The organism is Solimonas sp. SE-A11 (genome assembly GCF_030345715.1).
In the GTDB taxonomy this organism is placed as follows: domain Bacteria; phylum Pseudomonadota; class Gammaproteobacteria; order Nevskiales; family Nevskiaceae; genus Solimonas_A.
In genome coordinates this window covers 56709-168229 of the sequence record NZ_JAUASX010000008.1, presented here as the reverse complement: position 1 = coordinate 168229, position 111521 = coordinate 56709, and the positions used below count along the sequence as shown (strand labels likewise).

The 111521-nt window shown below is 67.8% G+C and carries 106 protein-coding genes and 3 pseudogenes (2 of these 109 cut by a window edge); 27 read left to right on the top strand and 82 right to left on the bottom strand.

What is annotated here, in order from left to right:
- From QT386_RS11315 to QT386_RS11190, 26 genes are all read right to left on the bottom strand, one after another.
- Positions 1-207, bottom strand: the 5' portion of a protein-coding gene (locus QT386_RS11315; protein ID WP_289273874.1) for a methyl-accepting chemotaxis protein. 2403 nt of this gene lie to the left of the window's left edge; the window shows 207 of its 2610 coding nt (coding positions 1-207); its start codon is at positions 205-207; its stop codon lies off the left edge, out of view.
- Positions 208-230: 23 nt separating this feature from the next.
- Positions 231-746, bottom strand: a complete 516-nt coding sequence (locus QT386_RS11310) for a chemotaxis protein CheW (RefSeq protein WP_289273873.1) — start codon at positions 744-746, stop codon at positions 231-233.
- 14 nt (positions 747-760) lie between these two features.
- Positions 761-2749: a chemotaxis protein CheA gene (locus tag QT386_RS11305; protein WP_289273872.1), complete on the bottom strand. Its 1989-nt coding sequence runs from the start codon at positions 2747-2749 to the stop codon at positions 761-763.
- Entirely contained in the window at positions 2749-3111 is a 363-nt protein-coding gene (locus QT386_RS11300) for a response regulator (protein ID WP_289273871.1), read from the bottom strand. The genes QT386_RS11305 and QT386_RS11300 overlap by 1 nt, the downstream gene beginning before the upstream one ends.
- A gap of 2 nt (positions 3112-3113) precedes the next feature.
- Positions 3114-3431 carry a lipid asymmetry maintenance protein MlaB gene (locus QT386_RS11295; RefSeq protein WP_289273870.1) on the bottom strand — a complete coding sequence of 106 codons (318 nt, stop codon included), beginning with the start codon at positions 3429-3431 and terminating at the stop codon, positions 3114-3116.
- A 165-nt stretch (positions 3432-3596) separates the two neighbouring features.
- Positions 3597-4055, bottom strand: coding sequence for a chemotaxis protein CheW (locus QT386_RS11290; RefSeq protein ID WP_289273869.1), 459 nt, complete (start codon positions 4053-4055; stop codon positions 3597-3599).
- Positions 4052-4972 (bottom strand): flagellar motor protein MotD, encoded by a 921-nt coding sequence (motD, locus tag QT386_RS11285; RefSeq protein ID WP_289273868.1) that lies wholly within the window; start codon positions 4970-4972, stop codon positions 4052-4054. Before motD ends, QT386_RS11290 begins: the two co-directional genes overlap by 4 nt.
- 104 nt (positions 4973-5076) lie before the next feature.
- Complete coding sequence (locus QT386_RS11280) at positions 5077-5817, bottom strand: flagellar motor protein (protein WP_289273867.1); 741 nt, start codon at positions 5815-5817, stop codon at positions 5077-5079.
- Positions 5810-7702: a chemotaxis protein CheA gene (locus QT386_RS11275; protein ID WP_289273866.1), complete on the bottom strand. Its 1893-nt coding sequence runs from the start codon at positions 7700-7702 to the stop codon at positions 5810-5812. The genes QT386_RS11280 and QT386_RS11275 overlap by 8 nt, the downstream gene beginning before the upstream one ends.
- Positions 7703-7704: 2 nt before the next feature.
- The gene (locus QT386_RS11270) at positions 7705-8367 is read right to left on the bottom strand and encodes a protein phosphatase CheZ (RefSeq protein ID WP_289273865.1); all 663 of its coding nucleotides are present in this window, start codon (positions 8365-8367) and stop codon (positions 7705-7707) included.
- Positions 8367-8759: a chemotaxis response regulator CheY gene (locus tag QT386_RS11265; RefSeq protein ID WP_289273864.1), complete on the bottom strand. Its 393-nt coding sequence runs from the start codon at positions 8757-8759 to the stop codon at positions 8367-8369. Before QT386_RS11265 ends, QT386_RS11270 begins: the two co-directional genes overlap by 1 nt.
- 34 nt (positions 8760-8793) lie before the next feature.
- Positions 8794-9519, bottom strand: coding sequence for an RNA polymerase sigma factor FliA (locus QT386_RS11260; RefSeq protein WP_289273863.1), 726 nt, complete (start codon positions 9517-9519; stop codon positions 8794-8796).
- Positions 9516-10391 carry a MinD/ParA family protein gene (locus QT386_RS11255; RefSeq protein ID WP_289273862.1) on the bottom strand — a complete coding sequence of 292 codons (876 nt, stop codon included), beginning with the start codon at positions 10389-10391 and terminating at the stop codon, positions 9516-9518. Before QT386_RS11255 ends, QT386_RS11260 begins: the two co-directional genes overlap by 4 nt.
- Positions 10378-11622 (bottom strand): flagellar biosynthesis protein FlhF, encoded by a 1245-nt coding sequence (flhF, locus tag QT386_RS11250; RefSeq protein ID WP_289273861.1) that lies wholly within the window; start codon positions 11620-11622, stop codon positions 10378-10380. Before flhF ends, QT386_RS11255 begins: the two co-directional genes overlap by 14 nt.
- A 12-nt stretch (positions 11623-11634) precedes the next feature.
- On the bottom strand, positions 11635-13704 hold the full coding sequence (flhA, locus tag QT386_RS11245) for a flagellar biosynthesis protein FlhA (protein ID WP_289273860.1): 2070 nt from the start codon (positions 13702-13704) through the stop codon (positions 11635-11637).
- 143 nt (positions 13705-13847) lie between these two features.
- Positions 13848-15008, bottom strand: a complete 1161-nt coding sequence (locus QT386_RS11240; protein WP_289273859.1) for a DUF1501 domain-containing protein — start codon at positions 15006-15008, stop codon at positions 13848-13850.
- An 11-nt stretch (positions 15009-15019) separates the two neighbouring features.
- Complete coding sequence (locus tag QT386_RS11235) at positions 15020-16390, bottom strand: DUF1800 family protein (protein ID WP_289273858.1); 1371 nt, start codon at positions 16388-16390, stop codon at positions 15020-15022.
- A gap of 63 nt (positions 16391-16453) precedes the next feature.
- Entirely contained in the window at positions 16454-17602 is a 1149-nt protein-coding gene (gene flhB, locus QT386_RS11230) for a flagellar biosynthesis protein FlhB (protein ID WP_289273857.1), read from the bottom strand.
- Positions 17595-18377: a flagellar biosynthetic protein FliR gene (gene fliR, locus QT386_RS11225; protein ID WP_289273856.1), complete on the bottom strand. Its 783-nt coding sequence runs from the start codon at positions 18375-18377 to the stop codon at positions 17595-17597. The genes flhB and fliR overlap by 8 nt, the downstream gene beginning before the upstream one ends.
- Before the next feature lie 9 nt (positions 18378-18386).
- On the bottom strand, positions 18387-18656 hold the full coding sequence (gene fliQ / locus QT386_RS11220) for a flagellar biosynthesis protein FliQ (RefSeq protein ID WP_289273855.1): 270 nt from the start codon (positions 18654-18656) through the stop codon (positions 18387-18389).
- 10 nt (positions 18657-18666) lie between these two features.
- Positions 18667-19419 (bottom strand): flagellar type III secretion system pore protein FliP, encoded by a 753-nt coding sequence (fliP, locus tag QT386_RS11215; RefSeq protein WP_289273854.1) that lies wholly within the window; start codon positions 19417-19419, stop codon positions 18667-18669.
- Positions 19419-19877 carry a flagellar biosynthetic protein FliO gene (gene fliO / locus QT386_RS11210; RefSeq protein WP_289273853.1) on the bottom strand — a complete coding sequence of 153 codons (459 nt, stop codon included), beginning with the start codon at positions 19875-19877 and terminating at the stop codon, positions 19419-19421. The genes fliP and fliO overlap by 1 nt, the downstream gene beginning before the upstream one ends.
- A 6-nt stretch (positions 19878-19883) precedes the next feature.
- Positions 19884-20219, bottom strand: coding sequence for a flagellar motor switch protein FliN (fliN, locus tag QT386_RS11205; RefSeq protein WP_289273852.1), 336 nt, complete (start codon positions 20217-20219; stop codon positions 19884-19886).
- A 7-nt stretch (positions 20220-20226) separates the two neighbouring features.
- On the bottom strand, positions 20227-21207 hold the full coding sequence (gene fliM, locus QT386_RS11200; RefSeq protein WP_289273851.1) for a flagellar motor switch protein FliM: 981 nt from the start codon (positions 21205-21207) through the stop codon (positions 20227-20229).
- Positions 21208-21213: 6 nt separating this feature from the next.
- Entirely contained in the window at positions 21214-21729 is a 516-nt protein-coding gene (gene fliL / locus QT386_RS11195) for a flagellar basal body-associated protein FliL (protein ID WP_289273850.1), read from the bottom strand.
- Positions 21730-22229: 500 nt separating this feature from the next.
- Complete coding sequence (locus QT386_RS11190; protein ID WP_289273849.1) at positions 22230-25562, bottom strand: DUF2126 domain-containing protein; 3333 nt, start codon at positions 25560-25562, stop codon at positions 22230-22232.
- A 63-nt stretch (positions 25563-25625) separates the two neighbouring features.
- On the opposite strand from QT386_RS11190, the gene QT386_RS11185 reads away from it, so the two are divergent.
- From QT386_RS11185 to QT386_RS11160, 6 genes are all read left to right on the top strand, one after another.
- Complete coding sequence (locus QT386_RS11185; RefSeq protein ID WP_289273848.1) at positions 25626-26495, top strand: alpha/beta fold hydrolase; 870 nt, start codon at positions 25626-25628, stop codon at positions 26493-26495.
- Between the two features lie 152 nt (positions 26496-26647).
- Positions 26648-27241, top strand: coding sequence for a ubiquinol-cytochrome c reductase iron-sulfur subunit (petA, locus tag QT386_RS11180; RefSeq protein ID WP_289273847.1), 594 nt, complete (start codon positions 26648-26650; stop codon positions 27239-27241).
- Positions 27241-28491, top strand: a complete 1251-nt coding sequence (locus QT386_RS11175; RefSeq protein ID WP_289273846.1) for a cytochrome bc complex cytochrome b subunit — start codon at positions 27241-27243, stop codon at positions 28489-28491. Before petA ends, QT386_RS11175 begins: the two co-directional genes overlap by 1 nt.
- Entirely contained in the window at positions 28478-29233 is a 756-nt protein-coding gene (locus tag QT386_RS11170) for a cytochrome c1 (RefSeq protein ID WP_289273845.1), read from the top strand. Before QT386_RS11175 ends, QT386_RS11170 begins: the two co-directional genes overlap by 14 nt.
- Before the next feature lie 90 nt (positions 29234-29323).
- The gene (locus QT386_RS11165; protein WP_289273844.1) at positions 29324-29959 is read left to right on the top strand and encodes a glutathione S-transferase N-terminal domain-containing protein; all 636 of its coding nucleotides are present in this window, start codon (positions 29324-29326) and stop codon (positions 29957-29959) included.
- A gap of 98 nt (positions 29960-30057) precedes the next feature.
- Positions 30058-30471, top strand: coding sequence for a ClpXP protease specificity-enhancing factor (locus QT386_RS11160; protein ID WP_289273843.1), 414 nt, complete (start codon positions 30058-30060; stop codon positions 30469-30471).
- 109 nt (positions 30472-30580) lie between these two features.
- On the opposite strand, the gene QT386_RS11155 is transcribed toward QT386_RS11160, so the two are convergent.
- From QT386_RS11155 to QT386_RS11145, 3 genes are all read right to left on the bottom strand, one after another.
- Positions 30581-31969, bottom strand: coding sequence for an FAD-binding oxidoreductase (locus tag QT386_RS11155; RefSeq protein WP_289273842.1), 1389 nt, complete (start codon positions 31967-31969; stop codon positions 30581-30583).
- Between the two features lie 80 nt (positions 31970-32049).
- On the bottom strand, positions 32050-32391 hold the full coding sequence (locus QT386_RS11150; RefSeq protein WP_289273841.1) for a YraN family protein: 342 nt from the start codon (positions 32389-32391) through the stop codon (positions 32050-32052).
- Positions 32388-33989 carry a penicillin-binding protein activator gene (locus QT386_RS11145; protein WP_289273840.1) on the bottom strand — a complete coding sequence of 534 codons (1602 nt, stop codon included), beginning with the start codon at positions 33987-33989 and terminating at the stop codon, positions 32388-32390. The genes QT386_RS11150 and QT386_RS11145 overlap by 4 nt, the downstream gene beginning before the upstream one ends.
- A 37-nt stretch (positions 33990-34026) precedes the next feature.
- Here QT386_RS11145 and rsmI point away from each other — a divergent pair, with 37 nt between their 5' ends.
- Positions 34027-34923 carry a 16S rRNA (cytidine(1402)-2'-O)-methyltransferase gene (gene rsmI / locus QT386_RS11140; RefSeq protein ID WP_289273839.1) on the top strand — a complete coding sequence of 299 codons (897 nt, stop codon included), beginning with the start codon at positions 34027-34029 and terminating at the stop codon, positions 34921-34923.
- A 164-nt stretch (positions 34924-35087) separates the two neighbouring features.
- On the opposite strand, the gene QT386_RS11135 is transcribed toward rsmI, so the two are convergent.
- Together QT386_RS11135 and QT386_RS11130 are read right to left on the bottom strand one after the other, a co-directional pair.
- Positions 35088-35825 carry a DUF4197 domain-containing protein gene (locus QT386_RS11135; RefSeq protein WP_289273838.1) on the bottom strand — a complete coding sequence of 246 codons (738 nt, stop codon included), beginning with the start codon at positions 35823-35825 and terminating at the stop codon, positions 35088-35090.
- Between the two features lie 375 nt (positions 35826-36200).
- Entirely contained in the window at positions 36201-36932 is a 732-nt protein-coding gene (locus QT386_RS11130; RefSeq protein WP_289273837.1) for a DUF2461 domain-containing protein, read from the bottom strand.
- A gap of 89 nt (positions 36933-37021) precedes the next feature.
- On the opposite strand from QT386_RS11130, the gene QT386_RS11125 reads away from it, so the two are divergent.
- Positions 37022-37777: a class II aldolase/adducin family protein gene (locus QT386_RS11125; protein WP_289273836.1), complete on the top strand. Its 756-nt coding sequence runs from the start codon at positions 37022-37024 to the stop codon at positions 37775-37777.
- 137 nt (positions 37778-37914) lie between these two features.
- On the opposite strand, the gene QT386_RS11120 is transcribed toward QT386_RS11125, so the two are convergent.
- From QT386_RS11120 to QT386_RS11085, 8 genes are all read right to left on the bottom strand, one after another.
- Positions 37915-39957, bottom strand: a complete 2043-nt coding sequence (locus QT386_RS11120; protein WP_289273835.1) for an AsmA family protein — start codon at positions 39955-39957, stop codon at positions 37915-37917.
- A 73-nt stretch (positions 39958-40030) separates the two neighbouring features.
- Positions 40031-41254: a DUF4105 domain-containing protein gene (locus tag QT386_RS11115; RefSeq protein WP_289273834.1), complete on the bottom strand. Its 1224-nt coding sequence runs from the start codon at positions 41252-41254 to the stop codon at positions 40031-40033.
- Positions 41251-42117, bottom strand: coding sequence for an HlyC/CorC family transporter (locus QT386_RS11110; RefSeq protein ID WP_289273833.1), 867 nt, complete (start codon positions 42115-42117; stop codon positions 41251-41253). The genes QT386_RS11115 and QT386_RS11110 overlap by 4 nt, the downstream gene beginning before the upstream one ends.
- Positions 42107-42523 carry an rRNA maturation RNase YbeY gene (gene ybeY / locus QT386_RS11105; RefSeq protein WP_301334274.1) on the bottom strand — a complete coding sequence of 139 codons (417 nt, stop codon included), beginning with the start codon at positions 42521-42523 and terminating at the stop codon, positions 42107-42109. Before ybeY ends, QT386_RS11110 begins: the two co-directional genes overlap by 11 nt.
- A gap of 23 nt (positions 42524-42546) precedes the next feature.
- A complete protein-coding gene (locus QT386_RS11100) occupies positions 42547-43548 on the bottom strand; it encodes a PhoH family protein (protein ID WP_289273831.1) in 1002 nt (333 codons plus the stop codon).
- Positions 43545-44888, bottom strand: a complete 1344-nt coding sequence (gene miaB / locus QT386_RS11095) for a tRNA (N6-isopentenyl adenosine(37)-C2)-methylthiotransferase MiaB (RefSeq protein WP_289273830.1) — start codon at positions 44886-44888, stop codon at positions 43545-43547. The genes QT386_RS11100 and miaB overlap by 4 nt, the downstream gene beginning before the upstream one ends.
- A 70-nt stretch (positions 44889-44958) precedes the next feature.
- Positions 44959-45441 carry a nuclear transport factor 2 family protein gene (locus QT386_RS11090; RefSeq protein ID WP_289273829.1) on the bottom strand — a complete coding sequence of 161 codons (483 nt, stop codon included), beginning with the start codon at positions 45439-45441 and terminating at the stop codon, positions 44959-44961.
- Positions 45442-45573: 132 nt separating this feature from the next.
- The gene (locus QT386_RS11085; protein WP_289273828.1) at positions 45574-47664 is read right to left on the bottom strand and encodes a 3-hydroxyacyl-CoA dehydrogenase NAD-binding domain-containing protein; all 2091 of its coding nucleotides are present in this window, start codon (positions 47662-47664) and stop codon (positions 45574-45576) included.
- A 243-nt stretch (positions 47665-47907) separates the two neighbouring features.
- On the opposite strand from QT386_RS11085, the gene QT386_RS11080 reads away from it, so the two are divergent.
- A complete protein-coding gene (locus QT386_RS11080) occupies positions 47908-49107 on the top strand; it encodes an acyl-CoA dehydrogenase family protein (RefSeq protein WP_289273827.1) in 1200 nt (399 codons plus the stop codon).
- Positions 49108-49120: 13 nt separating this feature from the next.
- On the top strand, positions 49121-50248 hold the full coding sequence (locus QT386_RS11075) for an acyl-CoA dehydrogenase family protein (protein WP_289273826.1): 1128 nt from the start codon (positions 49121-49123) through the stop codon (positions 50246-50248).
- Positions 50249-50545: 297 nt separating this feature from the next.
- Here the strand turns inward: QT386_RS11075 and QT386_RS11070 are convergent, their stop codons facing one another.
- From QT386_RS11070 to QT386_RS11015, 12 genes are all read right to left on the bottom strand, one after another.
- The gene (locus QT386_RS11070) at positions 50546-51070 is read right to left on the bottom strand and encodes a cytochrome c5 family protein (protein WP_289273825.1); all 525 of its coding nucleotides are present in this window, start codon (positions 51068-51070) and stop codon (positions 50546-50548) included.
- Positions 51054-51536 (bottom strand): hypothetical protein, encoded by a 483-nt coding sequence (locus QT386_RS11065; RefSeq protein ID WP_289273824.1) that lies wholly within the window; start codon positions 51534-51536, stop codon positions 51054-51056. The genes QT386_RS11070 and QT386_RS11065 overlap by 17 nt, the downstream gene beginning before the upstream one ends.
- Entirely contained in the window at positions 51533-51754 is a 222-nt protein-coding gene (locus tag QT386_RS11060; protein WP_289273823.1) for a DUF6496 domain-containing protein, read from the bottom strand. Before QT386_RS11060 ends, QT386_RS11065 begins: the two co-directional genes overlap by 4 nt.
- A gap of 25 nt (positions 51755-51779) precedes the next feature.
- Complete coding sequence (egtD, locus tag QT386_RS11055; protein ID WP_289273822.1) at positions 51780-52775, bottom strand: L-histidine N(alpha)-methyltransferase; 996 nt, start codon at positions 52773-52775, stop codon at positions 51780-51782.
- On the bottom strand, positions 52772-53965 hold the full coding sequence (gene egtB, locus QT386_RS11050) for an ergothioneine biosynthesis protein EgtB (protein ID WP_289273821.1): 1194 nt from the start codon (positions 53963-53965) through the stop codon (positions 52772-52774). Before egtB ends, egtD begins: the two co-directional genes overlap by 4 nt.
- Positions 53966-54149: 184 nt before the next feature.
- Complete coding sequence (locus tag QT386_RS11045) at positions 54150-54404, bottom strand: hypothetical protein (protein WP_289273820.1); 255 nt, start codon at positions 54402-54404, stop codon at positions 54150-54152.
- Between the two features lie 139 nt (positions 54405-54543).
- Complete coding sequence (locus QT386_RS11040; RefSeq protein WP_289273819.1) at positions 54544-55932, bottom strand: wax ester/triacylglycerol synthase family O-acyltransferase; 1389 nt, start codon at positions 55930-55932, stop codon at positions 54544-54546.
- 166 nt (positions 55933-56098) lie between these two features.
- Positions 56099-56953 (bottom strand): NAD(P)-dependent oxidoreductase, encoded by an 855-nt coding sequence (locus QT386_RS11035; protein WP_289273818.1) that lies wholly within the window; start codon positions 56951-56953, stop codon positions 56099-56101.
- The gene (locus QT386_RS11030) at positions 56950-57735 is read right to left on the bottom strand and encodes an SDR family oxidoreductase (protein WP_289273817.1); all 786 of its coding nucleotides are present in this window, start codon (positions 57733-57735) and stop codon (positions 56950-56952) included. Before QT386_RS11030 ends, QT386_RS11035 begins: the two co-directional genes overlap by 4 nt.
- A 130-nt stretch (positions 57736-57865) precedes the next feature.
- Positions 57866-58612, bottom strand: coding sequence for an SDR family oxidoreductase (locus tag QT386_RS11025; RefSeq protein WP_289273816.1), 747 nt, complete (start codon positions 58610-58612; stop codon positions 57866-57868).
- Positions 58613-58814: 202 nt separating this feature from the next.
- Entirely contained in the window at positions 58815-59141 is a 327-nt protein-coding gene (locus QT386_RS11020) for a 2Fe-2S iron-sulfur cluster-binding protein (RefSeq protein WP_289273815.1), read from the bottom strand.
- A gap of 18 nt (positions 59142-59159) precedes the next feature.
- On the bottom strand, positions 59160-61148 hold the full coding sequence (locus QT386_RS11015) for an aldehyde dehydrogenase family protein (protein WP_289273814.1): 1989 nt from the start codon (positions 61146-61148) through the stop codon (positions 59160-59162).
- A 179-nt stretch (positions 61149-61327) separates the two neighbouring features.
- On the opposite strand from QT386_RS11015, the gene rd reads away from it, so the two are divergent.
- From rd to QT386_RS10990, 5 genes are all read left to right on the top strand, one after another.
- A complete protein-coding gene (gene rd / locus QT386_RS11010; protein ID WP_289273813.1) occupies positions 61328-61489 on the top strand; it encodes a rubredoxin in 162 nt (53 codons plus the stop codon).
- Between the two features lie 79 nt (positions 61490-61568).
- Positions 61569-63107 carry an FAD-dependent oxidoreductase gene (locus tag QT386_RS11005; RefSeq protein WP_289273812.1) on the top strand — a complete coding sequence of 513 codons (1539 nt, stop codon included), beginning with the start codon at positions 61569-61571 and terminating at the stop codon, positions 63105-63107.
- Entirely contained in the window at positions 63104-63481 is a 378-nt protein-coding gene (locus QT386_RS11000; protein WP_289273811.1) for a cytochrome c family protein, read from the top strand. Before QT386_RS11005 ends, QT386_RS11000 begins: the two co-directional genes overlap by 4 nt.
- Before the next feature lie 76 nt (positions 63482-63557).
- Positions 63558-64121, top strand: coding sequence for an NADPH-dependent FMN reductase (locus QT386_RS10995; RefSeq protein ID WP_367401426.1), 564 nt, complete (start codon positions 63558-63560; stop codon positions 64119-64121).
- Between the two features lie 172 nt (positions 64122-64293).
- Positions 64294-64887, top strand: a complete 594-nt coding sequence (locus QT386_RS10990; protein ID WP_289273809.1) for a TIGR00645 family protein — start codon at positions 64294-64296, stop codon at positions 64885-64887.
- A gap of 65 nt (positions 64888-64952) precedes the next feature.
- Here the strand turns inward: QT386_RS10990 and QT386_RS10985 are convergent, their stop codons facing one another.
- From QT386_RS10985 to QT386_RS10875, 24 genes and pseudogenes are all read right to left on the bottom strand, one after another.
- Entirely contained in the window at positions 64953-65798 is an 846-nt protein-coding gene (locus tag QT386_RS10985; RefSeq protein ID WP_289273808.1) for an SDR family oxidoreductase, read from the bottom strand.
- A gap of 157 nt (positions 65799-65955) precedes the next feature.
- Positions 65956-68520 carry a CaiB/BaiF CoA-transferase family protein gene (locus QT386_RS10980; RefSeq protein ID WP_289273807.1) on the bottom strand — a complete coding sequence of 855 codons (2565 nt, stop codon included), beginning with the start codon at positions 68518-68520 and terminating at the stop codon, positions 65956-65958.
- A gap of 85 nt (positions 68521-68605) precedes the next feature.
- A complete protein-coding gene (locus QT386_RS10975) occupies positions 68606-69706 on the bottom strand; it encodes an amidohydrolase family protein (protein WP_289273806.1) in 1101 nt (366 codons plus the stop codon).
- Between the two features lie 232 nt (positions 69707-69938).
- Positions 69939-70946: an AraC family transcriptional regulator ligand-binding domain-containing protein gene (locus tag QT386_RS10970; RefSeq protein WP_289273805.1), complete on the bottom strand. Its 1008-nt coding sequence runs from the start codon at positions 70944-70946 to the stop codon at positions 69939-69941.
- A 276-nt stretch (positions 70947-71222) separates the two neighbouring features.
- The gene (locus QT386_RS10965) at positions 71223-73592 is read right to left on the bottom strand and encodes an RND family transporter (RefSeq protein WP_301334272.1); all 2370 of its coding nucleotides are present in this window, start codon (positions 73590-73592) and stop codon (positions 71223-71225) included.
- A 14-nt stretch (positions 73593-73606) separates the two neighbouring features.
- Positions 73607-74749, bottom strand: a complete 1143-nt coding sequence (locus QT386_RS10960) for a hypothetical protein (RefSeq protein ID WP_289273803.1) — start codon at positions 74747-74749, stop codon at positions 73607-73609.
- 136 nt (positions 74750-74885) lie between these two features.
- On the bottom strand, positions 74886-76091 hold the full coding sequence (locus tag QT386_RS10955) for an acetyl-CoA C-acyltransferase (RefSeq protein ID WP_289273802.1): 1206 nt from the start codon (positions 76089-76091) through the stop codon (positions 74886-74888).
- A gap of 94 nt (positions 76092-76185) precedes the next feature.
- A complete protein-coding gene (locus tag QT386_RS10950; RefSeq protein WP_289273801.1) occupies positions 76186-76641 on the bottom strand; it encodes a MaoC family dehydratase in 456 nt (151 codons plus the stop codon).
- Positions 76642-76654: 13 nt separating this feature from the next.
- Positions 76655-77452 carry an SDR family oxidoreductase gene (locus tag QT386_RS10945; RefSeq protein ID WP_289273800.1) on the bottom strand — a complete coding sequence of 266 codons (798 nt, stop codon included), beginning with the start codon at positions 77450-77452 and terminating at the stop codon, positions 76655-76657.
- Between the two features lie 134 nt (positions 77453-77586).
- A complete protein-coding gene (locus QT386_RS23420; RefSeq protein ID WP_367401425.1) occupies positions 77587-78792 on the bottom strand; it encodes an acyl-CoA dehydrogenase family protein in 1206 nt (401 codons plus the stop codon).
- A 12-nt stretch (positions 78793-78804) separates the two neighbouring features.
- Positions 78805-79905 (bottom strand): annotated as a pseudogene (locus tag QT386_RS23415) (acyl-CoA dehydrogenase family protein); the annotation flags it as partial.
- A gap of 134 nt (positions 79906-80039) precedes the next feature.
- Positions 80040-81113 carry an alpha/beta fold hydrolase gene (locus tag QT386_RS10935; RefSeq protein WP_289273798.1) on the bottom strand — a complete coding sequence of 358 codons (1074 nt, stop codon included), beginning with the start codon at positions 81111-81113 and terminating at the stop codon, positions 80040-80042.
- Positions 81114-81492: 379 nt separating this feature from the next.
- The gene (locus tag QT386_RS10930) at positions 81493-82374 is read right to left on the bottom strand and encodes an SDR family oxidoreductase (protein WP_289273797.1); all 882 of its coding nucleotides are present in this window, start codon (positions 82372-82374) and stop codon (positions 81493-81495) included.
- 101 nt (positions 82375-82475) lie between these two features.
- Positions 82476-83624 carry an acetyl-CoA C-acetyltransferase gene (locus tag QT386_RS10925; RefSeq protein WP_289273796.1) on the bottom strand — a complete coding sequence of 383 codons (1149 nt, stop codon included), beginning with the start codon at positions 83622-83624 and terminating at the stop codon, positions 82476-82478.
- Between the two features lie 117 nt (positions 83625-83741).
- The gene (locus QT386_RS10920) at positions 83742-84797 is read right to left on the bottom strand and encodes an acyl-CoA dehydrogenase family protein (RefSeq protein WP_289273795.1); all 1056 of its coding nucleotides are present in this window, start codon (positions 84795-84797) and stop codon (positions 83742-83744) included.
- A gap of 10 nt (positions 84798-84807) precedes the next feature.
- Positions 84808-85968, bottom strand: a complete 1161-nt coding sequence (locus QT386_RS10915) for an acyl-CoA dehydrogenase family protein (protein ID WP_289273794.1) — start codon at positions 85966-85968, stop codon at positions 84808-84810.
- A gap of 42 nt (positions 85969-86010) precedes the next feature.
- Complete coding sequence (locus QT386_RS10910; RefSeq protein WP_289273793.1) at positions 86011-86763, bottom strand: enoyl-CoA hydratase family protein; 753 nt, start codon at positions 86761-86763, stop codon at positions 86011-86013.
- Complete coding sequence (locus QT386_RS10905; protein ID WP_289273792.1) at positions 86760-87845, bottom strand: nitronate monooxygenase family protein; 1086 nt, start codon at positions 87843-87845, stop codon at positions 86760-86762. The genes QT386_RS10910 and QT386_RS10905 overlap by 4 nt, the downstream gene beginning before the upstream one ends.
- Before the next feature lie 4 nt (positions 87846-87849).
- Positions 87850-88716, bottom strand: coding sequence for an enoyl-CoA hydratase (locus QT386_RS10900; protein ID WP_289273791.1), 867 nt, complete (start codon positions 88714-88716; stop codon positions 87850-87852).
- A gap of 4 nt (positions 88717-88720) precedes the next feature.
- Positions 88721-89908: a lipid-transfer protein gene (locus tag QT386_RS10895; RefSeq protein WP_289273790.1), complete on the bottom strand. Its 1188-nt coding sequence runs from the start codon at positions 89906-89908 to the stop codon at positions 88721-88723.
- The gene (locus QT386_RS10890; protein ID WP_289273789.1) at positions 89905-90348 is read right to left on the bottom strand and encodes a Zn-ribbon domain-containing OB-fold protein; all 444 of its coding nucleotides are present in this window, start codon (positions 90346-90348) and stop codon (positions 89905-89907) included. Before QT386_RS10890 ends, QT386_RS10895 begins: the two co-directional genes overlap by 4 nt.
- Positions 90345-91151: a CoA-transferase subunit beta gene (locus QT386_RS10885; protein WP_289273788.1), complete on the bottom strand. Its 807-nt coding sequence runs from the start codon at positions 91149-91151 to the stop codon at positions 90345-90347. Before QT386_RS10885 ends, QT386_RS10890 begins: the two co-directional genes overlap by 4 nt.
- 11 nt (positions 91152-91162) lie before the next feature.
- Positions 91163-92038, bottom strand: a complete 876-nt coding sequence (locus QT386_RS10880; protein WP_367401424.1) for a CoA transferase subunit A — start codon at positions 92036-92038, stop codon at positions 91163-91165.
- 5 nt (positions 92039-92043) lie between these two features.
- Complete coding sequence (locus tag QT386_RS10875; protein WP_289273786.1) at positions 92044-92937, bottom strand: VOC family protein; 894 nt, start codon at positions 92935-92937, stop codon at positions 92044-92046.
- A gap of 173 nt (positions 92938-93110) precedes the next feature.
- Between QT386_RS10875 and QT386_RS10870 the strand changes: the two genes are divergently transcribed.
- The 6 genes from QT386_RS10870 to QT386_RS10845 all read left to right on the top strand — a co-directional run bounded on the left by QT386_RS10870 (position 93111) and on the right by QT386_RS10845 (position 101821).
- Positions 93111-95474, top strand: a complete 2364-nt coding sequence (locus QT386_RS10870; protein ID WP_289273785.1) for an EAL domain-containing protein — start codon at positions 93111-93113, stop codon at positions 95472-95474.
- Positions 95475-95586: 112 nt separating this feature from the next.
- Entirely contained in the window at positions 95587-97284 is a 1698-nt protein-coding gene (locus QT386_RS10865; protein WP_289273784.1) for an FAD-binding protein, read from the top strand.
- Positions 97285-97309: 25 nt separating this feature from the next.
- Positions 97310-98086, top strand: coding sequence for a glucose 1-dehydrogenase (locus QT386_RS10860; protein ID WP_289273783.1), 777 nt, complete (start codon positions 97310-97312; stop codon positions 98084-98086).
- Between the two features lie 119 nt (positions 98087-98205).
- Positions 98206-99237: a ferredoxin--NADP reductase gene (locus QT386_RS10855; protein WP_289273782.1), complete on the top strand. Its 1032-nt coding sequence runs from the start codon at positions 98206-98208 to the stop codon at positions 99235-99237.
- Positions 99234-100799: a FadD3 family acyl-CoA ligase gene (locus tag QT386_RS10850; RefSeq protein ID WP_289273781.1), complete on the top strand. Its 1566-nt coding sequence runs from the start codon at positions 99234-99236 to the stop codon at positions 100797-100799. Before QT386_RS10855 ends, QT386_RS10850 begins: the two co-directional genes overlap by 4 nt.
- Before the next feature lie 158 nt (positions 100800-100957).
- On the top strand, positions 100958-101821 hold the full coding sequence (locus tag QT386_RS10845) for an SDR family NAD(P)-dependent oxidoreductase (RefSeq protein ID WP_289273780.1): 864 nt from the start codon (positions 100958-100960) through the stop codon (positions 101819-101821).
- A gap of 112 nt (positions 101822-101933) precedes the next feature.
- Here QT386_RS10845 and QT386_RS10840 read toward each other — a convergent pair whose 3' ends face one another.
- Both QT386_RS10840 and QT386_RS10835 read right to left on the bottom strand, forming a co-directional pair.
- On the bottom strand, positions 101934-102491 hold the full coding sequence (locus QT386_RS10840) for a hypothetical protein (protein ID WP_289273779.1): 558 nt from the start codon (positions 102489-102491) through the stop codon (positions 101934-101936).
- Positions 102492-102501: 10 nt separating this feature from the next.
- A complete protein-coding gene (locus QT386_RS10835; RefSeq protein ID WP_289273778.1) occupies positions 102502-103086 on the bottom strand; it encodes a YiiX/YebB-like N1pC/P60 family cysteine hydrolase in 585 nt (194 codons plus the stop codon).
- Here QT386_RS10835 and QT386_RS10830 point away from each other — a divergent pair.
- The 3 genes and pseudogenes from QT386_RS10830 to QT386_RS10825 all read left to right on the top strand — a co-directional run.
- Positions 103078-103809: pseudogene (locus tag QT386_RS10830) on the top strand (SDR family NAD(P)-dependent oxidoreductase); the annotation flags it as partial. The gene QT386_RS10835 and the pseudogene QT386_RS10830 sit on opposite strands and share 9 nt — an antisense overlap.
- 133 nt (positions 103810-103942) lie before the next feature.
- A pseudogene (locus QT386_RS23410) lies at positions 103943-104005 on the top strand (hypothetical protein); the annotation flags it as partial.
- A 63-nt stretch (positions 104006-104068) separates the two neighbouring features.
- Positions 104069-104848, top strand: a complete 780-nt coding sequence (locus QT386_RS10825; protein WP_289273776.1) for an SDR family NAD(P)-dependent oxidoreductase — start codon at positions 104069-104071, stop codon at positions 104846-104848.
- A 157-nt stretch (positions 104849-105005) separates the two neighbouring features.
- Here QT386_RS10825 and QT386_RS10820 read toward each other — a convergent pair whose 3' ends face one another.
- The 3 genes from QT386_RS10820 to QT386_RS10810 form a co-directional block, all read right to left on the bottom strand.
- Positions 105006-105788, bottom strand: coding sequence for a DNA-3-methyladenine glycosylase (locus tag QT386_RS10820; RefSeq protein ID WP_289273775.1), 783 nt, complete (start codon positions 105786-105788; stop codon positions 105006-105008).
- Positions 105785-106855, bottom strand: a complete 1071-nt coding sequence (gene ada, locus QT386_RS10815) for a bifunctional DNA-binding transcriptional regulator/O6-methylguanine-DNA methyltransferase Ada (protein WP_289273774.1) — start codon at positions 106853-106855, stop codon at positions 105785-105787. Before ada ends, QT386_RS10820 begins: the two co-directional genes overlap by 4 nt.
- A gap of 62 nt (positions 106856-106917) precedes the next feature.
- The gene (locus tag QT386_RS10810; RefSeq protein WP_289273773.1) at positions 106918-108093 is read right to left on the bottom strand and encodes an adenylate/guanylate cyclase domain-containing protein; all 1176 of its coding nucleotides are present in this window, start codon (positions 108091-108093) and stop codon (positions 106918-106920) included.
- Positions 108094-108166: 73 nt separating this feature from the next.
- Here QT386_RS10810 and QT386_RS10805 point away from each other — a divergent pair, with 73 nt between their 5' ends.
- Entirely contained in the window at positions 108167-108679 is a 513-nt protein-coding gene (locus QT386_RS10805) for a DUF1993 family protein (RefSeq protein WP_289273772.1), read from the top strand.
- 25 nt (positions 108680-108704) lie between these two features.
- Here the strand turns inward: QT386_RS10805 and QT386_RS10800 are convergent, their stop codons facing one another.
- Positions 108705-109133: a hypothetical protein gene (locus tag QT386_RS10800; protein WP_289273771.1), complete on the bottom strand. Its 429-nt coding sequence runs from the start codon at positions 109131-109133 to the stop codon at positions 108705-108707.
- Between the two features lie 25 nt (positions 109134-109158).
- On the opposite strand from QT386_RS10800, the gene QT386_RS10795 reads away from it, so the two are divergent.
- Positions 109159-109704, top strand: coding sequence for a hypothetical protein (locus QT386_RS10795; RefSeq protein WP_289273770.1), 546 nt, complete (start codon positions 109159-109161; stop codon positions 109702-109704).
- Between the two features lie 3 nt (positions 109705-109707).
- On the opposite strand, the gene QT386_RS10790 is transcribed toward QT386_RS10795, so the two are convergent.
- A complete protein-coding gene (locus tag QT386_RS10790) occupies positions 109708-111249 on the bottom strand; it encodes an acyl-CoA carboxylase subunit beta (RefSeq protein ID WP_289273769.1) in 1542 nt (513 codons plus the stop codon).
- A 117-nt stretch (positions 111250-111366) separates the two neighbouring features.
- On the opposite strand from QT386_RS10790, the gene QT386_RS10785 reads away from it, so the two are divergent.
- Positions 111367-111521 carry the start of a phosphatidylserine/phosphatidylglycerophosphate/cardiolipin synthase family protein gene (locus QT386_RS10785; protein WP_289273768.1) on the top strand. Its footprint extends 1330 nt past the window's final position, so 155 of the gene's 1485 nt are visible here — the first part of the coding sequence; its start codon is at positions 111367-111369; the stop codon falls past the right edge of the window.

Genomic DNA, 111521 nt, shown 5'->3' with positions numbered 1-111521 from the left:
GTTGGCGTTCAGGATATGACCGTCGAGGGAGAACTCGATGACGGCTTGCGACTTGCTGATGGCGGCGAGCTGGCCGCGCAGGTCGGCCATGTCGCGGGCAGCGACCGCCGAGGAGGCGGGCTTCCGGGCGGCGGGGGCGGCACGACGCGACTTGGACGTCGGCTTGGCCGTGGACTTGGCAGCGGGTTTGGCGGATTTGGCTTTCATGGGGTTGTCCTTGCGGCGGGGGTTCAGTGCACGGCGGCGCTGTCCATCAGCGCCATGTCTTCGCTGCTCATCAGCTTCTCGATGTCGATCAGGATCAGCATCCGCTGCTCCAGCGCACCGATGCCGGTGATGAACTTGGTATTGATGCCGGCCCCGAACTCCGGGGCGGGCCTGATCTGCTCGGCGGCGAGCTGCATCACGTCGGAGACGCCATCGACCACCACGCCGACGATGCGCCGGGCGACGTTGAGGATGATCATCACCGTGAACTCGTTGTAGTCGGCGCGCTCGAGGCTGAATTTCAGCCGCAGATCAATGACCGGCACGATGGTGCCGCGAAGGTTGATCACGCCCTTGATGAAGGACGGCGCGTTGGGCACCTTGGTGACGGTGTCATACCCGCGGATCTCCTGCACCTTGAGGATGTCGACGCCGTATTCCTCGGTGCCAAGCGTGAACGTCAGGAACTCGTTGGGAATCTCGTCGAGCGGGCCGGTGGCCGGCCGGGATTCCGGATGATGGGTCGTGGGTGCGGTCATGGTTTCTTCCTGTTTCAGGCCGCTGCGGCGCGGGCATAGCCCCGCACCAGTTCGGCGACGTCGAGAATCAGCGCGACACGGCCATCGCCGAGGATCGTGGCCCCGGAGATGCCGCCGACGCGGCGGTAATTGGCTTCCAGCGACTTGATCACCACCTGCTGCTGGCCGACGAGTTCGTCGACCTGGGCGGCGACCTTGCGGCCCTCCGACTCCAGCAGCACCAGGATGCCGGCCTCCGGCTCGGGGGCATCGGTGCGTATATTGAACAGCTCGTGCAGCGGTGCCAGCGGCAGGTATTCGTTGCGCACCTTGACCACCCGCGCGCCGGCGGACAGGGTGCGTACCTGGCCCGACTGCGGCTGCAGCGACTCGACCACGCAGTTCAGCGGCACGATGAAGACATCGTCGCCGACACGCACCGACATGCCGTCGAGGATCGCCAGCGTCAGCGGCAGGCGGATGGTGACGCAGGTGCCCTTGCCGGGGTTGGTGGAAATCTCGATCTGGCCGCTCAGGGCCTGCACGTTCTTCTTGACCACGTCCATGCCGACGCCGCGGCCGGAGACGTCGGTGACCTGCTCGGCGGTGGAGAAGCCGGGTGCGAAAATCAGCTGCCAGACATCGGCGTCGGCCGGGTTGGCCGGCACCGGGATGCCGCGCTCGGCGGCCTTGGCCAGGATGCGCTCGCGATCCAGGCCACGACCGTCATCGGCCACCTCGATGACGATATGGCCGCCCTGGTGGGCGGCCCGCAGCGTGATGGTGCCCGTGGCATCCTTGCCGGCAGCCAGGCGCTGCTCGGCATTCTCCAGGCCATGGTCCAGGGAGTTGCGCACCAGGTGCGTCAGCGGATCGGCGATGCGCTCGATCACGCCCTTGTCCAGCTCGGTACCCTCGCCCACGGTCTCCAGGCGGATCTGCTTGCCGAGCTTGGTGGAGAGGTCCCGGACCATCCGCGGGAAGCGGCTGAACACCGCATCCACCGGCAGCATGCGGGTGGCCATTACCGCCTCCTGCAGCATGCGGGTGTTGCGATCCAGCAGGGACAGGCCCTGCAGGAGTTTCTCGTTCTGCACCGGATCGAGGTTGCCGGCGATCTGCTGCAGCATGGCCTGGGTGATGACGAGCTCACCCACCAGGTTGATCAGGGCATCGATCTTCTCGGTGCCCACCCGGATGCTGCTGGCGTCGCCGGAGCGGCGCTCCTGCGCTGGTTCACGGCCGCCCTCCACGACCCGCAGCGCCGGCTTGACGGTAGCCGCAGGCGTTTCAGGCTCGGCGGCGGCCTTGACCTGGACCGCTGGCACCAAGGGCTCGACATGCAGCTCGCACTCATCCTCGACCCAGGCGAAGACGTCACGGACCGCGCCCTCGTCGCAGTCACCGCGCAGCTCCACGGTCCAGGACAGATAACAGGTCTCCGGGGTAGCGTCGGCCAGGATCGGCAGGGCCTCGCTGTCGCAAGCGATATGAGCCTCGCCCAGGCGGTCGAGCTCGCGCAGGATGCGCAGGGGATCGTTGCCGCTGGCGAAGATGTCGGACTTTGGCAGGAAGCGGATCTTCCAGCCGGCAGCCGCCGATGCGGCAGCCACCACCGCTATTGCAGCGGGTCTCATCTCCAGCGTCTGCTCCAGCTCGGCGCTGAGGCGGGCCACCGCGTCCACGTCCGCGGCATCGCCGCCGTCGGCGGCGCGCAGCATGGCGCGGGTCAGGTCCACCGAACGCAGCAGCAGATCCACGTCCGGCTGGGTGACCTGGCGCTGCCCCGAGCGCACGCGCTCCAGCAGGGTTTCCAGCAGGTGGGTGAAGCTGGCCACGGCGGTGAAGCCGAAGGTGCCAGCGCCACCCTTGATCGAGTGGGCAGAACGAAAAATGAGATTGATCGTCTCGACATCGGCCTGTCCGACGTCCAGCCGCAGCAAGGCGGCCTCCATCGCGTCGAGACCTTCGGCGCTCTCATCGAAGAACGTCCGGTGGAACCGGCTCAGGTCGATGTTGGACATCAGCTCAGAACGCGCTGGATGGTGGCGACGAGCTGCTCCGGGTTGAAGGGCTTGACCAGCCAGCCGGTCGCGCCGGCCGCCTTGCCCTCCTGCTTCTTCTCCGGGGTGGACTCGGTGGTCAGCATCAGCAGCGGCGTGAACTTGTAGTCCGCCATGCCGCGCAGCGCGCGCACCAGCGACAGGCCATCCATGTTCGGCATGTTGACGTCGGCCAGCACCAGGGAGAATTTCTCCTTCTGTGCGAGCGCCAGCGCGGCAAGGCCGTCCTCGGCCTCCGCCACGTCGTAGCCGGCGGATTTCAGCGTGAAGCTGACCATCTGCCGCATGGAGGTGGAATCGTCCACGGCGAGAATCCGGCTCATGCTTACTGCCTCGCGATCTGCAGAAGGGTGGTAACGCCCAGCAGCGCGGCGGCGCTGCGCAAGGCTTCGGTGGGATGGCGCCAATGGGTTTCGCGGCCGGCGGCGCGACGGTCCTGGCAGAACATGCAGAACAACTGCAGCGCGGCGGTGTGGATGCGCGCGACGTCCTGCGCGTCGAGGGTCACCGCGCCGGGGTGGTCGACCTGCGACAGCAGGTCCTGGTACAGGCTGGCGGCGACGTCGATGCCGAGCTCGGCGGGCAGGGAGATCGAGGTCCCGGCCGATGAGGCTGACGGGTTTCCGGTATTGGGTTCGGACATGGATGCACTCCGGTGAGCGGACGAGGGGGTAGGTGCAAGTCCCGTTCCCCGCACGGCCTGCCGGCTTTCCGGCGATTTGCCCGGCTCAAGTCCGGGGACGAACGGCAGCCGCGGAAGAACGAACGGCGCCACTGGGGCGCCGTTCGGGGAGTGCAGCAAGGGCGACTAGGCCAGCAGTGGCAGGTCCGCCAGCAGGCGGGCAGGATCGAGCAGCGTCAACAGTTCGCCGGAGCGCGAGACCATGCCGCGGATGCCGGCCTCGGCCTGGCCGCCGCCGGTTGCCGGTGCCGGCTTGATGGCGCCGTCGGACAGCTTGCGTACGTCGGCCACGCGGTCCACGCAGAGCCCCAGGGACTCGCTGCCGTGGTCCACCACGATGATACGGGTCTGGGCATCAGCCTCCGGCTCGAAGCCGAAGTGCCGGCGCAGGTCCACCACGGTGACGACGCTGCCGCGCAGGTTGATCACGCCCAGCACCAGCAGCGTGGTGCCCGGCACCGGCTCGATGCAGGTATCGGCCAGCACCTCCTGCACCGCGGAGATCGGCAGGCCATAGACCTGGCCGGACATCTCGAAACAGACCCAGCGGCTCAGCACCTGGTCATCGCGTCGCGCTCCGCTCATGCTCCCGACTCCTGTTTGACCCGCTCCAGCGTGCCCTCCGGTACCACCACCGTGCCGGTCTTGCGCAGGGCCTGATCACCCAGCTCCGGCGCCGGCTGGCTCTCGTCGGCCAGCACCACGATGACCACGCGGCGATTGCGGTTGCGGCCCTCGGCCTGGCTGTTGTCACCCACCGGGTGATACTGGCCGAAGCCGGCCACGGTCATGCGCCGGGGATCCACGCCCTCGCGCATGAACAGGTGCACCACGCTGGCCGCACGCGCCGCCGACAGCTCCCAATTGGAGGGAAAGGTCGGCGTGTTGATCGGAATGTCGTCGGTATGGCCTTCGATGCGCAGCGGGTTGCCGAAGGGCTGGAGGATGCCGGCCAGGCGCGACAGCACCGGCCAGGCGGTTTCCGCGACACCCGCGGAGCCGCTGGAGAACAGGATGTCGGTGCGGATCTCGATCTCCAGCCAGAAATCGGTGCGCTTGACCACCACCAGGTCGCGGCTGATCAGGTCGCCCAGTGCCTTCTCCACCGCCGCGGCCATGCGCTGCAGGTGCTCGCGGGCCTGCGCTTCGCCCGCGCTCGGGGCGCCTGGGGCACGCGGCGGCTGCACGAAGCGGTTGCGCATGGCGGGGTCCTCGCCGCCGACGGCATTGGCCTTCTCGGCGCCACGCGGCGGCATCACCTGGATGCGGCTCTGCTCGTCGCCGCGCTGCTGGGTGCCCATCTGGATCGGCTTCATCGAACGCGGCGGACCGCCGAAGGCCTCGCTCAGGGCGTCGGCCAGCACGCGGTACTTGCCCTCGTTGACCGAGGATACGGCATACATCACCACGAACAGCGCCAACAGCAGCGTCACCAGATCGCCGTAGGGGATGGCCCAGGCTTCGTGGTTGAGATGGTCTTCATGTTTATGCTTGCGGGCCATGAATCAGTGCTCCGCACTGACGGGAATGGGCAATCGGGAATCGGGAATCGTCAAAGACGGACCCGCTTCCACGATCCCCGATTCCCGATTCCCGATTCCCGCGTTCAATGCAGATACCCCTTCAACTTCGATTCGATATTCCGCGGGTTCTCACCCTGCGAAATCGAGATCAGGCCCTCGATGATCATCTCGCGCACGCGCGTCTGGTCGGCGATCACCGCCTTGAGCTTGGACGCCATCGGTAGGAAGAACAGGTTGGCGAAGGCGATGCCGTAGATCGTGGCGATGAAGGCCGCGGCGATGCCGGGGCCGAGCTTGCTCGGATCGGCCAGGTTCTTCATGACCGACATCAGGCCCAGCACGGCGCCGATGATGCCCAGGGTCGGGCAGTAGATGCCCATGCCCTCGAAGACCTTGGCGCCCTGGGTGTCGAAATGCTCCTTGCTGGACAGCTCCACCTCCAGGATGTTGCGGATGGCGTCCGGCTCGGCGCCGTCCACCAGCATCTGCAAGCCCTTCTTGATGAAGCTGTCGCTCTCGCCCTCCACCACCCCTTCCAGTGCCAGCAGGCCCTGCTTGCGGGCGATGCCGCTCCAGTCGACGATGCGACCGATCAGCGCCTCCGGGTCCTGCTGCGGCGGCTTGAACACCCAGCGCACGATCTTCATGGCGTGCTTGAACACCGCCCCGGGCGTCTGGATGAAGATGGATGCCAGCGTGCCCAGGATGACGATGACGAAGGCGGCCGCACCGAACAGCGAGGAGACACCGCTGCCCTTGAGGATGCTGCCGCCAACGATGGCGACGAAGGCGAGTACCACGCCGATGGCTGAGAGCTTATCCATGCCCGTTTTCCAGGTTTGATGGCCGTGGGGCGGCCGTTTGTGCGGAGATCAGCGATTGACGATAGGCCTGCACCAGGCCGCTCAGGTCCAGGATCAGCGCCACCTGCCCGTCGGGCATCACGGTGGCGCCGGCCACGCCGCTGAGGCCGCGCAGCGAGGCGCCCAGCGGCTTGATGACCACTTCCTCGCGGCCCCGCACCTCGCTGACGACGAAGCCGTAGCGTTCCTCATCCACCGTGACCACGGCGACATGGCGCGGGGCGTCGCTGGCGGCAGCCTGCAGCCAGGGGTCCAGGTAGACCAGGCGCAGCGGCTCGTTGCGGACCATCACCACGTCCCAGCGATCCAGCTTGCGCACCTTGGTCTCGTCCAGCACGAACACATCGCGCACCGGGCTCAGCGGCAACGCGTAGCGACGGCCGCCGGCGTGGACCATCAGCGCCGACAGGATCGCCAGCGTCAGCGGCACGCGAATGCGGAAGCAGGTACCCTGCCCCACCTTGGATTCGATGACGACGTGGCCGTTGAGCTCGCGGATGCGCGAGCGGACCACGTCCATGCCGACGCCGCGGCCGGAAAGGTCGGAAATCTGCTCTTTGGTGGAAAAGCCCGGCAGGAAGATCAGGTCCAGGCATTCCTCCGGCGTCATCTGCTGCGCCGCGGCGGGATCGACCAGGCCCTTCTGCACGGCCTTCTGGCGCAGCCGGTCAGGGTCGATACCGGCACCGTCGTCGCGCACCGTGATCAGGATATGGTCTCCCTGCTGCTGCGCCGCCAGCATCAGGCGGCCCGCCGCCGGCTTGCCGGCGCGCTGGCGCACGTCCGGCAGCTCGATGCCGTGGTCCACGCTGTTGCGCACCATGTGCACCAGCGGATCGGCCAGGGCCTCGACCAGGTTCTTGTCCAGGTCGGTGTCCTCGCCCTGCAGCTCCACCTCGATCTGCTTGCCCAGGCCACGGGCGACGTCGCGCGCCAGCTTGGGGAAGCGCGAGAACACGCGCTTGATCGGCTGCATGCGGATCTGCATGACCGCGCCCTGCAGCGATCGGGTGATGAAGTCCAGCTCGGCCACCGCCCGCGACACCGGGTCGGAGGAGGAGCGCTGCTGCAGCGACTTCAGGCGGTTGCGCACCAGTACCAGCTCACCGACCAGGTTCATCATGCGGTCCAGCTTCTGCGTGTCGACACGGACCTGGGTCTCGGCGGGTTCTTTCTTGCTCCCCTCGCCCGCTTGCGGGAGAGGGGCGGGGGGAGAGGGCGCTGTAGAGCTTGCCTGTGAGGAGCCGCCGACATTTACAGAAACCCTCTCCCCCTCCCCTCTCCCGCAAGCGGGCGAGGGGTGTTCAACCGCAGGCACAGCAGCTACTACCGCAGGCGCCTTGCCCTGCAACTGGTCCAGCAGCGCCTCGAATTCGTCGTCGGTGATCATGTCCCTAGCCGGCGCGGCCGCCGGGGCCACGGGCGCGGCCACCACCATCTGCGGTGCCGGCGCGGCGGCGCAGGCCGCCAGCGTGCGCAGGGCATCGACCAGGTCTTCCGGTGCGGCCCGCAGGGCTTCGTCCTTGGCGACGCTGTCCAGCATCAGCTGCACCTGGTCCAGCGACTGCAGCAGGCAGTCCATCATGGTGCTGTCGAGCTTTACCTGGCCGCTGCGCAGGCCGTTGCAGACGTCCTCGGTGACGTGGCACAGCTCCACCAGGGGATGCAGCTCCAGGAAGCCTGCACCACCCTTGACGGTGTGGAAGGCCCGGAACACCGCATTCAGTAGTTCGGGATCGTCCGGGGATTTCTCCAGGTCGATCAGCTGCTCGGACAGGCGCTGCACCAGCTCACCCGCCTCCTGCAGGAAGTCACGCTTGATATCGTCGTCGACGCCAGTGCCCATGGTCAGAACCCCAGGCTCGCGAGCAGGTCGTCGGCGTCCTGCTGGCTGTGGCCGGTGCCCGGCATGGCCGGGCCCTCCAGGCCGCGCGGCGCCACCGGCTTCATCGCTGCGGTGGATGGACGGGTGCCGGCGGCGCGCAGCAGGTCCAGCAGCGCCTGCTCGACGCTGCGCACCAGGCCGATCACGCGCTTGATGGTCTGCCCGGCGATGTCCTGGTACTCCTGCGCCTGGGCCAGCTCGGTGAGCTGGTGACGCAGCTTCTCGGTATCGTCCAGGATCGTCTGGCGTGCCGGGGACTTCGGCAGGGCCGTGGCATGGGTCAGGATGTCGGCGGCCAGCACGCGGCTGCTGTCGACCAGGTCCAGCGTGCGGTGGGCCGCCTGCTCGGTGACCTGCACGACATAGTCCAGGCGGCCGCAGGCGTCGGGAATGCCGCTGCCGGCCAGGTCCGACAGGCGCGAGTCCAGCCCCAGTTCACCGAGGGCGCGGTGCAGCTCGCGCGTCAGGCGCGCCAGGTGCACGAACAGGCCCTCCTCGCGGGCACGCAGCAGCTCGGCCAGGCCGGTCTCCACTGCGGCATCGTCGCCGGATTCGACCGCTGCCAGCAGCTTGCGCAGGCCGGAGGCCAGGCGCAGGCGCTCGTCTGAGGCCACCGCGGCGTTCATTACGCCGCCTCCGCCGCGCGCTGGAAGATCTTGTCGATCTTCTCCTTGAGCGTCACCGCGGTGAAGGGCTTGATGATGTAGCCGTTCACACCGGCCTTGGCGGCCTCGATGATCTGGTCGCGCTGGGCCTCGGCGGTCACCATCAGCACCGGCAGCTTGGCCAGACGGGCGTCGGCGCGGATGTTCTTGAGCAGGTCGATGCCGGTCATGCCCGGCATATTCCAGTCGGTGACGACGAACTCGAAGTCCCCAGCCTGCAGCAGCGGCCAGGCACTCTTGCCGTCGTCGGCCTCGGTGGTGTTGGTGTAGCCCAGGTCCGCCAGCAGGTTCTTGACGATGCGGCGCATGGTCGAGAAGTCATCGACGATCAGTATTTTCATGTTCGGATTCATGGGGGTGTGTGCTCCGGTATTGCTTGTTCTTGGATCAGGCCTTGGCGGTCCATTCAGCCAGTCGCGAGCGCAGGCGCAGCAGCGCCTGTCCGTGGATCTGGCAGACGCGCGATTCGCTCACGTCGAGCACCGCGCCGATTTCCTTCAGGTTCAGTTCGTCGTCGTAGTACAGCGACATGACCAGGCGCTCGCGCTCCGGCATGCCGGCAATGGCGGTGGCCAGGGCGCCGCGGAATTCCTCGCGCTGCAGCAGGTCGGAGGGACCGTCGCCGGGGTCGGCGTAGTCCATCGCCTCGCCGTCATCCTCGTCGCGCTGGGCATCGAGGCTGATGACCTGGCAGCGGGCAGCGTCCTGCACGATCTCGTGGTACTCGGACAGCGGCAGGTTCAGGCGATCCGCCACTTCCTTGTCGCGGGCCTCGCGGCCGGTGGCCTGTTCGATCTGGCGGATCGCGTCGCTGACCTCGCGCTGGCGGCGATGCACCGAGCGCGGTGCCCAGTCGGTATGGCGCAGCTCATCGAGCATGGCGCCGCGGATGCGGATGCCGGCGTAGGTTTCGAAGGAGGCACCACGCTCGCCGCTGTAATGGCGCGCGGCCTCCAGCAGGCCGATCACACCAGCCTGGATCAGGTCATCCAGATCCACGTGCGACGGCAGGCGTGCCGCCAGATGCAGGGCGATGCGCCGCACAAGGCCGGCATGCGTCTGCATCAGCTGAGCCTCGTCGGCGGGCGGCAGCGGCCGCAGCTGGGCGTTCACGCCGGCACTCCGGCGGGGCGAAGCTGGGAGACCAGCCGCTCCACGAAGAATTCCAGGTTGCCGCGGGCGCCCTCGGGGCGTCCCCAGCCCTCGATCTTGCGCGCCAGCGTCTTGAAGGCATGGCTGGAGGGGCAGTTCGGGTAGGCGTCCACCACGGAGCGCTGGCGCCGCACCGCACGGCGCAACCAGTCGTCGGCGGGCACCATGCCCATGAAGTCCAGGGTCACGTCGAGGAAGCGCTCGGCCACCCGGCGCAGGTTGTCGAACAGTTCACGCGCCTCGTTGCCGCTGGCGACCATGTTGGCCAGCACGTGCACGCGCTTCACGCCGTGGTCGCGGTTCAGCACCTTGATCAGGGCGTAGGCGTCGGTCAGGGAGGACGGATCGTTGGTGACCACCACCACCACCTCCTGCGACGCCTGGCTGAAGGTGATGACGCTGTCGGCGATGCCGGCGGCAGTGTCCACGATCAGCACGTCCAGCGGGCGCTTGAGCTCGCTGAAGGCATGCACCAGCCCGGCGTTCTCCACCGGCGTCAGCTCCGCCATGCGGCGCTTGCCGGAAGACGCCGGGATCACCATCAGCCCGGCAGGGCCATTGAGGATGGTGTCTTCCAGCGAGCAGACGCCCTCGATGACGTGCGAGAGGTTGTGGGTGGGCTGCAGGCCGAGCAGCACATCGACATTGGCCAGGCCCAGGTCGCCGTCGAGCAGCATCACCTGCTTGCCCTCGGCGGCCAGCGCCACGGCGAGATTCACCGAGACGTTGGTCTTGCCGACGCCGCCCTTGCCACTGGTGACCGCGATCACCTGCACCGGCCGCGGCTGGCGCAGGCGCTGCAGGCCCGAGGCCTGATGTTCAGGAACCGGCATTGAGGACTCCGTACTGCAGTGCGAGCGTGCCGTCCTGCGGCAGCGCGGGGTTCTGGCGGGTGAGCTGCATGGCGCGCAGCACCAGCTGGTCGGGGCGGGCCAGGTGCAGGTCTTCCGGCACGCGCTGGCCGTCGGCGATATAGCCCACGGGCAGGCGGTGGCGGATGGCCACCGACAGGGCGCCACCGATACGGGTGGCTTCGTCGAGCTTGGTCAGGATCAGGCCTTCCGGCTTGGCCGGCTTGAAGCGGCGCACGATCTCTTCCAGGTCGCCGGCCTGCTGGGTGGCGCTGAGCGTCAGCAGCACGCGCATCGGGCTGCGGCTGCCGTGCAGTTCGGCGAACTGCGCCTGCAGCTGCTGGTCACGCGGCGACAGGCCGGCGGTATCCACCAGCACCAGCTTGCGATCGGACAGGCGGAACAGGGTGCGGGCCAGTTCCTCGCCGTTGGCGGCGGTGTGTACCGGCACGCCGAGCAGGCGGCCGTAGGTGAAAAGCTGCTCCTGGGCGCCGACACGGTAGTGGTCGGTGGTGACCAGGGCGATGTCGCGCACGCCGTGACGCTCGGCGTAGCGCGCGGCGAGCTTGGCGATGGTGGTGGTCTTGCCGACACCGGTAGGACCCACCAGCGCGAAGATACCGCCGTCGAGGATAAAGTCCTTCTTGACCGCCGGGATGCGGCGCGACAGCAGGCCCAGCGGCAGGAAGCGGGCCCGCTCGCCGTCAGCCTGGGCCGGCATCTCGTCGAGGATGGAGCGGACCAGTTCGGGATCGATGCCGATGTTGGCCAGGGCGCGCAGGGCGCCCATGCGCTCCGGCTGCTGCTCGTGCAAGTCCTTCCACCTGAGGCTGGCGAACTGCTGTTCCATCATGCGGCGCACACCGCCAATCTCGCGGCGCAGCTGCTGAAGTTCCGGCGCGGCGACCGGGGTCAGCGGCGCGGTCGGGCGCGGGGTAACCGGGGCCGGCGGGGGAACCGCCGCGGCGGCGCGGCGCGGGGCCGGTTGCGGGGCGGGCGCGGCGACCGGCGGCGCTGCCACCGGCTCGGCGATGACCGGAGCCACGCGCTGCGCCTGCTGCATCAACGCGGCGTCGTAGTCCACCGCAGCGACCACCTCGACCCCGCCGTCGATACGGCGGTTCGACAGGATCACCGCGTCGGGTCCTTGTTCCTCGCGCACCAGCCGGATGGCTTCGCGCATGTTCTTCGCCAGGAATCTTTTGATCTTCATGTCATCGCTTCGTTAGAAAGCAACCGCTCCTGCAATCCGGATCTGCTTGCTGTCCGGGACCTCGTCATAGGCCAGCACGTGCAGCCCCGGTATCGTTTGCCTCGTGAACCGCGCCAGCAGGGGCCTCAACCCCGGGGGTACCAGCAGCACCGCCGGCTGACCGCTCGCTTCCTGCTTCCTGGCGCTGTCCGCAATGGAGCGGTGCATGCGTTCGGCAAGACCGGGCTCGATCACCGCACCGCCGTTGCGCAGGGAGTCCTGCAACACCTGTTCCAGTGGCGGCGCCAGCGTCAGCACCGGCAGCTCGGCGTCCATGCCATTGATTTCCTGAACGATCTGGCGGCCCAGCGCGACACGTACGGCGGATGCCAGGGCGACGGGTTCCTGACTGCGCGGCGCGGCCTCGGCCAGCGCCTCGGCGATCACGCGCAGGTTGCGCACCGGCACGCGCTCGGCCAGCAGCTGCTGCAGCACCTTGGCGAACAGGCCCAGCGGCAGCAGCTTGGGCACCAGGTCTTCGGCCAGCTTCGGCGCGCTGCGGGCGAGCTGCGTCAGCAGCTGCTGCGCCTCGTCATGGCCGAGCAGCTCGGCGGCGTGGTTCTTGATCAGCGTGGACAGGTGCGTGGCGACGACCGTCGAGGCGTCCACCACGGTGTAGCCCAGGGTCTGGGCGTGGTCGCGGGCGCCGCGCTCGATCCACTGCGCCTCCATGCCGAAGGCCGGGTCCTTGCCGGGAATGCCTTCGATGGTGCCGAACACGCGGCCCGGGTTCAGCGCCATGTCCTTGTCGGGGTAGACCTGGCCGGTGGCCAGCGGCACGCCGTGCAGCGTGATGCGATAGCCGCCGGGTGGCAGCTCCAGGTTGTCGCGGATGTGGACCGGCGGCACCAGGAAGCCCAGCTCCTGCGTGAGCTTCTTGCGCACGCCCTTGAGGCGCGCCATCAGCTCGCCGCCCTGGCGGGCATCCACCATGGGGATCAGCCGGAAGCCCACTTCCAGGCCCAGCACGTCCTCCGGCGCCACGTCCTCCCAGGACAGCTCGGCCGGCTTGGCCGGGGCCGCCTCGGCCGGGACCGGCGCTTCCAGCGCCTTCTGCTTGCGCTTGGACAGCAGCCAGGCCATGCCGCCGCAGGCGGCTGCCAGGGTCAGGAACATCAGGTTGGGCATGCCGGGCACGATGCCGATCAGGCCCAGCATGGCGGCCGCAATGCCCAGCACCCTGGGCTCGCCAAAGACCTGCTTGGTGACCATCTGCGTCATGTCGGTGGCGCGCGACATGCGCGTTACCAGCACCGCCACCGCCACCGACAGCAGCAGCGCCGGAATCTGCGCCACCAGGCCGTCGCCGATGGTCAGCAGGGTGTAGGTCTTCAGCGCCTCGCCCACCGGCATGCCGTGTTCGATGCTGCCGATCAGGATGCCGCCGACGATGTTGATGAACAGGATCAGGATGCCGGCGATGGCGTCGCCACGGACGAACTTGCTGGCGCCGTCCATGGAGCCGTAGAAGTCGGCCTCCTCGCGCACCTCATTGCGGCGCTCCTTGGCCTCCTCGCGGGTCAGCACGCCGGCGTTGAGGTCGGCGTCGATCGCCATCTGCTTGCCCGGCAGGGCGTCCAGCACGAAGCGGGCGGAAACCTCGGAGACGCGCTCGGCGCCCTTGGTGACGACCATGAAGTTGATGATGGTCAGGATCGCGAAGACGATGAAGCCGACCATGTAGTGGCCGCCGATCACGAACTCGCCAAAGGCCGCGATCACCTGGCCGGCGGCATGCGGGCCCTCGTGGCCGTGCATCAGCACCACGCGGGTGGAGGCCACGTTCAGCGCCAGGCGCATCAGGGTGACGAACAGCAGCACGGTCGGGAAGGAGCTGAACTCCATCGGCCGCATGACATAGATCACCGCCAGCAGGATGACCATCGACAACGTGATGTTCAGCGAGAACATCACGTCGAGCACCACCGGCGCCAGCGGCACCACCATCATCCCCAGGATCACCAGCAGCAGCACCGGCGCGGCGATGCCGCTGCGCTCGATGCCGCGCAGGCGGGCCAGGATGGATTTCAGATCAAGGTTCATGACCCCCTGGGTGCAAGAACCGGGCTAGGCGTGGGGCCGGGCGTTTCCCTGCATCCGTGCCGGGAATCCGACACGCCTGATGCAGGCGATCATCGGAAGCCCGTCACCCCTCTGCGAGGGGCCAGCCCTGGGCCCGCCGTTGCTCAGCGGCGGATCAGGCCCAGCGGAGAATAGCGGGCAGGGTCGAAGGCCACTGTCGGCAGGGCGAGGACTTCACTCCATAAACTGTTGTAATAACGACGAAAATCCAGGGTCCCACGGACATTTCCGCCATCCAGGTCCGAAAGATCCGGCGAATCGCCATACAGCCCGCCCCGTACCGCGCCCCCGAGGAGCAGTTGCGTGCTGGCACCGCCGTGATCGGTGCCACCGCCGTTCTCCGCAACCCTGCGGCCAAATTCCGAGTAAGTGGCCAGCGTCGTCCGCCCCCACAGCCCCGATTGCTGCAGCACCGAGCGGAAGGCAAGCAGATTCTCGGCAAAAGGGCGCCAGATTTTGTGCTGCCTGTCCTGCTGCGCCACATGGGTGTCGAACCCGCCGACCGTCAGCTTGACGATGGCCGGAGGCGTTTCGGAATGCAGCAAGGCGGCCGCGCCCAGCAGGGCCTTGCCGGTATAGTGACGGTTGAACGCCAGCGCGGGTGCCGGCATCCGCCGCCCCGCCTCGGCCAGCACATGCTGCGTCGCGCCCCAGTCGAAGGCCACCCGGCGCAGGTGATCCAGGGTCGGATTGCCGGACGGCGCGGTCGCGCCCCCGAGCTCGGGCGCAGCGCCGATCATCTCGGCGCTGTCGATCTCCAGCAGGCGGAGATTGCCACCGATCAGCGAGCCCGGATTGAACCCCAGGACCGTGGCATCGAAGCGGCCCGGCAGCGGCTCCACCCCGCCCTCCTTCCAGGCACGGGCAATCCAGCCCAGGCGTTCGCTGGGGCGATCCACCGTACCGGTCTCCCAGCGTTGGCCGGAGGCAAAATGCGAGTACTCCAGCGGCCCTGCGGAGAGGCCCTGCACGAGAGCCAACTCTCCGGCATTCCAGCAGTCCATCAGGGGTGCCAGATTCGGGTGCAGACCACGCCGGGCGTCCATGAGCAGGATGTTGCGAGCCGGGACATCGAGCGTCGGACGCAGCTTGGCACAGACCGGATCGCTGACCAGGGGAAACGAGTACAGATCGTCGTTTCCACCCTTCAGCTCGATCAGGATCAGAGCGCGGCGCGGCGCGGCGCGGGCCGCAACCACCGGAAATGCGATGACTTGCAGGCCCGCCCAGGTGGCCACGGCTTGCAGGAATGCGCGACGATGCATCGGTCCCGACCTCAGCGCAGGTTGTAGGTGAGGTCGACGAAGCGCGGACTGGCCATCGCCGACGTATTGGCGCCACCCATGGTGCCCACCCGCTCGATGCGCATCCAAAGGGCGGACGTATCACGCCGAAAGTCCTCGTCGCGGTACATCGAATTCATCTCATTCAGGTTCAGCACGCCTGCGAGCCGGTCCAGCATGGCGGGATCGAAGCCCTCCCGCAAACCATGCAGGAACTGGTAGCGCACGGGCAGAGTCGCCACCGACAGCCAGTCCGTATGGCCACGCCACCCCTTCACGTCCGGAGCCAGGAACATGTTCTGACCCATGGCTGAGCACCAAACGCCGATCTCGGGGCCGAAGGAGCCCGGGGTCTGCGGCAACCCCATCTCCCGGAGTGCTCCCACCACCAGTTCCACTGGCGACTTGACCAGGACGAACCGGTTACCGGGCGCCCAGAAAGATGGGCTGGTCAACAGTGCGCGCAGCAGGCCATCCACGCGATAGTCGCGGCGGAACGAAGCCGAAAGGCGCTGGACCTCTGCAGGATCCGGATTCGGCGACACGAACTCACGCCAGAGTTTCTCCACGAGAAACTCGGCAAAGCGTGGATGGGAGGCAAGCAGATCGATGACATCATCCCCATCGAATCGACCGGTATGGCCGAGAACGGCTTTCTCACCGAAATCATGCCAGGGGTACCATTTCACGAAGATCCCGCCGGCGCGCCAGGTCCGCCAGCCTGTGAAAGCCCGCGAAACCTCGTAGATGTCCGCTTCGCGGTATTGGCCGATGCCGATCGAATACAGCTCCAACAGCTCGCGGCCGAAGTTCTCGTTGATGTGCTGGCGGCGATTCGTGAACAGGTTGAGGTTGCGCATGTTCGCGCTGTCACGGCTGAAGGCACGCAGAAGCTCCACGTAGTTGCCGAGCGCCTTTTCGCGAAAGGTCTGGTCCTGCCAGGCCATCATCGGAGCGACGTCGATGTCCGCGTTGGCGTAGTGTGCATGCCAGAACAGGACCATGCGCTCGCGCAGGGGTGTCCGGGTCCGGAGCACCCGGTCGAAGTACCAGGCGTGCAGCGCGCCCCAGTCCTCCGAGCGCTGCTTGCGCCAGTTGGAATTCACGGGTGGGCGCTGCCAGTAGTCCATTTCCCAGGGGCGAGCCGACGCCAATGGGAAGTTCGCCGGCTCGACTTGGGAAGACTCGGCAAGCAGCAGGTCGACTGCCTGCTCCCGGCTCAGCTTCTCGAATCGCTTCACGTCACCTGGCTGCAAGCCGAATGCCACTCGCTCCAGCAGATGCCGGGTGTCGGCAGCGGACAGCGCCGAGGCTCCGAAGGGGAAGCACAGGAAGACCAGCAGCAGTGGCAGGCAGCGAATCATGGGCGCAGGAATCCGGACGGCAGTCATTAGCTTGCCATAGCAGATCAAGCGCCGTCAGGCCGTTCAGTGGGAAGCGGGTTCCCGGACCACCGAATCCGGCTCGCCGCCCGGCACATCGATGATCGCCGGCAGCGTCGGCGCGGGGCCGCTGCTCCACTGGCGCAGGCGATAGATGTAGGTCAGCACCTGGGCCACGGCCTCGTAGAGCTGGGCCGGGATCTCCTGGTCGAGCTTGGTGCTGCGGTACAGCGCACGGGCCAGCGGCGGCGCCGACACCACCGGGATGCGGTGCTCGGCGGCCAGCTGGCGGATGGTGGCGGCGATCTCGTCGGCGCCCTTGGCGATGACCTTGGGAGCGCGCATCTCGCCGGCGCTGTACTTCAGGGCCACGGCGTAATGGGTCGGGTTGGTGACGATGACGTCCGCCGTGGGCACCTGCTCCATCATCCGGCGCGAGGACATCTGATGCTGCATCTGGCGAATCTTGGCCTTGACCTCGGGCCGGCCCTCGCTTTCCTTCATTTCCTCGCGCACTTCCTGGCGGGTCATGCGCAGCTTCTTCTGGTAGGCCAGCCACTGGTAGGGCGCGTCGATGAAGGCCAGCAGCAGCAGGCCGCCGAGCAGCCAGAATGAGCAGTGCAACAGCAGCTTCAGTCCGTGGCCGATCGCCGCGCGCGGGTCTTCCAGGCTCAGGCCGCGGAACTCGTCGTGGCTGAGCCACAGGAACATGGCCGCCAGGCCGCCCAGCAGGGCGAACTTGATCAGGGCCTTCACCAGTTCCATCAGGCTGTTCTTGGAGAAGATGCGGCCGAAGCCGGCCACCGGGTTCAGGCGGCCGAAGTCGGGCTTGAGCGACTCTACCGATAAGTTGAAGCCGCCGAGCAGGATCGGCGCGGCGAACACCGCCCCCATCACCGCCACCATCAGCGGCAGCAGCACCCACAGCGAGGACACCAGGGCCTCGCCGAACAGCGCCGGCAGGCGCTGGGGACTCTCCAGCACGGCCGGGTCGATCCGCAGGCCCTCGCTCATCAGGCTGGCGCAGCGCTGCGCGATGGCGCCGCCGAAGGCCCACAGGGCCCCCACGCCCACCGCCAGCACCATCGCCGTGCCCAGCTCGCGCGAGCGCGGCACATCGCCGCGCTTGCGCGCGTCGCGCTGTCGTTTGGGTGTGGCGCGTTCTGTCTTCTCCTGTCCGCTGGCTTCAGACACCGGGCGCCTCCATGAGTGAGCCGAGGAAGCCCCAGGCGTTCTCCAGCAGCATCTGCAGCACCGGCCGCAGGCCCTCGAGGCTGAAGTGCACCAGCAGCAGGCCGGCGATCAGGGCGGCGGGGAAGCCCACCGACATCAGGTTCAGCGACGGCGCGGCGCGCGACATGATGCCGAAGGCCAGGTTCACGGTGAGCAGGGCCACCATCACCGGCAGGGCCAGGCGCAAGCCGCCGGAAAAGATCTGGCCTCCCAGCAGCGCCAGTGCGCGGAAGCGCTCGGCGTCCAGGCCGGTGGGGCCCGGTGGCAGGGTGCGGAAGGAATCGGCCAGCAGCTCCAGCGCGATCAGGTGGCCGTTCAGGGCCAGGAACATCAGCATCGCCAGGGTCAGCAGGAACTGGCCCACCACCGGCGAGGAACTGCCGCGGATCGGATCGGCCATCTGGGCGAAGGACAGGCCCATGCTGAAGGCGATCAGCTCGCCCCCCATCATGATGGTCTCGAACACCAGCTGCAGCACGAAGCCCATGACGATGCCCAGGCCCACCTGCTGCAGTACCGACAGCCACCAGGCGGCACCGAAGGGCTGCATCGGCGCCGGCGCCGGCAGTTGTGGCGCGATCAGCAGGCAGATCAGCAGGGCCAGCAGCAACCGCGTCATCGCCGGCACGCCGCGCGTGCCGAACACCGGCGCCACCATCAGCATGCCGGCAATGCGCGCGAAGGGCAGGAAGAACTGCAGTAGCCAGGAATCGAGCTGGGCCTGGGTGATTTCCATGACCGGGTTTCAGGTCACCAGTCCGGGGATGCCTTCGATCAGGCGCCGGGTGTATTCGACCAGCAGGCGCAGCATCCAGGGACCGGTGATGACCAGCACGGCGGCCATGGCCAGCACCTTGGGGATGAAGCTCAGCGTCATCTCGTTGATCTGCGTGGCGGCCTGGAACAGGCCGACGATCACGCCCACCGCCAGCGCGGTCAGCAACAGCGGCGCGGAGATCATCAGCGCCAGCGTCAGGGCCTCGCGGCCGTAGCTCATCACGTCTTCGGGGGTCATGGCGGCGGCCCTACATCGAGAAGCTGGCGGCCAGCGAGCCCATCACCAGCGACCAGCCATCCACCAGCACGAACAGCATCAGCTTGAAGGGCAGCGAGATCAGCATCGGCGACAGCATCATCATGCCCATGCTCATCAGCACGCTGGACACGATCAGGTCGATGATGACGAAGGGGATGAACAGCAGGAAGCCGATCTGGAAGGCGGTGGTCAGCTCGCTGGTGACGAAGGAGGCCGCCAGCACCGTGAAGGGGATCTCGTCGGCGTTGGCGAAGGGGCCCTTGCCGGCGATCTTGGCGAAGGTCATCAGATCGGCCTCGCGGGTCTGGGCCAGCATGAATTTGCGCACCGGCTCGGCGGCCTTCAGCAGGGCCGGCTGGAATTCCATCTGGCCGTCCAGGTAGGGCTGCGCGGCCTCGTCGTAGATGCGCTCGTAGACCGGCGACATGATGAACAAGGTCAGGAACAGCGACAGGCCGATCAGGATCTGGTTGGACGGCGTCTGGCCGGTGCCCAGCGCCTGGCGCAGCAGGCCCAGCACGATGATGATGCGGGTAAACGACGTGGTCATCAGCAGCGCCGCCGGCAGCAGCGTCAGCGCCGTCATCAGGAACAGTACCTGGATGCTCAGCGAGTACTGCTGGCCGCCGCCGGGCGCAGGCGCCACCGTCACGGCCGGCAGGCCGGCGGCCTGCGACAGGCCGGGGAGCAGCAACAGGCCGGCCAGCAGCAGGACGGTGCCGGGATTCAGGAATTTCTTCATCACTTGCGCCCCAGCAGCTTGTTGATCTGCTCACCGAAGGCCTGCTGGAAGCTCGGCAGCGCGGCCGCCTCGGCTTCCTGGGCCCGCGGCTCCGCCGGCGCGTCGCCCAGGCGATGCAGCAGGGAAATGCCGCCGGCGGTCACGCCCAGCAGCAGACGGGTGTCGCCGGCCTGCACGATCACCAAGCGCTCCTTGGCGCCCAACTGCAGGCCGCCCTCGACCCGCAGCGAATCGCCGCGGGTCGGGCGCAGGCCCTGCACGCGGCGCATCAGCCAGGCGAAGGCGAAGATCAGCGCCAGCACCACCACCAGGCTGCCGGCCATCGAGGCCAGGCTGCTGCCGGTGCCGGAGTACGAGGGAGCGGCATGGACCATGGGCTTGCCGGTCAGGGGCGCGGCCGGCGCGGGAGCGCCTTCCACGGTGATCACGGCCTGCGGCGTCGGGGCGGTGTCGGACATGCGGTCTTACTTGAGCTTGCGGATGCGCTCGGCCGGGCTGACCACGTCGGTCAGGCGGATGCCAAACTTCTCGTTGACCACCACCACCTCGCCATGGGCGATCAGGGTGCCGTTGGCGTAGACGTCCAGCGGCTCGCCGGCGGCACGCTCCAGCTCCACCACCGAGCCCTGGTTGAGCTGCAGCAGGTTGCGGATCGGCACGCGGGCGCGGCCCACTTCCATCGACAGCGTCACCGACACGTCGAGGATCACGTCGAGGTTGAAGTCGCCGGTGTGGGCCGGGTGGCTTTCGCCGGGTTCGATGGTCTTGCCGGCTGCCGTGTTGTTGGTGGTCGTGTTCATGGGGGCTCTAGTGGAAGCTGGGGCGACGGATGGTTTCGGTGATCTGCAGCGCGTGGTGGCCGTTGGCGACGCCGAGGGTGCCGCGGAACAGGGGCATCTTCTCGACGCAGAGCTCCAGCACCTTGGGCATGTTGATGGGGATGACGTCGCCGGCCTTGAGGTTCATCAGCTGGCGCAGGCTGATCTGCGTGCGCACCAGCTCGGTCTCGCATTCCAGCTCGGCGTCCTTGATCTGCTCGCGCAACGACTGCGACCAGCGCTCGTCCTTCTCGACGCGGTCGGACTGCATGCCGGCGTCGAGCTGCTCGCGGATCGGCTCCAGCATCGAGTACGGGAAGGTGACGTGCAGGTGGCCCGAGCCACCCTCCAGCTCGATCTTGAACTTGCAGACCACTACGATCTCGCTGGGCGAGACGATGTTGGCGAAATGCGGGTTGACCTCGGAGTTCATGTACTCGAACTCCAGCGGCATCACCGGCGACCAGGCTTCCTGCAGGTCGGTGAAGGCCTGGCGCAGCAGCAGCTGGATCACGCGCATCTCGGTGGGCGTGAACTCGCGGCCCTCGATCTTGGTGGCGAGCTTGCCGTCGCCGCCGAAGAAGTTGTCCACCACGGTGAACACCAGGCGCGGCTCGAAGATGAACAGCGCGGTGCCGCGCAGCGGCTTGACGCGGATCAGGTTCAGACTGGTGGGCACGAACAGAGAGTGGGTGTACTCGCTGAACTTGACCATCTCGATGCCGGCCACCGACAGCTCCGGCGTGCGGCGCAGCATGTTGAACAGCGAGATGCGGAACAGGCGCGCGAAGCGCTCGTTGATCATCTCCAGCGTCGGCATGCGGCCGCGCACGATGCGGTCCTGCGAGGCGAAGTTGAAGCTGCGCGCCTCGCCGGGGGCGGCCGGGGGCGGCTGGGTGTCGACGGCACCGCTGTCGACACCGTGCAGCAGGGCGTCGATTTCATCTTGTGAGAGCAGGTCGCGGGACATGGTCGTTTACTGGGTCACGAAGCTGGTGAAGTAGACGGCCTCGACGCCGGGCTTGCCGGTTTCGTCCTTGAGGATCTTCTGGATCTCCGCCAGCACGGCGGCCTGCAGCTTTTCCTTGCCGGCGCGGTCGGCGATCTGCGCGCTCTTCTGCTGGCCCAGCAGCAGCAGCAGGGCGTTGCGGATGCGCGGCTGGTGGTTCTTCAGGGCCTCCAGGGTGGCGGCATCGCGGGCCATGACCTGGATCTCCACCTGCAGGAAGCGCGAGGCATCCGGGTCCTCGAGGTTGACGGTGAAGACCGGCTCCAGCGCCAGGTATTGGGCCGGCGCCTTGGGCGCGGCTTCCGGCTTGGCTTCCGCGCCGTGGGCGGCGGCCGGGGCGCCGTGGCTGGAGAACCAGAAGGCGGCGCCCCCGCTGGCGGCGGCGGACATCACCACCGCGACGATGATCGCCAGCACCGGTGCCTTGGCCTTGGGGACCGGCGCCGCCTGGGGAATACCGCCTTCGTCTGCTGCTGCCGACATGCTTGCTGCTCCTGTGGACGCAGGCATGGATACAAGCCATGTGCCATGGCTTCAGGCGCGGTCAAATCCCTTTGGAGACAATCACCTGGGTGGGAAGGACGGGTTTCCGCCGCGCGCCTGCGGAAACACCCGACGGAAAGCCGGCGGGCATTCCTGCAAGTGCCCGCGACGGGTTTACGTCAGCGCTTGAGCAGGCTGAAGTCCAGCCGGAAACCGCTGGGGAATGCAGGCGGGAACCAGGCCGGCGTTCAGGGAGATGGCGTAGGCGCCGTGCGGCCAGCAGGGGCCACAGGGCGGTGGCCCAGGCCCGGGGCTCCATCGCCCCCCTGCCCTCCGGCATCGTGCATGGCGCTCCCCATGGCTGGGGAGAGTATGACCGCTGCAGGCCTGCATACGACGCGCCCTGCTTCTTGCAGGAGCCGGCGTGCTGTCTACAGCGGGCTTTGCGTCGCCGGCGGGCCGGCTCCTACAGGGGTGCGGTGATCGAGGGCTGCTCAGCGCTAAAGCGTCGGCCGGCGCAGGTCCAGGGTCCAGGGGAATTCGGGGTTCGGCGCCTCCGCCGGCGGCTCGTACCAGCCGGGCTTGTGGCCCTGCGGCTCGAAGCGGGCCAGGCGGCGTGCCTCGGCCTCGTAGCTGTTGACCGGGAAGGTGTCGTAGTTGCGGCCTGCCGGGTGCGCAACGTGGTAGGTGCAGCCCGAGACCGAGCGCCGGTTCCAGGCGTCGTACAGGTCCAGGATCAGCGGCGTGTGCACGCCGATGGTGGGATGCAGGCAGGACGCCGGCTGCCAGGCGCGATAGCGCAGGCCGGCGACGAATTCGCCCTGAGTGCCGGTGGGCTGCAGCGGCAGCTTGCGACCGTTGCAGGTGACATGGTGGCGCTCCCCGGTCATGCCGGTGACGCGCACCTGCAAGCGCTCGATGGAGGAGTCGACGAAGCGCGTGGTACCGCCGCCGGCAGGCTCTTCGCCCAGCACCGGCCAGGCTTCCAGGGCCTGGCGCAGTTCCAGGGTGATGCCCTCGTGGGTGACCGAGCCGTGGATCGGGAAGCGGAACTCGAAGTGCGGCAGGAACCACTCGCGGCGGAAGGGGTAGCCGGCGCGGCGCAGGTCGTCCACCACGTCGCAGAGGTCGGCCCAGTTGTGATGCGGCAGCATCCAGCGGTCCTGCAGCTGGGTGCCCCAACGCACCAGCGGCTGGGTATAGGGCTCATCCCAGAAGCGCGCGATCAGCGCACGAACCAGCAGCTGCTGCACCAGGCTCATGCGCGCATGCGGCGGCATCTCGAAGCCGCGCAGTTCCACCAGGCCGAGGCGGCCGGTGGCGGAATCCGGCGAATAGAGCTTGTCGATGCAGAACTCGGCGCGGTGGGTGTTGCCGGTGAGGTCCACCAGCAGGTTGCGCAGGACACGGTCCACCAGCCAGGGCGGTACCTGCGCCGCCTTGGGCGGCAGTTGCGCCAGTGCGATCTCCAGCTCGTAGAGCTGGCCGTCGCGGGCCTCGTCCACGCGCGGGTGCTGCGAGGTGGGGCCGATGAACAGGCCGGAGAAGACGTAGGACAGCGCGGGGTGGTTCTGCCAGTAGCGCAACAGGCTGGCCAGCACGTCCGGCCGCCGCAGGAACGGCGAGTCCGCCGGCGTGGCGCCGCCCACCACCACATGGTTGCCGCCACCGGTGCCGACGGCGCGGCCGTCGATCAGGAATTTCTCGGTGGTCAGGCGCGACAGGCGCGCCTCCTCGTAGATCGCCAGGGTGTTGTCGCGCAACTGCTGCCAGTTGTGCGCCGGGTGGATGTTGACCTCGATCACGCCCGGGTCCGGCGTGATCTTGATGATCTCCAGGCGCGGGTCGGCCGGCGGGCCGTAGCCCTCGATGCGCACCGGCAGGCCGGTTTCGGCAGCCACGTCCTCGATGGCCGCCACCAGGTCGAGGAAATCCTCGCTGCGTTCGGTGGGCGGCAGGAACAGGTTGATGAAGCCGTCACGCGATTCGGCCGACATCGCGGTGCGGACGTTGCCGCCCTGCACATAGCTGCCGTGGCGGCGCGGGGGCGGCTGGCGCGATTCCGGCGTGACGCGCTGGGCGGCGCGGCGGCGTTGCGGGTCCTCTTCCTTCACGCCGTGGCGCTGCAGGAAGGGCTGACGCCGCGGGTCGGTGGCGCCCAGTGCCGGCAGCGCGCCGGGATCGGCGGGGATGAATTGAGGCCGCTGTGCAGCCGGCAGCCAGGGCAGGGATTCCAGCGGCAGGCGCAGGCCCACCGGCGAGTCGCCGGGGATCAGCAGCAGGCGACCGGTGCGGACCTGCCAGCGCTCCGACATCCAGCGTGCCTCGGCCTGCCAGCGCTGCACCGGCAGCACGAAGCCACGAGGAGTGCCGAGGCCGCGATCGAACACCTGCAGGATGCGGGCACGCTCTTCGGCGTCCTTCAGGCGCGGGTCGGTGGGATCGACGTTGACCGGCAGCTTGCGCTCGCGCACCAGGTAATGGAGCGTGTCCTCGTAGGCGTCGAGCACATTGCGCGGGTCGATTTCCAGGCGCTCGGCCAGGGCCCCCAGGAAGTGCCTGGCCTCGTCGTTGGTCGGCGGGTTGACGCGGTCGGCGCGCGACGGCGGCAGGCGCCAGGTGGGCTTGCCGTCGCGGCGCCAATACAAGGTGTAGACCCAGCGCGGCAGCGACTCGCCTGGGTACCACTTGCCCTGTCCGTAGGTCAGCAGGCCCTGCGGGGCGAAATGGTTGCGCATGCGCAGCGCCAGCTCATAGGCCCGCGCTTCCTTGGCCGGGCCGACGGCGGCGGTGTTCCACTCCGCGCCCTGCATGTCGTCGATGGAGACGAAGGTGGGCTCGCCGCCCATGGTCAGGCGCACGTCGCCGGCCTTGAGCTTGGCGTCCACCGCCTCGCCCAGGGCGTCGACCTCCTGCCACTGCTCCTCGCTGTAGGGCTTGGTGACGCGCGCCGACTCATACAGGCGTGTCACCTTCATCTCGTGGCCGAATTCGACCTCGCACTCGTCCACCGCGCCGGTGATCGGCGCGGCGGTCTGCGGCTCCGGCGTGGCGCAGAGCGGGATGTGGCCCTCGCCCGCCAGCAGGCCGGAGGTCGGGTCCAGGCCGATCCAGCCGGCGCCGGGCACGTAGACCTCGCACCAGGCGTGCAGGTCGGTGAAGTCCACTTCCGTGCCGCTGGGGCCGTCCAGCGACTTCACGTCCGGCGTGAGCTGGATCAGGTAGCCCGACACGAAGCGGGCGGCCAGGCCGAGGTGGCGCAGCATCTGCACCAGCAGCCAGCTCGAGTCGCGGCAGGAGCCGGAGGCCTTCTGCAGGGTTTCCTCTGGCGTCTGCACGCCGGGCTCCATACGGATGAGATACCCGATGCGCTGCTGCAGCTCGCGGTTGAGATCGACCACGAAATTGACCGTGTTCGGCGCTTCCTTCGGCAGCTCCGCCAGCAGGCCCTGCAGCAGCGGCCCGGCCGGCAGCGGCCGCATGAAGGGCTTGAGGTCTTCCTTCAGGACGGGGTCGTACTCGAAGGGAAACTTCTCCGCCGAGGGCTCGACGAAGAAGTCGAAGGGGTTGTAGACCGCCATGTCGGCGACTAGGTCCACCGTGACCTTGAACTCGGTCACCTGGTCGGGGAACACCACGCGCGCCTGCCAGTTGCTGAAGGGGTCCTGCTGCCAGTTGATGAAGTTGGGCTGCGGATCCACCTTGAGCGAGTAGCTCAGCACCCGCGTGCGCGAATGCGGCGCCGGGCGCAGGCGGATGATCTGCGGCGACATCCCCACCCGCCGGTCATACCGGTAGGCCGTGACGTGATGCAGGGCGGCATGAATGGTCATTGGTATCGTTATCCGGTCAGCGGCGTTTCACTGGCAAAAGCGGTGCCAATATAGACTGTCGGCATGACGACCCTGGAACAACCCTCCCGCTCCGAGTTCATCCGCGTCCGCGGACTGCGCATCCACATCCGCCGCTGGGGGGCGCCCGGCCTGCCACTGCTGTTCCTGGGCCATGGCTGGCTGGACGTCTCCGCCACCTTCGACCCGGTGGCCCGCCTGCTGGCCCGGCGCTTCCAGGTGCTGGCGCCGGACTGGCGCGGCTTCGGCCACAGCCAGTGGCCGCAGGACGGGTACTGGTTTCCTGACTACGTGGCCGATTTCGACGCCATCGCGGACCATTATTCGCCGGACCAGCCGCTGACCCTGGTCGGCCACAGCATGGGCGCCCAGATCCTGAGCCTCTATGCCGGCCTGCGACCCGACCGGGTCAAGCAGCTGGTCTGCCTGGACGGCCTGTTCCTGCCGGACATGCCGGCCCCGGGCGCTCCGCGGCGCCTGCTGCGCTGGATGGAGGAGGTCAAGGCGCCGGCCCGGGACAAGACCTATGAGTCTTTCGAGGTCCTGGCCTCGCGGGTACAGGCCCAGCACCCGCAGCTTTCGGCGGATAAGGCCCTGTTCATCGCCCATTGCTGGGGCCAGGAGGACGGCCGCGGCCGGATCCGCCTGCTGGCCGACCCCAAGCACCGCATGAACAGCCCGCAGAATTACCGTTCAGCCGAGTCCGAGGCGGTATGGAAGCAGGTCACCTGCCCTACCCTGTTCCTGGATGCCGGGCTGTCGCACTTCGGCAAATCCATCGGCAGCCAGGAGCGCGCTCAACGCCTGGCCTGCTTCCAGAACCGCCGGGAGGAGCTGATCCCGGACGCCGGCCACATGCTGCATTTCGACGCGCCGGAAGAGACGGCACGCCGGATTGGCGATTTTTTGACCTGATTCAGGGGCTTCAATCGCACGGAACCTATTACGATCCGGGAAGTCGGCCGGTATACTAGTAGGGATAGGCAGAGTACGGCCCTGCGCCGGTTCGACCCAGTCGCTCATGCCTTTTGACATCAGAAATTCATCCTCTCAAGGGGCATTGTTCAATGAGTAATCAAGGCGTGGATCCGGATCGCCGCCGGTTCCTGACGCTCTCCACGACGGTCGTGGGCGGCGTGGGTGTCGCGGCAGCAGCCTGGCCCTTTCTGGCATCGCTCAAGCCCAGCGAACGCGCCAAGGCCCTTGGCGCCCCCGTCAGCATCGACATCACCCATCTCGAGGACGGACAGAAGCTGACCGTCGCCTGGCGCGGCAAGCCGGTGTGGGTCATCAAGCGCACTCCGGAAATGGTCGCCAGCCTGGCCAAGGTCACCGGTGAGTTGCGCGACGCCGCCTCCGCGGAGCCGCAGCAGCCCGAGTACGCCAAGAACGAGGCCCGCGCGATCAAGCCGGAAATCCTCGTCATGGTCGGCTCCTGCACCCACCTGGGCTGCGCTCCGACCTTCCGCCCGGATCATCCGGCGCCGGAAGTCGACGCCAACTGGCAGGGCGGCTTCTACTGCCCCTGCCACGGTTCCAAGTTCGACCTCGCCGGCCGCGTTTACAAGGGCGTGCCCGCCCCGCTGAACATGGCCGTGCCGCCGCACCGTTACGTCGACAACAACACCATTCTCGTTGGCGAAGACCAGGGAGCTGCGTAATGGCGATCGTCCCCAATCCGCACAAGACGACCGGCCTGCTCGGCTGGATCGATGACCGCTTCCCGCTGACCAAACTGTACAAGGACCACCTGTCCGAGTACTACGCGCCGAAGAACTTCAACTTCTGGTACTACTTCGGCTCGCTGGCCCTGCTGGTGCTGGTCAACCAGCTGCTGACCGGCATCTGGCTGGTGATGCACTACAAGCCCGAAGCCTCGATCGCCTGGGACTCCGTGGAAGCGCTGATGCGCGACGTGCCCTACGGCGACCTGTTGCGATACCTGCACTCCACCGGCGCCTCGGCGTTCTTCGTGGTGGTGTTCCTGCACATGTACCGCGGCCTGCTCTACGGGTCCTACCGCAAGCCCCGTGAACTGGTGTGGCTGTTCGGCGCGCTGATCTTCCTGGTGCTGATGGCCGAAGCCTTCGCCGGCTACGTGCTGCCCTGGGGCAACATGTCGTACTGGGGCGCCAGCGTGATCATCAACCTGTTCGGCGCGATCCCGGTGATCGGCAACGACCTGGTGATCTGGATCCAGGGCGACTACTTCCCGTCCGACGCGACCCTGGGTCGCCTGTTCTCGCTGCACGTCATCTTCCTGCCGTTCGTGCTGGTCGCCCTGGTGGTCGCCCACCTGATCGCCCTGCATGAAGTCGGCTCGAACAACCCCGACGGCGTCGAGATCAAGAAGCACAAGGACCCCAAGACTGGCATCCCGCTCGACGGCATCCCCTTCCACCCGTACTACACGGTGAAGGACGTGGTCGGCGTGGGCGTCTTCCTCATCATCTTCCTGGGCATCGTGTTCTTCGCCCCGGATGGCGGCGGCTGGCTGCTGGAGAAGCCGAACTTCACCCCGGCCAACCCGCTGGCCACGCCGGAGCACATCACCCCGGCTTGGTACTTCGGCTCCTTCTACGCGATGCTGCGTGCGGTTCCGGACAAGCTGCTGGGCGTGCTGACCATGGGCGCCGCGGTGGTGATCATCTTCTTCGTGCCCTGGCTGGACCGCTCGCCGGTCAAGTCGATCCGCTACAAGGGCATGCTGTCGAAGATCGCGCTGACGCTGTTCACCATCAGCTTCGTGCTGCTGAGCTACTACGGCATGCAGCCGCCGACCCCGGTGGGTACCTGGGTCTCGCGCGTCGGCACCGTCATCTACTTCGCCTACTTCCTCCTGATGCCCTGGTACACCCGGGCAGAAAAGACCAAGACCGAACCGGAGCGCGTGACCCATGCAGCGCATTAAGACCTTCCTGATCGCGGTCGCGCTGTCCGCTGCCGCCCCGGCCTACGCGGCCGGCGGCCACGCGCTGACCTACAAGTTCACGCCCGACAGCAACAACGTCCAGTCGGCCCAGCGCGGCGCGCGTAACTTCATGAATTACTGCTCCGGCTGTCATTCCATGAAGCACCTGCGCTACGGCCGCCTCGCCAATGACCTGAACATCCCGGAAGACCTGCTCAAGGCCAACCTGATGTTCACCAGCGAGAAGCCGGGTGACCACATCATCTCGTCGATGCCGGCGATGGAAGCGGCCAAGTGGTTCGGCCAGCCCCCCCCGGACCTGACGGTGGAAACCCGCATGCGCGGCGCGGACTGGGTCTACAACTTCCTGATGACCTTCTACGTCGATGGCGCCAAGCCCTCCGGCGTGAACAACCTGACCCTGCCGGGCGCGTCGATGCCGCACGTGCTGATGGATCTGCAGGGCGTGCAGGTGAAGGTGGAAGAGAAGGCCGAGGGCCATGGCGAAGCCGGCCACGGCGGCGGTCACGCCGGCCCGAAGTTCGAGCTGGTGCAGCCGGGCAAGCTGTCGCCTGACGAGTACAAGAAGTTCGTGGCCGACACGGTGAACTTCATGCACTACGCCGCCGAGCCGGGCCGCAATGCCCGCATCTCGCTGGGCTACAAGGTGATGCTGTTCCTGTTCCTCTTCACCATCCTGGCCTACCTGATGAAAAAGGAGTGGTGGAAGGACGTCCACTGAAGTCCTGACACCCCAGAGGTTGTCTTTCGGCGCCGGTCATGTTCCGATACATGATCGGCGCTTTTGTTTGTGCGCTGCACGGTTGAGCCCATGACCCTGCGTGCCCGCAGCAAGTACGTGATGGACGCCAAGCCCGCGCCCCGCGCCGGGCTGACGCTGTTCTGCAGCCGCGACAGCCTTGCCTGCCTGTGGACGCGCATCGTGCTGGCCGAGAAAGACGTGGACGGCGCCCGTATCGAGTGGGTCAATCCCGGCCGGCCCAACCATGACCTACTGGTGCTCAACCCGACGCTGGAACTGCCGACCCTGGCCGACCGCGAGACGGTGATCCACCCGGCGGCGGTCATCAACGAATACCTCGACGAGCGCTTTCCCCACCCCAAGCTCAGCCCGCCCGATCCGGCGGCGCGCGCGCGCCTGCGCATGGCCCTGATCCGGCTGGAGCGCGACCTGCTGCCGATGGCGCAGCGTGCGCTGTCCGACAAGGGCACCGAGGGCAAGGCGGCGAAGCAGGCCCTGGGCGAGGCGCTGCTGGCCAGCCAGCGCATGTTCCCCGCCCGCGGCTGGTTCCTGGGGCTGGAGTACAACCTGGCCGACTGCGCCTGGGCGGCGCTGTTCTCGCAACTGCCGCAGATGGGCCTAAAACTGTCCGGCGACGTGCAACCGCTGATCCGCTACGCCGAACGCCTGCTGCATCGGCCGGCGGTGCGCAAGGCGATCGGCTGAGACGGATCTGGCGGATGTCCTGACACGACCTTCGCCTCATCGCATGCCCGGCTAGGGATGGCGCCACCAGCGTCTCCCCCGGCTGCTACCATAGCGCCATGAGCACATCGAGTTCCCGCCGCCCCTATCTGATCCGCGCCATCTACCAGTGGGCCGTGGACAACGGCCACACGCCGCACCTGCTGGTGCAGGCCGACTACCCTGGCGTGGTGGTGCCGCGCGAGCACGTGCAGGACGGCCGCATCACGCTCAACATCAGCCCCATGGCGATCCAGAACCTGGGCCTGGAGCAGGAGCCGATCTGGTTCTCTGCGCGCTTCTCCGGCCGTGCCTTCGACGTGCAGGTGCCCAGCGGCGCGGTGCTGGCGATCTTCGCCCGCGAGAACGGCGAAGGCGTGGTGTTCGGCGAGGTGGAGCCGGCCGCGGCGCAGGAGGAAGGCGGCACGCCGCCGGAGCCGCCCGAGCCGACACGCCCCAAGCCGGGCCGCCCGCAATTGCGCGTGGTGAAGTAGCCCGCCCGGCGAACCCCGCCTCCGTGGGAGCGACGCAGGTCGCGATCCACCCCGGGCAACAGGATCGTGCTTCATCCTTCCCTGCCGGCGCCCGGCGCCATGGCCGCGCTCAGATGCCCGGCAGGCACTTGCCCGGGTTGAGAATCCCCAGCGGGTCCAGCGTGCGCTTGAGGGCGCGCATGGTCTCCAGCGTGTCCGCCGCGATCTCCCAGCCGACGTAGTCGCGCTTCTCGATACCCACGCCGTGCTCGCCGGAGAGCGTGCCCTCCAGCGACAGCACCAGGCGGAACACGTCGTGCAGGCAGGCGGTGATGGCTCGCATCTGCGCCGGGTCCTCGGGATCGGCAAGCAGGTTGACGTGGATGTTGCCATTGCCGGCATGGCCGAAGTTGACGATGCGGATGGCATGGCGTCGCGACAGGTCGCGCAGGCCATCGATCAGCTCGGGGATGCGCGTCACCGGCACCGCCACATCCTCGTTGACCTTCTTGGGCGCGATCTTGCGCAGCGAGGGTGACAGCACCTTGCGGCAGGCCCACAGCGCCTCGGCCTCGGCCTCGGTGGCGGCGGCCTTCAGCTCCACCAGGCCGGGGCCGGATGCGGCGGTGCTGACCGCCGCAACGGCCGCCTCCAGCGACTCGGGGCTGCCATCGACCTCGATCAGCAGCAGCGCGTCGGTGCCGGCAGGCACGCCGGTGCGCTGGTATTCCTCGGCCAGGCGCACGGCCTCGCCGTCCATCAGTTCAAGGGCACAGGGGGTCTCGGGCTGCCCCATGATGCGCGACACCGCGGCCGCGGCGGCGGAGACGTCGGCATAGCAGGCGCGCAGCATGCGGCGCGCCTGGGGCTGCGGCAGAAGCTTGAGCGTGGCCTGGGTGATCACCGCCAGGGTGCCCTCGCTGCCGACCAGCAGGCGCGTGAGGTCGTAGCCGACCACGCCCTTGGTGGTGGTGCAGCCGGTCTTCAGCGACACACCGGCACCGGTGACGGCACGCAGGCCCAGCACGTTGTCTCGGGCAGTGCCGTACTTCACGGCGCGCGGCCCGCCGGCGCAGCAGGCCAGGTTGCCGCCGACGGTGGAGTAGCCGGCGCTGGTGGGATCCGGCGCCCAGAACAAGCCGTGCTTCGCCGCCTCGGCCTGGACCTCGCCGTTGAGCGTGCCAGCCTCGCATTCGATCAGGCGGTCACCCGGCGAGATGCGCAGGATGCGGTTCATGCGCTCCAGCGACAGCACCACGCCGCCGTGGATCGGCACGGTGGCGCCGGTGGTGTTGGTGCCGCGGCCTCGCGTCACCAGCACGGTGCGGAACTCGTTGCAGGCGGCCACCAGGGCCTGCACTTCCTCATGCGTCTGCGCGAACACCACGGCCTGCGGCGGCACCGTGCGCTTGGAGTTGTCGTAGCCGTAGGACAAGCAGTCTGCCGGATCGGTCAGCAGGCGCTGGTCACCGAAGATCTCGCCGAGGCGGCGCAGCAGGGCGGGCGCCAGCGGTGTCATGCGCCGGCTCCGGAAATGTGATTTTTAATCACATTTTGTAAATAAAGTTCTATGAATAATCCCAGCATCGCAGATCCAGCTTACACGGCGTCGAAGGCGGCGGTGATCCAGTCCGGCTTGCCGCTGCCGTCGAAGGCGACGACGTCGAAGCGCACCGGCAGGCTGCCGTGCTCGGGGTGCGCCAGCAGGTACATCTGCGTGGCCAGCACGATGCGCTGCTGCTTGCGCGCATCCACGGACTCGGCGGCGGTGCCGAAGCCGGGGTTGCTGCGGCTGCGCACCTCGATCACGGCCAGCGTGTCGCCGTCGCGCATCACCAGGTCCAGCTCGCCGCCGCGGCAGCGATAGTTGCGCTGCAGCAGCTTGAGGCCGCGCGATTGCAGGTGGCGCAGCGCGCGATCCTCGGCCTCGCTACCGTTCACTGCACAGCGCCGACCGGCGCCGGTGGCGTCTCCAGCAGGACCAGGCCCTCGGGGCGGATTTCCGCGCACTGCAGGCCGCGGCGGATCGCGCCGTTGCCGCCGACGCTGAGCAGGCCGGTCATGCCGGGCATGCGCGACAGCGAAGCCCCCGGACGCAACGTGGCCGCGATGGCCTGCGCGTCATAGCCGAAGGCGAACAGGCGCGGCTCGCGACGCTGGGCCGGCAGTTCCGCAGCCTCGGCGCGCTCGACGGGAAAGCTGCCCGGCGCGAGAACCCAGGGCATGTCGCAGAAGCGCATGCCGGCGGTGTCGTTGTCGGGCTTGCCGCCATAGGCCGCCGCGGTGCTGTAGATCGGCAGGTTGCCGGCGAAGTAGAAGCGCAGCATGGCGCCGATCAGGCGCGCGTCGATGTTGCGCGCGACGACGAAGATCATGTCCACGTCGGTCCGGCGGGTTCCGGCGTCCTTCTGCGCGCGCAGCAAGTTGCGCACGGTGGTGGAGAAATCCTTCTGGTTGACCGGGTAGCGCGAAACCTCCGCCACCTGTCCGCCCAGCGCCTGGAAGCGCTGCCGGAACGCGGTGTAGGTGCGCTCGCCCCAGTCGGAGCCCGGCGTCAGCACGATGGCGCGGCGCAGTCCCTGCCCGGCCGCGTGCTCGGCCGCGGTGCGCGCCTCGTCTTCCGGCGCCAGGCCGAACTGCAGGAAGCGCGGCGGCGCCATCTGCGACTCGTCCATGTAGTTCAGCGCCAGCACCGGCACGGCCGGCGCGCCCTGCTGCGCCATGGCGGCGACGCTCTCCTTGCGCAGCGGCCCCACGACCACGGCGGCGCCGTCCCGCAGCGCCTGGGAGTAGGCACTCAGCGTGGCGTCGGCATTGGCGGCGCTGCCCACGTCGTAGACGCGCACGCGGCCCGAAGCACCATTGCGGAAATGCGCAGCGAGGTAGCCGTCACGCACCGCCTCCGCACTGGCGGCAAAGGAGCCGCTCAACGGCAGCAGCAGCGCGGTGCCGCCGGCGTTCACCGGCTCGGCCACCGGAACGACCTCGCCCAGAGGCGCCTGCACCGCCACCGGCAACGTAGCGGGTGCGGTGGCAGGGATGGCGGCGGCCTCGTTGCTGCCGAACAGCGCGCGGGCGCGCAGTTCCTCGATGCGCGCGGCGAGGCTGGGCAGGCCCTGGGTGGAGGCCGGCAGGGCCTTGGCGGCTTCGAAAGGCTGGTTCTTCAGCATCAGGCTTTCGGCACGCAGCAACTGCAGGCGGCCGAACTTCTCGCCACCCAGGGCGTTGGCCGGGATGTGCTGGGCCAGACCCAGGGCGCGATCGGGATCGCGCGCGCCGACCGCGGCCTCGGCCGCGGCCAGCCAGAATTCCGCGGCCTGGGCTGGGGGCTGTTCCAGCGCGGCGCGCTCGTAGGCGGCGGAGGCCCCGGCAAAGTCGCCACGTAGCCAAGCGCTGCGCGCTTCGTCCAGGGCCGGTGCCGGTCCAGGGGCACCCGGCAGCGCGGCGCCTTCGGCTACCGGCGTACTGGCGCAGGCCGGCAGAAGCACCGCGGCCAGCGCAAGGAACAGCAGGGCACAGGGCGGGTTGAACTTGGGCATGTCGCTTCGCGGCAAACGATAATGGGCGGAGTATGACATGCAGTCCCCTGTGGAGCCGCCCTTGAACACCGCCGCCAACGCCGTACAGCCCGGCCATCTCTATGTCGTCGCCACGCCGATCGGCAATCTTGGTGACCTGGCGCCCCGCGCCCTGGCGGTGCTGGGTGGCGTGGATGCAATTTGCGCGGAAGACACCCGCAACACGGCGGCCCTGCTCAACCATTTCGGCCTGCGCAAGCCGCTGCTGGCCCTGCACGACCACAACGAGGAGCAGATGGCCGCGGGGCTGGTGGGGCGGCTCGCTGCCGGCGAGTCCCTGGCGCTGGTCTCCGACGCCGGCACGCCCCTGGTCTCGGACCCGGGTTTCCGGCTGGTGCGCGCCGCCCGCGACGCCGGCCTGCCGGTGATCGCCCTGCCCGGCCCCTGCGCCGCCATTGCGGCGCTGTCGGTCTCCGGCATTCCCAGCGACCGCTTCCTGTTCGTGGGCTTCCTGCCGGCAAAGGGCAGCCAGCGCCGTGCGGCGCTGGAGGAACTGGCGGCCGAGCCGGCGACGCTGCTGCTCTACGAGAGCAGCCACCGCATCGCCGACTGCGCCGCGGACCTCGCCGCCGTGCTGGGCGGGCGGCGTGTCTGCATCGCACGCGAGCTGACCAAGCTGTTCGAGCAGAGCGAGGTGATGAGCGCCGCCGATCTGCCTGCCTGGATCGCCGCCGACGCCAACCGCGAGAAAGGCGAGTTCGTGCTGGTGGTGGAAGGCGCGCCGCGTCGCGAGACCGCGGCGGTAGGTGTCGACGTGCAGCGCATCCTGCGGGTGCTGGTGCGCGAACTCGGCGCCTCGCAGGGCGCGAAGCTGGCGGCGGAGATCACCGGGCTGAAAAAGCGGGATCTTTATGAGATGTCGCTGGGCCTGGGTGGAAAGCCCGAAGACGAATAAGGCTGCACTGGGGCGCTTGATCCAGGCTTGGGCAAGCCACTCGTCATCCCGGCGGAAGCCGACTTCCAGTCCCGATCAGGAGTAGCCCATCTACGACTGGCTACCGGCTTCCGCCGGTATGACGGCCATCATGAGGCCCTTTAGGCAGCCGACGGCTGACTGTTCTACCGCCCCTGCGCCCCGAACACCCGCTTGAGGATGTCGCTGGTGCGGGCAGCCGGGTTCTGGCGGATGCGCGCCTCTTCCTGGGCGATGGTGGTGAACAGTCCCGCCAGCGCCTGCTCGGTGACGTAGCTGTCAAGGTCCAGGTTCTTGACGCCGGCCATCTTCAATAGCGGGCCGTAGGACGAGGCCAGCTTCTTGTACTGCTGCGTCACCCCGACCCGCTGCGTGCTGGTCTGCACGATGGGATAGACCTTGGCGTAGATCGACTCGCTGGTGGTGCGTCGGAAGAATTGCGTGGCGGCGTCCGGCGAGCCGTTGAGGATGGCGCGGGCGTCCTGGATGCTCATCTGGCGCACGGCGTTGCCGAAGATGTCCGCCACCTGCGGCACGGCCTGCTCGGCGGCGCGGTTGAGGGTCAGGTGGAAGTCGTCCACCAGCTTGTCCTGGCCGAACTGGCGCAGGCTCTTTTCCAGCTTGACCATCTCCGGGGGCAGCGGGATGCGCACGCCGGCGTTGGCCCAGTAGCCGTCGGGGCGGCCGAGCTGGTTGATCGCCTTGGTGGTTCCGACCGCCAGCGCCTCGCGCAGGCCGCCGATGATCTCGTTCTCCCCCAGCGCCGCCTGGGTGCCGGGCTGCTGGATGGCCCCCAGTACCTGGCCCATGCCCTGCTCCCAGTCGGTGCTCGCGCAGCCGGCCAGGCAAAGAGACAGGGCGACAACGGCGATCTGCTTGTACATGCCATATTCCTTCAGGGATGACTTGAGCCTAGCGCAAGTGGGCAGGCCTTGATATCAGCAATCCGCTCGCCGGCCCGACGAGACCGTATGGTCGGACAGAGGCGCCAGGCCGCGGGGCCTCCCATGAACAAACTCGAAACCATCGAGCTCAAGGCCATAAAGAGAAGTAACTCGCCTTAGGCGAAACCGACCATCAGGGGTCCGCGACATCTGCCCGGCGCAGTCGACGGCATCCCCTCTTCAGTCACTCACGGAGAGCGAGCGCCCCTCACCTCGGCAACTGCTCCATGCGTTGCCCTGCCTCGGGCATCCGTGCCCTCGCCAGCCCTCTCCCCACATGCAGGGAGAGGGAAACAAGATTGTGGCGCCGTCACCTCAGAAATCCAGGTCCAGCGCGCCACACAGCCAGTCGCACAACGGCACGACATCCTTGTAGCGCTTCATCAGCAACTGCGGCAGGCCCGGCGAGAGGATGTCTTCGTCGGACAGGGGCGTGCTGGCAATGAAGTCCTTGCGCTTGAGGTCGTCAATCAGTTCGTGGGTCGGGTCGTAGCCCTTGGGTGGGCGCGACAGCGAGTCGCCGCCCATCTCCCAGTGCCTGCGGAAGGCGACCGAGCGGGTGGCCTGCTTCCAGCTGGCGGGGTTGTTGAGCAGGTAGTTGCGGATGCGCTTGAGGCTGTCGGGCTGGGGGTGCCAGATGCCGCCGCCGGTGAAACACTCCCCCGGCTCCAGGTGGAGGTAGAGCACCGGGGCATCGAGCCGGCCCATGGCGGCATTGCCGGCATCGCCACGCTGCATCGCCTTGGTGGCGGCGTGGTAGAAGGTGATGCCGACGTGGGTCTTGTAGGGCGTCTTGTCGGAGGCGAAGCGCGTGTCGCGGTGGATGCGGAACAGGGAGCCGCCGACCGGCTTGGGGTTGGCCACGATCTGCTCGCTCAGCGAGCGCAGGGGCCCCTCCATGGCGGAGATCAGGCGCAGCGCCGGGACGCGCACCTGCTCCTCGTAGCGGTCCTTGTTGGCGTGGAACCATTCGCGGCTGTTGTTGCGCTTGAGCGCCTTGAGGAACTTGAACAGCTCGGGGGTGAAGTATGCCTCTGCCTTGGCCATGGCCTTCCCTGTCAGGAGTGATTCCTCCAACTTGCCAAGGCTGCGCGTCTGGCGCAAGTTGGCGGCACGAAAACTTCCAGGAGCGGGCAATGGCACAGGATGTACGCGAGCAGGTGTCGGCAGAGGAGTGGGAACTGCGGGTCAACCTGGCGGCGGCCTACCGGCTGGTGGCGCTGTACGGCTGGGACGACCTGGTGTTCACCCATATCTCGGCGCGGGTGCCGGGGCCGGAGGAACATTTTCTGATCAACCCCTATGGCTTCATGTTCGAGGAGATCACCGCCAGCTCGCTGGTGAAGATCGACCTGCAGGGCCGCAAGGTGATGGACTCGCCGCACCCGGTGAATCCGGCCGGATTCACGATCCACAGCGCGATCCATGCGGCGCGGCACGACATCCAGTGCGTGATGCACACGCATTCGCTCAACGGCGTGGCGGTGTCGGCGCAGAAGGAAGGCGTGCTGCCGATCTCGCAGCAGTCGCTGTTCGTGCTGTCGTCGCTGGCGTACCACAGCTACGAGGGCGTGGCGCTGAACGAGGACGAGAAGCCGCGCCTGGTGGCGGACCTGGGCGACAAGGTCTTCTACATGCTGCGCAACCATGGCCTGCTGACGCTGGGCAACACCATTGCCGATGCCTTCCTGCAGATGTACATCTTCGAGGCGGCCTGCATGATCCAGGTGCGGGCGCAGTCCGGCGGCGGCGAGCTGATCCCCATTGCGCAGCCGATCCTGGACGGCATCCAGAAGCAGGTGCAGATGGTGACGCGAGGGCTGGGCGGCGCGCTGGCCTGGCCGGGGCTGCTGCGCAAGCTGGATCGGGTGAATCCGGGCTACGGGGATTGACGTCAGGCCCTGAGCTGCCCGCGAGAGGGGCTTGGGAATTCTGTAAAAGCTACAGGTGGGTCAAGCCACCGTCTACAGAGCCCCTCTCCCGGCCTTCGGCCACCCTCTCCCGCATGCGGGAAAGGGGAGAACAGGCATCAGGGCTTCTTTGCCTCTGCTTTGCTCGGCTCTGCCTTCTTCGGCTCCGCAGCGGCCGGCTTCTTCGCCGCCGCGGCCTTGCCCTCTTGCTTCATCTCGGCCGGCAGGTTCGCAGCCTGGGCCTTGAGCTCGTCAACCAGGGCCTTGCAGTCGTTGTCCTCGCCGAGGCCGAGTTCCACGGTGGGCAGCAGGGCCGCCAGTGGGCCGACCAGCGCGCCCAGGGCGATCGCGGCGCCGCCCTTGATCGCCAGGCGATCCCAATCCGGACGGATGCTCGGTGCGGCGAAGGTTCCGCCGATGTTGATCGGGGCGCGCAGCGACGCCAGGCCGATGCGCTTGGGCTTGGTGTGGATGCGGTAGTCCAGGGTCTCCTCGCGCAGGCTGATGCTGCCGTCGCCAAGGATGTTGGCCTCGCCGGTGTCCACCAGCAGCAGTCGCGTCTCCAGCAGGCCTTCCTTCATGCCCAGGTCGGCGACGGCGCAGCGTACGTCCGTCTCCGAGGGCAGGCCAAGCGCTGACAGCAGGGCCTTGCCGAACTCCAGGCCGGCGAGGTTCACCAGCAGTGCGCTGAGGTGGCCACGATTCATGTAGAGCTTGAGCTCGCCGTCGCCGCTGCCCAGGATCTGGGCGGTGGAGTTGCCGTAGCTGTCGATGCGCGCGCTGCCGCCGATCAGGCCGGTGCCGCTCAGCGCGGGGTTGTCGCGTACCAGGCGCTTGAGGTCGATGCGGCGGAAGTCGATGTCGCCGACTACGTGCACCACGTCGCTGCGTCCGTCGAGTTCGATGTTGCCGGCGATGCGGCCCTCGCCGATCCGGAACTGCAGCGGCTTGAGCTGCAGCTCGCCCTCGCGGGACACCAGGTGGGCGGACAGGCCGTCGAAGGGCAGGTCGCTCTCGATGCGGTCGGCGCGGTACTTGATGTCGAGATCGGCGGCGCGCAGCTTCGGCAGGTTGATCGGCTTGTCCGGGAGCACGCGCTCGCGCGCCTGCGCCTGGGCCCGCTGAGCTTTCTGCTCCTCGCTCTCGGTTTCCGCGCCAGCCTTTCCAGGGGTGACACCGACGAAGCCGCCGAGATCGGCCAGCACCACCTTGCTCGAGCGCATGTCGGCGGTGACCAGGCGGCGCTCGCCGCTGAGGTCCACCGCCAGGGTGCCGGACAGGTCGCTTTGGCCGACACGGCCATGGAAGTCGCGGAAGCGCACGCGGCCCTGTTCGTAGTCGAGGTGGCCCTGGAGGCTGTAGGCCGCGGTCGGCGGCAGCGGCACGCCGGTCAGGGGATAGAGGTCGGCCAGGGTATCGCCATTCAGCTGCAGGTCGAGTTGGGCGCCGCCGAACTTGGTCGGTTGCAGCAGCGTGCCCTTGAGCATGACCCGCGTCGCTCCGTTGACCACGCTCAGGCGCACCGGATAGGGCCGCTCCGGCTGGCGCAGCCCCAGCAATGAGCCACCGATGAAGTGGGCCGTGATCGGTGCGGCGTTGTAGGTGCCGCTCGCCTCGGCATGCAGGCGGGGCTCGCCGTCGGCCGCGTCCTCGGTCCCTACCCGGATCTCGAAGTCGGCGTGCAGGCGGGGCTCCTTGATCCGGGCATGGCCATTGCGGATCTCCAGGCGGTCGATCTCCAGGGCCCAGGGCCGGCCCCCTTCGGATTTCTCGCTCGGGGGCAGCTGCCAGTTGGGCTTGCCGTCCGGCCCCGCGTACAGGTCGGCGTCGGGCTTGTCGATCTGGATGTCCAGCAGACGGATCTCACGGTGCCACAACCGCCAGGGGTTGATGCGGATGGCCAGGCGCTCGATGCTGGCCATGCGGCTGTCCGCGGGGAACCCGTCCGGATTGGCGACGGCAATGCCGTCGAGCACGATCAGCGGGTGGCGCCCCAGATCGACATCCAGGCTGCGCACGCTGACCGGGCGGCCCAGGGCCGCCGAGGCCTGGCGCTCCACCAGGGGCCGGAACCAGTTCCAGTCGCCCAGCAGCAACAGCGTCGCCAGCAACAGCAGCGCGGCATACAGCAACCAGCGAATCCGGGGGCGTTTCTGCGTCATTGCTTCTTTCCGCTTGTAGGGCAGGACCGGCGTCACTCAGGATTCTGACACTCCCGGCGAGCCAGGCGTTCCCTCATCGCCGCCGCAGGATCCAGGCCTGCGCCGCATGCACGGGCAGCCAAAGCGCGATCCAGTGCAGGTTCTGCTGTGCCCCAGGCAGCAGCAAGAGCAGCAGGGCAAGAACCGCGCCCGCTACGACCAGCAGGGAGATACAGCGGGCACCCGCATCGGCCACGACGCCGGCCCGGAACTGCCGGACCCAGGCCGGCAGCAGCAGCAGGCACAGGGGGCTGAACAGCAGCAGGTTGCGGTTCTCCCACATGATCCAGTGGTCGGTCAGGAACCAGGTCGCCAGCAGCACCAGGCCACCCAGGCCAGCCACCAGGTTGAGCGTCAGGGCCAGGCCGGAGAGGCTCCAGCGCGCGGCGGCCGTCGCGCGGAAGCGCGCCAGCAGCAGCAGGACGGCTGCCAGGCCCAGGCCCAGCAGCGCCATCGGCGCCAGCAGCGACGGCGGGTGCTGGGGCTCCGCCAGGCCACCGGCGAGCACCCTCGCCTCCCCTCGCAGCAGCGGGCGGGAACTGCCGTCGACAGCGGACAGGCGGGCGCTGCGTACGGACTCCATCAGCACCATCGGCACGAAGCTCTGCTGCCAGCGATCGATGGGGCCGTCGCCACGGCCGCCCACCACGGCGTCCATGCCCAGGAACAGCGGCAGCACCGGCGAGATCAGGCGCGTGGCCTCGAACCGGTAGCTGACGCCGGTGGGCTGACCGGCGAGCTGGCGCCGCAACTGGCCGCCGGTGACGCGGTCGATGGCGTCGCGCACACGTGTGGAGCAGTTGGAGACGAAGTAGTCGTAGTGATAGTCGGCGTTCTCGGGCCGGGCGTTCCATTCCAGGAACGCGGCCAGCTCGCGGCTCTGCGCGGCGTCCAGGTTCAGCTCCTGCGCATGGACCCAGCGGCCTTCGTACTGGTACTGCGCCAGGGTATCGGCCAGCGGCTCCGCCGCGAGGCGGTACTGCATCTGCCCCCGCGCGAAGTTCAGGAAGAAGTTCTTCTGGTGGAAATCGAAGATGCCGTAGTTGTAGACGCGATCTTCGCCGTTGGCGATGTCGCGCACCAGCAGGGCGTTGTGACCAAAGCGCTGCCAGTAGACGGGACCCGGGGCGAAGGTCAGCAGGACGATCTGTGGCGCCGGACGCTCGGCGGCCAACGGGGCGGGCTCCTGGGCCTGGGCGGCGTGCAGGGACAGCAGCGCCAGCATCAGAGCCAGCCCGATGCGGCGAAGCATGCTCATGCGGGAGAGAGGGTGACCTGGAACATATGCACCCGGCGGCTGTCCGCGCGCTGCACATTGAAGTTGAAGCGCTCGATGCGCACGCTTTCGCCGCGCTTGGGCATGTGGCCGAAGCGGTGCAGCACCAGGCCGCCGATGGTGTCGAACTCGTCGGTGGGGAACTCGGTGCCGAAGTAGGCGTTGAAGTTCTCGATGGTGGTCAGGGCGTTGACCAGGAAGCGGCGCTCGTCCTGCTTGAGGATCAGGGCACCTTCGGCTTCGTCGTATTCGTCGTCGATGTCGCCGACGATCTGCTCCAGCACGTCCTCGATGGTGACCAGGCCGGCGACGCCGCCGTACTCGTCGGCAACCATCGCCATGTGGTTGCGCGACTTGCGGAAGTCCTTCAGCAGCACGTTGAGACGCTTGGACTCCGGAACGAACACGGCCGGGCGCAGCAGGCGCTGCAGGTCGAAGGTGGCGGGGTCGAAGCCCTCGACACCGGAGGAGAACTTGAGCAGGTCCTTGGCCAGCAGGATGCCGAGGATCTCGTCGCGCGAATCGCCGGTGACGGGGAAACGCGAGTGGCCGGATTCCACGACCACGGAGAGAATCTTGTCCAGGCGCCAGTCGGACTCCAGCGTGACCAGTTGCGCGCGCGGCACCATCACTTCACGTACCTGGGTATCGGCGCTGTCGAGGATTCCTTCGAACATTTCCTGCGCGTCGGCATCGAGCAGATCGCTCTCGCGCGCCTCCTGCAGCACCTCCAGCAGCTCCTCTCGGGTCTGCGGGCCACCGCCGAAGTTGTGGGTCACCCGGCGCCACCAGCGCTGCAGCGCGGTGCCGTCGGGCTTGGGACTGTGTTCGTCGTTATCGTTCATAGGGGTTGGAGAAGCCCAGTCGCTTCAGGATACGGGTTTCGAGTGCTTCCATGCGCAGGGCCTCGGAGTCCTGCTCGTGATCGTGCCCCAGCAGGTGCAGGCAGCCATGGACCACCATGTGGGCCCAATGGGCTCGGGCCGGCTTGCCCTGCTCCACGGCCTCGCGTGCCACCACCGGCGCACAGATCACCAGGTCTCCCAGCACCGGCAGGCTTTCCAGCTCCGGCTCGCCCTGGAAGGACAGCACGTTGGTGGGTTTGTCCTTGCCACGGTACTGGTGGTTCAGCTGGCGCGATTCCTCGTCGCCGACGATGCGGATGTTGAGCTCGCCCTTCTCTCGGCCCAGGGCGGCCAGCGCCCAGGCACGCAGCGAGGCCGGCGCCGGGATGCCGGCGGCAGGCACCATGCGCTGGATGCTGATGTCAGCCGTCACGCCGGGTTCTCCTGCAGCTCGTACAGCTCGTAGGCGTGCACGATGGCCTGCACCAGCGGATGACGCACTACGTCTTCCTTCTGGAAGCGGGTGAAGGAGATACCCGGCGTGGCGCCGAGCACGCGCTCGGCGTGGCGCAGGCCGGACATCTGGTGCTTGGGCAGGTCCACCTGGGTCATGTCCCCGGTGACCACGGCGACGCTGCCGAAGCCGATGCGCGTGAGGAACATCTTCATCTGCTCCACCGAGGTGTTCTGGGCCTCGTCCAGGATGATGAAGGACTCGTTGAGCGTGCGGCCGCGCATGAAGGCCAGCGGTGCGATCTCGATGACGCTCTTCTCGAGCAGGCGGGCAACCTTCTCGAAGCCCATCATCTCGTAGAGCGCGTCGTAGAGCGGACGCAGGTAGGGGTTGATCTTCTCGGTCATGTCGCCAGGCAGGAAGCCGAGCTTCTCGCCGGCCTCCACCGCAGGACGCACCAAGACAATGCGGCGCACGCGGTCGCGCTCCAGGGCCTGCACGGCGCTGGCCACGGCGAGGTAGGTCTTGCCGGTGCCGGCGGGACCGATGCCGAAGTTGAGGTCGTTGCTGGCGATGGCCCTCAGGTAGTGCTTCTGCTGCAGGCTGCGGCCACGCACCACACCGCGCTTGGTGCGCACCACCACTTCGCCGGTCGCCGCGCGCTCCTCTTCCGCCGCGGCTGCGTCCAGCTCCGGATCCGGGCCGTGCTCGGCCAGGGCCAGGTGGACGTGCTCGGTGGTGACGATGTCGTCCTCGGTCTGCTCGAACAGGTCGCGCAGCACGGCTTCGCCGCGAGCGATGTCCGGGCGGGCGCCGACCAACTGGAAGCGGTTGCCGCGGCTGCGAATCTCGATGCCCAGGCGCAGCTCGACCTGCCGCAGGTGGGCGTCGAAGGGGCCGTTGAGGTTGGCGATGCGCTGGGCTTCGTCCGGCAGCAGCTCCATGTCGAGCCGCGCCTGCACCGGTGCCTTCTTCATGCCGTCACCGCTTCGGCGCAGAGACGCCCGCGCAGGGAGTTGGTTTGCATCTCGGTGATCTCGATATCCACGAAATGGCCGATCAGCGACTCGGGGCCGTCGAAGTTGACCATGCGGTTGTGCGAGATGCGCCCGGCGATCTGGCCACGGCCGCGCTTGGAGTGCTTCTCCACCAGTACGCGCTGGGTGCTGCCGACCAGGGACTGCTTGAAGGCGTCGTCGAGCTGCTGGATGCGCTGCTGCAGCAGGTGCAGGCGGCGCGATTTCTCCTCTGCCGGCACGGTATCGCGCAGGTTGGCGGCCGGGGTGCCCGGCCGCGGGCTGTAGTTGAACGAGAAGGCGCAGTCGAAGCCGCACTCGGCGATCAGGTCCATGGTGCGCATGAAGTCGTCTTCCGACTCGGTGGGAAACCCCACGATGAAGTCGGACGACAGCGACAGGCCCGGTCGCGCCTGGCGGATGCGGCGGATCTTGTCGATGTACTGCGCACGGGTATAGCCGCGTTTCATCATGCCCAGGATGCGGTCGGAGCCGGATTGCACGGGGAGGTGCAAATAGCTCGCCAACTTGGGTTCCTCGGCATAAGCCTCGATCAGCGAATCCGTGAACTCGGCCGGGTGCGAGGTGGTGTAGCGGATGCGCTCGATGCCCGGGATCTGGGCGACATAGCGAATCAGCAGGGCGAGGTCGCAGGTCTCGCTGGTGTCGCCCATGCGTCCGCGGTAGGCGTTGACGTTCTGGCCCAGCAGGGTCAGTTCGCGCACGCCCTGCCCGGCCAGTTGGGCGCATTCCAGCAGCACGTCGTCCAGCGGGCGCGAGACTTCCTCGCCACGGGTGTAGGGCACCACGCAGAAGGTGCAGTACTTGGAGCAGCCTTCCATGATCGAGACGAAGGCGGTGACGCCCTCGGCGCGGGGCTCGGGCAGGCGGTCGAACTTCTCGATCTCGGGGAAGCTGACGTCCACAGCCGGCTTGCGCAGGGTGCGGGTGGTCTCCAGCAGCTCCGGCAGGCGGTGCAGGGTCTGGGGGCCGAAGACGATGTCCACCATCGGCTGGCGGGCGGCGATGGCCTCGCCCTCCTGGCTGGCGACGCAGCCGCCCACGCCGATCAGGCGGGCCGGATCGGCTTTTTTCCAGTCCTTCCAGCGGCCCAGTTCGGAGAACACCTTCTCCTGCGCCTTCTCGCGCACGGAGCAGGTGTTCAGCAGCAGCAAGTCGGCTTCGTCCGGGTTCTGGGTGCGCTCGTAACCATGTGATTTTGCGAGCACATCCGCCATCTTGGACGAGTCATACTCGTTCATCTGGCAGCCGTAGGTAATCAGGTACAGCTTCTTGGACATCGCGGAGGGCACAGCCGGGTGGGGCGCCGATTATACCGGAACCCCCTTTTCGCCCCGTTACAGCCTGTTTTCAGCTGCTTTTCAGGAAGTTATCCAGATTACCGCGGGCCGTGGCCTGCACTTTTTTCCTCAGCGGCGGGGTCCAGCCCAGCAGCAGGCCGGGGGGGCCCAGGGCCTGGCGCGACCAGGCCCAGAAGTCGAAGCGGTCGCGGTGGGTGGCGATCAGGCCGTCGCGGAAGGTGAACTCGGCGTCGATACGGTTGAGCACCATGCGGCCGGTGGCGGAGAAGCGGTAGTGCGCGTCCCAGTGCGCGCGGCCGGAGCGCTCGTCGGCCTGGATGCCGCTGTAGTCGAGCTTCCAGACGTCCGCGCCCTTGGTCCTGGTGGCGTGGCAGAGCATGGCCCACATGCCGGCGGTCTCGCGCTTGCCGTGCAGGGTGAAGACCGGGTCCTGGAACTCCACGTCGGGCGCGTAGCAGGAGGCCATGGTGTCGGCGTCCAGCGCGGCGAAGGCGCGGTAGAACTTCTCGATGAGTTCGGCGTTGCGGTGCATGGGCTATTCCCTGCGGCTGGAAGCCGTTCGTGTTGAGCCTGTCGAAACATGAACGGCCCGCACCGTACGGTCAACAGTTGCCGCTCACCCTTCGACAGGCTCAGGGCGAACGGCAACTTAACCAGCCTCGACTCAGTTGAACGTCTTCCCCGCCGCCGCCAGCTTCGCCAGCAGCGGTGCCGGCTCCCAGAAGCCCGGAGCCGACAGCGGGTTCCTGGCGAACTCGCGGCAGCGGGCGGCGACTTTGTCCAGGCCCTGCAGGTCGGCGTAGAGCATGGGGCCACCCAGGTGCAGCGGGAAGCCGTAGCCGTTGAGGTACATCATGTCGATGTCGGAGGCACGCAGGGCGATGCCCTCCTCGACGATGCGCGCGCCCTCGTTGACCAGGGCGTAGACCAGGCGCTCGACGATCTCGCTGTCGGGGATCGCGCGGCGCGTGACGCCCAGCTCCTTCGATACGTCGAGGATGATCTTCTCCACTTCCGGATCCGGGTGGGCGTTGCGGTCGCCCGGCTGGTAGGCATACCAGCCCTTGCCGGTCTTCTGGCCATAGCGGCCGAGCTCGCAGATGCGGTCGGCGATCAGGCTGTGTCGCATCTCAGGGTGCTCGGCGTAATGGCGCTTGCGGATGTACCAGCCCACGTCGTTGCCGGCGAGGTCGCTCATGCGGAAGGGGCCCATGGCGAAGCCCAGCTTCTCAATGGCGCCGTCTACCTGCTGCGGCAGCGCGCCCTCCTCCAGCAGCACCAGTGCCTCGGCGCTGTACTTGTTGATCATGCGGTTGCCGACGAAGCCGTCGCAGACGCCGGCGACCACCGGCAGCTTGCGAATCTTGCGGCCCAGCTGCATCACGGTAGCCATCACGTCCTTGGCGGTCTGCCTGCCGCGCACCACTTCGAGCAGGCGCATGACGTTGGCCGGAGAGAAGAAGTGCAGGCCGACGACGTCCTGCGGGCGCTGGGTGAAGGTGGCGATGCGGTCCAGGTCCAGCGTGGAGGTGTTGCTGGCGAGGATGGCGCCGGGCTTCATCACGGCGTCGAGCTGCGTGAACACGGCCTTCTTGACGTCCATGTCCTCGAACACGGCTTCGATCACGATGTCGGCCTGGCCCAGGTCGGCGTAGGACAGCGTGGGCTGGATCAGCGCCATGCGCTGGTCCAGCTTCTCCTGCGTGAGCTTGCCCTTCTTGACCTGGTTCTCGTAGTTCTTGCGGATCACGGTCAGGCCACGGTCCAGCGCGTCCTGCTTGACCTCGAGGATGCGCACGGGGATACCGACGTTGGCGAAGTTCATGGCGATGCCGCCGCCCATGGTGCCGGCGCCGATCACGGCGGCGCTTTCGATCTTGCGCAGCGGGGTGTCGTCCGGGATGTCCGGGATCTTGGCGGCGGCGCGCTCGCCAAAGAAGGCGTGGCGCAGCGCGCGCGACTCGGGGCCGTTGACCAGGAACTCGAAGCCCTGGCGCTCGACGGCCATGCCTTCGTCGAAGCTCTTGGTGGCGGCGGCCTCGATGCACTCCAGGCACTTGAGCGGCGCGGGCAGGCGGCCGGCCTGCTTGGCGACTTGCGCGCGGGCGGCGGCGAAGAAGGCGGCGGCGTCCGGCTGGGTCAGCGTGCGGTCGCGCACGCGCGGCAGCGGGCGGTTGCCGGCGATCTTGCGGGCGAAGGCCAGCGCGGAGGCCAGCAGCTCACCGGAGGTCACCATCTCGTCGAACAGCGCGGTGCCGGACAGCTTGGCGGCCGGCACCATGTCGCCGCTCACTACCATCTCCAGCGCGGTCTGCACACCGACCAGGCGCGGCAGGCGCTGCGTGCCGCCGCCGCCGGGCAGCAGGCCCAGCTTCACTTCGGGCAGGGCGATCTGCGCGTCGGGCACCGCCACGCGGTAGTGGCAGCCCAGCGCCAGCTCCAGGCCGCCGCCCAGGCAGACGCCGGAGATCGCCGCGACCACGGGCTTGTCCAGGGCCTCGATCTGCGCGATCAGGTCATGCAGGTTCGGCGTGGCCAGCATCAGCGGGCTGTTGAACTCGCGGATGTCGGCACCGCCGGAGAAGGCCTTAGCGGTGCCGGTCAGCACGATGGCCTTGATCGCGGGGTCCTTGGCAGCCTGCGCGAGGCCCTCGGCGATCCCTTGGCGCAGCGGCAGGCCCAAGCCGTTGACCGGGGGGCTGTTCATGCTGATGACGGCGATATCGCCCTCGCTGCGGGTGGCGCAGACGGACATGGGGTTCTCCTCGTTGGAATGGCCAAAGCTGAATCCTGAAGGCTAGACCCGCAAGGCTTCATCATTCAAATGAATGATTTTGATCCCCTCTGATAAAAACGGCTCATTGTTCGTCCGCCAGGGCCGTGGGCCATGAGACACCGGGGTTTACCATCGGCGGCATTGATGAAAAGGGATTCATGCAATTCATTGGCCTCATGGGCGGCTCCGGCCTATGCTGCGCCCCGCCATCCTGGAGGAACCATGGACCTGAATTTCACGGCGGCCGACGAGGCCTTCCGCGGCGAAGTCCGCGCATTCATCGACAAGAAGCTGCCCCCGGACATCCGCCGCAAGGTGCTGGAAGGCCAGCGCATGGTGAAGGACGACTACTACCGTTGGCACGTGATCCTGCACGAGCAGGGCTGGATCGCGGCCAACTGGCCCAAGGAATTCGGCGGCCCCGGCTGGACCGCCGCCCAGCAGCATATCTTCGAGGAGGAATGCGCCGACGCCGGCGCGCCGATCCTCTCGCCCTTCGGGCTGCGCATGGTCGCCCCGGTGATCATGGCCTTTGCCAGCCCGGAGCAGCAGCAGTACTACCTGCCGCGCATCCGCAGCGGCGAGCACTGGTGGTGCCAGGGCTACTCCGAGCCAGGCTCGGGCTCCGACCTCGCTTCGCTGCGCACCCGCGCCGAGCGCGTCGGCGACAAGTACATCGTCAACGGCCAGAAGACCTGGACCACCCTGGGCCACCACGGCAACTGGATCTTCTGCCTGGTGCGTACCAATGCGGAGGCGCGCAAGCAGGAGGGCATCTCCTTCCTGCTGATCGACATGAAGACGCCGGGCATCACCGTGCGCCCGATCATCATGATCGACGGCGAACATGAGGTGAACGAGGTCTGGTTCGAGAACGTCGAGGTGCCCGTGGGCAACCTGATCGGCGAGGAGAACAATGGCTGGACCTACGCCAAGTATTTGCTGGGCCACGAGCGCACCAATATCGCCGAGGTGGGCCGCTCCAAGCGCCGCCTGAAGCGCCTGAAGGAGATCGCGGCGAAGCAGCCAGGCTCCGATGGCAAGCCGCTGCTGCAGGACGTCCGCTTCCGCGACCGTATCGCGCAGGTGGAGATCGAGCTGATGGCGCTGGAGATCACCAACCTGCGCGTGATCTCCGCCGACATGGAAGGCCGCGCGCCGGGCCCCGAGGCCTCGCTGCTGAAGATCCGCGGCTCGGAGATCCAGCAGACGCTGACCGAGCTGATGATGCAGGCGCTGGGACACGACGCCCTGCCCTACCAGCACGCGGCGATGGAACCGGACTTCTCGGGCGAGGTGATCGGACCCGACTACGGCGTGCCGCTGTCGGGACAGTACTTCAATTTCCGCAAGACCACGATCTACGGCGGATCCAACGAGATCCAGCGCAACATCATCTCCAAGATGATCCTCGGCTTCTGAGGCCCCTCTACCCATGAACTTCAATTTCAGCGAAGAGCAGCAGCAGCTGCGCGATACCCTCGACCGCTACGTGCGCAAGGACTACGGTTTCGAGAAGCGTCGCGGCATCATCAACGGCAACGACGGCTGGAGCCGCGAGGTCTGGGCGCAGCTGGCGGACCTCGGCGTGCTCGCCGTGGGCCTGCCGGAAGAATACGGCGGTCTCGGGGGCGGTCCCTTCGACACGCTGCTGGTGATGGAGGCCCTGGGCCGCGGCATGGTGGTGGAGCCGTACCTGGCCACGGTGGTGCTGGGCGCGGGCCTGGTGGCCAGGGCCGGCAGCGAGGCCCAGAAGGCGGACCTCCTGCCGGCGGTGGCCGGTGGCGATCTGCGCCTGGCGCTGGCGCATTACGAGCGCGGCAGCCGCTACGACCTGGCTCGCATCCAGACCACGGCTCGTCGTGACGGCGACGGCTGGGTGCTGGACGGGCACAAGAGCGTGGTGATGCATGGCGCCGCCGCGGATCGCCTGCTGGTGTCGGCCCGCACTCAGGGCGGCATCTCACTGTTCCTGGTGGACGCCCAGGCCGCGGGTATCACGCGCCACGACACGCCGGCGCAGGACGGGCACCGGGTGGCCGAGGTGGCGCTGAAGGGTCTGCGCGTCGGCAACGATGCCCTGGTCGGTGCCGAAGGCGCCGCGCTGCCGCAGATCGAGCTGGCGCTGGACCACGCCATCGCCGCGCTCTGCGCCGAGGCCGTGGGGGCCATGGGTTCGCTGATCGAAGCCACGGTGGGATACCTCAAGACGCGCAAGCAGTTCGGCGTGCCCATCGGCAGCTTCCAGGCGCTGCAGCACCGCGCCGTGGAGATGTACCTGCACGCCGAACAGGCGCGCTCGATGAGCTACCTCGCCGCCGACAAGCTGGGCGCCTCCGACGTGGCCGAGCGCCGCCGCGCGATCTCCGGCGCCAAGGTGCTGGTGGGCAACGCCGCGCGTTACGTCGGCCAGCAGGCGGTGCAGCTGCACGGCGGCATCGGCGTGACGGACGAACTGGCGGTGGGTCACTACTTCAAGCGGCTGACGATGATCACGCTGCTGCTGGGAGATGTGGATCATCACCTGGCGCTGTTCAGCGAGGCGATGGGTGATCTGCCGTGATGCGGCGATGCCTGAACGGCATCACCTGCGGCGGATCACGGGCGGCCACGGATGGCCGCCCAGGGGATCAATCAGCTAACCGATATCTCGCCATGGATGGCACTGCAGAGCTCTGATCTTGCGGGGTTTCGCTAGCCCGAAGTGTCACCCTTCGCCGGGCTCGGGGCGGGCGGTTGGAGGAGTACTTTTACTTTCCTACAGAAGCTTTCCCCTCGGGACTGCTCCTGCGTCACTCTACCTCGGGCATCCTTGACCTCGCCCGCGCCTCTCCCGCGGGCAGGGAGCGGAATAACCGATCTATCGCATCACCGCGATAGCGTCCCTCAGCTCCTGCTCGCTGAGGCTGGGATCGCCACCCTTCGGCGGCATCTGGCCCTTGCCCTCGATGGCGTGCTTCAGTAACCCATCCGGCCCACCCGCTGCCCGCTCGCGTAAAGCCCAGGCCGCCTTGTCGTGAGACCTGGGAGCATTCAGCATACCCGAGGCATGGCAAGCACCGCAGACCTGCGCCACCACCTGCTCGCCGCTGCGCGGAGCTGCTGGTGCTGCCACCGGGGTCAGTGCAGCCAACTGTTCCTGCGAGGTGGCCACGACACCGACCGGCGCAATGCGCTGGGCAATCAGTTCACGCTGCTGCTCCGGGTCCTGCTCGTGCTGGCCGACCAAGCCCGCCGCCAGGGCCAGCCCGCCTGTGACGGCGAGCAGCAGACCCAGCACCAGCCCGAAGCGGGCAAAGAAGGCCTGGTTCGAGTGCTTGTCGAGCAGATCGAGCGGGGGCGGCGGGCCGGGCTTCACATCCTTGGGATCAACGTCGATGGTCATGGCGCTTGCGTTCCAGGGCTTCGGCCGCGCCTGCAGGCTCGATCTGGCGGGCATCGTTGGCGTGGCGTTCCGAACGCTGCTGCAGCTTCTTGGCCTGATCGCATCCCACCGGCCTGCGCTCCGCCCATTCGACTTCGTCCAGGCCGCTGCCCATGCCGGCGGTGGAGGTGCTACGGGTCAACTGCGCGTCTTGCGGCGCACGGCGCGCGCGCACGGCGGGCGAGCGGGACGCGTCGTCGTCCAGCAAGGTTTCCGGCGAGAGGTCGTCGGCGGTCACGCGGCCGTCCGGGGTCTCCCCGCCGCTGCGTCCCAACCCGGCGACGCGCGCGGACGGGAATGCCTGCGAGCCATCGGCACCTTCCGAATCCCGCTCGAATTCCAGCGGATGTGGAGCGGCTTCTCCGCGATTGTCGCGGCGACGCTTGCGCGAATAAGGCGCCGCGCCGCGCACCCGCTCGCGGCTCACCGGGAGCCTCCCGAGGCCTTCCCGGGGACCTTGGCGCCCTTCTTGCGCGCCTCCGACAAGCCGATGGCGATGGCCTGCTTGCGGCTGCGTACGGTGCCACCCTTGCCGCCCGGACCGCTCTTGAGCGTGCCACGCTTGCGCCGGCGCATCGCGCTGGCGACGGTCTTGGACGCGCCCTTGCTGTACCGGCGGGCTCCTGCTCTCTTCGCTGTAGCCATGTTGTCCTCCTAGGCTCTCTTTCTTTTACGGCTGCCTCCATCGGGCCGCCTCGAATCCCATCAGGGCGAAGCGCCGCTGCGGGTCCATCCAGAGTTTCCAGGCCTGCCAGCCGGCACCGACGGCCAGTTGCGCCATGCCATCCGGCAGGTACTTGTGCGAGCTCTCGGTGTGGATCGTCTCGCCGGCGGCGAAGCGGAAGCTTCGTCCACCGATACGTACCTGCTGCTCGCGGCGGCTGCGCAGGTGCATCTCGATGCGATGCCGCGTCTTGTCGTAGACCGCTACATGCTCGAAGGCGGCGATATCGAAGTCCGCGGCGTGCTCGCGGTTGAGGCGCACCAGCAGGTTGAGGTTGAAGCGGGCGGTGATGCCTTCGCTGTCGTCATAGGCGCGGCGCAGGGTGGCGGCGCTCTTGCGCAAGTCCACGCCCAGGATCATGCGGCCGCTCGCACCGGTGGCCTGCTGGAACTGGCGTAGCAGGGCCTGGGCCTCATGGGGTTCGAAGTTGCCGATGGTGGAGCCGGGGAAGAACAGCAGGCGGCGCTCCGCCAGCGGCAGGCGCGCATAGCGCCAGGGCCGGGTGAAGTCGGCGCAGACCGGTACCAGCGGCAGGCGCGGCAAGACCTGGCTCATCGTTTGACGGCAACGCCACAGCACGCTGGGATCGATGTCCAGCGGGGCATACCAGCGTGGGTCTTCCAGGGCCGACAGCAACTCACGCGTCTTGCAGCCGCAGCCGGCGCCCGGCTCGATCACACCCGCACCGGGGCCGGCGAAGGCGGCGATGTCGGGCAGGTTTTCGCGCAGGATCGAGAGCTCGGTGCGCGTGACGTAGTAATCCCCGGTTTCGCAGATGCGCTCGAACAGGCGCGAACCTTCTTCGTCGTACAGCAGTCGCGTCGGCAGGCGCTTTTGCGGGCGCGACAGGTCGCGCAGGATCTCGGCCAGGTCGGGACTGTCGATGCTCTCGACCGGCGCGGCCGAGCCGGCTTCCATCTGCAGCTCTTCGTCGTCGCTCATGCGATGTCCCTCGCCAGGCGCAGGCCGCTGAACTGCCAGCGCGCTTCCGGTGGAAAGAAGTTGCGGTAGCTGCGCCGCAGGTGGCTGGGCGGCGTGGCGCAGGAACCGCCGCGCAGCACCAGCTGGTTGCACATGAACTTGCCGTTGTATTCGCCCACCACGCCCGGCGGCGCGCGGTAGCCGGGGTACGGCGAGTAGGCGCTCGAGGTCCAGGTCCAGACGCCGCCATACCAGGCGCCGTCGGAGATACCCGGATGCAGGCGTGGCGGAGCATCCTGCGGCGCTGGGGTAGGCTCCTCGGCCAGGGCCTCCCACTCCTGCTCGGTGGGCAGGCGCAGACCGGCCCAGCGCGCGTAGGCGTCGGCCTCGTAGTAGCTGAGATGGCAGGCGATGCCTTCCGGGTGCAACGGCTGCAGACCGGCCAACGTGAAGGCCGAGCGCAGGTCGCGCGCCCAGTACAGGGGACGGCGCCACTTGCGGCGCTGCACGACCGCCCAGCCGTCCGATAGCCACAACTCGGGTCGGCGGTAGCCCTCGTCCTCGATGAAGGCCCGGTATTCACGATTGGTCACGGCGCGCGAGGCGATCTCGTAAGGCGCCAGCAGCACGGCATGGCGCGGCTGCTCGTTGTCGAAGGCGAAGCCGGAACCGCCATGGCCGCAGGCCACCTCGCCGCCGCCGCGCAGCCAGCGCAGCGGCGTGGCTGTAGCATCCGTGTCCATGGCCGGCGCACGGCCATAGGCGGGCTGCAGCGGATTGCGCGACAGCAGGTGCTTGAGGTCGGTGAGGATCAGTTCCTGGTGCTGCTGCTCATGGTGCAGGCCCAGCTCGATCAGCGTGCGCGAGACGGCGGGCACCGGCGCCGCCAGCAGTTCCAGCATCGCGCGGTCCACCTGCGCGCGGTACTGCATGACCTCCTGCAGCGAGGGCCGCGTCAGCAGCCCGCGCGCGGCCCGTTCGAAGGGCTTGCCCAGGCGCTGGTAGTAAGAGTTGAAGAGATCCAGATAGCGGCGGTCGAACACGCGGTAACCCGGGCGGCGTGACAGCACCATGGTCTCGAAGAACCAAGTGGTATGCGCCAGGTGCCACTTGGCCGGGCTGGCGTCCTTCATGCTTTGCGCGCCGGCATCCTCCGGCGACAGCGGCGCGCACAGGGCCTCGGTGGCGGCACGGACGCGCTGGTAGCCCACGGCAAGCGCCGCAGCCTCCCCAACGGGGCGGACAGTGGCAGGACGCGCGAGCGGCCTGGGGCCTGCGCTCCGGCGCAATGCGATCGCAGTCATCGTGCCCTCCTTGGCTCTCGACTCCGGGCAGGGGTGTCGCAAGAGCCGTGCCCGGGGCATCCCGCCGCTGGCGGGACGCCCCCCGGCCGGGTCAGTGCTTGGCCGGACCGGTGCGGGTGGGCGAGATGCGGGCCGGCGGATCGGAGGCCGGGAAGCTGTCGTCCAGGGCGTCGTCTAGGGCGTCGACGCGGCCGCCCTGCTTGGCGGCTTCCTTCTTCGAACGCTGGGGTTCCGCCTGCGTGGGCGCGGGCTTGGCGTGCTTGTCGGCCAGCTCGCTGTTAGCGTCCAGGCGGCGCTCCAGCTCGATCTTGCGCGCGCCGGGGCCGAGGTTCTGTTGATGGGCCATGGTTCTCATCCTTGAGTTGCGACAGGAGTCGCCGCCCTATTCCGACCCCTGCCCGACAGCTGAGTTCAGGCCCGGCGACCTTGCACAATCCGGCGGGCGAAAGCCATCACCGTGCAAACTGCGGATCGCCTTGCTCGCCCTACTCCTCTACGGCCGCCTCCAGTTCCGCCAGGCCGTTCTCGATGTGGTCCAGCAGGCGCTGCAGGCTGGGCAATGTGCGGCGGCAGCCGATCAGGCCGAAGTCGACGAAGTCATGCCGGCTGATCACGGTGATGTTGAAGGCAAAGCCGTCGATGATCAGCGAGGCCGGGTACATGCCGTCGAGCTTGCAGCCCTGCCAGTACATGTCCTGGCGCGGGCCGGGGACGTGGGAGATGACGAGGTTGGCCGGCACGCGCTCGGGCGTGAGCCCGGTGAGCATGCTCAGCGCACCCGGCACCAGCTGTGCCACGGCGTAGGCCTGCAGTTCGGCGGGGCTCAGCTGCTTGAAGCGGGTCTTGCTGTAGTCCATGCAGGCCTTGATCGCCTGCAGGCGCTCCAGCGGATCGGCCAGGTGCGTGGCCAGGTTGACCATGGCGAAGGCGATCTCATTGCCGGAGTCGCCGTCGTCGCGGCGGATGGACACCGGCACCACGGCCACCAGCGGCTGCTCCGGCAGGGCATCCAGCTCCAGCAGGTAGCTGCGCAACGCGGCAGCGCAGACCGCCAGCACCACGTCATTGACGGTGCCGCCCGCGGCGGCGGCCACCTTGCGGAAGCGCGGCGTGGCGTAGGACTGCGCGGCGAAGCGCCGCGAGGCGGTGATCGGCTGGTTCAGCAGGCAGCGCGGCGCCTGGGTGCTGGTGACCACGTCAGGGTTGCCGTGACGGCGGTCCTGCCAGGTCTGCTTGAGATGGTTGAAGACGTTGGGCACGGCCGACAGTCCACCGCGGCTCAGGCCGGACAGGATGCCCAGCGGGCTGGTGGCCACGCCGGAGATCGGCATGGAGGCCTCGCGGCGGCGCGGCGCCATCTCCCAGGTGGGCGGCATGCGCGCCGATTCCTCGGGGCTCTCCGACATGGATTTCATGATCAGCCGCATCGCCGCCACGCCGTCCACCACGGAATGGTGGATCTTGAAGAACACCGCGATGCGGCCGTCCTCCAGTCCCTCGATCAGGTACATGCGCCACAGCGGGTAGGCACGGTCCAGGTGCTGGGAGTGTACCCGCGAGCACATCGCCAGCAGCTCGCGGATGCGGCCCGGCTTGGGCAGGGCCAGGTGCACCAGGTGCTGGTTGATGTCGAAGGTGCTGTCGGTCTCCCAGAAGCTCAGACCGAAGCGGCTCTGCGGCCGCAGGTTGAACGGCCGCGAGGCCTGCACGGACTGCAGCAGCCGCGACGCCATCTGCGCGGCGAAGTCCGGCGGGGCATCCGCGGGCGGCTTGAGCATCATCAGGCCGCCGACATGCAGGGGCATGTGGCGACGCTCCATCAACAGGAATGCGGTATCAGTGGGTGACAGGCGCTGCACGAGGTGTTCTCCCATTCTCGTTTGGGCGAGACGTAGCAAGCCGCGAGCCAAGAATGCCCGCAAGCAGTGCCGCCCGCATGACGAATAAATAACCGGACGTTCAGGAGGGAAGCATGGCCCGGAAAGAATGTCCGCGCTTTCACCTGGCGGATTGACCTGGGCCGGGCGGCCCTGCGGGACCCTAGCGCCGGGCCAGGAACACGTCTTCGATGATGTCGCGCACGCGCTCGCTGGCGGCCATGTTCACGCCGAGCTTCTCGGCGCTTTCCAGCGCCGCCGAGAGGTCCTTGCGGCCCAGGGCGCCGAACAGGCCGAAGGCCTTCTCCAGCATTTCGGGCCCGCGGGCGGCGATGCCGTCGCGGTTGCCGATGAAGGCTTCCATCTGCGGGGTCACCACGCCGTTGGCGCGGCCCACCTCCACCAGCATCTCCAGCGTCAGGCCGCCGGCCCGGGCCAAGCGGGAGGCCTCGTCGATGGCCGCGAAGGCGGCATAGGTCATGACGTTGTTGCAGAGCTTGAGCGTGATGCCGGCACCGGTGTCGCCGGCGTGGACCTGCTTATTGCTGGAGGTGGCGAACACCGGCTGGCAGCGCTCGAACAGCTCGTCGCTGGCGCCGACCATGTAGCACAGGCGGGCATCCTCGGCGCCGCCGGCGCCGCCGGTGATCGGCGCATCCACCAGGTGGATGCCGCGCATCGACGCATGGCGGGCCCAGCGCATCATGGCCTCGTGGGTCACGGTGCTATGCACCGCGATCACGCTACCGGCCTGGGCCTGCTCCAGCAGGCCGCCACCGCTGCCGGAGCAGCCGTACAGCAGTTGCTCGACGTCGATGGTGTCGCGTACGCAGATGCCGATGTGGCGGCATTCGCGCGCCAGCTCGCCCGGTGTGCCGGCGCGGCGCGCGCCCAGCGCCACCAGCTCGGCCACCGGACCGACCGCGACGTCGTGGACCCACAGGGGTTCATCCAGCTTCAGCAGGTGCTTGGCGATCGGCTTGCCGATGTTGCCGAGACCGATGAACCCGATGCTCATTTGGCGTCACTCTCCAGCAGCTTGGGCGTGGGCATCTGCGGCCGCACTTCCATGAATTCCACGGCGACGCCGGCAGGGAACTCAAAGCAGCCGGCGATGGCCTCGCCGACCACGTCGGCGGTGGTCATGCCGTCGAACTTCGGCCCCTTGTCCAGCCAGGCGCCCATGGCGTCCGGCAGCGCGGCAGGGTCGAAGTTGGCGATGCTGCCGGTGGCCACGGCGCCCGGGCTGAAGACCGTCACGAGGATGCCGTCCTTCTTGACCTCCCCGCGCAGTTCCTCGCTGAACTTGTCCATCGCCGCCTTGGAGGCCGAGTACAGTGCCAGGTGGGCGAACTCGTTGTCGTGGCGCACGGTGGCGGAGGAGATGTTGACGATGCGCCCGCCGCCGGCCGCGCGCAGGCGCGGGATGGCGAGCTGGCAGGAGAACACGGTGGCGAGGAAATTCACGTCCACCATCTTGCGCACTTCGGCCTCGGGCATGAGCTCGATGCGGCGCGCGAACTGGAAGCCGGCGTTGTTGATGATGCCGTCGATGCGGCCCCATTGGGCGATCACCGCGTCCAGGACCTTTTCCATGCCGGCCTTGTCGCAGACGTCCACTGCGGCAGTGAAGACCTGGGCGGCGGGCAGCTGCGCCGCGGCCTCCTTGAGACCGGCCTCGCCGCGCGCCAGCAGCGCCACCTTGGCACCGCGGGACGCCAGCACCTGGGCGGTAGCGAAGCCAATGCCCTTGGAGGCTCCAGTGATGACGATCACCTGGCCCTGAACCTTGCTTTTCATTGTTGTTTTCTCCCCTGCCGTCAAAGTTAACCGTTCGCATGGAGCTTGTCGAAATGCGAACCCCATTGGTGGTGGGAGCCGCCCGCACTTCGACAGGCTCAGTGCGAACGGCGGCGAGGTCGATGGCTGATCAGGCCCGCATCAGCGAGCCGCCGTCCACGTTGAGGATCACCCCCGTGACCCAGCTGGCGTCGTCCGACAGCAGGTAGGCCAGGGCCTTGGCCAAGTCCTCCGGGGTGCCCAGGCGGCCCAGGGGCATCTGCGCGACCATGCCCTGCAGGTATTCCTCCGGCACCTTGGCGCGCAGCGCCGGGGTGTCCGTGGGGCCGGGGGCAATACCGTTGACGCGGATGCCGCGCGGGCCCAGCTCGCGCGCCAGCACGCAGGTGATGCCGTTGATGGCGAGCTTGGTGAAGGAGTAGTAATCGTAGTGCATCCAGGCCGCGGTGGAGGACTGGTTGACGATGACGCCGCCCTTGGGCATCTGTGGCGCCACGGCGCGTGTCATGACCACGGCGCCGAGCATGTTCACGGCGATGACCTTGTTGAGATAGGCCAGGTCGACGGTCATCAGCGGATTGAAGTCGAGGTTGCCGAACATGGCGGCGTTGTTGACCAGGTAGTGGATCTCGCCCCAGCGCTGCGAGACGTCCTCGACCAGGGCCGCGGCGGAGGCCTCGCTGGAGACGTCCACCGAGGCGAAGATGGCCGTGCCGCCGGCCTTGCCGATCTCCTCGACTACGCGCTGGCCCTGGGCGGCGTTGATGTCGGCGACGACGACCTTGGCACCGAGCGCGGCGAGATGCTTGGCGTAGCCCTCGCCGATGCCCTGGCCGGCGCCGGTGATGATGGCGACCTTGTTGTTGAAAGTGCTCACGTGGTTCTCCTCGGAATTCGATCCATTTCCCCTCGCCCGCCCGCGGGAGAGGGTGGCCCGAAGGGCCGGGAGAGGGTTTCTGTAGAGCTTGCGAGAGCTACAGAAACCCTCTCCCTCGGCAACTGCTCCTGCGTTGCCCTACCTCGGGCATCCATGCCCTCGCCAGCCCCTCTCCCGCAAGCGGGAGAGGGGTTTGATTGATTCAGCTCCCCGCCTGGTCCGCCGGCAGATGCACCACCAGCCCCTGCATCTCCTCGGTCACCGTGACCTGGCAACCGAGGCGGCTGTTGGCCTTGCGGTGGGTGACGGACTCCAGCGTGCCCAGCTCTCCTGCCTCTGCCTGTGGAATCCTGCCCTCCCACTCCGGCGGGATATAGCAATGGCAGGTGGAGCAGGAGCAGATACCGCCGCACATGCCGATGACGCCGGGCACCATGTTCAGCGTGGCGCCTTCCATCAGGTTCATGTGGGCATCCACGTCGACCTTGTGCTCGGTACCGTTGTGCTCGATGTAGGTGACTGCAACCATGTTGGTCTCTCGTGTAGATCAGGCTGGAATCGCGACGGTCTTGGTTTCGAGGTATTCCTCGAAACCCTGCACGCCCATCTCGCGGCCGATGCCGCTCTGCTTGTAGCCGCCGAAGGGGGAATCCGGGGCGAAGAAGTTGGCGCCGTTGATGTTCAGGGTGCCGGTGCGGATCTGGCGTGCCAGGCGCAGCGCGCGTTGCGGATCGGCGGAGTAGATCGAGCCCGACAGGCCGTAGATGGAGTCGTTGGCGATGCGCGCGGCGTCGGCGTCGTCCTTGAAGGGAATCGCAACCAGCACGGGGCCGAAGATCTCTTCCTGGGCGATGCGCATGTCGTTGGTGACGTCCGCGAACAAGGTGGGCTCGACGAAGTAGCCGCGCTCCAGGCCCGCCGGCTTACCGCCGCCGCAGACCAGGCGCGCGCCCTCGCGCTTGCCGGTCTCGATGTAGTCCAGCACGCGCTGCTGCTGCTTTGCACTGATCAAGGGGCCCATGATCTGCTGCTCGCGGAACTGGTCGCCCGGCTGCACGTAGCCGAACATGGCCTTCAAGGTCTGCACGCCTTCCTCGTAGCGCGACTCCGGCAGCAGGATGCGCGTGGGGATGGCACAACCCTGTCCTGCGTGGTAGCAGACCGCCAGGCCCGACAGCAGCGCGGTGTTGAAGTCGGCGTCGTCGAGGATGATGTTGGCGGACTTGCCTCCCAGCTCCAGGAACACGCGCTTGAGCGTGCCGGCGGCGCTGGCCATGATGCGGCGGCCGGTCTGGGTGGAGCCGGTGAAGGAAACGATGTCCACGCGCGGATCGGCTACCAGCTTCTCGCCGATGGCGGCGGGGTCCGACGAGGTCAGCACGTTGAACACGCCCGGCGGGATGTCGGTCTTCTCGGCCACGACCTTGCCGATGAGGGTGGCGGTCCAGGGCGTGTCGGGCGCGGACTTGAGCACAACGGTGCAGCCGGCGGCCAGCGCCGGCGCGACCTTGGCCATGTTGATCTGGAAGGGAAAGTTCCAGGGCGAGATCGCGGCGACCACGCCGCCGGCCTCCTTCCACACCAGGCGCTTGCTGGGCACGCCCATGGTGTTGGTGACCGGCAGCTCCTGCTCCCACTCGTAGCGGTCGATCAGGTCGATGACGTAGTCGAGGATGCCGATAGGGCCATCGCCCTGCGGACCGTTGGCGGTGATGGCCATGGGCGCACCGACCTCGGCCACCGCCTGGGCGCGCAGGGATTCGGCCTCCGCGCGCAGGCCGTCACGCAGCTGCGCGAGGCACTTGCGGCGCAGGGCGCGGTTGGCGGACCAGTCGGTGGTGTCGAAGGCTTGGCGCGCGGCGGCGATGGCGGCCTCGGCATCGTCGAGTCCGGCGTCGGCGACGTGGCCGATCACCTCGCCGGTGGCAGGGTTGATATTGGCGTAGCGCTTGCCGCTTTTCGCTTCCACCAGCTTGCCGTCGATCAGCAGGCGTGGTTCGCCGATGCCGGCATCGTTTGCAGATTTACCCATGGGCGGTCTCCGGAGCCGGCGCGGCCGGAAGAGGTAGAGGCGAGCCAGCAGCAGCGTGAACAGCAGCAGCCACAGGCCGTTGTAGAGGTACACCTTGTCGAGCTGCGCACCGCTCTGCGGCCAGCTCAAACTGGCCTGCGTCAGGTAGAAGAACATGGCGTAGGCCATCATCCCCGACATGAACGTGGCCAGGGCGCGGTAGCGAGGGCCGTCCTGGCGGCGGCGCAGGAACACGGCGATGGACAGCAGGTAGAACCAGCCGAAGAACCCCGTATCGAACTCGTTGAGCAGGCGCAGCCATAGCGGCGCCTCGGCGTAGATCGGCTCCACCTGCACGTAGCCCAGCCAGGCGCGGCCCACCGCACTCTTCGAGCATTCGCCACCCGGCCCCTGCGCCAGGCCCTCCCAGCCGCAGCCGAGCAGGAACAGCGGCATGTAGATCAGCGCCGTGAAGGCGGCGAAGGCGAACAGCCCGATCAGCACACGGTCCAGCAGGCGCGACATGGGTCCGGTCTCCTCCGTTTCGCGGGTCGGTCATGGCCGGCCGCATAAACATTGCTATTGAAATGTTTATGCAGACTATCGGAGGGTTCAGGGGTCGCCAATACGCCGAATGGGCGATACCCGCCGGACGGTGCCCCCTTCAATATCCCCGCATCGCAGCTAAAGCCCGGGAGAACGGCATGGCGAAGTGGGAATGCACGATTTGCGGCATGGTGTACGACGAGGAGAAGGGCGACCCGGATCACGGCATTGCGCCCGGCACGCGCTTCGAGGACATCCCGGACGACTGGGTCTGCCCCGACTGTGGCGCGGGCAAGGACACGTTCGAGAAGATTGGTTAGCCGCTCTCCACGATCGGAGAGGCGAAGCTGACAGGGCGGCCCGGCCGCCCCCGCTGACATCACGCCTGGAGGAGAGAGCATGGGCGAGAGCAAGGCCGACTACGGCCGGCGCGGTTTCCTGAAGCAGATCGGCCTGGCGGCCGCGGGCGCGGCGGCCTTCGGGGCCGAGGCGGCGACACCCAAGGCGCGCAAGGACGTGCGCCGCTGGGACGCCACAACCGACCTGCTGGTGATGGGCTCCGGCGCGGGGGGCATCTCCGCGGCTCTGGAGGCCCGCCGCAACGGCATCCAGGCCCTGGTGCTGGAGAAATTCCACGTGCCCGGCGGCTCCTCGAGCCTGTCCGGCGGCGTCTGCTACCTGGGCGGCGGCACGGCCCTGCAGAAGGCGCTGGGCTTCACCGACACGGTGGAGGACATGTACCGCTACATGATGGCGGCCAGCGGCCTCTACGCCGACGAGAAGAAGATCCAGCTCTATTGCGAGGGCAGCGTCGCGCACTTCGACTGGCTGGTGGCCAACGGCGTGCACTACGCGCAGAAGTTCTCCGAGGAGAAGGAGATCTCGATCCCCGACGGCTCGCTGTACTACTGCGGCAGCGAGCTGGTGCACCCCTACCGCGAGCAGGCACGGCCGGCCCCGCGCGGCCATGTGCCCCCCTCGCCGCATCTGATCGGCGGCCGTGACCTGATGAAGGCGCTGACCCAGGCCGCCACCGATGCCGGGGCGCAGCTGAAGCTGCGCTGCTCGGCCGAGCGCCTGGTGCTGGAGAGCGACGGCAGCGTGGCCGGCGTGGAAGTGGTGGATGAGAAGGGCCAGCGGCTCAACATCCGCGCGCGACGCGGCGTGGTGCTGGCGGCCGGTGGCTTCATCCACAACCGCGCGATGCTGGAGCGCTTCGCGCCGGAGCTGGCGCGCTGCTCGGTGCCCTGGGGCCGTGCCGGCGACCTGGGCCAGGGCATCCTGATGGGCATGGCAGTGGGCGGCGCGGTGCAGCGCATGCACCATGGATTCGTGATCCTGCCGATGTATCCGCCGGAGACCATCCTCAACGGCATCCTGGTGAACTCGCGTGGCCAGCGCTTCGTGCCTGAGGACGGCTATTACGGCCTGGTGGGCCACGAGATCGCCTTCAAGCTGGACGACGGGCAGGCGTACATGGTCGTGGACAAGGCGCATGCCTTCGCCTGGAAGGATTTCCGCTTCAACGTGGCGGCGGAGGCGCCCAGCATCGGGGAGCTGGAGGGCAAGCTGAAGCTGCCCGAGGGCGCGCTGGTGCAGACGGTGGAGTACTACAACCGTTACGCCAAGGACAAGCGTGATCCGCTGCTGCACAAGGCGGAGAAGTACCTCGCGCCGCTGAAGGAGGCGCCCTTCGTGGCCTACGACGTGGGCCTGAAGAACACCTTCATGCCGGTGCATACCTTCGGCGGCCTGCAGACCAATACCGACGCCCAGGTGATCAATGCCTGGGGCGACCCTATCCCCGGTCTGTATGCCAGCGGGCGCACCTCGGCCGGCCTGCCGGTGGCGCCCTATATCGGCAGCGGCGTGTCGATCGGCGACGGCACCTTCTTCGGACGCCGCGCCGGCCGCCATGCCGCCGGGAGGAAAGCATGAAGCACGCACTCACCGCCGCCGTACTGCTCGGGCTGTCGCTAGGCGCTGCCGCCGAGGCGCCCAAGGGCGATGCCGAGCGCGGCCGCCTGGTCTTCGGCCAGTGCCGCACCTGCCATTACCCCGAGAAGACCTACGGCGACCACAACGGCCCCAACCTCTACGGCATCTTCGGTCGCAAGGCCGGCTCGGTAGCCAGCTACGCCTACTACTCGGACGAGATGAAGCAGGCCGGGTTCGACTGGACGCCGGAACTGCTGGATTTCTGGCTGGCCAACATGGGCAAGTTCCTGCCCAACAGCACGATGGTGGTGTTCCAGACCACGCCGCAGCAGCGCGCCGACATCATCGAGTACCTGAAGCAATTCCAGGACTGAGGCGCCGGGTATTGACCTAAACCTAAGTTGAGGTTCTAGGATGTCCGCCACGATGCCTGGAACGGGAGTGGCGGCGATGAGCGAGCGGATACGGCTGGGACTGGTCTACGGCAGCACGCGGCCGGGGCGGCTCTGCGACACGGTGGCGAACTGGGTCGCGGGCCAGGTCCGCGAGCATCCGGAGTTCGAGATCGAGGCGATCGACCCGGCGCAGTTGCGGCGCGGGGCGGACGGGCGGCTTGACGAGGCCGACGCGGAAGCCCGCATCGCGCGGGCCGAGGCCTTCATCGTGGTCACGCCGGAATACAACCACGGCTACCCTGCCGCGCTGAAGGAGCTGCTCGACTCGACCTACGAGCCCTGGCAGGCCAAGCCGGTGGCCTTCGTCTGCTACGGCGGGGTCTCCGGCGGGCTGCGGGCGGTGGAGCAGTTGCGCCAGGTGTTTGCCGAGCTGGATGCCGTGGCCCTGCGCGAGACCGTGAGCTTCACGGAAATCTGGGAGCAGTTCGGTGCGGACGGCGAGCTGCGATCGCCGGAACGGGCACGGCGCAACATGGGCAAACTGCTGTCGCGGCTGCGCTGGTGGGCGGAAAGCCTGCGGGATGCACGGCAACGCCGGCCCCTGCGTCAGGCCGCGTAGGAAAGCCCTGGCCGCAGATATCCACAGGACCTGTGGACAACGCTGTGGACCGTTGGCGCGAAGCCCGCCAGATGCAGGTTTTTCCGCATATGAATAAAAAATGACCGTTGGGCGAACGGCTCGGACGGCCTGCTAGAATCCGGCGCGCCTCCTGGCTCCCAACCTCATACCCATGGCCCCGAACCCCCACAAGTCGCTGTCCCCCCTGCCCTCCCTGATCTTCTCCTCGCGCTGGCTGCAGTTGCCGCTGTACCTGGGCCTGATCGTCGCGCAGGGCGTGTACGTCATCCTGTTCTGCAAGGAACTCTGGCACCTGACCCACGGCGCGCTGGAGCTCAACGAGCAGCAGGTGATGCTGATCGTACTGGCGCTGATCGACGTGGTGATGATCTCCAACCTGCTGGTGATGGTCATCGTCGGCGGCTACGAGACCTTCGTCTCACGCCTGCACCTGCAGGGGCACCCGGACCAGCCGGAATGGCTGAGCCACGTCAACGCCTCGGTGCTGAAGGTGAAGCTGGCGATGGCAATCATCGGCATCTCCTCGATCCACCTGCTCAAGACCTTCATCGAGGCCGGATCGCTCGGGGCATTGCCCACCTGCGCCACGGCGGCGGCCGGCGTACGCTGCACCAGCGTGACCGAGGCCGGCGTGATGTGGCAGACCATCATCCACATGGCTTTCATCGCCTCGGCCATCGGCATTGCCTGGACGGATCGGCTGATGGCGAGCTCGCACGCCAAGCCGACCCACTCGGGGCACTAAATACCGCTGCAAACAGAAAAGGGCCGGGATATTCCCGGCCCTTTTCTGTGATGCCGACTGCGGCCTCAGGGTAGCCGGGTCATCCGCTGGCTCAGCTGCCAAAGCTCCCGCGCCGCCGCGTCGTCTTCCGCCCAGGGCTTGGGGCGGATCGGCTTGCAGTCGTAATAGTACTTCCCGCTGACGCCCTCCACCTCCGGCGAGGTCGCCAGATGGATCGAGGAGCTGGCGCCGCGTTCCGGCGTGCGGAAGAACGGCCGCAGAAGCCGGGTGACGTAACGCGCCCAGCGTGCATTCTGGTTGCCCAGCCCGGTGCCGACAGCGCCCGGGTGCAGGCAGTTGGCCGTCACGCCGCTGCCCTGAAGCTGCCGGGCCAGTTCGCGCGTCCACAGCAGGTTGCAGAGCTTGGAGTGCCCGTAAACGGCGAAGGTACTGAAGCCATTGCGCTGGAATTCCAGGTCATCCAGCTGCAAGCCCTTCACGAAGGCATGCGCTCCCGAGGAGACGCTGACGATACGCGACGGCGCGCTCTGGATCAGGCGTTGCCGCAACAGCTCGGTCAGCAGGAAATAACCCAGGTGGTTGACCGCGAACATTTCCTCGATGCCGTCGGGCGTATGGCGCAGGCGGGTGTTGATCAGGCCGGCGTTGTTGACCAGAACGTGCAGCGGCTTGCCCGTGGACAGGAACTCTGCGGCAACGCGGCGGATATCGGACTGCCTGGCGAGATCGCCGATCAGCAGGTGCAGGCGGCTGTTGCGCGTTTCATGGGCAAGCTCCTGCAGCGCAATTTCACCTTTGTCGCGGCTGCGCACCAGCAGGAATACTTCTGCTCCCTGGGCCGCGAGGGCCTTGGCGGTGGCGCGGCCGATACCACTGGTGGCGCCGGTAACGAGGCAGACCTTGTCTTGCATGCGGAACTCCTTATCAATGATCCATCCGATCATCCGGAGTGATCCGTCATGGCGGATCACCAAGGACGCGGCAATCGGATGGAACGGTAAGGGTCTATCTTCCCGGGAAAGGAAAAAGGCCGGGATCTCCCCGGCCTTTTCGCCTCACCGTTGGGTGTTACTTGTTCCCTTCCTTCTCCAGCATGCTCGCCATGCCCGGCTTCGGTGCCGACGGCGCGGCGGCTGCCGGGCGCGGAGGCATGCGCGGCATACCGACGAAACCGATGGCGAACTGCTCTTCCATGGTCTTCACCTGGTCCTCGGTGTAGCCCATGCCGCCGAGGATTTCCTTGGTGTGCTCGCCGACCAGCAGCGGGCGGCCCTGGATCACGCCCGGGGTGTCGGACAGGCTCACCAGCAGGCCGATCTGGTCGAGCTTGCCGACCACCGGGTGCGGGTAGGAGACGACCCACTGGTTCTTCTGGAACTCGGCGTTGTCATGCAGCTTGCGCGAGAACTCGGCGTCCACCACTTCCACCGGCACGCCGGCCTTGTCGAGCTTGGCGAACCAGTTGGCGGCGGTGTCCGTGGCCAGCACGTTGCCGATGATCTTGGCCAGCGCGGCGTCGTTCTTGGCGCGCGCCTCGAACGTGGCGAAGCGGGCGTCGGTGACCAGTTCGGGCTTGCCGATGACGGCGAAGAGCTCATCCCAGTGCGACTGCTCCACCAGCACGAAGCACAGCCAGCCGTCCAGGGTGCTGTACAGGCGGTGGCCGGCGGAGTAGCCGACCTGGTCGCCACCGATGCGCGGGCGCTCGAAGCCCTTGCCATCCGGCGTCGCGACGGCGTAGCTGGTGTTCAGTAGCGCGGCGTTGATGATGGAGGTGTCGACGAACTGGCCTTCGCCGGTGCGGTCGCGGTGATAGATCGCGTTGACGATGGCCACGGCCGACAGGAAGCCGTTGCCGGTGTCGCCGAAGCTGGTGAAGCTCCACAGCGGACGGCCGACTTCGCCATTGTCGCCGTTGCGGCCCATGCCACCGTCCTCGTACTGGATGCCGGACAGGCAGGCGCCGGTCTGGTCGTTGCCCGGCAGGCCGGCGCGCACGCCGCGCTCGAAGCCGCGGGTGTGACAGTAGATCAGGCCCGGGTTGATCTGCTTGAGGGACTCGTAGTCGATCTTGAGGCGCTCGGCGGCGTCGTAGCGCATGTTGTGCTGCACGACGTCGGCCTGCTTGACGAGATCCAGCAGGATCTTCATCGCACGCGGGTCCTTCAGATTCAGCGTGATCGACTTCTTGCCGCGGTTGGCCATGTAGGCGATGTGCACGCGGTGCCAGAACAGGTCGAACAGGCCGTTGACCTTGATCACCGTGGCGCCCAGGTCGCTGAGCAGCTGCGTGCCGAAGGGACCGGCGATGGCCAGGCCCAGGTCGAGCACCGTGATGCCTTCCAGCGGTGCCTTGAGCTTCTTGCCCGACTTGGCCGCTACGGCGGCGGTGGCGGCCTTGGCCTCGGCGATGATCTTGGCGGCTTCCGCCTTCACTTCCTCCGTGTTGGCGCCGGCCTTCACCGGCGCGGCGCCGGGCTTGCCCTGCGTCTTGCTCATGTTGAAGGCGTTGCCGACGGTGCGGATGGTGCCCAGTTCGGGGTCATGGGCTTCCGTCACGCAGCCGTCCTCGAGGAAGGCGGGGTCGGCCAGCGATTCCTCGATGCTGCGCACAGGCTGCATCGTCATCTCGGCGGTAGCGGCGGCGTCCACCCAGTCCTTGACCGGGAACTTCGCCACGGCCTCGGCAAGGATCGGCTGGTAGTGCGACATCACCAGGATTTCCTCGGGGCCGGTGCCAAAGCGATCCGGATCGTTCTGGACGGTGAGGTCCGGCGATGCGTTGAGGGTGTCACCCTGCGCGGCCTGCAGGATGAAGCGCGGATTGGGCACCCAGTTGTGCAGCCACTTGCCGTCCTTGGCCTGGAAGTGGCCCTTGGGCGAGCGGTTGCCGAGGATCCAGGTGTCGAAGCCCGGGGCGTCGATCTTCTCGGCACGCTGCCAGACACCGGCGGCGCCAGCGAAGGCTCCCTGCAGCAGGGAGGTTTCCACCCACTGGCCCTTGCCGGTGATCTCGCGGGCACGCAGCGCGGCGGCGATACCGAGGGACGCGTTGAAGAAGGCACCCAGGCTCGGCCAGTGCGAGGCCACGAACAGCGGGCCCTCGCGCGCGGCGCCCTGCACCCAGTCCTGCGGGATCTCGAGATCCGGATAGGGGTCGGGCAGACCGTTCATGTGGTTGAGCGCGCCTTCCGCCCAGCCGCGCTGCTCGTGCATCAGGCCGGTGCGGGCCTGCACCAGCGCGTCGTACGCGGGGCGGTTGCTCAGCGCGTTGCCGCGGCCGTAGCCGGTGATGGAGCAGTACACCAGGCGCGGGTTGCGCGCGCTCAGGGTCTTGAAATCAATGCCGAGCTTGTCGGTGGTGCCCGGCGAGAAGGATTCCACCAGCACGTCGGCGGTCTGCGCCAGCGCCAGGAAGGCCTTCTTGTCGTCGGCGTTCTTGAGGTCGAGGATGGCGCTGCGCTTGCCGCGCTGCCAGACCTTGTAGCCGAGCTGGTTGCGGAACGGATCACCGCCGGGAGGTTCGATCTTGGTGACCTCGGCGCCGTTGTCCGCCAGCAGCATCGTGGCCATCGGGCCGGCGATACCCCAGGTCAGGTCCAGCACTTTCAGTTTCTCGAGAACTCCAGCCATGTCCGCTCCTCGTTGTTCTGCCAATCAGGTTTTGTTGAAACAATGAAGGCGGGACGCCCTTGCCGGCGCCCCGCCCGGGTATCGCTTAGCCCAGACCGAAGGTCTTGAGCGCGTTGCCGGAAGTGATCTTGATGCGATCGGCCTCCGGGATGCCGGCTTCCTTGAACTGGCTGACGACCTGCGAGCGCGAGTTCGGCCAGCAGGTGGCCGGGTGCGGGAAGTCGGTGGACCAGTACAGGCAGTCCGGGCCGAAGTACTTGTAGCACTCGCTCAGGCCGCGCGGCTCGTACATGAAGGTGGCGCCGCACTGCTGGCGGAAGGTCTCCGACGGCGGGCGCTTCACTCCGGGGAAGGTGTAGTGCTGGTGCATGCGCGGATCGAGCAGCGACTCGAAGAACCACGGCAGCCAGCCCAGGCCCGGCTCCACGAACAGCACCTTGAGCTTGGGATACTTCTCCAGCGTGCCGGTGAGGATCCACATGCAGATGGTCTCCGCCAGCGGCGCCCAGGCCAGGCCGGTGAAGATGCCCTTCTGCGGGGTGGGGTCGCGACGGAACACGTCCCAGAGGTTCTTGTGCAGGTCCAGGTGATTGAGGATCGTCAGGCCCGATTCCTCGATCAGCGACCACAGCGGCGCGTAGCGCTTGTCGTAGAAGTCCGGCAGGCCTAGGTCCGAGGGGAACGGCGTGAGCTGCACGCAGCGCGCCTTCTTGTCGCGCGCCAGGCGCTCGACTTCCTTGATCGCGAAGTCGATGTCGTACAGCGGCAGCTGGTAGGCCGTCATCAGGCGCACGGGATCGTGCGAAGCGAAGTCGGCCATGGCGTTGTTGTAGCCCTGGAACACTTCCTTCCAGTTGTCGCCCATCAGGAAGGGATTGGCGATCTTGGCGCCGGCGAGTTCCGGGAAGATGACCTCGGCGTAGACGCCGTCACGGTCCATGGCCTGCAGCTTGGCGGCCGGCTCGAAGTGGCCGGGGTCCTTGGCGGCTTCCGGATCGACGAAGTCCTCCAGCTGCAGCTGCGGCTGGCCGCCACGCAGGACCTTGGCGGCGTATTCCTCGGCCTTCTTGTTGGCGTCGTCCCAGACGGCGTGCAGTTCCTTGCGCAGGCGCGCCTTGACCCAGTCATCCGTGAAATGGACGTGCGAGTCGACCGACACCAGCTTTTCCGTTGCTAACTCACCCATTTGACGCTCCTCCAGCTCTCATCGGCCGGCGGGACGCCAGCCTGTACGCCCCCAGCTTAGGCAGGGGGTCCGGAATGGCCCATAGCAAAATCTGACAACCTTCAAAGGCTCCGCAAAAACCTTGCGAATCAATGGTTACCGACCTGCCGGGTATTTTGTTGAGTCCAACTTACCGCCGCCCCGGCGGGGATGCCTGACTCGTTTGAGGTAGTGCCGCCCTCCGGCGCCGGGTTCAGCCCGGCCGCGTGGCCGCGTGGTACTCGCTGGGGCTCATGCCGGACCAGGTCTTGAGCGCCCGGGACAGTCCGTTGGACTCGGAAAAGCCGGCGCGCAGCGAGACCTCGCCCACCGGCAGGCCCTCGCGCAGCAGGCGCGCGGCCTCCTCGCGGCGCACTTCTTCCTTGAGCATGCGGTAGCTGGTGAACTGGGTGTCGAGCCGGCGGCGCAGGGTCTGGCTGCTGACGTGCCAGGACTCGGCCACCTCCTCGATCGAGGGCAACGCGCCCTCGGCCCGCAACTGGCGGCGCAGGCGCTCCTTGAGCAGCGAGCGGAAGGCCCGCTGCACCTCGACATGTTGGGCCAGGTCGATGCTTTGCGGCTCGATGAAGCGGCGCAGGTCTTCACGGCTGCGCACGATGGGACGATCCAGGTAGGCCACCGGCAGCATCAGCTGGGCACTAGGCCGCGAGAAGCGGCTCAGGCCGCTGAAGGCCTCGGCGTACTCTTCCAGCGGACCCGCACAGGGATGCGGAAACTCCACGGCGACCAGCGGGATCTCCTCGCCGATCAGCCAGCCGGCGAAGCGCGACCAGATCAGGAACCACCATTCCACCTGTACGCGGTGGCGGTCCAGCTCCGGGCGGGCGATGCTCATCGCCACCGAGGCGACGTCGGGATGCACGTGCAGGTCGAAGCCGATGTCGCCGGTCACGCCGGCGTAGTAGCGGAAGGCGCGGGCCAGGCCCTCGCCCAGCGAATTGGCGCCGACGGCGCTGTCGCACATGCGCACGAAGCTGCCGACCTCGCAGGGGTCCGCGGTGAGGCCACAGAACTCGTCCATCATCATCAGCTTGACGTTACGGGAGACGCGGCAAAACGTGGCCGAGTCGAAGCCAGCGACCTCGCGCAGCGCCTCGGGCGACAGCGCCACAGCCTGGCCGATCATTTCAGCGGGATAGCCATGAGCGGCCGCGCTGTCGATCATCGCCCGGGCATAGCGGTTGAGAAGACCGGATGTCACCACTGACTGCTCCTGGGTGATTCATCGCGCTTTGGCGATGCCTAAATGGCATCGCCTGCGATGAATCACGGGCGGCCATGGAGGGCCGCCCCGGGGCTGGATCAGGAGATGAAGTCCCGCCATGGACGGCGCCCCCATCTTATCTCTCTCCGGCTGGAGGAGGGGACTCGGGGCGAGGTATGTTGCGCTGGTGGTTACACACCTCGCCTCCGATTGAGGGCTCCCCCTCTCCCCTGCCCCTCTCCCACAAGGGGAGAGGGGAGAAAAAGCAATGACTTAGCCGACTTCAGCCGCCTTCCCTGTCGCCAGCGGACGGCCCTGCCCCTTGTAAAACCAGGCCCCCAGCGCCGGCAGCAGGCAGATGGCGCCAAGCATATTCACCAGGAACATGAAGGCCAGCAGGATGCCCATGTCGGCCTGGAACTTGAGCGCGGAGAACGCCCAGGTGCCGACGCCGATAGCCATGGTGATGGCGGTGAACACCGCTGCGGTGCCGCGCTGGCGCATGGCGTCGTAGAAGGCGCTGCGGAAGTCCACGCCCTCGTCCAGGGAGTGCTGGATGCGCTCGAACAGGTAGATGCCGTAGTCCACGCCCACGCCCACGCCCAGGGCCACCACCGGCAGCGTCGCCACCTTCAGGCCGATGCCCAGCACCGCCATCAGGGCGTTGCAGAAGATCGACACCATGGTCAGCGGCACGATGATGCAGATCACCGCGGCGAAGGAGCGGAAGGTGATCAGGCAGAGCAACGCCAAGGCGCCGAAGATGGCCGCCAGCATCGTCACCTCGGCCGAACCCACCGCCTCGTTGGTGGCGGCCATGACACCGACGTTGCCCGAGGCCAGGCGCAGGTTGACGCCCTTGGTCGGATTGGCGGCGATGAACTTCTTGATCTCCTCGACGGCATGGGCGATGACCGTGCCGTCATGGTTCTTCATGAAGATCAATACCTGGATCGCACGGCAGCTCTCGTTGTTCAGGCCCAGGTTGGGATCGAAGGCCTTGGAACCGGTGGACAGGCCGGTCTGCGTGCGCGGCAGCGCACGGTAGCGGGGGTTGCCTTCGTTGAACGCGGAGATCACCAGCTTGCCGATGCCGGCGACGCTGGTCACGGACTGCACGCCGTCGATGCCGCGCACGTACAGCTCGAAGCGGTCGATCAGGTCGACGACGTCGTAGTGCAGGCAGGAGTCACCCTCGAAGTCCTTGGCCTCGGCGATCACGGTCAGCACATCGGTGCCGATGTTGTAGCTGCTGTTGATGGCGCGATCGTCGTAGTTGTAGCGCGAGTCATGACGCAACTCGGGAACGCCCTTGCCGGAGTCACCGATCACCATCTTGCGCGAGGCCATGGTGGTGACCACCAGCAGCACGGCGCAGACGGCGAACACGATCAGCGCGGTGCGCGGCTCGGCGCAGCGCGCCAGCGCCTTCCACAGGCCACCCATCAGCGGCGAGGGGCCACGCAGCGAGTGCTGGCGGCTGGACTCTTCGAGCTTCACGCGGGTCAGGATGATCGGCAGGATCATCTTGTTGGTGACGATCATCAGCAGCACGCCGAGGCAAGCGGTGATGCCCAGCTCGTGCACGATGGGGATGTCGATGAACATAATCACCGCGAAGCCCAAGGCGTTGGTCAGCAGGGCCACGGCGCCGGGGATGAACAGCTTGCAGAAGGCGGCGCGCGAGGCTTCCACGGCGGTGGCCCCGGCCACCACCTCCTGGCGCCAGGCATTGGTCATCTGCACGGCGTGCGACACGCCGATGGAGAAGATCAGGAAGGGCACCAGGATCGACATCGGGTCGATACCGAAGCCGATCAGCGGCAGCGTACCGATCAGCCACAGCACCGGCAGCAGCGCCACGATCAGGGCCACTACGGTGAGGCGCACCGAGCGCGTGTACCAGTACAGCAGCGCCATGGTGATCAGGAAGGCGACGCCGAAGAAGATGAACACGCCGAGCAGGCCGTAGATGACGTCTCCGAGCAGGCGCGCGAAGCCGATGATGTTGACCTCGACGTTCTGGTTCTCGAACTTCTGGCGGATCTCGGTGAGCTTCTGCTGCACCTCCCAGTAGTCGACGCGCTGGCCTTCCTGGCCCTTGCTCGGGTCGTAGTCCTGCAGGTCGGCGCGGATCATGGCGCCCTTGAGGTCGTTGGCCACGATCAGGCCGATCTGGCCGGACAGCGCCACGTTCTTGCGTACCTGCTCCAGTTCCTCGGGCGTACCCGAGTACTTGGCTGGCACCACCGGCTCGCCGTTGAAGCCCTGCTCGGTGATCTCGATGTAGTAGGTGCTGGGCGTGAACAGCGACGACACCTTGGTGCGGTTGACGCCGGGGATGTAGAACACCTCGTCCGTGGCGCCCTGCAGGGCATCCATGAACTCCTTGTTGTAGATGTCGCCCTCGCCCTTCCAGCGCAGGTTCACCAGCAGCGTGTTGGCGCCGGAGAAATCGCGCATGTAATCCATCATCGTACGCATGTACTCATGCTTGATCGGGATCAGCTTCAGGAAGCCCGGATCGAGCTTGACGCGCGTGGCGCTGCCGGCGAACAGCACGGTGACGATGGCGAAGATCACCGCAAGAAGCTTGCGGCGGCCGATGAGGATGTCGGCGATGCCGCCGACGAATTTTTCCATCTTGCTGGCGTTGCTCACGGGGTGACTCCCTTCGGCTGCGCATTGAGTCCGCCCAGTTCGACGCCGCCCTCGCCGGCGGTGACGATGTCACCACTGGCCAGCGGCAGTACGGCGGTGAGGCTCTTCTGGTTGACGGGCGACATGCGGGTGAAGCTGATGCCACCGTCGCGCGAGACGAACACGGCGTTGCTGGCGCCGACCAGGATCACCTCGTTCTGCGCGGTAACCGCGCCCGAGAACAGCGACAGTGCCTCGGGAATCCTGCTCTTGGTCCAGGTCTGGCCGCTGTCGGTGCTGTAGTAGGCGTTGCCGCGCATGCCGTAGGCCAACAGGCCGCGGGAAGGCAGCGACAGGATGCCGAAGAAGGAGCCGGCGTAGACGCCGCCGTGGTCCTTCCAGGTGGCGCCCTTGTCCTTGGACTGCAGCAGCAGGCCGCGCTCGCCCACCAGCCAGAGGCTGCCGTCGGCGGCGCGCGTCATCCCGTTGAGGTGGCGGTCGCCGATGCCCTCGTCGGCCTGGCCGATGTTGGCGAAGGGATCGGCCCAGGGATCTTCCTCGGCCGGCGCGGCGGCTTCCGCCGCTGCCGGAGCAGCCGCGGCGGCGGCCGGGGCGGCGCCTTCCTCGGCGAGCTTTTCCTTGGTCCAGGTCTTGCCGCCGTCGGTGGAGGTCAGGAACAGGCCGAAGGAGCCGAAGGCGAAGAGCTTGCCGTCGTAGGGGCCGGCGAGGCCAAGCAGGGGGTCGCCCTCGGCGACGAACTCCATTTCCTTCCAGGTCTGGCCCTGGTCCTCGCTGCGCAGGATCCAGCCGTCATGGCCGACGGCCAGCACGGCGCCGTCGATGGACAGCACCTGGGTCAGCGTGGAGCCGCGCGGCTTGTCGACCGTGGCTTCGCGCCAGCCGGCCTTGCCGTCGTCGGAGATCAGGATGCGGCCCAACTCGCCCACGGCGACCAGGCGGGTGCCGGCGCTGGCGACGCCGTTGATCTGGATGCGGTCCGCCTGCACCTGCGTCGGCGCGAACGGCGGCGGCGGGCGGTGCGAGAACGCGTAAGCCGCAGCACCGGCCACGGCCACGGCGAACAGCACCGAAGGCCAGCCACTGCGGTAGGAACTCCTGACGGGCGTGGATGACTCCAGCGTCGACGTCATTCGATTCATGACGAACTTCTCCTCTTGTTTCAACCCGGTCTTTGCCGGGTGTTCCACATCAGCCCTGCGAGGACGGCGACACGCTGTACCGGGTGCCTGCCGCTTTCGCGCTAGCCGCTCTTCTTTGGAAACCTGTTGCCAGGTCTCAGGCGGCGATTTCGAACAGTGCGGCGGCACCCATGCCGCCGCCGATGCACATCGTGGTGACCACGTACTTCACGCCGCGGCGGCGGCCTTCGATCAGGGCATGGCCGACCATGCGGGCGCCGCTCATGCCGAAGGGATGGCCGATGGCGATGGCGCCACCGTTGACGTTGAGACGGTCATGCGGGATGCCGAGCTTGTCGCGGCAGTAGATGACCTGACAGGCGAAAGCCTCGTTGAGCTCCCACAGGCCGATGTCGGAAACCTTGAGGCCGTGCTTGGCCAGCAGCTTGGGAATGGCGAAAACAGGACCGATGCCCATCTCGTCCGGCTTGCAGCCGGCCACGGCAAAGCCGCGGTAGATGCCCAAAGGCTGCAGGCCACGCTCCTGCGCAGCCTTGCGGCTCATCAGCAGGGCGGCGGCGGCGCCGTCGGACAGCTGCGAGGCGTTGCCAGCGGTGATGTGCTTGCCGAGCTGCACGAACTTGCCGTCCTTCCAAACCGGCTTGAGGGCCGACAGGCTCTCGAAGCTGGTGTCCGGGCGGTTGCCCTCGTCTTTGGCCAGCGTCACCGTTTCCTTGGTGGTGGGATTGCCTTCCTTGTCGAACAGCTGCTTCTGCACCGTCAGCGGCACGATCTCGTCGTTGAACAGGCCGGCGGCCTGAGCGGCGGCGGTGCGCTTCTGGCTTTCCGCGGAGTATTCGTCCTGGGCCTGGCGGCTGATGCCGTAGCGCTCGGCGACGATCTCGGCGGTCTCGATCATCTGGATGTAGGCGGTGGGCTGCGCCGCCAGCACCGCCTCGGAGACGAAGCGGTAGGAGTTCTTGTGCTTGTTCTGCACCAGCGAGATCGATTCCAGGCCACCAGCGACGACGATGTCCTGCTCGCCCACCATGATGTTCTTGGCGGCGATGGCGATGGTCTGCAGGCCGGAGGAGCACTGGCGGTCCAGCGTCATTCCGGAAACCGTGTCGGGCAGGCCGCCGGTATAGGCGACCAGGCGGCCGAGGTTGTAGGCCTGGGTACCCTGCTGGGCGGCGCAGCCGATCAGCACGTCATCGACCTGCGCCGGATCGACCTTGGCGCGTTCCACCACGGCCTTGACCACGGCACCGCCCAGCACCGGGGCTTCGGTGTCGTTGAAGGCGCCCCGGAAGGCCTTGCCGATGCCGGTGCGTGCGACCGAGACGATGACTGCTTCGTTCATTACCAGTTTCTCCGGGGTTGCGGCCGGGTTTTGCCCGGCCACGCCTAAGGGGTCAGTGAACAACGGTACGCCCTGCCCGGGCGCCCAGCTTCACTCAAAAGTAGTAGCGGGAGATGGTGTCGGCGATGCAGGCCGGCTTGGCCTCGCCCTCGATCTCCACCGTCACGCGGATGGTGGCCTGCACGCCACCGTCCTTGGTGCGCTCGGCGGCGATCAGGTCACCCCGGCCGCGAATGCGCGAGCCGACCTTCACCGGCGCCGGGAAGCGCACCTTGTCGCAGCCGTAGTTGACGCCCATCTTCATGCGCACATCGACGATCTCCGGCAGGAAACGCGAGGCCAGCGACAGCGTCAGGTAGCCATGGGCGATGCAGCTGCCGAATGGGCCGTCCTTCGCCTTGGCGGCGTCCACGTGGATCCACTGGTGATCGTCGGTGGCATCGGCGAAGAGGTTGATGCGCTCCTGGGTGACCTCTACCCAATTGCTCACATCCAGCGGATTGCCGATGGACTCGAGGATGGACTCTGCGGTTTCGAAAAGGGTAGCCATGGAGTCGTTTTTATCAGGACCGCTGCGAGGAGGCGGAGATGACCTCGCCCACGAGATAGGAGGCGTATTCCGAGGCCAGGAAGACCATCACGTTGGCGATCTCGAAGGCCTCGGCACCGCGGCCGAAGGCCTCACGGCTGGCGAGCTCGTTGAGCAGGGCCTCGGGGGCGCTCTTGCGCAGGTGGTCGTGGAACACGATGGACGGCGACACGGCGTTGATGCGGATGCCGTAGTCGGCCGCTTCCAGCGCGGAGCAGCGCGTCAGCGCCATCACGCCGGCCTTGGCGGCAGCGTAGTGGGCCTGTTCCTTCTGCGCGCGCCAGCCCAGCACCGAGGCGTTGTTGACGATGGCGCCGCGGCCGCGCGGCTGCATCTTCTTCAGCACGGCGCGGGTCATGCGGAAGGTGCCGGTGAGGGTCACGTCCAGCACCTTGTTCCATTCCTCGTCGGTCATGTCGACCACGCGCTTGCTGCCGCCGAGTCCGGCGTTGTTGATCAGCACGTCGACACCGCCGAGCTTGTCCTCGGCCGCGTCCACCAGGGCCTGCACGTCGGCCTCCACCGCGACGTTGCCGACCTGGCCGAAGACCTGGGCCTGCGGGAACTCCTTGGCCAGGGCCTGGGCGGCCTCGTCGGTGCGGCGCGGGTGGATGTCGGACAGCATCAGGGCGCGTGCGCCCTCCTCCAGGCAGCGCTTGGCGGCGGCATAGCCGATGCCACCACCGGCGGCGGCGGTGATCAGCACCGACTTGCCCTTGAGCAGGCCATGGGCCGGCACGTAGGGCGGCGGGGCGGAGGGGGTCGCGGTCATGAACGGTCCTGTAGGAATTTCCAGTACCCGGAGTCTGCCCGCCCCGGACAAGGCCTAGCCTCGTGCGTAAAGACGAGGATTCACCATTCTGGTGCAACGTAAACCGGGCCAAAGGCCCGGTTTACGTTGGAAAATCAGGCCGGGCGCGGCTCGCGCGGCATCTGCAGGCCGCGCTCGGCGATCAGGTTGAGCTGGATCTCGTTGGTGCCGGCGTAGATGGTGTCGGCGCGCGAGAAGAAGAACAGCTGCTGCAGCGGGCGGATCACCGGGTCGTCCGACACGGTGTCGGCCTCGGGGCCCAGCACGTCTACGGCAAGCTTGCCCAGGTCGCGGTGCCAGTTGGACCAGTAGTACTTGTAGATCAGGGCCTCGCGGCCCAGCTGGGTCTGCTCGCCGGAGAGCATGCGCAGGGCGTTGTAGCGCATCACGCGCAGGCCGCACCAGGCCTGGGCCAGGCGCTGGCGCACCTGAGCGTCGCCGGTGCGGCCGGCCGCCTGCGCGGCCTGGACCACCAGCTCCAGCTCGTGCGCGAAGTGCATCTGCTGGCCCAGCGTGGACACGCCGCGTTCGGCCTCCAGCAGGCCCATGGCCACCTTCCAGCCCTCGCCGGGGGCACCGACGATGTGCTCGGCCTGCGCCACGGCGCCGTCGAAGAACACCTCGTTGAACTCCGAGCCGCCACCGAGCTGCTTGATCGGGCGGATCTCGATGCCCGGCTGCTTGAGCGGCATCAGCAGGAAGGCCAGGCCCTTGTTGCCCTTGCTGCCGGGCTCGCAGCGCGCCAGCACGAAGATCCACTCCGACTCGTGCGCCAGCGAGGTCCAAATCTTCTGGCCCTGTACGCGCCAGGAGCCATCGGCCTCCTGCCAGCAGCGCGTCTGCACGTTGGCGAGATCGGAGCCGGCATTGGGCTCGGAATAGCCCTGCGCCCAGAACTCGGTGCCGTCGACGATGCGTGGCAGGAAACGTGCCTTCTGCCGGTCGCTGCCGTAGCGGATCAGCGCGGGGCCCATCAGGCCCTCGCCGATGTGCCCCATGCGGCCGGGACCGCCGGCACGTGCGTATTCCTCGTGGAAGATCACCTGCTGCTGGATGCTCAGGCCGCGGCCACCGGCCTCCTTCGGCCAGCCCACGCAGGTCCAGCCGCCGGCAGCGAGCTCGCGCTCCCAGTCCTTGCGCAGCTCGGGAAAGGCCTCCTCGTCGCCGGGGCCACCACGGTGCTTCAGGGACGCGAATCGGCCGCTGAGGTGCTCACGCATCCAGCCGGCGACCTCGGCGCGGAAGGCCTCGTCCGGGTTGTTCGCGGTGGCCGGCGCGTCTTCCTGGGCCGCGGCCTCGATCACGCCTTCGGCGATGCGGGCACGCAGGGCATCGGCCGTGCCCAGCCAATGGCTGCTGGCCTGCGCGCGCTTGAAGTAGAGCTGCGGGTCGTACTCCCAGGTGAAGCCGACGCCGCCATGCAGCTGGATCGCTTCCTGCGCGCACCAGAACAGGCTGTCGGCGGCGAGCGAGCGCGCCATGCCGGTTTCCATGTCCAGCTTGCGCGTGTCGGCGCCGGAGGCGGCGACGGCCGCCGCACCCGCGACGGCGGAACGCAGCTCCTCCACGCGCACCATCATCAGCGCGCAGCGGTGCTTCACCGCCTGGAACGAGGCGATGACACGGCCGAACTGCTTGCGCGTGGCGGTGTAGGCCACGGTGAGGTCGAGGCAGGTCTGCGCGCTGCCGAGCTGCTCGGCAGCGATGTAGAGACGTGCCAGCGCGGCGGCACGGGCGATGCCGTCCGCGAAGCGCGAGGGCTCGTCGATGCGGTCGGCGGAGACGCCGTTGAGGTCCAGCCGCGCGAAGCGGCGCGTCTGGTCCCAGCCGTTGAGCTGCTGGATCGCCAGGCCCTCGTCGTCATTGCGCAGCGCGAAGAGGCCGTGGCCGCCGCCGGGGAGCTTGGCCGGCAGGAACAGCCAGCCGACATTGGCGCCGTCGGGCACGCGCGCGACGTGGCCGCTGAGCTTCCAGCCCTCGCCGTCCTGCACCGCTTCCAGCTCGGCGGCGGCATCGCGCCAGTCGAGGCTGCTGGGCAGCGGCGCGGTGGCGCTCAGGCTGCCTTCGGCGATGGCGCCGAGGAAGCGCTGGCGCGCCGCCTCGCTGGCGGTTTCCTGCAGCAGGTTCGCCGCCAGGCAGACCGTGGAGAAGAACGGCGCACAGAGCAGGCGTCGGCCCATCTGCTCCAGCACCAGCGTCAGCTCCACCGGACCCAGGCCCAGCCCACCGCAGTCCTCGGGGATCGCCAGCGCGCACCAGCCCAGCTCGGCGCCGATGCGCTGCCAAACGTCCTCGTCGTAGCCGGCGGCGCTTTCCATGGCGGCGCGCACGGCGGAGGAGGTGCTGACGTCGGCGAGGAAGTTCTCGGCGGCGTCGCGGATCAGGATCTGGTCTTCGGTCAGCGCCAGGTTCACGAGTGGGGCATCCGGCTAGGGGCTATAGGTCGATTATCACGGGCGCGAGGGCTGTGACTCTTCATCCAATGGGGTTAACGGCACCAGAAACGACAAAACCCCGCCAGAGGCGGGGTTTGTGTACTTCAGGGGCCTCAGGCTGCTTCCGCGAGACGCTGCGCGGCCTGCGCGGACCAGAAGTGCCGCAGGCGGCGCGCCGTGACGCCGGGCACCTCCACCATCGGCAGGTGGCCCACGCCGCTGAGAATCTTGACCACGGCATGCGGGATGGCGGCCTTGAAGGCGGCGGCGGCCGAGGCGTCGAGGATGCGGTCCTGCTCGCCCCAGAGCACCAGCGTCGGCACCTGGATGCCCGCCAGTTCCACCTGCGGGGTCTCGATCATGTGCGCGAACAGGTGCAGGTTGAGCGTGCGGCGGCTGGTGAACTGGCCGTACATCATCGGCGCCAGGGCCAGGGCCAGGCTGCTGCGGTTGCGCTCCATGGTGCTCTCCAGCAGCGCGATCACCTCCGACAGGCGGCCGGCGAGCAGGCCGTTGCGGCCCTCCGCCAGGCCCTGCTCGAAGGGGCTGGAGCGCTCACCATGCATGCCGGCGGCGTTCATCAGCGTCAGCGAGGCCACCAGGGAAGCGTGGCGCGCCGCCATCAGGCCGGCGATGGCGCCGCCCATGGAGCTGCCCACCACGTGTGCCGGGGCGCCGATGGTACGGCGCGCCCACTCCGCGACGCGCTCGGCCTGGCGGTCCAGGGTGTAGGACAGGCCATGGATGAACTGGCTCTCGCCCCAGGCCGGCAGGTCCAGCACGTAGAGGCGGTAGCGCTGCATCAGGAACGGCAGCATCAGCAGCCAGTTTTCCTTGCTGGAGGTGAAGCCGTGCAGCAGCAGCACCGGCTCGCCGTCGGTCTTGCCGCCTTCCATCCAGACCAGGCGGTGGCTGTCGACCACGGCGCTGCGCTTGCGCATGCCGGTGGCCAGGCGCTGGACCTCGCGCAGCAGCGGCCAGGCCAGCCCGGAGGGCTGCCATTGGCGCAGGGCGGCTTCATCGGGGCGTTCGGCTTTGTCCAGGTAGGCAGCGCGGACCAGCTCCAGCGCGGCCTGCTGCTCGGTGAGGCCCTTGGGACCCAATTTGGAAATACCCATTACCGGCCGGGTCGGAGACATCGCCGAGCGCAGGCTGGCCAGCACAGCGGCGGAAGGAAAACGGATCATCGGGCCTCCAGTTATATGGCAAAACAGCCGGCGCAGGCCTGGGTCCCCGCGGGCTACACGGACCTTAAAGAGAGGGTGACGCGGGCGTCATTGACTCGCCTGACATCAATCAATGTCACAGTAACCCAGGTTTCCACCCATAATGGTGCGGTGCAACAGCAAGCTCTTGAATCAGGCGAGAAAGCTGTCTTCCGATCATCGCCGTCCCCGCCGCAGCCGATCGCCCGTCCCCGACGGGAGGTGTCACGCGCCCGACTGGACATTGGCTCCCGCCGGTCAGGACGCGTCTCCCATCGCCCCCCAACGAAAATGCCCCGGGCTGGTTTGCCCAGGGCATCGTGTCCGCAATCGGTCCAGCCGCGGGCCGGACCGGTGAATTTCAGCTGCCGTAGACCTTCTGCGCCGCCGGCGATTCGGCTATGAGGCCGTCGATCACGTCGGTCAGTTCAGCCGGGTTCCAGCGCGCCTTCTTGTCGCGGACGATGCCGGTCTTCCAGCCGTTGGCGATGGAGACCTTGCCGCCCTCCACCTCGAAGACCTTGCCGCTGACGTGGGCCGACAGCGGGCTGCACAGCCAGACCACCAGCGGGGCGACGTTCTCGGGGGCGTAGTGATCGAAGCTGCCGTCTTCCGGCTTCTTCATCATGGCGCCGAAGGGGCCTTCGGTCATGCCGGTGCGCGCGGCCGGGGCCAGGGCGTTGGCGGTGATGCCGTAGCGGCCCAGTTCCGCCGCCTGCACTAGCGTCAGCGAGGCGATGCCGCCCTTGGCGGCGGCGTAGTTGCTCTGGCCGATGGAGCCGTTGAGGCCGGCGCCGGAGCTGGTGTTGATGATGCGGCCGTCGGCCTTGGTGCCGGTGGCCTTCACCTGATCGCGCCAGCGCTGCACCAGCTTGCTGGCGATGCAGAAGTGGCCCTTGAGATGAACCTTCACCACGAGGTCCCAGTCGTCCTCGGACAGCGAGGCGAACATGCGGTCGCGCACGATGCCGGCGTTGTTGACCACGCCATGGACGTCGCCGAAGGTGTCGACGGCGGTCTTGACGATGTTCTCGGCGCCGGCCATCGAGGTGATGTCGTCGACGCTGGCCACGGCCTGGCCGCCGGCGGCCTGGATTTCCGCGACCACGGCCTCGGCGGCCTCGCGCTTGATGTCGTTGACCACGACGTTGGCGCCCTCGGCGGCCAGTGCCAGCGCGTAGCCGCGGCCCAGGCCGGCTCCGGAGCCGGTGACGATGATCGTGCGGTTGTTGCAGATGCCCATGTTGGTATCCGTGAATCGGGAATGGAGAATCGGGAATCGTTAAAGCGATGCGGCCTGGGAATCGGGGGCCGGAAACGATTCCCGACTCCCGATTCCCGTCTTTACAGGCGCTCGATGATCGTGACGTTGGCCACGCCGCCGCCTTCGCACATGGTCTGCAGGCCGTAGCGGCCCTTGGTGCGTTCCAGCTCGCACAGCAGGGTCGACATCAGCTTGACGCCGGTGGCGCCCAGCGGGTGCGACAGGGCGATGGCGCCGCCGTTGACGTTGGTCTTGGCGTGCGGGTAGCCGGTGTCCTTGAGCCAGGACAGCACCACCGGGGCGAAGGCCTCGTTGATCTCGACCAGGTCGATCTGGTCCAGCGACATGCCGGCCTTCTTCATCGCCACTCGGGTGGCGGGAATCGGCGCGGTGAGCATGTAGATCGGGTCGTCGGCGTAGACGCTCATGTGGTGGATGCGGGCGCGCGGCGTGAGGTTGTACTTCTTCAGTGCGCGCTCGGAGACCACCAGCAGCGCGGAGGCGCCGTCGCCGGTCTGGCTCGACACGCCGGCGGTGATGGTGCCGCCCTCGGCCAGCGGCTGCAGCGTGGCCATCTGCTCCAGCGTGGTGTCACGCACGGTCTCGTCCTGCTTGATGCCCCAGGATTCGATGATCTCGCGGTCGAAGCGGCCTTCCTTCTGGGCCTGGCGCGCACGGCGGTGCGACTCCAGCGCGAACTTCTCCATGTCCAGGCGGGAGATGTCCCACTTGTTGGCGATCAGCTGCGCGCCGTGGAACTGCGAGACCGGGTCGGTGCCGAAGCGCGTGGTCCAGCCCTTGGATCCGGAGAACGGATCCTTGAAGCCCAGGGGCTGCGCCGCGATCATCGCCGACGAGATGGGGATCTGCGTCATGGTCTGCACGCCACCGGCGACGACCACGTCCTGCGTGCCGCTCATCACCGCCTGCGCGGCGAAGTGGACAGCCTGCTGCGAGGAGCCGCACTGGCGGTCGATGGTCACGCCCGGCACGTGCAGCGGCAGGCCGGCGGCCAGCCAGGAGGTGCGGGCGATGTTGCCGGCCAGCGGGCCGATGGCATCCAGGCAGCCGAAGATGACGTCGTCATAGTCCTCGGCCGGAATCTTGTTGCGCTCGACCAGGGTCTTGAGCACGTGTGCGCCAAGATCGGCACCGTGGATGGCGGACAGGCCGCCCTTGCGCTTGCCGGTGGGCGTGCGCAGGACGTCGACGATGTAAGCTTCTGACATTGCTGTATTCCTTCGAGAGTTCGGGTGACTGGCTTGGGAATCGGGCATGGGGAATCGGGAATCGTAACAACAGCCGTGTCTACGATTCCCGGTTCCCCATTCCCGATTCTTGTCTTTTCAGAACGTTTCGCCCGGACCCAGGCGGGCCCCGTCGGCAAGAATGAAGTCGGCGATGCGCTTCTTGTGGAAGGCGCGATCGCCCCAGGCCGCGTCCAGCGCCCAGGCGCGCTTCATGAACATTTGCAGGTCGGTTTCCCAGGTGTAGCCCATGGCCCCATGCACCTGCATGCTCTTGCGCGCACCCAGCCAGGCGGCTTCGCCGGCGGCGAGCTTGGCGTGCGACACGTACACGCCGCGGCGGGCCTGCTCACGCTCGGTGGCGTAGGCAGCGCGATACAGCACGGGCTTGGCGAACTCGGCCTTCACGGCGACGTCGGCCAGGTGGTGCTTCACTGCCTGGAAGGAGCCGATCGGCTTGCCGAATTGCTTGCGCGTAGCGCTGTAGTCGATGCCCAGGTCCAGCATGCGCTGGGTCAGGCCGACCAACTGCGCGGCACCGGCCAGGGCGGCGCGGTCCAGCACGCCGTCCCAGAGCTGCTTGCCCAGGCGCGCCGGGCAGATGCGCGTGGCGTCGCTGGGCGTCCAGTTGACCTTGTAGAGGCGGCGCGACATGTCGATGCTGGGATTGAACGACAGCTTGACCTGGTCCTTGGTCAACGCATGCACCTCGTCGTCATGCCACATCAGGATCAGGTCGGCGTTCTGCGCGTCCGCCACCATCGGGTTGACCGGGTGGCCCACGGCGATGCGCGCGCTGCCGTCGGCGATCTTCGGCAGCCAGGTCTTCTTCAGCGTGGCGTCAGCCGCCGGCAGGCGGTTGAGCAGGTAGGTAGCCAGGTACGCGGTGTCGATCAGCGAATCCGGGATGGCGTAGTAGCCCAGCTCCTGGTGGATCAGCACCCACTCCAGGTCGCCGGCGCCGATGCCACCGAATTCCTCCGGCACCGACAGTGCCGTGAGACCCTGCTCGGCCAGCTTGCCGCGCAGCTCGCGCGAGCGGCCGGTCTCGGTCTCCCAGATCTCGCGCAGCCACTCGGGCGCGGCTTCCACCATCAGGAACTTGCGGATGGAGTCGGAGAAAGCGATGTGTTCGTCTTTGAACGCAAAGTCCATGGCGTTCTCCTTAGCGCGGCAGGCCGAGCATGCGCTCGGCGATGATGTTGCGCTGGATCTCGTTGGATCCCGCGTAGATCGGGCCGGCCTGCGCGAACAGGAAGCCCTCCAGCCAGTGACCGATGTTGCCGCCGTCCGGCGAGCCCTCCATCAGCTCCGCACGCGGCCCGAGCAGGCGCATGGCGGTCTCGTGCATGGACAGGTCCAGCTCCGACCAGAAGATCTTGTTGGTGCTGGCCTCGGGGCCGATGTGCTCGCCCTTGCGCAGGCGCCCGGCGGTGGCATAGGTCGCCAGGGTGTAGGCTTCGGCGTCCATCCAGCTCTTGACCACCGCGTCGCGCAGCGAGCAGTCGTCCACGTTCTTCTCTTCGGCCTTGTACAGGTCCACCAGCGCCTTGGCGGTCTGCTGGAAGCGGCCCGGCGAACGCAGCATCAGGCCTCGCTCGAAGCCGGCCGTGGCCATGGCCACGTTCCAGCCCTGGCCTTCCTCGCCCATGCGGTTCTCCACCGGCACGCGAACGTTGTCGAAGAAGATCTCGGCGAAGCCCGGCAGGCCGTTGAGCTGCTTGATCGGGCGGATGGTGATGCCCGGCAGGTCCAGCGGCAGCAGCACGAAGGTCAGGCCGTGGTGGCGCACGGAGTCCGGGTCGCTGCGGAACAGGCCGAACAGCCAGTCCGCCCAGACCGCACGGGTGGACCAGGTCTTCTGGCCGTTGATGACGTAATGATCGCCGTCACGGATCGCCTTGCAGCGGATCGCCGCCATGTCGGAGCCGGCGCCCGGCTCGGACCAGCCCTGGGCCCAGATGTCGTCGCCCGCCGCCATGCGCGGAAGGAAGCGCTTCTTCTGCTCCTCGGTGCCGTATTCCATCAGCGTGGGGGCCAGCAGGAAGATGCCGTTCTGGTTGACGCGCAGCGGAGCGCCGGCACGCCAGTATTCCTCTTCGAAGATCAGCCATTCGATCAGGTCGACGCCGCGGCCGCCCAGGTGTTCCGGCCAGGTCACGGCGCTCCAGCGGCCACCGTTGAGCTTGTGCTCCCACTCGCGGTGCTGGCGGAAGCCTTCCTCGGTGTCGAAGCTCTGCAGCGGCTGCTTCGGCACGTTGGCGGCCAGCCACTCCCGGATCTCCGCCCGGAATTTGTTCTGTCGCTCGGTGTATTCGAGTCGCATGGTTTCAGCCCTATGTTTATTTTATTTAGTTCAGCTCTTCGGCTAGAACTTGGCTTCACGCTTCTCGACGAAGGCGCGCCTTGTTTCTGCCGAATCTTTCTCGCTGTACGCCTGGAGTGTGAAGCCCTGCTCCCAGCGGTACTTGTCTTCCAGGTTGCCGTCCTCGATGCCGTTGAGGGACTCCTTGGCCAGGCGGATCATCGCCGTGCTCTTGGCGGCGATCTTGCGCGCGATGGACAGCGCGGCCTCGCGCAACTCGGCGCGCGGCACCACGGTTTCGATGGCGCCCAGGCGGTGGGCCTCGGCGGCGGTGATCGGCTCGCCGGTGAAGTACATCATGCGCACCTTCTGCACCGGGAACAGGCGCTGCAGGTGGGCACCGCCACCCATCGCACCGCGATCCACCTCGGGCACGCCGAAGGTAGCGTCCTGGCTGGCCACGACGATGTCCGCCGCGCCGGCCAGGCCGATGCCGCCGCCGAGCACGAAGCCGTGCACGGCCACGATCACCGGCAACGGGTTGCGGTGCACGGCCTTGAAGCTGCGGTAGTTGCCGGCATTGACCGAGACGATCTTCTCCGGGTGCTTGTCCAGCTCCTTGATGTCCACGCCGGCGCAGAAGCCGCGTCCCTCGGAGCGCAGCACGATCACGCGCGCGTCCGGGTGGGTGCCCAGCTTCTCGATCTCGTCGGCCAGCGCATGCCAGCCGGCGTCATTGAGGGCGTTGACCGGCGGGCGGTCGATCACCAGTTCGGCGATGCCGTCGTTGATGGTGGTGCTAAAGCCGTGGCTCATGCGGTCTTGTCCAGGGGATTGCGGGTGGAGAGGCTGGCGAGGCGGGCCTCGGCCTCCGTGGCGATGCCTTCGATGACGTCCTTGACGCTGGGCAGCGAGCCGATCACGGCGGCGACCTGGCCGGAGGGCAGCACGCCTTCGTCCGGGCGACCTTCCACCATCGCGCGCTGGATCAGCACCGGGGCATTGGCGGCCATCATGGTCTGGATCGCGGAGTCACCCTCGCGCAGCGCGGCGAAGAAGGTCTTGGCCATGTGGCCCACCGACATGCCGGTATGCACGCGCCATTTCCAGGCACTGCTCAGGGCCACGAACAGGCGATGCAGCAGGCCGCCGCTTTCCAGCTTCAGCAGGAAGGGGTTGTCGATCATGCGCTGCGGCATGCCGTCGACGGCGGTGGAAGCACGGATCTGCGCCGGTTCCTTCACCGCGACGTACTTCTGCAGCGTGGCCTGCGGCACCGGCGATTCCGCCGTCATCAGGAAGCGCGTGCCCATGGCGATGCCGGCGGCACCGAAGGCCAGTGCACCGGCCAGGCCACGGCCGCTATGGAAGCCGCCGGCCGCGACCACCGGCACCTTCACGGCGTCCAGCACCTGCGGCAGCAGCAGCGTGGTGGGCACCGAGCCGGTGTGGCCGCCACCCTCCGCGCCCTGCACGGTGATGATGTCGGCGCCCAGTTCCACCGCCTTCTGCGCATGCTTCAGCGCGCCGACAGTGGGCATGCACAGGATGCCGGCCTCCTTGAAACGCTTGATGGTCTTGGCGTCGGGGCCGCGGCCATAGGACACCGCGCGCACGCGGTCCTTGTGCTTCAGGCAGAGTTCGATCACTTCCAGCGCATTGGGCTGGAACATGTGGAAGTTCACGCCGAACTGCACCGTGGTGGCGGCGCGCACGTCGGCGATGGCCTGCTCCAGCTGCACGGTGGACATGGTGGCGGCGGCCAGGAAGCCGAAGCCGCCGGCATTGCTGGTGGCCGCCACGAGCCTGGCGTCCGCCACCCAGCCCATCGCGGTCTGCACGATGGGATAGCGGCAGCCCAGCAGGCGCGTGAGTTCGGTTTGCAGGGATTGGCTCATCTGACTAGTCGTTCTTCTTGTTGGCCGCAGCCATGGCCTTGGCGTCCAGACCGGCGAGGTTGTTGCCGGTCAGCAGCTGGTTGTGGACATGGGCCAGGTGGTGCCAGCCGAAGGCGGCGTCCATCGCGCTGCGCTTGCCGCGCAGTTCCTCGACGTGGTTGATCGCCTGCTTGGCCAGGGCCATCGCCAAGCGCGGCTGCGCAGCAAGCTTCTGCGCGATGCCCTCGACGGCGGCCTGCAGCTCCTCGCGCGGCACCACGCGGTTGACCATGCCCATCAGCTGGGCACGATCGGCCTTCATCTTCTCGCCCAGGAACAGGAATTCCTTGGCGATGCGCGGATGCAGCTCGAAGGCGTGGGCAAAGTACTCCACGCCCGGAATGCCCATCTTCAGCACAGGGTCCTGGAAGTAGGCGTCCTCGCTGGCCACGATCAGGTCGCAGATCCAGGCCAGCATCAGGCCGCCGGCGATGCAGGCGCCCTGCACCATGGCGATGGTCGGCTTGGGCACGTCGCGCCAGCGGCGGCACATGCCGAGGTAGACCTCCTGCTCGCGGGCATACTGGAACTCGCCGCCGGGCTTGCCGACGTGGTCGTACCAGAGGTGCTGGCGCTCGAAGCTCTCGTGCGCGTCGCGCTCCGGCGTGCCGATGTCATGGCCCGCCGAGAAGTTCTTGCCGGTGCCGGCCAGCACGATCACCTTGACCGCGTCGTCGTCGACCGCACGCCGGAAGGCGGAGTCGAGGGCATAGGTCATCTTGGAGTTCTGCGCGTTGTGGTAGCGCGGGCGGTTCATCGTCAGCCAGGCGATGCCGTCGCGGACCTCATAGAGCACGACTTCATCGCGCTCGACGTTGGCAGGCTGTGTCATGGGCTCAGGCCTTCACGATCACCGAGGAGCCATGGCCGAACAGGCCCTGGTTCGCCGTGATGCCGACCTTTGCGTTCGCCACCTGGCGCTCGCCGGCCTGGCCGCGCAGCTGCCAGGTCAGCTCACAGACCTGGGCCAGCGCCTGGGCCGGCACCGCTTCACCGAAGCAGGCCAGGCCACCGGAGGGATTCACCGGCAGGCGGCCACCCACGCGGGTGGCGCCTTCGCGCAGCAGTCTGGCGGCGTCGCCGCGGGCGCAGAGCTGCAGGTCCTCGATCCAGTCCAGTTCCAGCGCGGTGGAGAGGTCGTAGACCTCGGCCACGCTGACGTCCGCGGGGCCGATGCCGGCTTCCTCGTAGGCCTTGCGGGGCAGCGCGGCGCGGAAGCTCTGCGCCGGCACGGCGACGGCGGAATCCGTGGCGATGTCCGGCATCTCGACCAGGGCCGAGGCGAAGGTCGGCGTCACGGTGGAGATGGCGGCGATGCGCGGGGCCTTGGCCTTGCCGATTTTCCGGGCGTACTCGACGCTGGAGACGATGATCGCAGCGGCGCCGTCGGAGGTGGCGCAGATGTCCATCAGGCGCAGCGGGTCGGCCACCATCGGCGAAGCCGCCACGTCCGCGGCATTGAAGACCTTGCGGTAGCGGGCGTTGACGTTGGACAGGCCGTGCTGCGCGTTCTTGATCTTGACCTGCGCGAAGTCCTCCAGCGTGTCGCCGTACATCTCGATGCGGCGACGCGCATAGAGCGCGAAGTAGGTCGGGTTGGTGATACCGAGGCGGAAGCGCACCCAATCCGGATCGTCCGGACGGTCGCCCGGCTGCGGCTTGAGGAAGCCCTTGGGCGTGGTGTCGGAGCCGATCACCAGCGCCACCTCGCACTCGCCCGAGAGGATCTTGGAGCGTGCCGCGGCCAGGGCCTGGGAGCCCGAGGCGCAGGCGGCGTAGGAGGTATTGACCTGCGCGCCCTGCCAGCCGAGGGCCTGCGCGAAGGTGGCACCGGCCACCTGGCCCGGATAGCCGTTGCGGATGGTCGCCGCGCCGGAGACGAACTGGATGTCGCGCCAGTTCACGCCAGAGTCGGCCAGCGCGTCACGCGCGGCCTTTACGCCGTATTCGACGAAATTCTTGCCCCACTTGCCCCAGGGATGCATGCCGACGCCGAGGATGGCGATATCGCGGTTCGTGCTCATGCGACAGGCTTCCACTTCCAGGTCAGCTTGCCGTCCGCCAGCGGCTCCAGCACCAGTTCCATCGTCAGGCCGGCGCGCAGCGACTCGACGCCCGTGCCGGCAACGACCTGGCCGAGCACGATCATTTTTTCCTTCTCCAGCTCCACCGCGGCGATCGCGAAAGGCACGAAGGCATCCTTGTCGACCTGCACGTAGGGTTCTGGAGGCTGGTAGGAGGCATTGGTGAAGGACCACAGCTTGCCGCTGCGCGATAGCGGCACCTCCTCGAAGCTCTCGCCGTTGCAATCCGGGTTGCGGCAGTAGCCCTTCAGCTTCGGGAAGTAGTAGGTGCCGCAGGCCGTGCAGCGCGTTCCCAACAGGTGGGGGCGCTGCTGGTCGAGCGTGAACCAGCCTTCCAGGACCGGCACGGGGGCTGCCTGCTCGTTCAGCACTGCGCTCATGCGGCGGCGGCCGTACGGACGGCGGGCGGGTTGCCCTTGAGCTGCTGCGAACGCAGGTTGTGCGGGTCCATGCGGCGGATCACGGCGAGCTGTTCGGCGGTGGGCAGCGGCGTTTCGCCCATGCCCGGCGCCTGCAGCAGCGGAAAGCCGGTGGCGGCCTGCACCTGCTCGAACGTGACGCCCGGGTGCAGCGACTTCACGCGGACCGCATGGTCCGGGCCACCGAAGTCCAGCACGCAGAGGTCGGTGACGACCAGGCGGATGTCGACGAAGTCCTGCTTCATGCCCGGCGCCCAGCGCTCCGGCTTGTAGCCGACGCCGGAGACCATATCGACCTCGCCCGCCACGAATACGCGCGGACCGTGGTTGGGCACGATCATCGAGTTGATGTGGTTGATGCTGTTGCCCGGCAGGCCGCGCACGCCGAGGATGGCCGACTTGGGCTTCTCGTAGGGGCCGACGGAGGACAGGTTGGTCTGGCCCCAGCGGTCGATCTGTGTCGGGCCGATCATGGCGTGGCGCTTGCCGCCCCAGACGCACTCGAAGACGCGCTCGAAGGACATGTAGCCTTCGTACTTGGGCTGGTAGTCGCCGCGGGCGCCCAGGGGCACCGGCTCGGACACCAGGAAGGCCTCGCTGTCGGTCATCAGCAGCTCGGGCGAATGCGTCAGCTTGGCCAGGGAGGCGCCGATGCGCGGGATCACGCCGATGCCGGAGGCCAGCAGCTCGCCGTTGTCGCGCCAGGCCTCGGAGGCGGCGACGATCATCAGCTCGGCCAGGGACACCACTTCGTTTTCGGTCATTTGCGTCATGTTCAGAACACCGGCTGCTTGAGCTTGGCGGCGCGCTCGGTGCCACCGATCTTCGCCAGGTATTCGCTCTCACCCGGGGTGACGAACTCCGCCACGTACTTCTCCCAGCCGCCCTCCTCGGTGGCCGAGGCGTTGTAGCGCTTGAGGTGGTCCATGTCCCAGCCGTAGTCGGGGCCGAGGTAGGTGGGGTGCGCACCCAGCGGCGCATGCACCACGCCCTTGACCAGGTAGCGCTCGAAGGGATTCTGCTTGGCGGTCTCGGCGTCCAGCTCGAAGCGCTCGCTCACCGTTTCGGCGCTGACGTAGCAGGCCTCGGCGGCGCGGGCGTAGAGATGGTCGAAGAAGGTGTCGGCACCGCGGATCAGGGTGTTGCCCAGGCGGTCGGCCTGGTTGACGTGCAGCAGCGCGGCGTCCAGCTTCAGCGCCGGCATCGCGACGTAGACCTCGCCATCCGCGTAGGGCGACTGGATGGTCTTCAGCGAGGGGTTGCGCGCCAGCACGTCGGTGGCCAGGCCACAGCGCGTGGGCAGGAAGGACATGCGCATGCCGGCGGCGCGCAGGCCCCATTCGAACATGCCCTCGTCCAGCTCCATCACCTCGATCGCGGCGGACTCGCGGGCCTTGCGGAACCAGGGCTCCAGCGGGATTGCGTCCATGGTGACGAAGGCGTACACCAGCCTCTTCACCTTGCCGGCGGCGCAGAGCATGCCGACATCCGGGCCGCCGTAGGACACCACGGTGAGGTCCTTCAGCGGCGAGCGCAGGATCTCGCGCACCAGCGCCATGGGCTTGCGCCGCGGACCCCAGCCGCCGATGCCGATGGTCATGCCGTCGCGCAACTGCGCAACGGCCTGGGCGGCGGACATCTCTTTGTTCAGTGCCATTAGCGGAAGCCCACCGAGAAGTCGTGACCCCAGATGGAAACCTGCTGGGTCTGCGTGGTCTCCCATTTTCCGGGTTCGACGCTGATGCCGCCCCACCCGTACTCGAGCGCGAAGTTGCCGGGGGTCATCACGTAGAACGAGGTCATGCGGTCGTTCTCGTGCTCGCCCAGGGTGGCCATCATCTTGACACCCTGCTTCTGCACGCGGTCATAGGCCTTGCCCACGTCGGTAATGGTGTCGACCTCGACCATGGCATGCACGCAGCCGGAGGGACTGGGCATCTCGGCCAGCGCGAGGCTGTGGTGGCGGCCGCTGGCGGCGTGCAGGAAGTAGATGCGGATCACCGGCGCATCCGGGCCCGGCTGGAAGTTGAAGATGTCGGTGATGCCGAAGCCGAATACGTCCTGCCAGAACTTCAGGGTGGCATCGAACGTGCCCGCGGCCGGCAGCACGGTGTGGCCCATGCCCTGGTGGCCAGTCTTGAAGCCCTGCACGCCGATCGGCGAGCCGAAGGGCGCCTTGGGGCCGGTGTAGCCGTAGGAGATCTCGTGGCGGTTGCCGGCGGGATCGGAGAACGAGGACAGGGCTTTGACCTGGCGCGCAGCGACCAACTGGGCATCGCCGGTTTCCACTGCCGTGCCGGACTGGGCCAGCGCCGCGAGGGCATCCCGGTAGGCCGCTTCGTCGCGCACTTCCCAGCCGGAGGCCAGGTAGCGGTCCTCAGGCCCCGGCACGACCGCGATGCGGTACGACCGTTCGTCCATTTTCAGGAACAATCCGCCGTCGGCGGTGGCCGACGTGGACATGCCGAGCACCTGCTCGCCATAGGTCTTCCACTTGGCGGTATCCGTGCTTTGCGAAACGATGTAAGCCAGTGATTCGATTCTGATCATTGGGGCCGATTGCCGGAATATGGGTAGTGGCGCCATATTGGTCCGGAGGGCGTTTTTGATCTTCATCCGTTGGGATGAGACTGTACGGAGTGAATCCAGCGGAGGCGGCAGACCCCCGCAAGAGTGATTTGTGGTATTTGTTATTCTTGGTTCGGGGGCCCAAGGAGGGGCACATGGAGCTTGCAAGTCAACCATGGGCAGGGCCGGACGCCTCCGCAGAGGGCGACCGCCTCGCCCGCATGGTCCGTCTGGGGCTCACGCTGGCGGCGGAGGCCGATCCGGATGCCCAGTTGCGCCACCTGTACGGGGAAGCACGCGAGATCCTGCAGGCCGATCACGTGGAACTGCTGCTGCCCGACGACCGCGGACAGTTTCCCACTGCCGGCGATCTGCTCCGCGACCGCCCGGCCCTGACCCTGCGCATCAGCTCGCCTTCGGTCCCCCTGGAGCCGGCACAGTTGCCGCAGCGACTGCCCCCGATGGGTGCCCTGCTGGCCATGCCCATGCAGAACGAGGGCCGCCCGGCCGGCTGGCTGCTGCTGGGCCGATCGCCGGGAAGGAACCCCTTCAGCGCTTCCGACGAGCAGATCGGGATGATGCTGGCGACGGGGCTGACCATATTCCGGGAGAACATCCGGCTATACCGCCAGGCCCAGCGCCAGGCCCGGGAGCTGCGTCGCGAGATCGCCCAGCGCGAACACAGCGAGAACGCGCTGCGGCGCCTGACCCGCATCCACCGCATGCGCAGCCGCATTGCCGCCGAGATCGTGCGTTGCCGCAGTCAGCAGCAGCTGTTCAAGGAGGTTTGCCGCACGGCAGTGGACCAGGGCGGCTTCCGCCTGGCCTGGATGGGGGTGCAGCAGGGCGAAGCAGTGGAGCCGGTGGCCTGCCACGGCGAGGACCATGGCTATACCGACCTGCTTCGCGAATACCAGCGCGCCGGCCATCGCAGCGGTCCCGCCACAACCGCCCTGCACGAACGCCGCGAGATCGTCTGCAACGATATCGCCCGCGACCCCCTGATGATTCCCTGGCGTGCGGCGGCGCTGGAGCGCGGCTACCGCTCTGTGGCGATACTGCCGGTCTTCGCGCGTGCACGCCTGGCCGGCTGCCTGGCCTTGTATGCAGGCGAGCCCGACTTCTTCAGCCAGGAGGAGCGGCAACTGCTGTCCGAACTGGCGGGTGACATCTCCCACGCCCTCGAATTCATTGCCAACGAAGAGCGGCTGGACTTCCTGTCCTACTACGATCCGCTGACCGGCCTGGCCAATCGCCGCTTGTTCCATGAGCGCCTCGGCCAGCACCTGCTGGCGGCGCGCCAGGCCACCGGCCGCCTGGCCGTGATTTTGGTGGACCTGGTGCAATTCAAGGCGGTGAATGACGCCGTCGGCATGGCCGCCGGCGACGAGGTGCTCAAGAGCGTGGCGGAGCGTCTAACGCGACTCGCCGGCAGCCCGGCCTACCTCGCCCGTACCGGCGGGGACCGCTTCGCCGCCGTGATCCCGGACCTGAAGGATGCCCGCAGCCTGTCGCCGATGCTGCGCGATCGGTTGTGGACCCGGCTGAGTCGCCCGATCGATGTGGCCGGGCGCGCCCTCAGCCTGTCGGGCAAGGTCGGCCTGGCCCTGTACCCCGAGGACGGGGACGATGGCGAAACCCTCTTCCGCAACGCCGAGGCCGCGCTCAAGCGTGCCAAGCAGACCGGCGAGCGCTATCTGTTCTACACCGCCCAGATGGGTTCGGCGATGAAGCAGCGCCTGGAGCTGGAGACACGGTTGCGCCATGCGCTGCAGGACGACCAGTTCGTGCTGTATTACCAGCCCAAGGTGGACCTTTCGGATGGGACTGTCTGCGGAGCGGAGGCGCTGATCCGCTGGGCAAGTCCCGATCTGGGCCTGGTCCCGCCGGGGCAGTTCATCCCGCTGCTGGAGGAGAACGGGATGATCGTGGAGGTGGGCCGTTGGGCCCTGGAGCAGGCGTTGGCGGACCGCTCCAGCTGGCTTCGAGCCGGCATCGTCGTGCCGCGCATCGCGGTCAACGTCTCGGCCGTGCAGTTGCGGGATTCCGCCTTCATCGATCACGTCGACCGTGTGTTGCAGCGCTATCCGGAAAGCGCCGGCGGCATCGAGCTTGAACTGACCGAGTCCAGCATGCTGTCCAACCCCGATGCCACCCTGCCGCTGCTGCAGCGCCTGCGCGACATGGGCGTGAACCTGGCCCTGGACGACTTCGGCACCGGCTATTCCTCATTGTCGTACCTGTCGAAGCTGCCGCTGTCCACGGTGAAGATCGACCGCTCCTTCGTGCTGCGCATGAGCGACAGCGCCCACACCATCAGCATCGTGTCCTCGGTGATTTCGCTGGCGCATTCGATGGGCCTGAGGGTGGTGGCGGAGGGGGTGGATTCCACCGAGCAGCTCAAGTTCCTGCGCCTGCTGCATTGCGATGAAATCCAGGGGCACCTGTTCAGCCCGGCGCTGCCGCCGGAGGACTTCGTGGCCTTGCTGCGCAAGGGGCGGACGCTGCCGCCGGAGTAGGCCGGAACGCCGTGGCGACGGGGCTTTGGGCTACTCTCGTCTACATGGACGAAGATTCCCAAGCCCAGCGGGAAATAATGCTGGCCTGACCTTTTCCAGGCCGGTTTCCCCCATGACCCAGTCCCCTTCTTCCACTTCCGGAGCCACCGACGGCACCCTGCCGGTCGACGTGCCGCTGGTCGTCGATTCCGCCGAGGCCGTGGCCTGGAACGAAACCGTGGACCTGCTGGTCGTGGGCTTCGGGGCCGCGGGCGCCTCGGCTGCCATCCACGCCCGCGAGGCCGGCGCCAACGTCGGCATCGTCGAGCGCTTCGAGGGTGGCGGCGCCACCATCAAGAGCGGCGGCATTGTCTACCTGGGCGGCGGCACGCGCCAGCAGAAGGCGGCCGGCTACGAGGACACTGTGGAGGCGATGTACCGCTACCTGCAGCTGGAAGCGGGCGACGCGGTCAGCAACCCGACCCTGCACCAGTTCTGCGAGGACAGCCTGGGCCTGCACGCCTGGCTGGAGTCCCTGGGAGCAAAGTTCGACTCCACCGCCCCGCCGCCCAAGACCTCGTATCCGAAGGACGGTATCTACCTGTATTACTCCGGCAACGAAGGCGTGCCCGCCTTCGCGGCCCAGGCCCTGCCGGCGCCGCGCGGCCACCGCATGCACGGCTCCGGCGTGGCCACCGGCAAGCACCTGTTCGCCATGCTGCGTCGCCGCGTGGAGGATCTGAAGATCCCGGTGATGACGCAGACCTCCGTGCGCCGCCTGATCCAGGACCGCAGCGGCACCGTGATCGGCGCCGAGGTGTCGCGCCTCAACCCCGAGTCGTCCGCCGGCCAGCGCCACCTCAAGCTGATGCGCAAGGCCGAGAAGGTGCACGACTTCGCCCCTGCCTGGGCCGACCGCCTGCGTGCGCAGGCCCTGGCGATCGAGCTGGCGGACGCGCAGCCGCTGCACATCCGCGCCACCGGCGGCGTGCTGCTGTCCACCGGCGGCTTCATCTTCAACCGCGACATGGTGCAGAAGCACGCGCCGAAGTACATGAAGAGCATGCGCCTGGGCGCCACCGGCTGCGACGGCTCCGGCATCCGCCTGGGCCAGACGGCCGGCGGCAGCGCCGCGCGCCTGGAGAAAGGCTCGGCCTGGCGCTTCATCAACCCGCCCACCGCCCTGCCCCGCGGCATCGTGGTGGGCGCCAACGGCGAGCGCTTCTGCAACGAGCAGGTCTACGGCGCCCGCCTGGGCGTGGAGATGTGCGAGCAGGGTGACGGCCGCGCCTGGCTGATCCTGGACGCCAAGCTGCGCCGCGAGGCGATGAAGGAAGCCGCCTTCGGCAAGCTGTGGATGTTCCAGTCCGGCCCGGCGCTGATCCTGATGCTGAGCTCGCCCAAGGCCCGCACCCTGGCCGAACTGGCCGGCAAGATCGGTGTGCCGGCCGCCGCGCTGGAACGCACGGTGCAGGCCAACAACGCCAGCGCCAGTGGCGCCCGGGCAGACGCCTTGGGCAAGTCCAAGGACATGCTTGCGGCGCTGGACCAAGGCCCCTACTACGCGCTGGACATCTCGGCCAGCAACAAGATCTTCCCCTGCCCGGCGATCACGCTGGGCGGGCTGCGCGTGGAAGAAGGCAGCAACCGCGTGCTGAACACGGCGGGCCAGCCGATCCCGGGCCTCTATGCCGCCGGCCGCACGGCGGTGGGCGTGGCCTCCAACTTCTACGTCAGCGGCCTGTCGATCGCCGACTGCCTGTGGTCCGGCCGCCGCGCCGCGCTGCATGCCATCCAGAAGACCAACGACACGGCGGCGCAGGCCGCCTGAAACCAATTACCGGAGAGAGAAGAACATGGGACGCGTACAGGACAAAGTTGCGATCATCACCGGCGGTGCCAGCGGCGTGGGCGCCGAAGACGCGCGGCTGCTGGCCCGTGAGGGCGCCAAGGTGGTCATCACCGATCTCAACCAGGAACTGGGCGAGAAGGTCGCCGCCGAGATCAACGGCAAGCATCCGGACAGCGCCCTGTTCATCAGGCACGACATCGCCAACGAGGATGACTGGATCTCGGTGATCGCCAGGACCGAGGAGAAGTTCGGCGGTCTGGACGTGCTGGTCAACAATGCCGCGATCCTGGCCTACGGCACCATCGAGGACACCTCGCTGGAGCTGTGGCAGAAGATCCAGCGCATCAACTCCGACGGCTATTTCCTGGGCTGCAAGCACGGCCTGTTGGCGATGAAGAAGCGCGGCGGCGGCTCGATCGTCAACATGTCCTCCATGGCCGGCATCGGCGGCATGTCGTCGTTTGCGGCCTACAGCGCCAGCAAGGGCGCGGTAGCGGCGCTGACCCGCTCGGTGGCGGCGCACTGCCGCATGAACCTCTATAAGATCCGCTGCAATTCGATCCACCCGGACGGCATCGTCACGCCGATGGTGGCCAACCTGCCGCGCGACCCCAACCAGCAGGCCAAGGTGCGCGAGAAGGACCCCAAGCAGCTGCAGGCCCGCTTCTGCATGCCGGCCGACATCGCCAACCTGGTGCTGTTCCTGGCCTCGGACGAGTCGCGTTTCATCCAGGGCGCGGAAATGCGCATCGATAACGGCTACCTTATGTGGGCGGACTGAGGGCCCCAAAGCATCAATCCGCAAATGAACGCAAATGAACGCAAATGAAATTTCTTCGTTGCCGTAATTTGCGTTTATTTGCGTTCATTCGCGGACTGTCGTTTCGAGCTTTTTAATCAATGTCAAAAATCCAATACCACTCGCTGAAGGTCGCCCAGGTCATCGAAGAGACGGCCGACGCCCGCTCGCTGGTGTTCGACATCCCGGCGGAGCTGAAGGACCTCTTCAGGTACAAGCCGGGGCAGTTCCTGACGCTGCGCGTGCCCTGCGGCGCCAAGCCGCTGCCGCGCTGCTACTCGTTGTCGAGCACGCCCTTCGAGAACCAGCCGCTGCAGGTGACGGTGAAGCGCGTGGCCGGTGGCCGTGCGTCCAACTGGCTCTGTGGCTGCCTGCGCGCCGGCGACACGCTGGAGGTGGCGGTGCCGGCCGGCATCTTCACGCCCAAGTCCTACGACGGCGACTTCCTGATGTTCGGCGGCGGCTCCGGCGTGACACCGGTACTGTCGATCATCCGCAGCGTGCTCAGCAACGGCAAGGGCCGCATCCGGCTGTTCTACGCCAACCGCGACGAACGCTCGGTGATCTTCGCCGCGGAGCTGGCAAAGCTGTCGCGCGAGCATCCCAAGCGCCTGCAGGTAATCCACTGGCTGGATTCGGTGCAGGGCATCCCCTCGCAGGTGCAGATCGAGGCCATGGCGCAGGGCTGGGAAAGTGCCCAGTGCTTCATCTGCGGCCCCGGCATCTTCATGGATACCACTGCGGCGGCGCTGCAGCAACTGGGCTTCCCCACCTCGCGCGTGCACATCGAGCGCTTCGTCTCCCTGCCGGAGGAATCCGACGAGCTGCCGGTGCCGGTGGCGGTCGAAGGCAGCGAGGCCGCCCGCCTCGAGGTTGAGCTGGACGGCGTGCAGCACGTTGTCGAAGTGCAGCCGGGCCAGTTGCTGATCGATGCCATGGAGCAGGCCGGCATGGAGCCTCCGTACTCCTGCCGCGCAGGCGCCTGCGCTGCCTGCATGTGTCATCTCGACGACGGCGAAGTGGAAATGCTCAGCAACCAGGTGCTGGAGCAGAGCGACATCGCCCAGGGCTGGATCCTGTCCTGCCAGGCAGTGGCCAAGTCCCCGCTCGTGAAACTGCGCTACCCGACATGAGCCACACCATCATCCAGGCCTTCGCCGACAGCGTGCAGAAGTACGCACACCGCACCGCGGTGGTCGGCGAGGACGGCAGCGAGCTGAGCTACGCCGAGCTGGACCAGCTGCGCATCTATGCCGCACGAGCACTGCTGGCCATGGGCGTGGCACGCGGCGACCGCGTGGCGATCTGGGCGCCGAATTCGGTGGAATGGATCGTGGCCGGCCTGGCCATCCAGACAGTGGGCGCGGCGCTGGTGCCGCTGAACACGCGCATGAAGGGCGCCGAGGCGGCCTATATCCTGGAGAAGAGCGGCGCCAACACGCTGTTCTGTGCCGGCCGCTTCCTAGGCCTCCACTATCCGACGATGCTGGCCGATCACTGGCCGAGGTCGCTGAAGCACGTCGTGGTGATCGGCGATGCCGAGACAGGTGATACCGGCTGGCGCGCCTTCATGGCCAAGGCCGACCAGTCGCACACCGAGGACGTGCACCAGCGCGCCGCGACGGTGCAACCCACCGACACGCTCGACATCATGTTCACCTCCGGCACCACCGGGCGGCCCAAGGGCGTAGTCACCACGCACGCGCAGAATCTCGACGTGATCCGCGCCTGGTCCACGGTGATGGGCCTGGTGCCGGAAGACAAGTACCTCATCGCCAATCCCTTCTTCCACACCTTCGGCTACAAGGTGGGCTGGCTCGGCGGCCTGTTGCACGGCCTGACCGTGCTGCCGCACGCGGTGTTCGACGCCGCGGCCATCCTGCAACGCATCGCCCGCGACCGCATCTCGGTGCTGCCCGGCCCACCGACGCTGTTCATCAGCCTCCTCAACGACCCGGCCCGCGCCACGGCCGACCTCTCCTCGCTGCGCGCCACCATCACCGGTGCCGCCGCCATCGCGCCCTCGCTGATCGAGCGCATCCGCGCCGAGCTGGGCTTCAAGACCGTACTGACCGCTTACGGCCTGACCGAGACCTGCGGCGTGGTGTCCATGTGTGAGGCCGGCGACGACGCCGAGACCATCGCCCTGACCAGTGGCAAGGCGATCCCGCACGTGGAACTGCGCTGCGTGGACGGTGACAACAAGCCGGTCGCCCCGGGCGAGTCCGGCGAGATCGTGGTGCGCGGCTACAACGTCATGCAGGGCTACCTGGACGACGAAAAGGCCACCGCCGAAACCGTCGACGCGGAGGGCTGGCTGCACACCGGCGACATCGGCGTGCTGGACGAGCGCGGGTATCTCAAGATCACCGACCGTCTGAAGGACATGTACATCGCCGGCGGCTTCAACTGCTACCCGGCGGAGATCGAGCGCATCATCGCCGCGCATCCAGCGGTGGCCCAGGTCGCCGTGATCGGCGTGCCGGACGAGCGCCTCGGCGAGGTCGGCAAGGCCTGCGTCGTGCTGCGGCCCGGAGCGAGCCTGGGTGACAAGGAACTGATTACCTGGTGTCGCGACAACATGGCGAACTACAAGGTGCCGCGCTACGCCGAGATGATGGCGTCGCTGCCGACCAATCCCTCCGGCAAGGTGCTGAAGTACCAGCTGCGGGATCTGGCAAAGCCTGCGGGTTGATTCTGTTGTCCCCTCGCCCGCTTGCGGGAGAGGGCTAGGGAGAGGGCTTCTGTAGAGCAGGCATGGACTGATCCATCCATCATCTACAGACACCCTCGCCCCCCTCTCCCGCAAGCGGGCGAGGGGATTAACGAAAAGATTTTCTTGAGGAGCTACGAATGAGCAAGAACCTGAACGGCGTCGTCGCCATCGTCACCGGTGCCTCCCGCGGCGCCGGCAAGGGCATCGCCATCGCGCTGGGCGCGCAGGGCGCCACGGTCTACGTCACAGGCCGCTCGCAGAACGAGGGCGATGCCCCCCTGCCCGGCACCATCCATGCCACGGCCGCGGCAGTGACCGCTGCCGGTGGCAAGGGCATTGCCGTCACCGTGGACCACTCGGACGACGAGCAGGTGCGCCAGTTGTTCGGCCGAGTCAAGAACGACCAGGGCAAGCTCGACATCCTGGTCAACAACGCCACCTTCATCCACGACCAGCTGATCGAGGGTGGCGGCTTCTGGGAGAAGTCGCTGGACCTGGTGAACATCCTCGACGTCGGCCTGCGCTCGTCCTACGTGGCCAGCTGGCATGCCGCCAAGCTGATGTCGGCGCAGAAGAGTGGCCTGATCGTGTTCACCTCCTCCTTCGGCGGCAACTGCTACATGCATGGCGCCGCCTACGGCGCGCAGAAGGCTGGCGTGGACCGCTTCGCCCACGACATGGCGCTGGACCTGAAGGGTTACAACGTCTCGGCCAATTCGATCTGGATGGGCATGCTGCGCACTGACCGCACCAAGCGCGTGATGGACGAGGACGCCGCCAAGTACCAGGGCTTCTGGGATATCGCCGAGACGCCGGAGTTCACCGGCCACGTCATCGGCGCGCTGTTCCGCGATCCGCAGCGCATGGAGAAGTCCGGCCAGGTGCTGATCGGCGCCGAGCTGGCGCTGGAATACGGCCTGACGGACGAGGGCCGCCAGCCACCCTCGCACCGCCCCATGCTGGGCGCGCCGGCGCCAGTGAATCCCGCCGTAGTGCAGTAGCGAAGGCTCGAGGCCCGTTCGCACTGAGCCTGTCGAAGTGCGAACGGGCGATCCTCCAGGCCAGGGCAGCCCGCGCTTCGGCAGGCTCAGCACGATCGGCTGGCGGCGGAGGCTAATCCACCAGCGGTGACCCCGGCTGGACCACGCAGGACAGCCCGGCGTATTCCTCCAGCACCGCACGCAAATCCGGCAGCTTGCGCCCCGCCTTGTACTCGGCGCGCACCACCGCTACCGCCACCGACGTCAGCAGCTTGGCCCTGGCCTGGACGCGGTTGGCGCCGGCGGCCTCCAGGTCCTTCTGCGTGACCATGGCGGTGCCGATCTCCATGCGCTGCAGCATCTCGTAGCCCGTTGGGTCGTACTGCAATTGGTGTGCGATCTCCTGCAGCGCCGGATGCTCCAGGTTGTAATCCAGGTAGAGCATGAAGGCCTGCAGCAACTGCTCCAGGCCCGAGGGCATCGCCGTGGTGGCGCGGATCACCGACAGGCGCGCGTCGGCGAAGAGCTCGGCCATCAGCTCGCGCTGGAAGACCAGTGTGTCGCCGAAGCCGGCCGCGAACTCTTCCTCGCTGCAGGCCCCGGCCGCCGCCATGCGCTCCACGTCGAGGTGGCTGGCACGGCGGTCCTTGCCGGCCAGGGTCTTGGCCGCGGCGAGGATTCTCTGCTTCACGCTCAGGTTCTCAGCCATTTTTCAGCATGACCTCCGGCCCCAGCCGGCCGCGCAGCCAGGGCAAGCGTTCCCAGCGCTCGGAGAAGTCGGCCGGGACATATTCGTTGGACGCCTTGCCGCCGGCGCCGATCAGGCCGATGGCCTGGTAGGCCGCGGCCACCAGTTCGCTGCAGAACAGCTCGGCCAGGTTCTCCGCCTGTTCGCCGAAAGGCCCGTCATAAGCAGCGCCCATCAGCTCCAGGACGTTGCTCTCGTAGGCACGCCCGCGCAGGCGCTGCCGCAGGCCGGCCAGTTGCTCCAGGGCGCTGTCTTCCAGCTCCTGGTCCAGGCGGCGGCAGGCGACGTCGCCATCGTGCTCCTGCAGGCGGGCCTCCAGCGACACCAGCTGCACGCCGGGCTGGCGCCGGCCGGCTTCCAGGCAGGCCAGGGTGGCGTCGGTGGTAGCCTCCCAGAGGCAGGGGTAGTCGTACTGCGGCAGGCGCAGCACCAGGCCGACGTGCGACCAGCGGCTCAGCGTGACCCACTTGATGCTTTCGGCCGTGCCGGACTTGCCGGCGAACAGCACGATGTCACCCGTCTTCAGTCGATGCGGCACCGCAGCCCCCACGTTCCGTCGTTCGTTTGGAGGAGGCCACCGCCGGGCGCGGCGGCCACCATGGGATTCTCACGGGGAGAGTCTATGACAGGACGGCCTGACCAAGCTGTGACCGCTGCCTCCGCCTTGCCGCCCGATTGCGTGGCGCTGGTGACCGGCGCCAGCCGTGGCATCGGCCGCGCCATCGTGCGGCGCCTGGCTGCGCAGGGTGCGGCGGTGGTGGTGCACGCGTCGCCGCGCTCCCAGGCCGGCCTGGACGAGACCGTGGCCCTGGTCCGCGCCGCCGGGGGCCGTGCGGCCGCGGTGGCGGCCGACCTGGCCGACGCCGGGGGCCGCGCCAGCCTGCTGGCGGAGGCCGCCAGGCCCTTCGGGCCGGTAACGGTGCTGGTGAACAACGCCGCGGCCAACCCGGCCTATGCCCCGCCCAGCCGCATCGACCTGGCGGCGCGCCAGGCCGGCTTCGAGATCAACTTCCACGCCCCGGTGGACCTCTGCCAGCAGGCGCTGCCGGCCATGAAGGCCGCCGGCTGGGGCCGTATCGTGAACCTCAGCAGCGAGATGGCGCAGCAGCCGCCGATCCCCTACCCCGGCCCCGCCAAGCTGGTGCACGGCCTGGCGCTCTACGGCGCCGCCAAGGCCGCGCTGGAGCGCTTCACGCTGGGCCTGGCCGCCGAGCTGCATGGCAGCGGCATCACCGCCAATGCGCTGCTGCCGGTGAAGATCGCGCTCAGCGAGAGCGCCGAGGCGGTAGCGCGCCAGGTGGGCGCCACCAACCCGCACTGGGTGGAGCCCCTGGAGATGATGGCGGAGGCGGCCTGGCTTCTGGTCGCCGGGCGCTACAACGGGCTGGTCACCAACAGCCGCGCGATGCTGCAACTGGCGCAGAGTCCGCTGCATGCGCTGGACGGACGCACCGTGATCGGCGACGCGCTGTCCCTGACAAATTTCGCATAGACAAGAACTTTCGAGAGAGGAGATAACGATGTCCCGACTGCAAGGCAAGGTAGCGATCGTCACGGGCGGCGCCCGCGGCATGGGTGGCGCGACCTCGCGCCTGTTCGCGCAGGAAGGTGCCCAGGTGGTGATCGCCGACCTGCTGGAGGACGAGGGCCGCAAGCTGGCACAGGAGCTGGGGCCGAACGCCCTGTTCGTGCGCCACGACGTCAGCGACGAGGCCAGCTGGCAGAACCTGATCGAGCAGACCGTCAAGATCTACGGCGAGCCCAGCGTGCTGGTCAACAACGCCGGCGTGCTGCTGTTCCGCACGATCCAGGAAACCAGCAAGGCCGACTTCGAGCGCGTCATCGACATCAACCTGGTCGGCAGCTTCCTGGGCGTGAAGTACGTGGGCGCGCGCATGATCGCGCAGGGCCGTGGCGCCATCGTCAACATCTCGTCCACCGACGGCATGAAGGGTGCCAACGGCCTGGGCGCCTACTGTGCCAGCAAGTGGGGCATCCGCGGCCTGACCCGCGCCGCCGCCATGGAGTACGGCCACAAGGGCGTGCGAGTGAACTCGGTGCACCCGGGCGGCATCGACACCGCCATGGGCAACCCGTACGCCGAGGCCAAGGAAGAGGTCAACAAGCGCTACACCTTCGTGCCGCTGCAGCGGGTCGGCGAGCCGGTGGAAGTGGCGCGCGCCTCGCTGTTCCTGGCCAGCGACGAAAGCTCCTACCTCTGCGGCGCGGAGATCGCGGTGGACGGCGGCATGCTGACGGGGACTTACTACGTCGGGTTTCCGGGGGCTCCGGGCGTCTGACCAGGGTTCGTAGGAGCGGCCGTTGGCCGCGAGGCGCTTGGTTGATGATCAGCCCGGCTTCGCGGCCGTCGGCCGCTCCTACGAGGAATCGATGCTCTACCTGTAGGAGCCAGCTCGCTGGCGACTGCCAGGCCGGAGGTCGCCAGCAAGCTGGCTCCTACATTGCCCAGAGCAGACAGGCGGCCAGCCCCCGATGCGGCCGCCAGGCTTCCGCCTGCAACAGCAACGCCGCGGGATTCTCCGCCCCCGCGGACCGCACCAAACCCAGGTCCGTATGCGGGAAGGCGTCCGGCTGTCGGCCCAGGCGGATCGCGAGATAGCCGCGCGTCCAGGGGCCGAAGCCCGGTAGCGCCGCCAGGCCGGCTTCCACCTCCTGCCAGGGTCCATCCAGCCGCAATCCGTCCTGGGCGGCTCGCGCCAGCACTCGCAAGGTCTCCACGCGCCGGCCCGGCATGCCCATCTGCGCCAGGTCGGCGTCCAACAGTGCCTGCGGGGTGAGTTCGCCGCAGCGCTCGATCAGCCGACGCATCAGCGTGCCGGCAGCGGCGACGCTGACCTGCTGGCCGATGATGGTGCGCAGGCAGAGTTCGAAAGGATCCCAGCAGCCCGGCGGGCGCAGTCCGGGCATGCGCTTCACCAGGGGTTTGAGCACCGGATCGCGCGCCAGCTGGCGCAGCGCCGGCGCGGGGTCCTCTTCCACGGCGAACAATCTCATCGCGCGCTCCGGCAGGCCGGATGCCGCCATGCGATGAGCCGAGGCGATGCAAAGCACCGTGCCGTCCCGCGCGGGTGCGACCTGCAACCAGTCCTCGCCGACTCTGCGCCGGTAGGCACCGTCGGCAATGTCCTCCATCAGCGGGATCAGGCGGGGCCGCAGGTAGTCCAGCAACACCGGCCAGGGCAGCGCCTGGCGCAGCGGCAGCTCGGCAAGAGTCCTCAAGGAATCTCCTTTGTCACCGCGCGCTCGCAGTCGATCAGCGTGCGCTTGCGCTCCAGGCCCCACTTGTAGCCGCCCAGGCTGCCGTCGCCGCGGATCACGCGGTGGCAGGGCACCAGCAGCGCCACTCGGTTGGCGGCGCAGGCCGAGGCCACGGCGCGCACCGCGCGCGGCGAGCCGATGGCCTCGGCGACTTCGGTGTAGCTGCGCAGCTCGCCGTTGGGGATCTGCTGCAGGTAGGCCCAGACCTTCATCTGGAACGCGGTGCCGCGCAGGTCCAGCGGCAGTTGCCGCGCCGGCGGCTGGCCTTCGACATGCGCCGCCAGCGCGCGCATCCAGTCCTGGAATGGAGCGCGCTGCGCATCGCCCATCGGCTCCAGCACGGCTTCGGGATATTCGCTGCGCAACTGCTGCTGCAGCGCCGCCTCGCTGTCGCCGAACTGCACGAAGCAGAGGCCACGATCGCTGGCCCCCATCATCAGCAGGCCCAGCGGCGTGCGCGACACGGCCCAGGATATGGCTACGCCGGCACCGCCGGCGCGGTACTGCTTGGGTGTCATGCCCAGTCGCGTGGCGGCCCGCTCGTAGACGCGGCTGGCGGAGCCGAAGCCGGCGTCGTGGATCGCACGCGTCACGCTGCTGCCGCCGCGCAGGCCCTGGCGCAGGGCGCGCAGGCGGCAGGCATCCACGTACTGCTTGGGGCTGACGCCGGTCACGGTCTTGAACTGCCGCTGCAGGTGGAAGGGGCTCAAGTGTGCCTGCTGCGCCAGGGTCTCCAGCGGGAGCGTGTCCTGCGCATGGGCCTCGATGTAGCGGCACAGCTGCTCGATGCGGGCGACCGTGCGGCGGTCCGCACGCTGCTCCAGGGGCCGGCAGCGCTTGCAGGCACGCAGGCCATCGGCCTCCGCCGCGGCAGGCGTGGCATAGAAGCGCACGTTCTTGCGCAGCGGCTGGCGCGAGGGGCAGGACGGTCGGCAGTACACGCCGGTGGTCAGCACGCCGTAGTAGAAATCGCCGTCGCGCGAGGCATCGCGCTCCTGTACGGCCTGCCAGCTGAGTTCTTCGTCCATGTCCGTGTCCTGGGGCTGTTCGGTGGGTACGGCGCCAGTGTCGACGCTCGTGCCCGGCCGTCCTATCCGCTTCTTGCGGAGTCGGTCCGCCACAGCAAGGGATACATGCGATGGCGCCCGGCCAGGCCCTTCAGTTCCGCCTCGCACGGCTCGCCAAAGTGGAAGTCCGGATCGCCGGCGCAGCGCTCGTGCAGCGCCGCCGAGCTCAGCACCTCGCCGCCGGCCGCCTGGGCGGCGATGCGCGCCGCCAGGATCACGGTGATGCCGAAGAAGCGGTCACCCTCCTGGATCGGCGTGCCGGTGTGCAGGCCGATGCGCACGCGAATCGGCTCGCCTTGCGCCTTGGCATTGTGGCGCGCAAAGGCGCGCTGGATGGCGCTGGCGCAGCGCAGCGCCGCCGCGGGATCGGCGAAGGCCAGCAGGAAGCCGTCGCCCTGCAGCTCCACCTCCTTGCCGTTCTCGCGCTGCAGCTCCTTGCGCACCACCTGGTTGTGCAGCTTGATGACCTCGTGCGCGGCCTGGTCGCCGAGGCGCTCGGTCATGGCGCTGAAGCCCTCCATGTCGCTGAAGACGATGGTGACGGTCCCGTCGGCGGAGATCGCACCGGAGAAGTCCGGGCGCCTGCCCTGCACCGCCGCGATCACCACGTCCATCGACGACTTCACCGCACGGATGGCGTGGCCCTCGGCCTCGTCCCTCAGCGTCAGGGCCAGTTCGGTCAGCTTGTTGAGCCCCGCCATGCCCACGCTACCGACCAGCTCGCCCAGGGCCCGCGGCAGGCGCGTGTCCAGGGCAGGGGCCGGCGGCGGCTCTGGCACCACGCGGTCCAGCAGGGGGCGGGACAGCAACAGCAGCGCGACGCCGCCCGCCGCCTGCAGCAGGCACACCAGGGCCGGCGGGAGCCAGGTGGCCGGCGGCAAGGGTGCCAGCCCGGCGCGCAGGGCCAGGCCCAGCCCGGAGGCCAGGGCGTCGGCCAGCAGCAGCAGGGCCACCGCCAGGAACAGCAGCTGGCCCAGGCGGCGCTCCTGCTCGCCGCCACTGCGGCGCGGCGCCGGCATGGGCAGGAAGCGCGGCGCCAGCCGCCAGGCCAGCAGCGCCGCCAGCAGCCACAGTGCGGCGCCGGGCAACACGGACGGCGCCGGCTCGGCGGGCAGGCGCGCCAGTTGCTGCAGGCCGCGCAGGCCGCACCAGGCGGCAAACAGGCGACTCAGCGGCAGGAGCAGTTCGCGGGGAATCATGGGGCCATTCTAGGACGACCACCGGCAACAATCCCCGGTTATGCTGCTGCTCCCCAGGAGAGGAACACAAAAAATGACAACGCATCACGAAACGATCCGCCAGTACGACAAGATGCTGGACAACCTCGGCAAGTGGCTGGACAAGGCCGAGGATTACGCCAAGGCGAAGAAGTTCGACGCGGATCTGCTGGCCGGCGCGCGCCTGGCCCCGGACGCCTTCTCGCTGGCACAGCAGGTGCAGGCCGCCTGCGACCAGGCCAAGTTCGCCGCCGCCTATCTCAGCGGCAAGAAAGCGCCGCCGCATCCGGACACGGAAAAGACCCTGGCGGAGCTGCGCACGCGCATCCAGTCCTGCAAGACCTTCCTCGCCACGGTGGAGGAAAAGGACCTGGCCGGCTCGGAAGACCGCAAGGTGGCACCGCCCTGGCTGCCGAAGGGCTGGTTCCGCGGTGACGACTACCTCAATGGCCTGTCGATTCCCAACTTCTACTTCCACGTCACCATGGCCTACGCCATTCTGCGCCACAACGGCGTGGAGGTCGGCAAGATGGACTTCATCGGCGGGCTGAATATCCAGGAGGGCTAAGCCCTCCTGGATACGGCAAGGCTCCTCAGGAGCCCTGCTGCCCTGCCAGCAGCTCGCGGATCTTCGGCTCGGGCTTCCAGTAGTTGGGGCCCTTGAGGAACTTGCCGTTGGCGTCGTAGATCGGCTTGCCGTCGGCACCCAGCTTGCTCTCGTTGCTGTCCATGATGACGCCGAGCACGGCCTCCAGCGGGATGCCGTACTTCAGCGCCTCGGAGCGGCAGTAGACGATCACGTCGCCCAGCAGGTCGGCGATGGCCACCGCCAGGTCCAGCTTGTCGTCGCCGCGCTCGGCAGCCGCCACGATCTCGTCGATCTCATCGACCTCGTCGCTGAGCGTGGCCTTGAACTTGCGCAGCCGGTCCGCGACGTCGCTGGGGATGACCGGGGCGTCGTGCGCGGCCAGCTTGTACATGGCGTTCATCGCGCGGATGCGCTCGGCGAAAGTCGGGTCCACTCGGGATTCTCCAGCTGGGGATGGGTTGCAGGCCGCCATTCTGCCAGTGCCGGTGCCCGTCACGCAGGTTGCCGCCGGGACGGCTATGCTGGGGCGGCATGCAGGTGATCCTCCCCCAGAATCGCAGGGCCGTGTTCCTCTGGGGCTTTGCCGCATTCTGGCTGGGTTTCCTGGCCGCCATGACCTGGGTGTCGGTGCGCGACGCCCGCTGGACGGCCACTCCGCGCATGAAGCACTGGCGATCGGCGCCTTCTTCTGGATGTTCGGCCTGGGGCTGCTGTCCTTCATCGCCGACAAGCCTTGCTACCGGCTCAGCATCCGCACCGACGGCCAGGTGGAACTGCGCTGGCGCTTTCCCTTCCATGCCCGGCGCAAGACCGTGGCGGTGGACAGGCTGATACCGGCCGAGGTGGTCGAGATCCGCGACAGCGAGGGCGATCCCTACTTCCTCGCTTGTGTACGCAGCCACGAGGGCGATGTGCTTCACATCGCGGAGTCGGCGGCACGGCAGGATTGCGAGCAGGCCTGCGACAGGCTCAATGCCCTGTTGCCGCAGCACGCAACGGCATGAGTCTCAGGCCATCCTCGGCCAGTTGGCCAGGCGACGCTGGCTCCTTGCACCCTTGACCCGTGACAGCGCGCGCAGCAATTCGATGCGCGTATCGCGCGGATCGATCACGCGGTCGATGTAGCCGCGCGCCGCGGCGTCCCAGGGCGCGTTGGCGCGGCCGATCTCTTCCATGAAGGTGCTGCGCGCCGCGTGCGGGTCCGGCATCTCCAGCAGCTTGCGGCCGTAGACCACGTTGACCGCCACGGCCGGTGCCATGAACGAGACGTCCGCGGTGGGCCAGGCCAGCAGGCAGTCGCTGCCCATGTTGCCGCCGGACATGTTGCAGTGGGCCATGCCGTAGGACTTGCGCAGGATCAGGCTGATGCGCGGCACGCTGCACTGCTGCAGCGCGGCGATCCAGTTCATGATGCGCAGCGGCATGCCGCCTTCCTCGGCGCGGCGGCCGACGAAGAACCCCGGCGTATCGTGCAGGAACAGCAGCGGGATGTGGAAGGAGTCGCAGAGGCAGAGGAAGGACACGGCCTTCTGGCAGGCGCCGGGCCCCATGGCACCCGCGGTGAACTTGGGATTGCTGGCGAGGATGCCGACCACCTGCCCACCGATGCGCGCCAGCGCGGTGATCAGGCTGGGGTCGAACAGCGGCTTGAGCTCCAGCACGCTGCCGGGATCGCAGACGGCCTCCAGCACGCGGCGCATGTCGTAGACCTGGCGCGGATCGGCCGGCACCAGGTCCATCATTCCATCCAGGCGCGTTTCCACGTCCGGGGCCGGCGCGGCGGGCGGCGGCAGGCCGGCACGGTCCGGGAAGTAGGACAGCGCGCGGCGGACCAGCGCCAGGCATTCCTCCTCGTCCTGCGCGAACAGGTCCACCTGCCCGGTGGTGCGCGCATGCAGCTCCCAGCCGCCGAGCTGCTCGGTGGTGGCTTTCTCGCCGGTGGCAATCTCCAGGATCGACGGACCGCCGACGCACATTGCCGTGCCCTTCACCTGCAGCACGATGTCGGACACCGAGGCGGTCCAGGCGCTGCCGCCGAAGCATTCGCCGAGGATCGCGGTGATCAGCGGCACGCGGCGGTCGCGCGGCTCGCCCTGCGTGGGATAGACCATGCTCATCATGCCCGCGGAGCCCATGATATCGGGCACGCGCGCGCCGCCAGCATCCCCGAGCACCACGCAGGGCAGGCCGCGCTCCGCCGCCAGCTGCATGCCACGGTAGGCCTTGCCGACCCCCACGCGCCCGCCAGCGCCGGCCAGCACGGTGACGTCGTCGGCACTGACATGGACCTCGCGCCCGTCGATGCGCCCCCAGCCGCAGACCTTGCCGTCAGCCGGCGTCTTGTCGGCGGCCTCGGGCAGGTCGCTGGTGGCCAGAAGGCCCTGCTCATCGAAGCTGCCGGGGTCGAGCAGGTGCTCGACGCGCTCACGCGCGTTGCCGCGGCCCTTGGCGCGCTGGCGGGCAAGCTTGTCCTCGCCGCCCATGGCCAGGGCACGGCTCTGGCGCTCCGCCAGGTCCTGCAGGCGGTACGGATCGCTGGATTCAGTCATTGGGGTCCCCTAGGAAGGTCCCCAGCCTACCCGGCCGGACGGCCGACGGGGAACCGGAACCGGCCGGCGGGGTCATTGGAGCAGCGGGCCTACCGGCGCCGCGGGAAGGAGGACGCCATGGACCCGGCGAAGTCGTTTGCAGCAGGACGCTGCTCAGCCGCGATCGTCGGCGCCTTGATGCTGTCCGCCTGTGCCCTGCCGGGGCCGAAGGAGATCGAGGCCCGCGCACTGCAGGCCGGCCCCGCCGCCGGTGCCTCCGAACGCCCTGCGAT

What these genes read in the sequence shown, in the direction of transcription:
- QT386_RS10925 (WP_289273796.1), bottom strand. Translation starts at nt 83,624, where the DNA reads ATGTCAGAAGCTTACATCGTCGACGTCCTGCGCACGCCCACCGGCAAG.
- QT386_RS11070 (WP_289273825.1), bottom strand. Translation starts at nt 51,070, where the DNA reads ATGACCATCGACGTTGATCCCAAGGATGTGAAGCCCGGCCCGCCGCCC.
- QT386_RS10905 (WP_289273792.1), bottom strand. Translation starts at nt 87,845, where the DNA reads ATGAGCCAATCCCTGCAAACCGAACTCACGCGCCTGCTGGGCTGCCGC.
- QT386_RS11295 (WP_289273870.1), bottom strand. Translation starts at nt 3,431, where the DNA reads ATGTCCGAACCCAATACCGGAAACCCGTCAGCCTCATCGGCCGGGACC.
- QT386_RS11290 (WP_289273869.1), bottom strand. Translation starts at nt 4,055, where the DNA reads ATGAGCGGAGCGCGACGCGATGACCAGGTGCTGAGCCGCTGGGTCTGT.
- egtD (WP_289273822.1), bottom strand. Translation starts at nt 52,775, where the DNA reads ATGAGCGACGACGAAGAGCTGCAGATGGAAGCCGGCTCGGCCGCGCCG.
- miaB (WP_289273830.1), bottom strand. Translation starts at nt 44,888, where the DNA reads ATGTCCAAGAAGCTGTACCTGATTACCTACGGCTGCCAGATGAACGAG.
- QT386_RS11240 (WP_289273859.1), bottom strand. Translation starts at nt 15,008, where the DNA reads ATGCATCGTCGCGCATTCCTGCAAGCCGTGGCCACCTGGGCGGGCCTG.
- QT386_RS11185 (WP_289273848.1), top strand. Translation starts at nt 25,626, where the DNA reads ATGACGACCCTGGAACAACCCTCCCGCTCCGAGTTCATCCGCGTCCGC.
- QT386_RS10810 (WP_289273773.1), bottom strand. Translation starts at nt 108,093, where the DNA reads ATGATTCCCCGCGAACTGCTCCTGCCGCTGAGTCGCCTGTTTGCCGCC.
- ada (WP_289273774.1), bottom strand. Translation starts at nt 106,855, where the DNA reads ATGGACGAAGAACTCAGCTGGCAGGCCGTACAGGAGCGCGATGCCTCG.
- flhA (WP_289273860.1), bottom strand. Translation starts at nt 13,704, where the DNA reads ATGAACCTTGATCTGAAATCCATCCTGGCCCGCCTGCGCGGCATCGAG.
- QT386_RS10890 (WP_289273789.1), bottom strand. Translation starts at nt 90,348, where the DNA reads ATGAGCGCAGTGCTGAACGAGCAGGCAGCCCCCGTGCCGGTCCTGGAA.
- fliQ (WP_289273855.1), bottom strand. Translation starts at nt 18,656, where the DNA reads ATGACCCCCGAAGACGTGATGAGCTACGGCCGCGAGGCCCTGACGCTG.
- QT386_RS11040 (WP_289273819.1), bottom strand. Translation starts at nt 55,932, where the DNA reads ATGGGAGAACACCTCGTGCAGCGCCTGTCACCCACTGATACCGCATTC.
- QT386_RS10965 (WP_301334272.1), bottom strand. Translation starts at nt 73,592, where the DNA reads ATGGAAAAATTCGTCGGCGGCATCGCCGACATCCTCATCGGCCGCCGC.
- QT386_RS10915 (WP_289273794.1), bottom strand. Translation starts at nt 85,968, where the DNA reads ATGCGACTCGAATACACCGAGCGACAGAACAAATTCCGGGCGGAGATC.
- QT386_RS10920 (WP_289273795.1), bottom strand. Translation starts at nt 84,797, where the DNA reads ATGGACTTTGCGTTCAAAGACGAACACATCGCTTTCTCCGACTCCATC.
- QT386_RS11110 (WP_289273833.1), bottom strand. Translation starts at nt 42,117, where the DNA reads ATGAACGATAACGACGAACACAGTCCCAAGCCCGACGGCACCGCGCTG.
- fliR (WP_289273856.1), bottom strand. Translation starts at nt 18,377, where the DNA reads ATGGAAATCACCCAGGCCCAGCTCGATTCCTGGCTACTGCAGTTCTTC.
- QT386_RS10975 (WP_289273806.1), bottom strand. Translation starts at nt 69,706, where the DNA reads ATGGGTGAGTTAGCAACGGAAAAGCTGGTGTCGGTCGACTCGCACGTC.
- QT386_RS10945 (WP_289273800.1), bottom strand. Translation starts at nt 77,452, where the DNA reads ATGACCGCGACCCCCTCCGCCCCGCCGCCCTACGTGCCGGCCCATGGC.
- QT386_RS10845 (WP_289273780.1), top strand. Translation starts at nt 100,958, where the DNA reads ATGAGCAAGAACCTGAACGGCGTCGTCGCCATCGTCACCGGTGCCTCC.
- QT386_RS11000 (WP_289273811.1), top strand. Translation starts at nt 63,104, where the DNA reads ATGAAGCACGCACTCACCGCCGCCGTACTGCTCGGGCTGTCGCTAGGC.
- flhF (WP_289273861.1), bottom strand. Translation starts at nt 11,622, where the DNA reads ATGAAGATCAAAAGATTCCTGGCGAAGAACATGCGCGAAGCCATCCGG.
- QT386_RS10870 (WP_289273785.1), top strand. Translation starts at nt 93,111, where the DNA reads ATGGAGCTTGCAAGTCAACCATGGGCAGGGCCGGACGCCTCCGCAGAG.
- fliL (WP_289273850.1), bottom strand. Translation starts at nt 21,729, where the DNA reads ATGTCGGCAGCAGCAGACGAAGGCGGTATTCCCCAGGCGGCGCCGGTC.
- motD (WP_289273868.1), bottom strand. Translation starts at nt 4,972, where the DNA reads ATGGCCCGCAAGCATAAACATGAAGACCATCTCAACCACGAAGCCTGG.
- rd (WP_289273813.1), top strand. Translation starts at nt 61,328, where the DNA reads ATGGCGAAGTGGGAATGCACGATTTGCGGCATGGTGTACGACGAGGAG.
- QT386_RS10825 (WP_289273776.1), top strand. Translation starts at nt 104,069, where the DNA reads ATGTCCCGACTGCAAGGCAAGGTAGCGATCGTCACGGGCGGCGCCCGC.
- QT386_RS10850 (WP_289273781.1), top strand. Translation starts at nt 99,234, where the DNA reads ATGAGCCACACCATCATCCAGGCCTTCGCCGACAGCGTGCAGAAGTAC.
- QT386_RS10860 (WP_289273783.1), top strand. Translation starts at nt 97,310, where the DNA reads ATGGGACGCGTACAGGACAAAGTTGCGATCATCACCGGCGGTGCCAGC.
- QT386_RS10900 (WP_289273791.1), bottom strand. Translation starts at nt 88,716, where the DNA reads ATGACACAGCCTGCCAACGTCGAGCGCGATGAAGTCGTGCTCTATGAG.
- QT386_RS11100 (WP_289273831.1), bottom strand. Translation starts at nt 43,548, where the DNA reads ATGAAGAAGGCACCGGTGCAGGCGCGGCTCGACATGGAGCTGCTGCCG.
- QT386_RS11160 (WP_289273843.1), top strand. Translation starts at nt 30,058, where the DNA reads ATGAGCACATCGAGTTCCCGCCGCCCCTATCTGATCCGCGCCATCTAC.
- QT386_RS11075 (WP_289273826.1), top strand. Translation starts at nt 49,121, where the DNA reads ATGAACTTCAATTTCAGCGAAGAGCAGCAGCAGCTGCGCGATACCCTC.
- QT386_RS11115 (WP_289273834.1), bottom strand. Translation starts at nt 41,254, where the DNA reads ATGAGCATGCTTCGCCGCATCGGGCTGGCTCTGATGCTGGCGCTGCTG.
- QT386_RS10895 (WP_289273790.1), bottom strand. Translation starts at nt 89,908, where the DNA reads ATGAGCACGAACCGCGATATCGCCATCCTCGGCGTCGGCATGCATCCC.
- QT386_RS11310 (WP_289273873.1), bottom strand. Translation starts at nt 746, where the DNA reads ATGACCGCACCCACGACCCATCATCCGGAATCCCGGCCGGCCACCGGC.
- QT386_RS10790 (WP_289273769.1), bottom strand. Translation starts at nt 111,249, where the DNA reads ATGACTGAATCCAGCGATCCGTACCGCCTGCAGGACCTGGCGGAGCGC.
- QT386_RS11080 (WP_289273827.1), top strand. Translation starts at nt 47,908, where the DNA reads ATGGACCTGAATTTCACGGCGGCCGACGAGGCCTTCCGCGGCGAAGTC.
- QT386_RS11265 (WP_289273864.1), bottom strand. Translation starts at nt 8,759, where the DNA reads ATGAATCCGAACATGAAAATACTGATCGTCGATGACTTCTCGACCATG.
- QT386_RS10995 (WP_367401426.1), top strand. Translation starts at nt 63,558, where the DNA reads ATGAGCGAGCGGATACGGCTGGGACTGGTCTACGGCAGCACGCGGCCG.
- QT386_RS10855 (WP_289273782.1), top strand. Translation starts at nt 98,206, where the DNA reads ATGTCAAAAATCCAATACCACTCGCTGAAGGTCGCCCAGGTCATCGAA.
- fliP (WP_289273854.1), bottom strand. Translation starts at nt 19,419, where the DNA reads ATGAAGAAATTCCTGAATCCCGGCACCGTCCTGCTGCTGGCCGGCCTG.
- QT386_RS11165 (WP_289273844.1), top strand. Translation starts at nt 29,324, where the DNA reads ATGACCCTGCGTGCCCGCAGCAAGTACGTGATGGACGCCAAGCCCGCG.
- QT386_RS11145 (WP_289273840.1), bottom strand. Translation starts at nt 33,989, where the DNA reads ATGCCCAAGTTCAACCCGCCCTGTGCCCTGCTGTTCCTTGCGCTGGCC.
- QT386_RS11255 (WP_289273862.1), bottom strand. Translation starts at nt 10,391, where the DNA reads ATGCCGGTTCCTGAACATCAGGCCTCGGGCCTGCAGCGCCTGCGCCAG.
- QT386_RS10960 (WP_289273803.1), bottom strand. Translation starts at nt 74,749, where the DNA reads ATGAATCGAATGACGTCGACGCTGGAGTCATCCACGCCCGTCAGGAGT.
- QT386_RS11020 (WP_289273815.1), bottom strand. Translation starts at nt 59,141, where the DNA reads ATGGTTGCAGTCACCTACATCGAGCACAACGGTACCGAGCACAAGGTC.
- QT386_RS10805 (WP_289273772.1), top strand. Translation starts at nt 108,167, where the DNA reads ATGACAACGCATCACGAAACGATCCGCCAGTACGACAAGATGCTGGAC.
- QT386_RS10865 (WP_289273784.1), top strand. Translation starts at nt 95,587, where the DNA reads ATGACCCAGTCCCCTTCTTCCACTTCCGGAGCCACCGACGGCACCCTG.
- QT386_RS10985 (WP_289273808.1), bottom strand. Translation starts at nt 65,798, where the DNA reads ATGCAAGACAAGGTCTGCCTCGTTACCGGCGCCACCAGTGGTATCGGC.
- petA (WP_289273847.1), top strand. Translation starts at nt 26,648, where the DNA reads ATGAGTAATCAAGGCGTGGATCCGGATCGCCGCCGGTTCCTGACGCTC.
- QT386_RS11280 (WP_289273867.1), bottom strand. Translation starts at nt 5,817, where the DNA reads ATGGATAAGCTCTCAGCCATCGGCGTGGTACTCGCCTTCGTCGCCATC.
- fliM (WP_289273851.1), bottom strand. Translation starts at nt 21,207, where the DNA reads ATGTCCCGCGACCTGCTCTCACAAGATGAAATCGACGCCCTGCTGCAC.
- QT386_RS11130 (WP_289273837.1), bottom strand. Translation starts at nt 36,932, where the DNA reads ATGGCCAAGGCAGAGGCATACTTCACCCCCGAGCTGTTCAAGTTCCTC.
- ybeY (WP_301334274.1), bottom strand. Translation starts at nt 42,523, where the DNA reads ATGGTGCCTGCCGCCGGCATCCCGGCGCCGGCCTCGCTGCGTGCCTGG.
- QT386_RS11305 (WP_289273872.1), bottom strand. Translation starts at nt 2,749, where the DNA reads ATGTCCAACATCGACCTGAGCCGGTTCCACCGGACGTTCTTCGATGAG.
- QT386_RS10980 (WP_289273807.1), bottom strand. Translation starts at nt 68,520, where the DNA reads ATGGCTGGAGTTCTCGAGAAACTGAAAGTGCTGGACCTGACCTGGGGT.
- QT386_RS10910 (WP_289273793.1), bottom strand. Translation starts at nt 86,763, where the DNA reads ATGAGCCACGGCTTTAGCACCACCATCAACGACGGCATCGCCGAACTG.
- QT386_RS11270 (WP_289273865.1), bottom strand. Translation starts at nt 8,367, where the DNA reads ATGAACGCCGCGGTGGCCTCAGACGAGCGCCTGCGCCTGGCCTCCGGC.
- QT386_RS11045 (WP_289273820.1), bottom strand. Translation starts at nt 54,404, where the DNA reads ATGGCCCATCAACAGAACCTCGGCCCCGGCGCGCGCAAGATCGAGCTG.
- QT386_RS10935 (WP_289273798.1), bottom strand. Translation starts at nt 81,113, where the DNA reads ATGATCCGTTTTCCTTCCGCCGCTGTGCTGGCCAGCCTGCGCTCGGCG.
- QT386_RS11005 (WP_289273812.1), top strand. Translation starts at nt 61,569, where the DNA reads ATGGGCGAGAGCAAGGCCGACTACGGCCGGCGCGGTTTCCTGAAGCAG.
- QT386_RS11125 (WP_289273836.1), top strand. Translation starts at nt 37,022, where the DNA reads ATGGCACAGGATGTACGCGAGCAGGTGTCGGCAGAGGAGTGGGAACTG.
- QT386_RS10955 (WP_289273802.1), bottom strand. Translation starts at nt 76,091, where the DNA reads ATGAACGAAGCAGTCATCGTCTCGGTCGCACGCACCGGCATCGGCAAG.
- QT386_RS11060 (WP_289273823.1), bottom strand. Translation starts at nt 51,754, where the DNA reads ATGGCTACAGCGAAGAGAGCAGGAGCCCGCCGGTACAGCAAGGGCGCG.
- QT386_RS10990 (WP_289273809.1), top strand. Translation starts at nt 64,294, where the DNA reads ATGGCCCCGAACCCCCACAAGTCGCTGTCCCCCCTGCCCTCCCTGATC.
- QT386_RS11190 (WP_289273849.1), bottom strand. Translation starts at nt 25,562, where the DNA reads ATGACCATTCATGCCGCCCTGCATCACGTCACGGCCTACCGGTATGAC.
- QT386_RS11170 (WP_289273845.1), top strand. Translation starts at nt 28,478, where the DNA reads ATGCAGCGCATTAAGACCTTCCTGATCGCGGTCGCGCTGTCCGCTGCC.
- QT386_RS11035 (WP_289273818.1), bottom strand. Translation starts at nt 56,953, where the DNA reads ATGAGCATCGGGTTCATCGGTCTCGGCAACATCGGCAAGCCGATCGCC.
- QT386_RS10950 (WP_289273801.1), bottom strand. Translation starts at nt 76,641, where the DNA reads ATGGCTACCCTTTTCGAAACCGCAGAGTCCATCCTCGAGTCCATCGGC.
- rsmI (WP_289273839.1), top strand. Translation starts at nt 34,027, where the DNA reads ATGCAGTCCCCTGTGGAGCCGCCCTTGAACACCGCCGCCAACGCCGTA.
- QT386_RS11085 (WP_289273828.1), bottom strand. Translation starts at nt 47,664, where the DNA reads ATGTCCGTCTGCGCCACCCGCAGCGAGGGCGATATCGCCGTCATCAGC.
- QT386_RS11120 (WP_289273835.1), bottom strand. Translation starts at nt 39,957, where the DNA reads ATGACGCAGAAACGCCCCCGGATTCGCTGGTTGCTGTATGCCGCGCTG.
- QT386_RS11175 (WP_289273846.1), top strand. Translation starts at nt 27,241, where the DNA reads ATGGCGATCGTCCCCAATCCGCACAAGACGACCGGCCTGCTCGGCTGG.
- QT386_RS10930 (WP_289273797.1), bottom strand. Translation starts at nt 82,374, where the DNA reads ATGGGCATCTGCAACAACCGCACGATCATCGTCACCGGCTCCGGAGCC.
- QT386_RS10885 (WP_289273788.1), bottom strand. Translation starts at nt 91,151, where the DNA reads ATGACCGAAAACGAAGTGGTGTCCCTGGCCGAGCTGATGATCGTCGCC.
- QT386_RS10875 (WP_289273786.1), bottom strand. Translation starts at nt 92,937, where the DNA reads ATGATCAGAATCGAATCACTGGCTTACATCGTTTCGCAAAGCACGGAT.
- QT386_RS11275 (WP_289273866.1), bottom strand. Translation starts at nt 7,702, where the DNA reads ATGGGCACTGGCGTCGACGACGATATCAAGCGTGACTTCCTGCAGGAG.
- QT386_RS11015 (WP_289273814.1), bottom strand. Translation starts at nt 61,148, where the DNA reads ATGTCGCGCCTGCTGGACCGTGTGCTGATCGGGCTGTTCGCCTTCGCC.
- fliO (WP_289273853.1), bottom strand. Translation starts at nt 19,877, where the DNA reads ATGTCCGACACCGCCCCGACGCCGCAGGCCGTGATCACCGTGGAAGGC.
- QT386_RS11155 (WP_289273842.1), bottom strand. Translation starts at nt 31,969, where the DNA reads ATGACACCGCTGGCGCCCGCCCTGCTGCGCCGCCTCGGCGAGATCTTC.
- QT386_RS11300 (WP_289273871.1), bottom strand. Translation starts at nt 3,111, where the DNA reads ATGAGCCGGATTCTCGCCGTGGACGATTCCACCTCCATGCGGCAGATG.
- fliN (WP_289273852.1), bottom strand. Translation starts at nt 20,219, where the DNA reads ATGAACACGACCACCAACAACACGGCAGCCGGCAAGACCATCGAACCC.
- QT386_RS11030 (WP_289273817.1), bottom strand. Translation starts at nt 57,735, where the DNA reads ATGAAAAGCAAGGTTCAGGGCCAGGTGATCGTCATCACTGGAGCCTCC.
- QT386_RS11235 (WP_289273858.1), bottom strand. Translation starts at nt 16,390, where the DNA reads ATGATTCGCTGCCTGCCACTGCTGCTGGTCTTCCTGTGCTTCCCCTTC.
- QT386_RS11090 (WP_289273829.1), bottom strand. Translation starts at nt 45,441, where the DNA reads ATGCACCGCAACGCCGAACTCATCGAGAAGTTCTACCGCGCCTTCGCC.
- QT386_RS11135 (WP_289273838.1), bottom strand. Translation starts at nt 35,825, where the DNA reads ATGTACAAGCAGATCGCCGTTGTCGCCCTGTCTCTTTGCCTGGCCGGC.